Origin of the sequence: Thioalkalivibrio sp. AKL9 (assembly GCF_000377825.1) — a bacterium.
Taxonomy (GTDB): Bacteria; Pseudomonadota; Gammaproteobacteria; order Ectothiorhodospirales; family Ectothiorhodospiraceae; genus Thioalkalivibrio; species Thioalkalivibrio versutus.
This window is the reverse complement of record NZ_KB905105.1, coordinates 1-114,167: the sequence shown is the minus strand read 5'-3', so window position 1 is coordinate 114,167 and position 114,167 is coordinate 1. Positions and strand designations below refer to the sequence as shown.

Genomic DNA, 114,167 nt, shown 5'->3' with positions numbered 1-114,167 from the left:
CCGTTGGAGCGCGAGCGCAGCTCGCCACCGACCAGGCCCTCGCGGATCAGGATGCGCCGTGCCTCGGCCGGGTCGTGCTTGGCGAAGTCCACTGGCTTTTTCGGTGCCACGACCAGGCCGTACAGGGTGATGCGGTCGAAGGCCCCGACGCGCCCGCTGCGGCCCTGGAAGTGCGGCTCGAAGATGTGGTGCTTAAGCAGGTGCGGGGCGGCGGTCAGGATCCAGTCGGGCTCGATGCGCGCGTTGTCGCGGGCGTAGACACGCGTGGTCTCGGCGATCTCCGCGCTCATCACCCAGGCCGGCTTCTTCTTCGCCAGCACCGAGCCGGGGTGGATCTGGAAGCGGCGGTTGCGCGCGCCCAGGTAGTCGCCGCGCTCGGTCTTCTGCCCGACCTGACTGACCAGCCCGGTCAGCAGCGCCCGGTGCACCGCCTCGGCGTCCGCCGGTTGGTGGTTCGGGTGCAGGTCCATCTCGCGCGCCAGGCGCAGGAGTTGTACGCGCAGCTCCTGCCATTCGCGCATGCGCAGGAAATTCAGGAAGTGTTCGCGGCACCAGCGCTTCAGGGCACTGGACCCGAGGTCCTCGCGGGCGGTGTGCCAGGCGTCCCACAGCCGCAGCATGCCCATGAAGTCGGAGCCCTCGACCTGGAACTCGCGGTGGGCCTGGTCCGCCGCCTGGGTGGCCTCGGCCGGGCGCTCGCGCGGGTCCTGCAGCGACAGGGACGCGGCGATGGTGGCGGTTTCGGTGACACAGTCGTGCTCGGTGCCGGCCAGCAGCATCGCCGCGTGGCGCGGGTCGATGGGCATGCGCGCGAGTTGCCGCCCGCGCCGGGTGATCCGGCCACGCTCGTCTACCGCGCCCAATTCGTCCAGCAGGTGGTAGCCATCCTTGACCAGGCGCGGGTCGGGCGGGTCGAGGAACGGGAACTGGCGCGGCTGGCCGAGCTTCAGCGCGGCCATCTGCAGGATCACCGAGGCGAGGTTAGAGCGCTGGATTTCCGGGTCGGTGAAGGGCGGGCGCAGGTTGAAGTCGTCTTCCGCGAACAGCCGGATGCAGATGCCGGGGCCCAGCCGGCCGCAGCGCCCGGCGCGCTGGTCGCAGGCGGCCTGCGAGATGGCCTCCAGGCTCAGGCGCTGTACCCGCGAGCGCCAGGAGTAGCGCGAGATGCGCGCGAGCCCCGAGTCGATCACGAAGCGGATGCCGGGCACGGTCAGCGCGGTCTCGGCGACGTTGGTTGCGAGTACGATGCGACGGCCGCTGTGTGACTGGAATACCCGCGACTGCTCGCGTGCGGACAGGCGTGCGTAGAGCGCCAGGATCTCGGTGTCGGCGCGGACCTGGCCGCGCAGGGCCTGGTGGGCGTCGCGGATCTCGCGTTCGCCGGGCAGGAATACCAGTACGTCGCCGGGCCCGGCGCGCTCGCACTCGGCCACCGCGTCGCGGATGCCGTCGAACAGGTCGCGTTCACCACGCCCCTGTTCGTCGCCTTCGTCCCCAGTATCCTCCGGCTCGATCGGCCGGTAGCGGACCTCCACCGGATAGGTGCGTCCGGCCACCGTCAGGATCGGGGCGTGGTCGAAGAACGCCGACAGCCGTTCGGGGTCGAGGGTGGCCGAGGTGATGATGATGCGCAACTCGGGGCGCTTGTGCGACAGGCGTTTGAGCACGCCCATCAGGAAGTCGATGTTCAGGCTGCGCTCGTGCGCCTCGTCGACGATGATGGTGTCGTAGGCGCGTAGTTCCGGGTCATGCGCCATTTCCGCCAGCAGGATGCCGTCGGTCATCAGCTTGATCCAGTTGTTTGGCCCGGTCTGGTCGGAGAAACGTACCTTGAAGCCGACCGTGGAGTCCCGGTTGCCGCCCAGGGTGGTGCCCAGTTCCTCGGCGATGCGGCTGGCCACCGAGCGCGCGGCGATCCGGCGCGGCTGGGTGTGGCCGATCAGCCCGGCCTCGCCGCGCCCGGCCTCCAGGCACAGCTTGGGTAGCTGGGTGGTCTTGCCGGAGCCGGTCTCGCCGCACAGCACGAGCACCGGGTGCTCGCGGATGGCGGCAACGATGCGTTCGCGCTCGGCATGGATCGGCAGGTCGCCGGCGTAGACGGGTTGCGGGCGCAGGCGGGCGCGCTCGTCGCTGCCTACCTGGGGGGCGGCCCCCTCGGTGGTGGCCAGGCGTTCGGCGAGGGTGCGGGCCATGCGGTCGCACGGCTGCCCGCGCCGCTGGCGCTGACGGGCCCGGCGCAGCAGGTCCGCGAGGTCCTTGCGTTCGCCGCCGGCAGGCAACGCCTCGATGCGGGCCGCGAGGGCGTCGAGATCCGGTGCGGGGGCCGGTTTCACGCTCAGCCCTGGTAGCGCAGACGCAGGGCCTCGATATTCTCCGTGCGCAGGCGCTCCAGCGCCTGGCGCACGCGGTCCTCGTCACTGAACGGGCCGAGGTAGACGCGGTACCAGGTCTCGCCCTGGATCTCGACCTCGTGCACTTTCGGGTCCAGACCGAGCAGGGTCAGTCGTGCCTTCATCTCATCGGCCTGGGCAAAGCGGCGGAACGAGCCGGTCTGCAGGACGACCGGATCGCCTTCACTGGGCGATGCGGCCGGTGGCACAGCCGGGGCGGGCGCGTCGCGCTCGGACTCCGGCACCCGGATCTCGTCCTCGGGCAGCAGCTCGTAGTAGCGGAAGCGGGGCTCGTCGTCCGAGGGAACGGTGTCCCGCTCCACCGGTGCCGGGGTCGGGGCGGCCGTCTCGGTCGCGGGATCCGGGTCACCGAACAGCGCGCCCAGATCCGGCGAGCGGTCGGCACCCTGCAGGTACAGCACGGCGGCAAGCCCCAGGCCGATCAGCAGGCCGAGCAACATCCATACCCAGCCGGGGATCGGCCGCGAGGCCTTCCGCGGGGCGGACTTGCGACGGGTCTTGCGCGCCTGGGCCATGGTCTACATCCGTTCCGGGGCGGTCACGCCCAGCAGGCGCAGGCCGTTGTGCAGCACCTGCCTGGCGCCGGTCAGCAGCGCGAGACGCGCACCGATCACGTCGGGGTCGTCCGCGTTGAGGAAGGGTACCGCGTTGTAGTAGGTGTGGAAGCCGGCGGCCAGCTCGCGCAGGTACTGGGCGATCTGGTGCGGTTCGCAGGCCTCGGCGGCCGCCGCGATCACCTCGGGGAAGCGATCCAGACGATCCAGCAGGTCGTCTTCCTGCGGTTCGGTCAGGCGCGTGCTGAGGCCCTCGGCGTCGGCCGCGGCCGGGGCATGCCCGCGCTCGACGGCGGTGCGCAGCACGCTGGCGATGCGCGCGTGCGCGTACTGGATGTAGTACATCGGGTTGTCGTTGGACTGCGACTTGGCGAGGTCGAGGTCGAAGTCCAGGTGCTGGTCGCAGCGGCGCTGCACGTAGAAGAAGCGCGCGGCATCCGAGCCGACCTCGTCGCGCAGTTCGCGCAGGGTCACGAACTGTCCGGCGCGGGTGGACATGGGCAGGCGCTCGCCACCGCGGTAGAGGATCGCGAACTGCACCAGCAGCACGTCGAGGCGGCCGGGGTCCAGGCCCAGGGCCTGCAGCGCGGCGCGCACGCGCGGGACGTAGCCGTGGTGGTCAGCGCCCCAGATGTTGATGACGCGCTCGAAGCCGCGCTGGAATTTCTCGCGGTGGTAGGCGATGTCGGAGGCGAAGTAGGTGTAGTCGCCGTTCTCGCGGCGCACCACGCGGTCCTTGTCGTCGCCGTAGTCGGTGGAGCGGAACCACAGGGCCCCGTCCTGCTCGTACAGCGCGCCGCGCCCCTGCAGGTCCTCCATTGCGGCGTCGATCGCGCCGGAGTCGGCCAGGCTGCGCTCGGAGAACCAGCACTGGTACTCGACGCCAAACTCGCGCAGGTCGTCGCGGATGTCATCGAGGATTGCGTTCAGGCCGCAGTCGAACACCTTGCGGTAGAGCGTCTCGCCCAGGAGCTCGCGGGCGCGGGCGATCACCGCGTCGATGAAGGTTTCCTTGTCGCCGCCGTCCGGTTCGTCCGCCGGAAGACCGCGGGTGACGGCCTCGGCCGGGTGCACGCCTTGTTCGCCGATCTGCGCGGTCAGGGTCTCGGCGACCGGGTGGATGTAGTCGCCCTTGTAGCCATTGGCCGGGAACGGCACCTGGACACCGTGCTGCTCCAGGTAGCGTAGCCACACACTGGCAGCGAGGATGTTCATCTGCCGCCCGGCGTCGTTCACGTAGTACTCGCGGGTGACATCGAAGCCGCAGAAATCCAGCAGGTCGGCCACCGTGGCGCCGAAGGCCGCGCCGCGGCCATGGCCCACATGCAGCGGCCCGGTGGGATTGGCGGAGACGAATTCCACCTGCACCGGGCGTCCGCCGCCTGCGCTGGAGCGGCCGAAGTCGTCACCTTGGGTCGCGACGCGGCCCAGCACCAGCGTGCGGGCATCCGCGGCCAGGCGGAAGTTGATGAAACCGGGGCCGGCGATCTCGGTGCCGGCGAGGCCGGGCACCTCGGGCATGGCCGCACACAGGGCCTCGGCCAGATCGCGTGGCTTGGATTTCGCCGGGCGCGCGAGCTGCATCGCCAGGTTGGCGGCGAAGTCGCCGTGTTCGCGGTCGCGCGCACGCGTGACCTGCACCTCGACACCGTGGTCGGCGGGTACGCGGCCTTCGGCCACCAGGGTCTCCAGTGCGGCCGCCAGGGCCTCGGTCAGGGTGTCTTTCAAGGGAAGCTCGATCCGTCGGGTAAAAAGGGCCGCATTCTAACCCGGAAGCGCTGGTCGTGCCGCCCCGGTACGGGGCGCTCGAAGGGAACCGGGCGGCGGTTTACGCCAGCGAGACCGGGTCGATGTCGATGGCGATGCGGGTGCCGCGCGGGAGGTCGTCGGTCTGCCAGGCGTGGCGGGCGCGGGTCAGGGCCCGATGGAGTGGGCCGCGCTGGGTGGACTGCAGCAGGATCTGTTCGCGGAAGCGGCGATTGACGCGGTGGCGCGGTGCGGGGGCCGGGCCGAGCACGCGCAGGCTTTCGGCGGCGGCGTTGCGCAGGTGGGTGGCGACGCGCTCGGCGTGGCGGCGGGTGGTCTCGGCATCGCCCGCCTCGACGCGGACCAGGGCCAGGTGGCCGTGGGGTGGCATCTCGGCGGCAGCGCGCTCCTCCAGCAGGGGCGCGACCATCGCCGGGTAGTCCGCGGCGTTCAGGCCGCGGATCAGAGGGTGGTCCGGATGCCCTGTCTGCAGCAGGACGCGGCCGCCGCCGGAACCACGTCCGGCGCGCCCGGCGGCCTGCACGATCAGCTGCAGGGTGTTTTCGGTCGCGCGCAGGTCGACGCTGAACAGGCCCTGGTCGACGTCAATCACGCCGACCAGTCCGACCTGCGGGAAGTCGTGGCCCTTGGCCAGCATCTGGGTCCCGACGACGATGGCGGCATCCAGCTGGCGGATACGGTCCAGCGCCTCCTCGAGCGCCCCCTTGTGGCGGATGCTGTCGCGGTCCAGGCGGATCAGCGGAGTGGTCGGGTAGTGGCGGGCCAGGGCCTGTTCCAGGCGCTGGGTGCCGAGACCGCGCTGGGCCAGGGCCTCGCCGCATTGCGGGCAGCGCTGGGGGCGCGGTTCCTGGTGACCGCAGAGGTGGCAGACGGCACGCGGGTTGTGCGCGTGGATGGTCAGGCGCGCATCGCAGTCCGGGCATTCGGCGACCCAGCCGCAGGCGTCGCAGGCCAGCACGCGGGCGAAGCCGCGCCGGTTCAACAGCAGGAAGCACTGGTGGCCGGCGGCGAGGGTCTGTTGCATGGCATCCAGAAGCGGGGCGGTGAGGCCCTCGTCCGGGGTGTGCACACGCGTGTCGATGGCCTCGACGGCGGGCGGTTGAGAGCCGTCCGGGCGCGTCGCCAGTCGGGCATGGGCGTAGCGGCCAGTGGTCGCCGCATGCAGGGTCTCCAGGGTCGGCGTGGCCGAGCCCAGGACCACCGCGGCCTGTTCCAGCTGGCCGCGCTTGATGGCCAGGTCGCGGGCGTTGTAGCGAAAGCCGTCCTGCTGCTTGAAGGCGCTGTCGTGCTCCTCGTCAACGATGATCAGGCCGAGATCGGGCAGGGGCGTGAACAGCGCCGAACGGGTGCCGACGACGATGCGGCGCTGCCCCTGACGGGCGGACTCCCAGGCGCGCAGGCGCTCGCCCTCGGACAGCCCGGAGTGGAGGAGGGCGACCTGCCCGGGGAAGCGCTGCTGGATGCGCGCGCTCAGCTGTGGCGTCAGGGCGATCTCGGGGATCAGGAACAGGACCTGGCGCCCGCGTGCCAGCACGCGTTCGGCCATTTGCAGGTAGACCTCGGTCTTGCCGCTGCCGGTGACACCCTCCAGCAGGAGGGGTACGCCGGTATCCGGGGTCAGGGCGTCGACGGCGGCGCGTTGTTCGGCGGTCAGGGTGTGGTCGCTGGTGTTCGGGGGCGGTGGCTGTTTCGGGTCGGGCGTGGTCGCCTCCAGCCAGCCGCGTTCCGCAAACGCGCGCAGTTCGCGCGGGGCGAGTTGCAGCCCGGTGGCGGCGGCCAGGGTGGCGCGATCCAGGGCCGGTGAGTCATGCGGTGTGGAATTCGGGTGGGCGAGCGCGCGGAGGACGGCCTGCTGGCGTCGCCCGCGGGCGTCACCGTCGGCCAGCGCCTGGCTGCCCGCGGGTGTCATCCGCCACAGGGTCTCCGGGGTCAGGGCGGGGAGCGGGTCGCCATGGCGCAGGGCCGGGGGGAGTGCCCCCAGCAGGGCTTCGCCCAGGGGGTGGTGATAGTACCGGGCTCCGAACTGCAGCAGCTCCAGCAGGCGGGACCCCAGAATCGGTTCTGCCTCGGGTGCTTCCTGGATCGCACGCAGGCGGCCGGGTGCAACCTCGCTGGTGGATGCCAGCTCGACCACGACCCCGATGGTCGACCCGCGCCCGAAGGGCACGCGCACCCGCTGGCCGGGTGCAAGCGTCAGGTCCTTGGGGATGCTGTAGTCGAACAGCCGGTCCAGAGGGCGATCCAGCGCGATGCAGGCGATTCGGGGCGTGGCAGGCATGCGCACAGTCTACTGTGTCGGACCCCGGGGAGGGGGAGAGGCCGCCGCACTGCGGGAGGGGGTTATCCACAAAAGCTGTGGATAACTCTGTGGGTGAATCGGTATGAACATCCCTAAATGCTTGTTACTGCTAAGGGCTACTTGGATTGGGCAAAAATCGACCATATCCATTTAATATAGGGAAAACAGCGAGTTATGATCGCTATGTGAAACCGAGTGCGCGCTGTGTGTGCTAACCGGGGTTTGACCCTGGCCCTTGTGGGTAGTTTGTACAGGAAACGTACAGATTTCGGGTTTCAATCCTGGCCCGGTGGGTGAGCAACAAAAAAAACCCGGCACCGCAAAACGGTGGCCGGGTTTCGGTTACGGGGCCCGGTGTCCGGGCCCCGCGAGTGGGGCGGGTCGACTAGCCGAGGGCCTTGACCGATGCCACCAGCTCGGCGGCCACCTTCTGGCCGTCGCCGTACAACATCTGGTTGTTGTCGGCATAGAACAGGTGGTTCTCGATGCCCGAGAAACCGGAGCCCTTGCCGCGCTTCACGCAGATGACGTTGTGCGCCTGGTCCGCGTTGAGGATCGGCATGCCGTAGATCGGCGAGTCCGGATTGGTCCGGGCCACCGGGTTCACGACGTCGTTCGCGCCGATGACCATGGCGACATCCGCGGTCTTGAACTCCTCGTTGATCTCGTCGAGGTCGAAGATGATGTCGTAGGGCACGCCGGCCTCGGCCAGCAGCACGTTCATGTGCCCGGGCATGCGGCCCGCGACCGGGTGGATCGCGAACTTCACGTCTACGCCGCGCTTCTGCAGCAGCTGGGTGAATTCCCAGATCTTGTGCTGCGCCTGTGCCACGGCCATACCGTAGCCCGGCACGATGATCACCTTCTCGGCAAAGGCCATCATGATCCCGGCGTCGTTGGCCTGGATCTCCTTCATGGTGCCCTCGATCGCTTCCTCGGCACCCCCGCTGCTGCCACCGAACTGGCTGAACAGGATGTTCTTGATCGGGCGGTTCATCGCCTTGGCCATCAGCTGCGTGAGCAGCGTACCGGCCGCGCCGACGACGATACCGGCGATCATCAGGGCCGGGTTGTCGAGCACGATGCCCTTGAGGCCGACTGCCAGGCCGGTGAGGGCGTTGTACAGCGAGATGACCACCGGCATGTCGGCGCCGCCGATCGGCAGGGTCATCAGGATGCCGAAGGCGAGCGACAGGACGAAGAACAGCAGCAGTGTGGCCGAGCCGATCTCGCCGCCGCCGGTCGCCAGCATGAAGCCGAGGATCACGGTGATAGCAAAGATGGCGATGTTCACCACCTGCTGGCCCGGGAAGTGGAAGGTCTTCTTCATCAGGCCCTGCAGCTTGGCGTAGGCCACCAGCGAGCCAGAGAAGGCCACCGCACCGATCAGCGAGCCGGTGGTGGCGATCGCCAGGCCGGTATTGGTGACGCTTTCCGGGGTGGCCTGCAGCAGGTAGATCGCACCGATGCCGGCCGCGGCGCCGCCGCCCATGCCGTTGTACAGCGCGATCATCTGCGGCATGTCGGTCATGGCGACCTTCTTGCCGCTCCACCAGGCGAGACCGCCACCGATGACGATACCCAGGACGATCAGGGTGTAGTTCACGCCCCCGGAGACTTCCGGATGCACGAAGGTCACGAGCGTGGCGAGCACCATCCCCACGCCGGCCCACATGATGCCCGGCCGCGCGGTGGTCGGCGAAGACATCTGCTTGAGGCCGACGATGAACAGGACCGCCGCCGCAAAGTAGGCGAGGTTGATAATCAGACTCATGCGTTATCTCCCTTCTTGTCGTCCTTCTTGCTGGTCTTGAACATCTCCAGCATGCGTTCGGTGACGACATAGCCACCCACGGCGTTGCCCGCGGCCAGGATCACGGCGACAAAGCCGATAGCCTGTTCCAGCGGGGTCGTGGCGTGGCCGAGTGCGACCATGGTCCCGACCAGCACGATGCCGTGGACGAAGTTGGAACCGGACATCAGCGGGGTATGCAGGATGACCGGGACCTTGGAGATGATCTCGTAGCCGGTGAAGGCCGCGAGCATGAAGATGTACAGCGCGATAAAGCCTTCGATGATCATGATTGAGCTCCCTTCAGGGCCTCGCGGGTGGCCTCGTGCACGATCTCGCCATCGCGGGTCAGCACGCTCTTGGCGATGACCTCGTCATCCCAGTCGGGCTGGAATTCGCCGCCTTCGGCGATCATCGGCGTGAGGAAATTCAGCAGGTTCTTGGCATACATCTCGGAGGCATGCAGCGGGACCTGCGAGGGCACGTTCAACGGGGCATGGATGATCACGCCCTTGTGGTCGTGGGTCTCGCCGGGCTTGCTCAGCTCGCAGTTGCCGCCACCTTCGGCCGCCAGGTCGATGATGACCGCACCCGGCTTCATGCCCTCGACCATGATCTTGGGGATTAGCTTGGGTGCATCGCGTCCCGGGATCGCGGCGGTGGTAATCAGCACGTCGGCCTTGGCGATGTACTCGCCCAGGGCATCTTGCTGCTGCTTTTTCTCTTCCGCGGTCAGTTCGCGGGCGTAGCCGCCCTCGCCCTCGGCGGAGACGCCGAGATCCAGGAACTTCGCGCCCAGCGACTCGACCTGCTCCTTGGTGGCGGAGCGCACGTCATAGGCCTCGACCATCGCGCCCAGGCGCTTGGCCGTGGCAATCGCCTGCAGCCCGGCCACGCCGGCGCCGATCACGATCACCTTGGCCGGGCGGATGGTGCCGGCCGCGGTGGTCAGCATCGGGAAGAAGCGGCAGGACAGATCGGAGCCCATGATCGCGCCCTTGTAGCCGACCACGGCTGCCTGCGAGGACAGCACGTCCATGCTCTGGGCGCGCGAGATGCGCGGGATCAGCTCCATCGCGAAGCTCAGGATCTTGCGCTCCTGCATCGCCTTGACCACATCCGGGTTGCGGTGAGCGTGGAACAGGCTGACCACGGTCGAGCCTTCCGGCAGCTGGTTGATCTCCTCGACTGTCGGCGGTGCCACGCGGACCATCAGATCCGACTGGCCGTAGGCGGTCTCGGTGTCGACCACGGAGGCCTTCTCGTAGGCCGCATCCGGAAAATGGGCCTCGGAACCGGCACCCTTTTCCAGCTGCACCGTGATGCCCATATCGCTGAACTTGGCCGCTACCGACGGATCCAGGGCCACGCGGCGCTCGCCACTGGCGGATTCCCTGGGAACGGATAATTTGATTGCCATGCGCTCTCTCCCCGGGCCAAGCGTTCCCGTATTCCCTATGGGACGATCAGCCGCGCTCGCGGGTGGTGAAATCGGATGCGGCACGCGTGATTCGGGCGTGCCGCACAAAAAACGACCCGCGAGTGTAGCGGATCCGGCCTCGTGCTTAAACCGTGTCCACCCTCGTTGCCGGGCCCGTCAGGTTGGGCGAGCTTACGATACCGCGGGTCATGGTGTTGTAATTGCTTTGTTCCTGAAGGCTGTTTATTGTTTTTCGGGTATCGAAGGCGGCATGGATTTGTTCACCCGTACGCCGCGTGAGCAAATCCGTGTTTCCTTGAGACGGGACGGGGTCATGTTGCCGAATGAGCATCAGGTCCTGCGCACGGATGCCGCGGGCATGCCGCTGGAGTGGATCGGCCTGGAGCAGGCCGTGCGCCTCTATTACACCGAGCAGGTGGCCTACACCTGTGGCAGCCCGCTATATCGCATGCGCGGCGGCATCAACGCGCGCACCGGGTTGCAGTCACGGGTCGAGGTCAACTCGATCATCGCCACTCACGGCACCCGCAAGTCCCGCTTCAACGACTACATCCCCCCGCTCAATAACACCACCCTGTTCCGCCGCGATGCCCACCTTTGCCTCTACTGCGGTCACGCGTTCCCCGAACGCGATTTGTCCCGCGACCACGTGACCCCGATCAGCCAGGACGGCGAAGACACCTGGACCAACGTGGTCACCGCCTGCAAGCGCTGCAATAACCACAAGGCAGGGTTCACGCCGGAAGAGGCCGGGATGCAGTTGCTCGCCATCCCGTTTACGCCCACCCACGCGGAATACATCTTCCTCAAGGGCAAGCGCGTGCTGGCCGACCAGATGGAGTTCCTGCAGGCGCACTTCCCGCGTACCAGCCCGTTGCGGGGTCGTAGCGTCTGATCCGTCCCGGGCGCGCGCCCACTCGTGCCCGCGGGTATCCTTGGCGTGTGAACCAAAGCGACGCTCCGTGACTCCGACAGGGAGTCACCGTCCCCCATGCCTGCAAGGAGCCCCATGAAGTATTTCGGAGAAGCGGATTATCGCCATGGCCAGGCGCGCGGCGTCGGCGTTTTGCTGACCAATCTGGGAACGCCGGACGAGCCCACCGCGCCCGCCTTGCGGCGCTACCTGAAGGAGTTCCTCTGGGACCCGCGCGTGGTCGAGGTCCCGCGACCTATCTGGTGGCTGATTCTGAACGGCGTGATCCTGAACATTCGGCCCAAGCGCTCGGCGGCGAAATACGCAACCGTGTGGACCGACGAGGGCTCGCCGCTGCTGGCGATCTCGAAACGCCAGGCCGCCGGTGTGCGCGAGCGCCTGGCCGCGCAGGTCGGCGAGGATGTCCCGGTCGCCCTGGGCATGCGCTATGGCAACCCGTCCATTGCATCCGGCCTGGACGAACTGCGCCGCCAAGGCGTGCGTCGTGTGGTCGTGTTGCCGCTGTATCCGCAGTACTCGGCCAGCACCAACGGCTCCACCTTCGATGCCGTGGCCGATGTGCTCAAGGGCTGGCGCTGGGTGCCGGACCTGCAGTTCATCGCCGCCTACGACGCCCAGCCCGGCTATATCGAGGCCCTGGCCAGCAGCGTGCGCGAGCACTGGCAGGAACACGGTCAGGCCGACCGCCTGGTGATGTCCTTCCACGGCATTCCCAAGCGCTACCTGCTGCAGGGCGACCCCTACCACTGCCTGTGTCATGCCACCGGGCACAAGCTGGCCCAGGCGCTGGGGCTGAATGACGACCAGTGGCAGGTCACCTTCCAGTCGCGCTTCGGGCGCGAGGAGTGGCTGCAGCCCTACACCGACAAGACCATGGAGGCCCTGCCGGGGCAGGGCGTGCGCTCGGTGGACGTGATCTGCCCCGGCTTCTCCGCCGACTGCCTGGAGACCATCGAGGAGATCGGCGACGAGAATCGCGAGATCTTCCAGGAGGCCGGTGGCGAACGCTTCCACTACATCCCGGCCCTGAACGACCGCGCGGATCACCTCGACTTCCTGGCCGGGCTGCTGCACCAGCATCTGGCGCCGTGGCTTAACGATCCGGACAACGCCCCCGAGGCGCGTGCCGCGGCCCGCGAGCGCGCGCTCGCGCTGGGCGCCAAACAGTAACGTGGCGAAGGCCGGGGCGATGGACGGACCCGTGATGGCCGAACGGGAGCAAGCGCCCACCGAGACGGGCGAGATCGAGATCGGCGCCGTGATCATTGGCGACGAACTCCTCAGCGGCAAGCGCCGGGACCGGCACCAGGCGCACCTGACCGAGGCGCTCGCCGAGAAGGGCCTTGAACTCGCCTGGCTGCGGATCGTCGGCGACAACGCGCGCGTCCTGGCGCAGACCTTCCGCGAAACCCTGGCAAGCGGAGCCGAGGTGTTCAGCTTTGGCGGCATCGGCGCCACCCCGGATGACCGCACCCGCGCCTGCCTGGCCGAGGCGCTGGGTCGCCCGCTCCAGCGCCATCCGGAATTTGTCGATTTACTGGAACGCCGCTTCGGTGACGAGGCCTATCCGCATCGCATCCGCATGGCCGAGTTGCCCGAGGGTGCCAGCCTGATCCCGAACCCGGTCAATGGCGTGCCGGGGTTTTGCTGCGAACGACATTATTGTGTACCCGGATTTCCTGCCATGGCCGAGCCCATGGTGCGCTGGGTGCTGGACCAGCGCTTCCCCCAGCGCAACGCGGAAGCAGGTTCAGTGGAAGAGAGCCTGATCCTGCAAAACACCACCGAGAGCTCGCTGGTGCCGGTGCTTGAGGCAATGGAGGCCGCATTCCCGGACCTGCGTATTTCCTGCCTGCCGCGCATGGATCGCGACGCGCCGCGGGTCGAATTGGGCGTACGTGGTCCCCGCGCGCGCGTCACCGAAGCCCATGCACGGCTACGCCAGACTTTGATCGAAGCGGGCTTCTTGGCCCGCTGAGTCCTGGAGAGGTGCGCGATTCAATTCGCGTTTTCCCGATGGTCGGCGGGCCGCTGATCCTTGCCACACTTGTCATCATGCTCCTCGTGTTTTCGGGTTTGAGCGCCCCGTCGTGGGGCGCGTTCGCCCTCACGTGATGCATGGGGTCCGCGTCGCCGCCTGGTTCCCTTTTCCTCTGAACCGATAAGCCCTCTTCGAAACAGCATCTTAACCCCCTTTCTCGATGCCCCCGGGGCATTGGCATGGATGCTGCAGGCACTTCCAGGCGTAAGAACACGTCAGGACAAGTTGAGTTGTGGCGTTGCCGATCAATCCATTGGGTAAGACCTGATGGCCTCGAGGGAAGGGTTTTCAGATGACGAACAAGACTGTGCCGGTAGCAGACGAGACGGTGGAGAGTGCTCCTTCCGCGCCCGACAACCCGACGTCGACGGCCCCGGCAGCAGATACCGCGCCTTCGTCACAGGAAGCGCCTCGAGCGGGCGCATCCTTGTCTGGTGGAGCGGGTGACGCTTCTATCGGCGAGCGCCTGAAGGCATTGAGCGGTACCTGGTGGGCACGCTACAGCGTCCGGGTGATCTCGGTGGTGGTGCTGATCGGCCTGTGGCATCTGGCCTCCGTCAATGATTTCCGATTGCTCCTCAACTTCGAGAATGTACCCCGGCCCGGCGTTGTGGGCGCGGTGCTGTTGGATCTGTTGTCGTCCGATACTTTCTATCGGCATATCAGTGCCAGCGTCGAGCGCGTGGCCATCGCCTTTGGGTTAGCCACCGTCTTGGGTGTCGCCCTTGGTGTATTCATGGGCCGCAATCGTTTTGTGGAGGATGTCTTCTCTCCCTACGTGGAGATCTTCCGGCCCATCCCGGCGGTGGCCTGGATCCCGCTGGCGATCCTGATGCTCCCTACAGAACAGAGCAGCATCATCTTCATTACCTTTCTCGGGGCCTTTTTCCCGATCGTGCTGAACACCATGCACGGGGTCGATCAGACACCCAAGGACCTTGTGCGGGCCGCCCGCGCTCTGGGCGCTTCCAGTACCTCGATTCTGATTCATGTCGTCCTGCCGGCGGCGCTGCCCAGCATCGTGGCGGGCATGGCCATTGGCATGGGCATCGCATGGTTCTCGCTGCTGGCGGGCGAGATCATCAGTGGCCAGTACGGGATCGGCTACTTCACCTGGAGTTCCTACTCATTGGTTCAGTACCCGCAGATCATTGTCGGGATGGTAACGATCGGCCTCCTGGGGACCCTGTCCACGCTGTTGGTGCGCTATGGCGCCCGGCCGTTCCTGCGCTGGCAGCGCTAGGACCAGCCGCACCTCTTTCGGATCATGCTAAGCAACGGGATAGCACAATGAGAATTGGAAATTTCTGGGCCTTTGGCGAAGGGCCCTCACGCAAGAAACCCGCACCCGGTGGGGCGCTGGCGGGTCGTGCCGAGGCAGGCCGAGTGCAGATCTCCGATGTGTCCATCGAGTTCAATACCAATGGCCGCCGTAACCTGGCGGTGGATGGAGCGAATCTGGAGATTGAACCGGGCGAATTCATCTGTCTGCTGGGGCCTTCGGGTTGCGGCAAGTCGACCTTGATGAATGCGGTGGCCGGCTTCGTCGCGCCCACGGCGGGGCGTGTCGAGGTGGATGGCAAGCGCGTGCGCGGGCCGGGACCGGAGCGCGGCATGGTGTTTCAGCAGCACTCGCTGTTCCCCTGGAAGAGCGTGCGCAAGAACGTCGCCTTTGGCCCCCGCATGGCCGGTCACTCGAGGACCGAGTCCGACAGTATCGCGCGCACCTTCCTCGGGATGGTGGGGCTTTCGGCTTACGGCAACCACTTTCCGGCGCAATTGTCCGGGGGTATGCAGCAGCGGGTCGGCATCGCGCGCGCCTTGGCCAATTACCCCGACGTATTGCTGATGGACGAGCCGTTCGGGGCGCTCGATGCCCAGACGCGCTCGATGATGCAGCAAAACCTGGTGGATCTGCGCCAGGAGTTTCACACCACCATCGTGTTCGTCACGCATGACATCGAGGAGGCCGTGTTTCTGGCGGACCGGATCATCGTGATGAGCGCGAGTCCGGGGCGGTTGATCGAGGATATTCGCGTCGACATCCCGCACCCGCGCACCCACGAGGTAGTGACCGAGCCCCGATTCGTCGAGCTGAAAAAGCAGTGTCTGGACCTGATTCGGGCCGAGACGACTCGGGCGTTCGAGCAGCAGGGGCGGTCGGTCTAGAGCCGAAGAGCTACTGGATCCTCTTACACCTCATAACTTGTTATGATAGGCTAGTACATATGATCGATACCCACCGCCAAGCAGGGCTTGCAAGCACGGGACTCCCGCGTCCCGTGAGCCGGTCTGGCGGATCCGGGTCGCTCTACGGCTGGGTCCGCGACAGTCTGCGTCGCGAGATTCTCCAGGGGGTGCGCGCGCCAAACGAGCGACTGGCCACCGAGAAGGAGCTGATCGAGGCCTTTGGGGTCAGCCGAATCACCGTGCGCAGGGCGCTTCGCGAGTTGCGTGCAGAAGGTCTGGTGGTAACTGCGCAGGGGCGCGGAATCTTTGTCGCCCGCCCGCGGGTGAGCCAGGAGCTGCGGCGCATGGAGGCCTTTGGCGAGACGGTGACCCGTCAGATCGGTGAGGCCGATGTGCGCCTGCTGTCCATGCAGGAAATGACGCCGCCATCGCGGGTGACGCGCGAACTGGGGCTAGCGCCCGAGGACTCGGTCACCCGCATTCGCCAGGTGCAGTGCTTGCGGTCGGAGCCGGTCATGGTCAGTGAGAGCTTTCTGCCGCTGGCCATTGGGCGGCGCATATTCAGCCGCGATCTCACGGTGGACACCTTGTCCGTACTCAAAAATCGTCTGGGCCTCAGGGTGCGGAGTGCCCGTATCGAAATCGAGGCCTGTCACCCGGAGCCAGGGGTACAGGAAGCACTGGCGCTTCCGGTGGAGGCCCCCGTCCTGAAACTCATCCGTGTCTTTCTCGACCGCAGCGGTCGTGCCTTTGACGTGGAGTGTCTGTCGTTCCGCGAAGACACCTTCAACTGCAAGTTCCGTACGGATCCCAATGAGGAGTACCTATGAAAGTCAGCGAAATTGAAACAGTCGAGATGGATGTCCTGGTGATTGGTGGCGGGACCGGGGGTCCTCTGGCGGCCGTCACCGTCAAGGAAGAGAACCCCGAGCTGGATGTCATGTTGCTGGAAAAGGCCAACGTGAAACGTTCCGGCGCGATCTCCATGGGGATGGACGGCCTGAACAACGCCATCATCCCGGGTCGGGCCACGCCCGAGCAGTATGTAAAGGAGATCACCACGGCGAATGACGGCATCGTCCACCAGAAGGCCGTGCTGGCCTACGCCGAACGCTCCTACGACATGATCCAGAAGCTGGACTCCTGGGGTGTGCACTTCCAGAAGGACGAGACCGGCGATTACGACGTGAAGAAGGTCCATCACATGGGTAGCTACGTGCTGCCCATGCCCGAGGGGCACAACGTCAAGAAGATCCTGTACCGGCGCCTGCGCCGTAACCGGGTGAAGGTGGAAAACCGTTACCAGGCCACCCGCCTGCTGAAGGATCGCGACGGCAAGATCGCCGGCGCCTTTGCGGTGAACACCCGGACCTCCGAGCCCATGCTGATCCGCGCCAAGGCCGTGATCATGGCGACCGGCGCCGCGGGACGCCTGGGCCTGCCGACCTCCGGTTATCTGTACGGCACCTACGAGAACCCCACCAATGTGGGCGAGGGGCATGCGATGGCCTATCACGCCGGCGCGGACCTGGCGAATCTGGAGTGTTACCAGATCAACCCGTTGCTGAAGGATTACAACGGTCCGGCCTGTGCCTACGTGACCGGCCCGCTGGGCGGCTACACGGCGAATGCCCAGGGCGAGCGCTTCATCGAGTGCGACTACTGGTCGGGCCAGATGATGCTGGAGTTCTACCGAGAGCTGGAAGGGGGCAAGGGCCCGGTCTACCTGAAGGTGGATCACCTCGCCGAGGAGACCATCCAGGAGATCGAGACGGTCCTGCATACCAACGAGCGCCCGTCGCGCGAACGCTTTCATGCCGGGCGCGGTACCAACTATCGCGAGCACATGCTGGAGATGCACATCTCCGAGGTCGGTTTCTGTAGCGGCCACTCGGCTTCCGGGGTGTGGATCAACGAACACGGCGAGACCACCGTGCCGGGCCTGTATGCGGCCGGGGACATGGGTTCCGTGCCGCACAGTTACATGTTGGGCGCATTCGTGTACGGCCAGATCTGCGGCGAGAGCGCGACGCGTTATGTCAGTGACTGGACCGACGCACCCCTGGACGAGTCGTTGATTGCGGCGGAACTCGAACGCGTGATGGCGCCGCTGAATGCGGAGGACGGCATTCCTCCGGAGCAGATGGAGTACAAGGTGCGACGCCTGGTGAACGACTACCTGCAGCCGCCCAAGGTCACCAAGAAGATGGAGATCGGGCTCAGCCGCATCCTCCAGGTGCGCGAGGACCTGGCCAAGCTCCACGCCCGGGATCCCCATGAACTGCTGCGTGCCCTCGAGGTGCATGCGATTGTCGACTGCGCCGAGATGGCGGCGCGCGCCTCGATGGCGCGCAAGGAATCCCGCTGGGGGCTGTACCACTACTCCATCGACTACCCCGAGCGCGACGACGAGAACTGGTTCTGTCACAGCCGCCTGTACAAGGGCGAGGACGGATCCATGTGCACCGGTACGCGTCCGGTGGACCCCTACATCATCCCGCTGGACGACGACGAGCTGTCGGCCTACCAGTCCATGCGGATCGAAAACACCGATGAAGTCCCGGCTGAATAAAGGGGAAGTGACATGCCTGTAGCCAACCACAAGACGACCGTCCCGGTGGTGGTCGATGAAGAGAAGTGCATCGCCGATAAGGGTTGCCGGGTCTGCATCGACGTCTGCCCGCTGGATGTCCTGCTGATCGACGAGGTCACGGGCAAGGCCCATATGCATTACGACGAATGTTGGTACTGCATGCCTTGCGAGAAGGACTGCCCGACCGACGCGGTCACCGTGAACATTCCGTATCTGCTGAGCTGAAGGTGAACCCGATGAGCCAATACGACGATCCAGAACTGCAGGACATTGCCGACAAGCTGGCCTCCGATGACGTGGAGATGCGGCGCGTCGGGGTCCTGGCCCTGGTGGACAGTGCGGAGCCCGAAGCGGCCGACCTGTTGACCCAGGCCCTGAAAGACCCCGACCCCTCGGTCCGTCGAGAAGCGGCCAAGGTCGTCGACGAGTTCGAGTCGGCCGATATCGCCGATGCCCTGCTGGCGGCGCTCAGCGATAGCGACGAGGCGGTACGTAATGCCGCTGCCCACGCCTTGGCGGACCTGAAAGATACCGACGCGGCCCAGCCGTTGCTGGATGCCCTGAAGGGCAGTGACGACCCATTCGTCATTATTGGTGTGCTCGGGGCACTCAAGCCCATGCGGCTCGCCGAGAGCTGCGAACCCGCCCTGGCCATGCTGCAACATTCCGATGCTGGGGTGCGCCGTGAGGCGGTCTCCGTGCTTGGGTGGTTGCGGTCGCCGGCCAACCTTCCGGTGCTGATGGAGCGAGCCCGCGAGGATTCCGACCCGGATGTTCGGCGGGTGGCGGTGAGTGCCCTGTCGTACGGCGATCCCGACTCCGTTGTGGATGCGTTGCTGGGTGGCCTGCGAGACGAAAACTGGCAGGTTCGAACCGAGGCGGCCTCCATGATCGGCAAGCTGCGCCTGCGCGCCGCACTCCAGAGCCTGATCGAGGCGACCCGCGACGCCTTCTGGCAGGTGCGCGAGAAGGCCGTGGAGGCCCTGGGCACTTTGGGTGACCCGAAGGCTGTGGAGGCGGTGGGCGTGTGCACCGACGACCCGGTGTCGAACCTGCGCAAGGCCGCCGTTGGCGCCCTGGGCGAGATTGGGGATGCCAAGGCGCAGGCGTACGTGGAAAGCGCGATGGACGATCCGGATCCCGATGTCCGCAAGACCGCCCTTTGGGCCCAGTCGAAGCTGCGCGTGGCGAGTTGATTCGCCGCGTGTTTCACCGAGAGCGACACGTCGCCATACGGAGGCAACCGTGACTTACGTAGTGAACGAGAACTGTATCCGGTGCAAGTACACCGATTGCGTCGAAGTGTGTCCGGCGGACTGCTTCCACGAGGGCCCCAACATGTTGGTGATTGACCCGGTGGAGTGCATCGACTGTGACCTGTGTGTGCCGGAATGTCCGCCCGAGGCGATCCAGCCGGAAGGTGAGTTGGCTGAGGATCAGAAACATCTCCTCGACTTGAATGCCGAGCTGGCGGCTATCTGGCCGCTAATAACCTCTGCGAAGGACCCGCTGCCCGACGCGGAAGAGTGGATCGAGCGCACGGGCAAGCTGGCCGAGCTGGAACGCTGAGTCATTATGTCGCATCTTGTCATTACAAGCTGGGTAACGCGCGGCGCCTTTTTGGGGGCGTGGTTGAGCGGCGTGGCCACGCTGCTCGGGGCGCGTCCGGTGGACGACCCGGATAACCCCCTGTTGTGGCCGCCGGTCACCACCCTGGTGATCGAGGAAACCGTGCTCGCCGAACTGGCTCGCACCTGTCCCGTGGAGGGCGGCCCGCTGGCCGCCGGAGGGCGCGCGTAATGAGCATGCAACCGCCGAAGGAGATCCGCCTGCAGGGGCAGGCCGGCGAGGTTCAGTTTTGCTGGCCCACCGGCGAGGTTACCTGCAAGCGTTTCGAGGCATTGCGGCTGGCGTGTCGCTGCGCCCATTGCACTCTGGCCCGGCGTCGGGACGAACCGGTGACAGACGCCACTCAAGTGGACGTGGTCGACATCGTTCCGTTCGGGGTCAGTGGGGTGCGCTTCGTGTTCTCCGATGGCCACGAACAGGGTATCTATCCGTGGCGTTATTTGTGGGAGATCAGCGCGAGGGCCCCGGCCATTCAACCAATGATGGAAACACAACCCGACTCGAATCTGGGAGGTAGACCCCATGGCAGCCTGTGACCCACAAGAAGTACTAAGCGTGCACCACTGGAATGACACGTTGTTCAGCTTCAAGACCACGCGCGATCCGGGCCTGCGCTTCGAGAACGGTCATTTCGTGATGATCGGTCTCGAGGTGGAGGGCAAGCCCCTACTGCGCGCCTACAGCATCGTGAGCCCGAACCACGAGGAATACCTCGAGTTCCTGAGCATCAAGGTACCGGACGGCCCGTTGACCTCGCGTCTGCAGCATATCAACGAGGGTGACCAGCTCCTGGTAAGCCGCAAGGCCACCGGAACGCTGGTGATCCACGATCTGCTGCCGGGCAAGAACCTGTATCTGTTCGGCACGGGCACCGGCCTCGCACCCTACATGAGCATCATCCGCGACCCGGAAACCTACGAGCGATTCGAGAAGGTGATCCTGGTCCACGGCGTGCGATACAGAAGCGAGCTGGCCTACCAGGAATACCTGACCGAGGAGCTCCCGAACCACGAATACCTCGGCGAGCTCGCGCAGGAGCAGTTGCTCTACTACCCGACGGTCACGCGCGAGGACTTCGTTCACCAGGGCCGCATCACGGACCTGATCGAGAGCGGCAAGATGGCTGAAGACCTCGGTCTGCCGCAGCTCGATCCGGAACAGGACCGGGCCATGATCTGTGGCAGCCCGGCGATGCTCGAGGACCTGTCGAACCTGCTGGATCAGATGGGCTTCACCGCTTCGCCCAAGACGGGCGTGCCGGGTGAGTACGTAATCGAGCGGGCCTTCGTCGAGCAGTAGCCCATCCACGCCGACTGAGCGGGAGATCACCATGGAACGCGAGCAGATCGAGATGGATGTGGTCATCGTGGGCGCGGGTCCTTCGGGCCTTGCGGCCGCGATCCGTCTGCGCCAACTGGCGCAGGACCAGGGCCGGGACGATCTCTCGGTCTGCGTACTGGAAAAGGGGCCCGAGGTCGGGGCGCATATCCTTTCCGGTGCGGTGATCGATCCGCGTTCGCTCGACGAATTGATCCCCGACTGGCGCGATCTCGGAGCGCCGTTGAAAACGTCCACCGTGGATGATCACTTCCTGTTGCTGCGCGAGCATGGAAGTCTGCGGCTGCCCACTCCCGGCGCACTGCGCAACGAGGGAAATTATGTGGGCTCGCTGGGCAACCTGTGCCGCTGGCTGGGCGAGCAGGCGGAGGCACTGGGGGTGGACATCTACCCGGGCTTCGCGGCGGCCGAGGTGCTCTATGACAAGCAGGGTGCCGTGCGGGGCGTTGCCACCGCGGACACCGGCTTGCAGCCGGACGGTACGCCCGGCCCGCAGCACGAGCCCGGTGTGGAGATCGTGGCGGGGCGGACTCTCCTGGCGGAAGGCTGCCGCGGGTCGCTGAGCCAGCAGGTGATTGCCGCCTACGAGCTGGATCGCGATGCCGATCCGCAGACCTACGGCATTGGCATCAAGGAGGTCTGGGAAGTGGACGAGGCCGTCCACCGGCCGGGCACCGTGGTACATACGGTCGGCTGGCCCCTGGACGCCCGGACCTACGGCGGCGGCTTTCTGTACCACTTCGACGAGCGCCGCGTGTCCGTGGGGTTCGTGATCGGGCTCGACTATGCCAACCCGAACCTCTCGCCCTACCAGGAGATGCAGCGGTTCAAGACCCATCCGGAGATTCGCCGCCATATCGAGGGTGGTCGCCGCCTGTCCTATGGAGCGCGGGCCTTGGTGGAGGGTGGGGTTCAGTCCTGCCCCAAGCTGGAATTCCCCGGCGGGATGCTGGTGGGGGATGCCGCGGGCCTGTTGAACGTGGCCCGCATCAAGGGCACCCACACCGCAATGAAATCCGGGATGCTGGCGGCAGACGCGGTATTCGCACACTGGGTGAACGCATCCGAACCGACCGCTGCTACTGGTGTCGACCGGGCCCTGGCGGATTCCTGGGTCTGGTCCGAGCTCCGGCGCGCGCGCAACATCCGCCCGGCCTTTGCCCGCTGGGGTTTGTGGGGCGGGCTGGCCTATGCCGCCGCGGATACGTACCTGTTCGGTGGTCGCGCACCCTGGACCCTGGCCCAGCACGCGGATCACGAACAGTTGCAGCGACAGTCGGATGCCTCGCCCATCGACTATCCGGCGCCGGATGGGGAACTCACCTTTCCGTTGCTGTCGTCGGTGCACTTGTCGAACACCAATCACGACGAGAACCAGCCCTGCCATCTGCGGCTGCGTGATCCCGATGTCCCGATCCAGGTGAATCTGGCCGAATTCGGGGCGCCGGAGACACGTTACTGCCCAGCCGGGGTGTACGAGATCGTCGATGGCGACCAGGGGCCGCGCCTGCAGATCAACGCGGCCAACTGCGTGCACTGCAAGACCTGCGACATCAAGGACCCCACCCAGAACATCCAGTGGCAGGTACCGCAAGGCGGCGAGGGCCCGATCTATTCGGGCATGTAAGGCGTATCGAGGCCGTTTGCCGGGCCGCGAAGTCAACGGGAGTGAATGCGATGAAAGTACTGGTCGGCGTGAAACGCGTGATCGACTACAACGTGAACATCCGCGTGAAGGCGGATGGCAGCGGTGTCGAGACGGAAAACGTCCGGATGTCCGCCAACCCCTTCGACGAGATTGCGCTGGAGGAGGCCGTGCGCCTGAAAGAGGCCGGCATCTGCAGCGAATTGCTGGCGGTGACGGTGGGTGACGAGGCCAGTCAGGAGGTCCTGCGCAGCGCCCTGGCAATGGGTGCGGACCGCGCGATGCGGATCGATGTGCCGGAATCGCCGCAGCCCCTGAACGTGGCCGCGTTACTGGCCGCGGTCGCGCGCGAGGAAGCCGTCGACCTAATGCTTCTTGGCAAGCAGGCGATCGACGATGATGCCAACCAGACCGGACAGATGACGGCTGCCCTGCTGGGCTGGCCCCAGGGCACCTTCGCGTCCGAGTTGACCATCGCAGAGGGCCGGGCGCGGGTAGCACGCGAGATCGATGGCGGGCAGCAGACCGTCGAACTGGACCTGCCCGCCGTGGTGACAGCGGACCTGCGACTCAACGAGCCCCGGTTCGTGAAGCTGCCCGCGATGATGAAGGCGAAGAAACGCCCCATCGAGGAGCGCACGCCCGAGGCCCTGGGCGTGGATATGCGTCCGCGGGTGGAGCGGGTCAAGGTTTCCGAGCCCGTTCCCCGCGAGGCGGGTGTGAAGGTCGCGGACGTGGACGAACTGCTGGACAAGCTGCGCAACGAAGCGGGGGTGATCTGAGATGACGAACACGATACTGGTTGTAGCGGAAACGGCAGGGGAGACACTGGCCGCCAGCACCTTGTCTACCCTCACGGCCGCCCGCGAACTGGATGGTCCCATCGACGTCCTGGTAGCGGGCGCACGCCCCGCGGCGGCGGCCGAAAGCCTCGCCTCGATGGCCGGGGTCCGCCGTGTGCTGGTTGCCGAGGCGCCTCATCTTGCAGGCGGCCTTGCTGAGGATCTCTCCGGGTTGGTGGCCGGACATGTCGAGCACTACAGTCATGTGCTGGCGCCCGCCACCACGTTCGGTAAAAACCTGCTCCCCCGGGTGGCGGCGCTGGTCGACATCCAGATGGTTTCGGATGTCACCGTGATCCAGGACGCGCAGACGTTCGTGCACCCGATCTACGCGGGCAATGCCAACGAAACCTTGCGGGTGCTGGAGCCGCACAAGTTGCTGACCATACGCCCGACTGCGTTCGCCAAAGAGGTAGTGGGCGGCAGTGAGGCCCAGCTTGAACGCATTGACGTCGGTGAGACCCAGGCCCAGTCCCGCGAGGTCGAACTCCAACTCGACGAGTCGGACCGGCCGCAACTGGAATCCTCCGGGATCGTCGTTTCCGGGGGGCGAGCCTTCGGCAGCCTGGAGAAATTCCGTCTGCTGGAGGAGCTGGCAGCGGATCTGAACGCCGCCGTGGGCGCCTCGCGGGCAGCCGTGGATGCCGGTTATGCCCCCAACGACTGCCAGGTGGGACAGACCGGCAAGGTGGTCGCACCGGAGCTATACATTGCGGTGGGCATCTCCGGCGCCATTCAGCACCTCGCAGGCATGACCGGATCCAAGGTCATCGTCGCCATCAACAAGGATCCGGATGCCCCGATCTTCGGCGTGGCCGACTACGGCCTGGTCGGCGACCTGTTCGATATCCTGCCGGAGCTCCACGAGAAGATCCGGCAGCTGCGAAGCGAGCCGGCACCCGGTCTGGCAGAAGCTTGAGTCGTGTCCTGGCGGGGGAACCGGCGCATACAGTGGTGGTTACCCCACGGGATCGGTTACGAACGATCGATCTCGAATCGATACTTGAACGAGTCGCCACTGAAAAACAGGAACTCGTAGTCGATGGGCCGTCCGGAGCGATCGTGGGTTAGACGTTCCACCTGTAGAACCGGGTCGGCTTCCGACAGGCCCAATTCCTTCTGTACTTCACTGTTCGCCAGCCCGGCATCGATGCTGATGTTGGCCGCACCCAGCGGGATGCCCGAGAGGTTCTCCAGGATCGGGAAGATATCGCCCGAGAGGTCCTGATTGAACAAGGGGCGCCCCACATCCAATGGGAAATAGCTGATCTCCAGCGAAACCGGCACCCGGTTCAGGTAGCGCACCCGCTTCACTTCGACCACCGAGCTGCTTGTCGCACCCCCAAGGTCGAGTGCGTCGCGCACATTCTTGGGCGGGACCATTTCTTCGATTGAAACCACCCGCGCCGTTGCTTCGTATCCTTGGGCCGCCATGGCCTCGCCAAAGCCTTCCAGGCGCCGGACGTTCTGCACCGCCTTTGGTTTGCTGACAAAACTGCCCTTGCCCTGCGAGCTGAAGATCAGGCCCTCGTTGTGCAGGTCACGCAGCGCCTGGCGAATGGTGATGCGGCTGACGCCGAACCGTCGGGTGAGTTCGCTCTCGGAGGGGAGCTTCTGGTGGGGTTGATAGGTACCGTCGAGGATCCTTTGGCGCAATGTTTCCTTGATCTGGACATACAGGGGCTGCGGGGATTCCTGAAGCGTTTGGCGGTCCGGGGTGCTGGAGTCCATGGGCGCGTCTCGTTCCTCGATTCAACTCATCATATCGTGTCATAGAAGGAGTGAGATGGGTAGGGGAGCGGACGGTTTGGCTGAGCGAAGTCGGCCGTGGGGTGCCGAATACGGCAGGTGTATTGCTTGTCATGATTGCTGGCGTTCACAGCTGTTATCCGGCACTCCAATAGCGCAGGGATTCCCCAGGTTGGGGCGGTGATGCGCATGGCGGTGGAGGCCGAGGTGTTCCTTGCTGAAGAATAAAAGCCTGTTAAAACAGAAATTTGCGGATTGTTTTCCCTCGATTGCGGAGTGCGGCACGGAATCTGCTGCGTATCCGGTAGATCAGTCATGGCCTGTTAGTACAGGCAAGACCCCGAGCCGGGTCTAGTCGGCTGATCAAACGTTGGATGCGCCATTTTGGCGGACACTTTATTTTGGGAGAAGAACCATGCGTTGGAAGCCAATCGTTGCCGGTGTAGCAATCGCGGCCTTTTCCGGGGCCGCGGTGGCCGAGACGATCCAGATCCGGGTCGGGCACCAGAGTCAGGTCACCAATACGGTATCGGGCGGGGTCGTCATCGAACGCCTGCGTCTATTCGAGGAACACTTGCCAACCGATGGCAGATACGAAGATGTCGATTTCGTCGTCCAGTACGCCGACTTCGACTCCGGTCCGCCGATTACCAACCGAATGATCGCCGGGCAGCTCGAGTTCGGGGTCATGGGCGACTACCCGCTAATCGTGAACGGCGCGACCTTCCAGAATACTGGTCGTGCCGAGTCCTTGTTCGTTGCCATGACTGGGTACAACGCCCGCGGTACGGGTAATGGCATTGTGGTTCCAGTCGATTCCCCTGCGCAGAGTCTGTCGGATCTCGCCGGCCAGCAGCTTTCGACGCCATTCGGCAGTGCCGCCTGGGGTATGACCCTGGATGCGCTCAGCCAGGCCGGTATCCTGGATGACATCCAGCTTCGCGACCAGGGGCCACCGGTCGGGGTGGCGAATATCCGTACGGGTAACATCGATGCCCATTCGAACTTCACCCCATGGTCCGAGGTGATGGAGTATCGCGGGTTTGGCCGTAAGGTCTTCGACGGTAGCGAAGTCGGCCAGCCGACGTTCCATGGGACCGTGGTCCGTGACGACTTCGCGGAAGAGCATCCGCGTGTGGTTGAGGCGTACATTGCAGCCACGATGGAGGCGCAGGACTGGATCATGGAAGACCCCATGCGGGCGGCGACCAAGCTGGAAGAGTGGACCACGATCGAGAAAGAGGTGCTGTACCTGTACTTTAGCGAGGGCGGCATTACGTCGGTCGATCCGACCCTGAAACCCGAGTGGGTGGACGCGCTGAAGTATCACCATGCGACGCTGCAGCGGGAGCGTTCGGTCCCCGAACTGGACTTTGACCGCTGGGTGGACGATAGCTTCGTGCGAGCGGTCTACGAGGCTCAAGGCAAGGACTACGAGGAGCAGCTGGGCAAGATCACCCGATCCGAACCGGGCGCGCCCGGACTTCCGCCGGCCGAGGTCTGGTTCGCCGAAGAAGGCATTATCAAGTATGACTCCATTGGCGAGATGCTGGCCGCGGTCGAAGAGGTTGAGGAATCTGGTTCCGACGAGGTTCGTGCGACGTATGTCTACGACCACGGCACAGGCCTCAAGCTGTTCGGCCACGTCGCGTCGTTCGTGGAAACCGAGGACGACTACGTCGCGTTTATGCGGGCCGGTGACGCCGAGGAATATGCCAGCGCGAACGGTGGCACCACTGTCGAACTGGCCGCCCTTCGTTACTAGGGTCCTATCCATTTAGCGGGTTATCCGACTCGCCTGTCTGAGGAAGCCATGGCCGATCCGATCGGCCATGGCTTTTTTCCTGAAACGGGGTCGGCTGGTCGCACTCGCGGCGGTGAAGCTGATGGGGCAATCCAGTCGCTGTTCCCCACTGAACTCGCGGTGCGATTTCCGGCACCATGCCCTGCTCGTCACGCAACCGCTCGGGTTGCTCGGCCACCGCCGCCTCCCTCGGGGTATGGATGCATCGCATCCTCCTGTCAGATAGAAGGAATCCGAAGCCGATGCCGGTGCGCTTAGTAACGCTGATGTCAGTGGCGCTCATTGCGTTCGCCGCCAATTCCATCCTGACGCGTGCCGCGTTCACCTCGACTTCCATTGATCCGGTCAGCTTTACCGCGATCCGGATTGTCTCCGGAGCGATCATGCTGTGGCTGATCGTTCGGACCCAGCCGGCCCTTCCAGAAGGGCGGGGCAGTTGGGGGTCAGCGCTCGCGCTCTTCGTGTACGCCATCGGGTTCTCGTTCGCCTACATCTCCCTGACGGCGGCGACCGGAGCGCTGCTGCTGTTCGGCGCGGTCCAGGTGACCATGGTCAGTTGGTATCTGGCGACCGGCGAACGATTGACGTCTCGCCAATGGGTCGGCTTCGCCCTGGCTTTAGCAGGACTCATCTGGTTACTGTCGCCCGGGCTTTCGGCACCGCCACCGATTCCTGCTGCATTCATGATCGTGGCCGGCGTCGCTTGGGGTGTCTACACGCTGCGGGCGAGCGGCAGTGGTGATCCGACCCGGGTCACGGCATCCAATTTCCTCCTGGCGAGCTTGCCTGCGCTGGTCCTGGCGATGGCTTTCATTCCAGGCGCCGTCGTGGACGTTCCGGGTGCACTACTGGCCGCCGCGTCGGGCGCCCTGGCCTCCGGTCTGGGATATGCGGTCTGGTACGCCGCGCTCAAGCTCATTCGGACCTCCACCGCTGCGGTTGCCCAGCTGAGCGTGCCGGTGATCACCGCCATTGCAGGGATCGGCCTCCTCGCGGAGCCGTTGACCCTGCGTCTGGTGCTCGCTGGCATTGTCGTGTTGGGTGGAATTGCCCTGGTGGTTGTAAAGCCGAAGAGCTGAAGACCGATGTTCGGCAACGTCGCAGAACGCGACGTCAGGTGGCATTGGATCTGCCGATGACGTCCTGGCTCAGGAAAATCGCAATGACCTCGTCGGCGGTTGTCATTATTTCGCCCCGTTCTGGTGTATAAGCAAGTCTTGCATTGGATAGCGCGTTGGCAGGAGGCCTCGGCGCTTTCGACCCGCCGTTCCGGCGGCTGCCGCATACCGAACACGGTAGGCGTCAGAAAGTACTGATCGCGCATCCCCGTGCGATGTTGGACGAGGCTACAAGGGCTTGAAAACTGAACTGGTGATCCCCGCTCCCGAGACAACCACTCCGCCAAGCGCGGTGTCCGGGGCTGTAGTTCCTGCGGCAATGCTCGGGGAGGGAGCATTAAGAGATACTTCCGTTCCCGACTGGCTGTATGGGCTCGCCGTTGGCGAGCCCGTGGTCTGGCCCGACTTCCTGCCTGCGGAGACCGTCGATGCGCTGCACGACGAGGTCTACGCCCTGCGCGATGCCGCGCAGCTGGCGCAGGCGCGGATCGGTCGGGGTGGCGAGCGCCATCGCGACCGGGCCACCCGCGGTGACTGGATCCACTGGCTGGATGGCGCTAGCCCGGCCCAGCAGGCGTTCATGGAGCGCCTGGATGCGATACGGCTGGAGGTGGGCCGGTCGCTGATCCCGGGCCTGTTCGAGACCGAATCGCACTTTGCCCTGTACCCGCCCGGCACCCATTACGCCCGGCATGTGGATGCCTTCCAGGCCGGAAACTGCCGCCGGCTGTCGCTTGTGTTCTACCTCAACCGCGACTGGCGCGAGCAGGACGGCGGCCAGCTCGCGATCTATGACGATGCGGGCCGCGAATGCCAGCGCATCCAGCCGACGGCTGGCACGCTGGTGATGTTTCTCAGCCAGAGCGTGCCGCACGCGGTGTTGCCCACCCGCCGCTGGCGCGCCAGCATCGCCTCCTGGATGCGCGTGCGCGACCTGTCAGGTCCGCTCGCCAGCCTCGATCGTTTTTGACGGAGGCTGGTGGGGCTGTGTTGCAGCACTCGCCACCGGCGCCCATGATCGGATAAAGGGCTATCGGAAGCCCAGGACCGAACGCGGAGCGGCGGGCCACCATGGGCGACAGCTGGCAATCGCATGACAATGTGATATCAATTCAGGGCACGTCTCCGGACGTGCTGCTGCAACCCTCGTCGTATTCCATCTGGGCCGAGCGCTATCAATTGCGCGATGCGCACGGCGAGCCGGTGGACGCCTCGATGGAGGCGATGTTCGACCGCGTTGCGCGCGCGCTGGCGGCCGTCGAGGCGCCGGACCAGCGCGCGCCGATCGAGCGCGAGTTCCGCTGGGCGCTGGACAACGGCGCCATCCCGGCCGGGCGCATCCTGGCCAATGCCGGGGCCGAGGCCCACAAGCCGCAGACCACGCTGATCAACTGCACGGTCTCGCGCACGATCCATGACTCGCTGCAGGCCATCCTGGATGCCAATACCGCCGCCGGCCTGACGCTCAAGGCCGGGGCCGGCATCGGCTACGACTTCAGCACCCTGCGTCCGAAGGGCGCGCTGGTCGCGGGCGCCGGGGCCCCGACCAACGGACCGGTCGCGTTCATGCAGATCTTCGACCAGACCTGCCGCACCATCGGCGCGGCCGGTGGTCGCCGCGGGGCACAGATGGCAACGCTGGATATCGGCCATCCGGACATCGAGCGCTTCATCCTCGCCAAGCGCCGCAAGGGGCGGCTGACCCAGTTCAACCTGTCCGTGCTGGTGCGCGATGCCTTTTTGGAGGCCGTGGAGCGCGACGACGAATGGGCGCTGGCCTTCCCGCTGCTGCCCGTGGAACAGGACGGGGTGCCCGCATCCGATCTCGTCTATCGCGACTGGCCGGTGGTCGAGGACGGCTACCGCGTCGACGACCAGGGCCGGGTTGCCTGCCGTGTCTATCGCCGCGTGCGCGCCCGCGAGCTGTGGGACACGCTGATGCGAAGCACCTATGACGTCGGCGAACCCGGCGTCATCCTGATCGATCAGGTCAACCGCCAGAACAACGCCTGGTTCGACGAGGTGATCCGCGCGACCAATCCTTGCGGCGAGCAGCCGCTGCCGCCGGACGGGGCCTGCCTGCTCGGATCGGTGAACCTGACGGGCTTCGTCTCCGATCCGTTCACCGAAGACGCGGCATTCGACTGGGAATGCTTCGAGCGGGTGGTGCGCGTGTTCACGCGCATGCTGGACAACGTCGCGGACATCTCCGGGCTGCCGCTGCCGGAGCAGCGCGCCGAGATGCTGCGCAAGCGCCGCCACGGCATGGGCATCCTCGGGCTTGGCTCGGCGCTGGCGATGCTGGGTGAGACGTACGGCTCCGAGGCGGCCGCTGACTTCACCGCAGAGGTTTGTCGCCGCCTGGCGCTGGAGAGCTGGCGGGCCGGACTGGAGCTGGCGCGCGAAAAGGGCCCGGCACCGATCATGGACGAGGATTTCACGCTGACCGCGGACATGCTGCGGCGGCAGCCGGCTCTCGCCGAGGCCGGCTACCAGGTGGGCGACGTGCTGAAGGGCCGCGAACTGCACGCCCGCATCAGCCCCTACATGCAGCGCATCGCCGAGGAGGACCCGGCGCTGGTCGCGGCGCTCGCGGAGGAGGGCGCGCGCTTTACCCACGCCACCTCCATCGCGCCCACCGGCACCATCAGCTTCTCGGTCGCCAACAACGCCAGCAACGGCATCGAGCCGACCTTTCTCCACCACACCACGCGCAACATCCGCCGGCCCGGGCGGCGTACCCGCGAGGCGGTGGACTGCCATTCGTACGAATTGCTGGCCTACCGCGCTCTGGTCGATGCCGAGGCGGGGCCGGGGGATCTGCCCGCCACCGCGATCACCGCGGACCGGGTCAGCGTGGAGGCCCATATCCGCATGCAGGCGGCAGCACAGCCGTGGGTGGATTCGGCCATCTCCAAGACGCTCAATGTCCCGAGCGATATCCCGTTCGAGGATTTCCAGGAGGTCTACCTGCAGGCCTGGCGCGCGGGGCTCAAGGGCTGCACGACCTACCGGCCGAACCCGCAGGCGCAGATGGGTGTGTTGATGGACCCGGAACGCCTGCGCAGCACCTGGTACACCTTCACCCTGGCGGACGGCCAGGAGGTGACCCTGCGCGGCGACGAAGAGGTGGAGTACGAGGGCCAGGTGCACACCGCCGCCAATCTCTTCGCGGCGCTGGACGAGGGCTACTACGACGATGTCTGACGTCATCGGAGAGGACACGATGCACCGGATCGACCAGCCCATCATCGCCGTTCGCCGCTCGGATGTTGCGGCAGGGGAGAGTCCACCGCCGGGCGACGACAACCCGCTGGGCAAGCGTATCCCGTCGCGCCCCGAGGGCGAGCTCGAGTCGGTCACCGAAAAGGTCCGCTACTGGACCCAGGAGGGGCCGCAGACGGTCTACCTGGTGGTCAGCTTCGTGGCCGTTTCCGGCACGGTGGACGGCGAGCGCGTGACCATCGAACGCCCAATCGAATTTTTCCTGCCCACCGGGCAGCACTCCGAGTCCTACCAGTGGATCTCCGCCACCATGCGCAGCCTGTCGCTGGCGGCCCGCGGGGGCTACGCCACCCGCGCCCTGCGCGACCTGCGCAAGGTCACCTGGGACCGCGGCCCGGTCCGCTGCGGTACCAACGAATACGGCAAGCCCCTCTACCATCCCTCCGAGGTCGCGGCCATTGCCCACGCCCTGCAACAAATCCTCCAGCGCCGCGGCTTCCTCGACCCGGACGGCCAGCCGCGCCCGCTGCGCGAGCTTGCTGCCACCTTTCGCGACAAGGACCGAACCCCGGATTCCGCTGCAGCCGTGACCCTGGAGGCGCCGGCTCAAACAGCCATTGGCGCAGCCCCTTGCCCACAGTGCGGCGGCCACCTCGAGATTATCGACGGCTGCCCCACCTGCCGCGACTGCGGCTATTCCAAGTGCTAGTTCCTTCGGCGACAGGAAAGGGCGCGCAGCCTCCCCGTGGTCCGCCCGAACAAACCGAGGCCACCGGCCCCTGACTCGTCGGTGCCGGTGGCCCTCATCGCGTATCCACCAGCATGGATAACCCCTCGGCCGGCAGGGCCGCCGTGGAAATCTCAAAGGGGGTCTCGTAGTCTCCCCGGCTCGTCCATTCCGCCCTGGAGACATCGTGGCCACCATCCTGAACCCGTACGCCGACGAGCAGCCCGAGTCGAAGCACATCGTGCTACGTGCCCGCAGTGGCCAGGCGGTCTCCGCCGATTTCACCCTGCAGGATCGGCGCGGGCGCGAAAGCGCGGCGGAATACCTGTTTCATCTCTATTCCACCATCAAGCAGAAGCTGGGCGAACCGGTCCTGGATACTACTGCACCATCGCCGGACGACCAGACCGCCATGCAGCGACTGATCCTGTACTCGGCCGGAGCCCACGACACCATGTTCGGCACCTTTAATGCCTCCAGTGCGTCCTCGGAGATGCCGGAGGAGGAGCGAAACGAGTTCGTGGAGATCTTCTTGCTGGCCAGCGCCACGGTCATCGAGGGACAGCGGATCACCGTCGACCTCCAGCGCGGCCTCATCACCGCCGAGGCGCCCTGAGCGCAAGGTCCCGCGCGGGGCCGCTGCCGCAGGGGGCGTATTGCCCGTGCAGATGGGTATGGCTGCATGCCGGCTCGTTTCAGGGACGGCCTTGTGCCGCAAAATCGCGGATGGGAGTCGTGGGCCCGGTTGGGTGTAGGCCGGCCGCGTAGCGGCGCGAAGCACGGCTTCGCGAGGCCGGAACGGCGTGCGCCGGGATAGTCCGACCCGCCCCGACAAGAGCGAAGCGAATGGTGGGCCCGGTCGGACTCGAACCGACGACCAAGGGATTATGAGTCCCCTGCTCTAACCAACTGAGCTACAGGCCCGTATTCGGGGGGCGTACAAACGACTGCGGCGCCATTCTACCCGCAAGGGGAAGATGGCGCCGCATCGCTAGGTCGGGTTCCGGCCGCCGGGCCGGGACGCCGGTTACTCGGCGTCGGTGTAGGTGCGCAGCAGTTCGGCGCGGGTCGGGTGGCGCAGCTTGCGCAGGGCCTTGGCCTCGATCTGGCGGATGCGCTCGCGGGTGACGTCGAACTGCTTGCCGACCTCCTCGAGGGTGTGGTCGGTGTTCATGTCGATACCGAAGCGCATGCGCAGGACCTTGGCCTCGCGCGGGGTCAGCGTCGACAGGATCTCGCGGGTGGCTTCCGTGAGGCTCTCCTGTGCGGCGGAGTCGGACGGCGAGGCGACCTTCTCGTCCTCGATGAAGTCGCCCAGATGCGAGTCTTCGTCGTCGCCGATCGGGGTCTCCATGGAGATCGGCTCCTTGGAAATCTTCAGCACCTTGCGGATCTTGTCCTCGGGCATCTCCATGCGCTCGGCCAGCTCTTCCGGGGTGGCCTCGCGGCCCATCTCCTGCAGCATCTGGCGGGAGACGCGGTTGAGCTTGTTGATCGTCTCGATCATGTGCACCGGGATGCGGATGGTGCGCGCCTGGTCCGCGATGGAGCGGGTGATCGCCTGGCGAATCCACCAGGTGGCGTAGGTCGAGAACTTGTAGCCGCGGCGGTATTCGAACTTGTCCACGGCTTTCATCAGGCCGATGTTGCCTTCCTGGATCAGGTCGAGGAATTGCAGGCCGCGGTTGGTGTACTTCTTGGCGATGGAGATCACCAGGCGCAGGTTGGCCTCGACCATCTCTTTCTTGGCGCGACGGGCCTTGGCCTCGCCGATCGACATGCGGCGGTTGATCTCCTTGATCTCGGCGATGTTCAGGCTGGCCTCGCGCTCGATCTCGGCCAGCTTCTTCTGCAGGCGCACGATCTCGTCTTCGTGCTGGGCCAGGGCGTTGGTGTACTTGCCCTTGGCCTTGCAGGCTTCCTTGATCCAGTCGAGATTGGTCTCGTTCTTGGGGAAGCTGTCGATGAAGGCCTTGCGCGGCATCTGGGCCTGTTCCACGGCCAGCGCCATGATGCGGCGCTCGTGGCGGCGGACGTGGTCGATGCTGCCGTGCAGCTGAGTGGTCAGCTGGTCGACCATGCGCGGGATTAGCTTGAACTCCATGAAGTACTTGGCGGTGGCCTCGCGTGCTACAGCGTAGGCCTCGCGGTTGCCCTTCTCGAAGGCCTTGTGCGCCTTGGCGTGCAGCTTGCGCAGCTTTTCGAAGCGCTCGCGCGCCTCTTCCGGATCCGGGCCGGTGTCTACCGGCTCGGCGGCTTCTTCGTCTTCCTCGGCGTCTTCCACCTCGTCGACGATGGCATCCAGTTCGGCGCTGGCCTGCTGCTCGGCGGCGGCCGCCGCGGCCGCCTTCTGTTCGTCCTGGGCCTTCTGGGCCTGTTCCGGCGTCACCAGGCCACGGGCCACGGCCTCACCGTTGGCGTGATCATTCGGGTCGATGAAGGAGACCACCAGGTCGGTCAGGCGGCCATTGTTCTCGACGATCCGGTCGTATTCACGGATCAGCCGTTCGATCGCGCCCGGATGGTGGGCGAGCGCGAACAGGACCTGCATCAGGCCCTCTTCGATGCGCTTGGCGATGCGGATTTCGCCTTCGCGGGTCAACAGCTCGACCGTGCCCATCTCGCGCATGTACATGCGCACGGGGTCGGTGGTGCGGCCGAAGTCGCTGTCGGCGGAGGCGAGCGCCGCGACGGCGTCCTCGGCGTCGTCGTCGGCCGAGACCGAACCGTCGGACAGCAGAAGACTGTCGGCGTCCGGGGCCTGCTCATGCACCGCGATGCCCATGTCGTTGATCATCGCAATGATGTCCTCGACCTGGTCGGAGTCGATGATGGAGTCGGGCAGGTGGTCGTTCACCTCGGTATACGTGAGGTATCCCTGCTCCTTGCCCTTGGCAATCAGTTCCTTGAGCTGGGATTGCTGCTCTTCACGATTCATTGCGGTCGTACTCCGAGGTGCTTGTTTGAGCCGTGGCAAGACGGCTCAAGGAAAGTGGGACGCAGAAAAATCAATCCTACATTGTAGCAGAAGATTCTTATATTGCCGGTGGCCTGATGGATTCTCGGGTCAAAGCTGGGTCGCGACCCGGCTCTGGGGCGACCTCCTTGACCGCTATGTTGAGGGCGAATCCGGGCGCTTCAAGCCCCGGCGGCGCTATTTGGGCAGGTCGAACCGCTGCAACTGCTGGGTAAGACGGGCGAGCTCGGCGCGTTGTTCCGTTCCGAGTTCGGAACCGGGGCGAGTCAGTTCACGAATTCGCAATCGATAGTGCTGACGCAGGAGCTGGCGGGCGCAGTCCAGCGCCGTCTGGCGGGTGACCGCTGGCTCGCCGTCGTTGAGCTCCTGGTGGGCCAGGGCCATGAGTCGCTGAAAGTGGCGTTGGTCGCGAAAGCGCTCCAGCAGGCCGGCCGTGTGGCGTCCAGGGCTCTCGTCCAGGGCCGCGAGGACATTACGCAGGGTCTCGGCGGCCGCTCCGGGCAGCTCGACGACCTGGCGGAACTCGGGCTGTGACCAGTCCAGTTCCGGGTGCTGCAGGACGCGGGCGAGCAGGGCACCCCACAAGGCCGGGGCGCTCTCGCCGCGCGCGGGCGCACGGCCGCCGGGCGTGGCGGGGAGCTCGTGACCCGGGCCCGGTTCAGGGTTGCGGGCAGGCTGGGGTGGCTGTTCCGACAGGACCTGTTCCAGTCGCTCCTGGCTGAGCCCCGTCTCCTGTCCGATGCGTTCGACGAGTTGGTCACGAAACAGCGGATCGCGGGCGGTGGCGACCAGCTTCATCGCCGCGTGGGCGAAGCGGGTGCGGCCTTCGGCGGTGTCGGTGGGGTGCTCTTCGCGTTGCAGGCGCATCAGGGTCTCGGACAAGGGCAGGGCGCCGGCGAGGCGCTCCTCCCAGCCGGCCAGGCCGTCGCGCAGGACCAGGCTGTCCGGGTCGTCGCCCTCCGGCAGGAACAGCACGCGCACTTCGCGCAGGCCCTGGATCGCGGGCAGGGCCTCGCCCAGGGAGCGCCAGGCGGCGCGGCGGCCGGCGGCATCGCCATCGAAGCACAGGGTGATGCGCGAGACCTGGCGGAACAGGCTGTCCAGGTGGGCACGGGTGAGCGCGGTACCCATACAGGCCACCGCGCGGTGGAACCCCGCGCGGGCCAGGCCGACCACGTCCATGTAGCCCTCGACCACCACGATGTCGTCCAGCCGGGTGCCGGCCTTGCGCGCCTCGAACAGGCCATAGATCACCTGGCCCTTGTGGAAGACCTCGCTCTCCGGACTGTTCAGGTATTTCGGTTCGCCGTCCTCGATCAGGCGCCCGCCGAAGCCGGTGATGCGCCCGCGCCGGTCGCGGATCGGGAACATGATGCGCGCGCGGAATCGCTCGCGGATGCCGCCGTCGTCGCGCCGCGCGGCCAGGCCGGCATCGACCAGTTGCTGCGGAGTGAAACGTGGCTTGAGCGCCTCGATCAGCCCCGAAGGCGGGGCCCAGCCGATCTGGTAGTTGCGCGCGGTGGCGCCGTCGATGCCGCGGTTCTTCAGGTAATCGACCGCCTTCGGCGTCTGGCGCAGTTGCTGCACGTACCACTCGGCGGCCGCGTCCAGCGCGTCATACAGCGGGGCATGGGCCTCGCGGCGGTCGTCGTCCCCGGCCTCGCGCGGAACCTCGAGCCCGGCCTGTTCGGCCAGCTGCTCGATCGCCTCGGGAAAGCTCAGGTTCTCGTACTCCATCAGGAAGCTGATGGCCGTGCCATGCGCCCCGCAGCCGAAGCAGTGATAGAACTGCTTTTGCGGGGAGACGTAGAACGATGGCGTCTTCTCGCCGTGGAACGGGCAGCAGGCCGCGAACTCGCGCCCGGCCTTCTTCAGGCTGACGCGGCGCTGAATGATCTCGACGATGTCACTGCGTTCGAGCAGATCGTCGATGAACGCCTGGGGGATGAGGCCTGCCATGGAGTCGCTGCGTGTTCCTCGGGGTCGTGCCGGTGGTTGGGTTCGCATGATAGCCCGGAGGGGCCGGTGGCCGTCAGGGCATCGATCCCTTCACGTCAGTGCGAGCCCCTAAGCGCCGTCATTGCGTCCGTAGCGAATCAATTGGTTGATGGGGGCAAGCGGTGGGGCTCGGGTGGTCGGTCCTGGAGATTGCTTCGCTGCGTTCGCAATGACGCATTTTCGCGGGCGCAAACAAAACGGGCCCCGTGAGGGGCCCGAATCGTAGTGCTGCCGGATGGCGGGTCAGGCGGCCTGGCGCAGGTTGGCCAGCAGGCCTCGCAATTCCGAGGCCTTGGGCTTCACCAGCCAGAACGAGCCCTGGTAGTCGTCGAAGCGTTCCAGGATTTCGCGGCCCCAGGCGCTGTCGGTCTCGTGCACGAATTCCGTGACGAGTTCCTCCAGGTAGTTCCGGTGCGCCTCCATCTCCTCGGTGTCGAGGCGGTGCAGGTCGATCAGCTCGTTGTTGATGCGGTCCGGGAAGTCGTTCTCCCGATCCAGCACGAATGCGAAGCCGCCGGTCATGCCCGCGCCGAAGTTGATGCCGGTATTGCCCAGCACCACCATCACGCCGCCGGTCATGTACTCGCAGCCGTGGTCGCCGATGCCTTCCACCACGGCGATCGCGCCGGAGTTGCGCACGCCGAAGCGCTCGCCACACTGGCCGGCCGCGAACAGCTTGCCGCCGGTCGCCCCATACAGGCAGGTGTTGCCCATGATGGTGGTGTCGTGGCTGGCGAAGCTGGAGCCCTCCGGCGGCCGGATCACCAGCTTGCCGCCGGTCATGCCCTTGCCGACGTAGTCATTGGCATCGCCTTCCAGGTACAGGTGCAGACCGCCGGCATTCCACACGCCGAAGCTCTGCCCGGCCGTGCCCTTCATGCGCACGGTGATCGCGGCGTCCGCCATGCCCTGATTGCCGTGGCGCTTGGCAATCTCTCCGGACAGCCGCGCGCCGATCGAGCGGTCGGTGTTGGCCACGTCGAAGTGGTATTCGCCACCCGCCTTGCTCTCGATGGCCTGGAGCATCTCCGCGACCATCTTCTCGGCGAGCTCGCCCTTGTCGAACGGTTCGTTCTTCGGCGCCTTGCAGAAACGCGGCTTGTCGGCCAGGTCGCCGCTGGCCAACAGGCCGTTCAGGTCCAGGTGCTGCTGCTTGGGCGTCTCGCCCGGCAGGATCTCCAGCAGGTCGGTGCGGCCGATCAGGTCGGTCAGGCTGCGCACACCCAGCTTCGCCATCCATTCGCGGGTCTCGCGGGCGACGAACTGGAAGTAGTGCATGACCATCTCGGGCAGCCCGATGAAGTGGTTCATGCGCAGCACCTTGTCCTGCGTGGCCACACCCGTTGCGCAGTTGTTCAGATGGCAGATGCGCAGGTACTTGCAGCCCAGCGCCACCATCGGTCCGGTGCCGAAGCCGAAACTCTCGGCGCCCAGGATCGCGGCCTTGATTACGTCCAGGCCGGTCTTCAGCCCGCCGTCGGTCTGCAGGCGCACCTTGTCGCGCAGGTCGTTGCCGCGCAGGGTCGCGTGGGTCTCGGACAGGCCCAGCTCCCACGGGGTGCCGGCGTACTTCACCGAGGTCAGCGGGCTGGCGCCAGTGCCGCCGTCGTAACCGGAGATGGTGATCAAGTCGGCGTAGGCCTTGGCCACGCCGGCGGCGATGGTACCGACCCCGGCCTCGGAGACCAGCTTCACCGAGACCAGCGCATCCGGGTTGACCTGCTTGAGGTCGAAGATCAGCTGCGCCAGGTCCTCGATGGAGTAGATGTCGTGGTGCGGCGGCGGCGAGATCAGGGCCACGCCGGCATTCGAGAAGCGCAGCTCCGCGATCATCTTGTTGACCTTGTGCCCCGGCAGCTGGCCACCCTCGCCGGGCTTGGCGCCCTGGGCGACCTTGATCTGCAGGACTTCGGCGTTGACCAGATAGTGCGGGGTCACGCCGAAGCGGCCGGAGGCCACCTGCTTGATCTTGGACATGCGCTCGGTACCGTAGCGGGAGACGGCCTCGCCGCCCTCGCCGGAGTTGGAGCGTCCACCGAGGCGGTTCATCGCGGTGGCCAGGGCCTCGTGGGCCTCCGGCGACAGCGCGCCCAGGCTCATGCCGGCGGAGTCGAAGCGCGGCAGGATGTCGGCCTCGGGCTCGACCGCGTCAAGCTCGATCGGCTCGATGTCGTCGCGGACCTTGAGCAGGTCGCGCAGCACGGTCACCGGGCGTTCGTTCACCAGGTCCGCGTATTCCTTGTAGATCCCGTAGTCGCCGGACTGCACCGCGCGGTGCAGGGTCTGGATCACGTCCGGGTTGTAGGCGTGGTACTCGCCCCCGTGGACGTATTTCAGCAGACCGCCCTGGCCGGCGCTCTTGCGCGGGTTCCAGGCACGCTTCGACAGCGTCTCCAGATCCGCCTGAATGTCGGCGAAGCGGGTGCCCTGGATGCGGCTGGTGGTGCCCTTGAAGCAGGTCTCCACGATTTCGTCGGACAGGCCGACGATCTCGAACAGCTGCGCGCCGCGGTAGCTGGCAATGGTGGAGATGCCCATCTTGGACAGGATCTTGAACAGGCCCTTGTTGATGCCGCGGCGGTAGTTCTGCGCCAGGGTCAGCGGGTCCGCGTTCGGGATCTCGCCGGACTGGCACATGCCGTGCAGCGCGGAGTAGGCCAGGTACGGATAGATCGCGGTGGCGCCATAGCCCAGCAGCACCGCGAAGTGGTGCGGGTCGCGCACGGTGGCGGTTTCGGCGACGATGTTCGCGTCGGTGCGCAGCTTGGCGCCGATCAGGGCATGGTGAACCGCGCCCACGGCCAGCGCGGCCGGGATCGGGCGGCGTTCCGGGTCGATGCCGCGATCCGACAGGACCAGCACCACGGCACCGTCGCGCACGGCCTCGACCGCGTGCTCGGTCAGGGCCTTCACGGCGTCCTCCAGCGAGCCGGAATGGACGTCGTAGTTGAGGTCCATGCGCTCGACGCGGAAGGCGTCCTCGGTCTGGTTGCACAGCTCGCGGAACTTGGCCTCGGACAGCACGGGGGAGTCGGACACCAGGCGGTGGGCGTGGTCCGGGGTCTCCTCGAACAGGTTCTGTTCGCGGCCGAAGCAGGTCTCCAGTGACATCACGATGCTTTCGCGCAGCGGGTCGATCGCCGGGTTGGTCACCTGGGCGAACTGCTGGCGGAAGTAGTCGAACAGCGAACGGGTGTGGCTGGAGAGCACTGCGAACGGGGTGTCGTCGCCCATGGAGCCCACGGCCTCCTGCCCGGCCTCGGCCAGCACGCGCAGGATCTGGTCGCGTTCCTCGAAGGTCACGTCGAACAGTTTCTCGTAGGTCTCCAGGCGCTCGGGCGGCATCGGCTCGCCGGAGAACAGCTGGTTGTCGTCCAGCTGGCTCTTCAGGTGCTTCACGTGCGCGCGCAGCCACTGGCGGTAGGGCTGGCGGGTGCGGTTGATGCGGTCGACGTCCTCGGGCTGCAGCAGCTCGCCGGACTCGGTGTCCACGGCGAGCATCTGGCCGGGCTTCAGGCGTCCCTTGGCGACTACGTCCTCGGGGGCGTAGTCATACACGCCGATCTCGGAGGCCAGGGTGATGTGGCGATCCTTGGTGATCACGTAGCGCGCCGGGCGCAGGCCGTTGCGGTCCAGGGTGCAGGCGGCGTAGCGGCCGTCGGTCAGCACGATGCCGGCCGGGCCATCCCAGGGCTCCATGTGCATGGAGTTGTATTCGTAGAACGCGCGCAGGTCGGAGTCCATGTGCGCGACGTTCTGCCACGCCGGCGGGACCAGCAGGCGCATCGCGCGGAACAGGTCCATGCCGCCGGCCAGCAGGACCTCCAGCATGTTGTCCAGGCTCTGCGAGTCCGAGCCTTCGAGGTTGACCAGAGGTTCCAGCTCGGCCAGTTCCGGCAGCTTCTCGGTGGCGAACTTGTGCTGGCGCGCGATCGCCCAGTTGCGGTTGCCCTGCACGGTGTTGATCTCGCCGTTGTGGGCGAGGAAGCGGAACGGCTGCGCCAGGCCCCACTGCGGGAAGGTGTTGGTGGAGAAGCGCTGGTGGAACACGCAGATTGCCGTCTCCAGTTCCGGGCGCTTCAGGTCCGGGTAGAACACCGGCAGGTTGGCCGGCATCACCAGACCCTTGTAGGAGAGTACGTGCGCCGACAGGCTGGGCACGTAGAACACCGGGTCGTCGCCCATCGCGATCTCGGCGCGGCGGCGCACCACGAACAGCGCGCGCTCGAAGTCGGCCGCGTCCATCTCCGCCGGGGCATTGATGAACACCTGCAGGATGTGCGGCTGGCTCTTCATTGCCTCGGCGCCGCAGGCCTCTTCCGGATTGACCGGCACTTCGCGCCAGCCGGCAAGCCGGAGCGGGCCGCGCTCGATGGCGCTCTCCACGGCGGCGCGGGTTTCGGCGATCTTTGCCGGGTTGATGAACACGATGCCGGCGGCGAAGCGCTCGGCCAGTTCAATCTTCGACTCGGAGGCGAGGGTGCGCAGGAAGGCCTCGGGGGTCTTCATCAGGAGCCCGCAGCCGTCGCCGGTCTTGCCGTCGGCGGCGATCGCGCCGCGGTGGGTCATGCGTTCCAGGGCCTTGATCGCGGTGTCGACCACCCAGTGGCTGGCTACGCCGTCCATGTGCGCAATGAGGCCGAAGCCGCAGTTGTCGCGCTCGAATTCGGGGCGGTAGAGGGTGCCGTTCAGTTGGTTCTGTCGCATTGGTCAACTCCGGTCGCAGCGCGCGGGGCCGTACGCGGGCGCGGTACGTTGGTCAGGGCCGTCCCTGGAAAAAGAACACGGAAAAAGGCGCAGGAATATAGCCGAACCGTCATTCTCCCGGCAAACCGGGGCCGGTCAAGAAGACACGACATCGACGCAGGTTAAGTCGTGGTGACCAAGCAGCGCGGGGATCAGTCGCGCACGGCGTTCTGGACCGAGCCGATGGAGCGGATCCAGGGTTCGTCGCGGCGCACGGCGGCGGGCAGGTCCTCCGCGGCGCGCTGGGCGGCGGCCCGGTCGGGGAAGACCCCGGCCAGGATGACCACGAATTCGCGGCTGTTGACGCGCGTCGGGATATAGCGGATCCCGCCCAGGTCGTGCTGATCGGCATAGGCCCGTGCGGCCCCCATGTTCGGCGCGGCCAGCAGCTGGATGGTCGTGGCGCCTCCGTCCTGGTCGTTCAGCCAGGCGCGGTCGTTGCGCAGGCGCTCGGCGTCGGCATCCTCTGCGGCCGGCTCTTCGGTGGCGGGTTCCGGCTCGGGCGTGGGCTCGGGCGTGGGTTCGGGTGCCGGTTCAGGCTCCGGCTCCGGAGTGGTTTCTGGCTCGGCCGGCGGTTCGGATGCGGGCGCCGTCTCCGCGGGTTCCGCCGCCGTCTCGGGTTCGGGCTCGTCTGCGGCCGGGTCCTGGGGGGCGGTCTCCCGCTCGGTCGGTTCGGCTTCGGCCGGAGGGGGCAGGTCCAGGGGGTCGGCCACGACGACCTCGTCGTCGGTGGTGGCTTCCGGCCCCTCGGGCGCGGGTTCCGGCTCGGCCTCGGTGATGCGCGGCTCGGGCAGGGGTAGTTCGATGATCTCGCTATCGGTCGGCGCGGATTCCTTCTCCAGCAGTTGCCAGGCGACCGGGGCGGCGATGCCCAGAGCCACGGTGATGGCTACCGCCGGGACGAACCAGCGCTGGTTCCAGAAGGCGACGTTCTCCGCCGCTGGCGGCTCCGGGATGCGGTGATCGGCGTCGATGCCGCCCGGTTCGCCCGGCGGCGCCTCGGGGGCTGTCTCGCGGGGCGGGTCGGGTCGCGGAGTGGACGCGGCAAGAGCCTCGGCCGCCGGGGTGAAGCGGTCGTCGTCCGGGTCGCGGCTGGCGCGGATGGTCGTCTCCGGGGCCGTTTCGCTCGCCGGCTCGGCCTCGCGGGTGGAGGGGGTGAGCGCGGGCTCCCCGTCTTGCGGTTCGATGTCGGTGTCTGTCTCGGCCGCCTCGCCCGCGGCCACCCCCGGGGCAGTGCTGCCGGCGGCTGTGGCTGCGGCGACGGTCCGGCGCTCGCTGCGGCACTGGCGTTCGAGGAAGCTGTTGGCTTCGCGGTTGAGGTTGCCGGGCAGGCCCTGACTGGTGGTCTGCAGGTGATGGATGGCGTCTGCATCCAGCAGGCGATCGGGGTCGGCCAGGCCCGCGGCCTGCAGGCGGTGGCGCAGGTAGGCCGCGGTCTGCTCCAGGTTGAACGCGCGCAGGCTGACGCGAGTGACCTGGTCCTCGTCGGAGGGGTCGGGCAGGTAAAGGCGGCGGCGCAGTAGCCCACTGGAACCGACCAGGATGATGCGCGGGGCGCGGCCCTGCCTGGCAAGGATCTCGCTGCGCATGCGCATCAGGTTGTTGACGATGTCGGTGCCGACCAGGTGCGCGTCATCCATCGCGATAACCGGGTCGACGCCTTCGGCGACGCGGTCGCCAAGGAGTTCGGTCAGTGGGCGGTCGGGATCGTCCGCGTTCTGCGAGCGCAGGTAATTGCGGATGGTGTTGTCCACCGACTCGAACTGGGTGTTGATGCGCGCACGGAAGGCGATCAGCTCGAACGGGTCGGGCAGCATCGCCAGCAGTCGCATCAGCTGGAGGCTGCGGCCGGAACCGTTCTCGCCGGTCATCAGCACGACTGCGCCGGGGCCGTTCAGGGCAGCCCGCGCGGACTCGAGCAGGCCATCCAGCAGCGGGTCGCTGTAGATGAAGGTCTCGTCGGGCGCGTCGTCAAACGGAGGCGCGTGCAGGCCGAGGTGTTCCAGGCATTGTTCGGAAAGCGCCATCGAATTCCTTTTCAGGTCAGCGTGCCCAGGTCGAACAGGCGGTGGTGTTCACGGATGGCGTGGCGGTCGGTCATGCCGGCGATGTAGTCGGCGATGGCGCGTTGCGGCCCGTGCGCGTCGTGGGTGGCCATCTCGTCGGCATGCCGCTGGTAGTGCTCGGGCATCAGGCGTGGCTCCGACTCGAACGCGGCAAACAGATCGTGGATCAGCTGGCGGGCCTTGTGCATTACCCCGTGGACCTGGTGGTGATGGTAGAGGTTCTCGCGCAGGAAGCCCTTGAGCTCGCGCGCCTGTTCCGCCATCTGCGGGCTGAAGCGGATCAGTGCCTCGCCGGCGCGGCGTACGTCGTCGGGGGTTTGCGGGCGCTCGTGGTCGATCGCGGCCTGGCTGGTCTCGATCAGGTCGCCGACCAGGGCGTCGATCATGCGCCGGACGGTCTCGTGCTGGATGCGACGGGGGTCCAGGTTCGGGTACCGTGCCTGGACCGTCTCGCGGCAGTCGCGGAACAGGGTGACCTCGGCGAGGCGGTCCATGGTGAGCAGCCCGGAGCGCAGGCCGTCATCGACGTCGTGATTGTTGTAGGCGATTTCGTCGGCGACGTTCGCGAGCTGGGCCTCGAGGCTCGGCTGTTCCTTCTGCAGGAAGCGCACCCCGATCTCGCCCAGCTGGCGCGCCTTCTCGGGTGCGCAGTGCTTGAGGATGCCCTCGCGGGTTTCGTAGGTGAGGTTGAGGCCGTCGAAGTCGGCGTAGTGGCGCTCCAGCAGGTCGACGATGCGCAGCGACTGCAGATTGTGCTCGAAGCCGCCGTGCTCGCGCATGCAGGCATTCAGCGCGTGCTGTCCGGCATGCCCGAAGGGGGTGTGGCCGAGATCGTGCGCCAGCGCGACGGCCTCGGTCAGGTCCTCGTTCAGTTGCAGGGCGCGCGCGATGGAGCGCCCGATCTGCGCGACCTCCAGCGAATGGGTCAGGCGGTTGCGGAACAGGTCGCCCTCGTGGCTGATGAAGACCTGGGTCTTGTACTCCAGCCGGCGAAAGGCGCTGGAATGCACGATGCGATCGCGGTCGCGCTGGAAATCGCTGCGGTGACGCGGCGCGGCCTCGGCCTGGGCGCGGCCGCGCGAACGTACGGGGTCGCAGGCGTAGGGCGCCAGGCCCGGTGCGGCCGCGCTGGGGATGGCCATGGTTTCAGGCGACACGGGCATGCTCGTGCAGGGTGTCGTCCAGGGCGTCCTGATCGAACGCGTCGGTGAGGACGGCTTCGCCAATGCCGCGCAGCAGTACCAGGCGCAGGCGGCCGCTGGCCACCTTCTTGTCGATCGCCATCAGCTCGCGGAAGCGGTCCGGGGTCACCGCCCCCGGCGGTTCCAGGGCCAGGCCGGCGCGCTGGATCAGGGCCTCGGCGCGTTCACGACCAGCGGTATCCAGCCAGCCCATGCGTTCGGACATGCGTGCGGCCATGGCCATCCCGGTGCCCACGGCCTCGCCATGCAGCCAGGCGCCGTAGCCCATGCCGGCCTCGATCGCGTGGCCGAAGGTGTGGCCCAGGTTGAGCAGGGCGCGAATGCCGCCCTCGCGCTCGTCGGCGGCGACGATCTCGGCCTTGCAGGCGCAGGAGCGACGGATGGCGTAGGCCAGTGGCTCGGGTTCCAGTGCGCGCAGGGCGTCGATGTGTTCCTCCAGCCAGGCGAAGAACTCGGCGTCGCGGATCAGGCCGTACTTGATCACCTCGGCCAGGCCCGCCTGCAGCTCGCGCTGGGGCAGGGTCTTCAGCGTGTCGGTGTCGATGACGACGGCGCGGGGTTGATGAAAGGCGCCGAGCATGTTCTTGCCCAGCGGGTGATTGACACCGGTCTTGCCGCCAACCGAGGAGTCGACCTGGGCGAGCAGGGTGGTTGGGACCTGAACGAAGTCGATACCGCGCTGGTAGATCGCGGCGGCAAACCCGGCGATATCCCCGACCACCCCGCCGCCCAGGGCGACGATGCGGCTGCCGCGATCCAGGCGCGCCTCCAGCAGCCGGGTTAGGATGGTCTCTACCGTCGCGAGGGTCTTGTGCTGTTCGCCGTCAGGCAGTTCGATCCATAGCGGGTCGCTGCTGATGTCGCAGGCGGCGAGGTTCCGGCGCAGGGCGTCGCCATACAGCGGCCCGACCGTGGTGTTGGTCACCACGGCGACGCGCCGGCGGTGCAGCGCCGGCCGGAGCCGCTCCGGTTCGCCCAGCATGCCCGGCCCGATGTGGATCGGGTAGCCGCGTTCGCCCAGTTCTACGTTGAGACTTTCCATGCCCGTCATCATAGCGTGCGGGCCGACGGCGGCGTAAGCCGGGCATTCCGCATGGTGCGGATCGCTTCACGGACTTTTGCAATTGGCGCCGGTTGGATTACCATAGGGAGTTCTGCATGGTCGCCCGGAGTGTTTGGCGGCCGGTTTTGTTATTTTTGATCGAGATGATCCTGCATCCGTTTCGGAGATTGTATGCCGCACGTACGAATTCGTGAGAACGAGCCCTTCGAGGTCGCCCTGCGCCGTTTCAAGCGCACCTGCGAGAAAGCCGGCGTGGTCGCGGAAGTCCGCCGCCGTGAGTACTACGAGAAGCCGACCACCGAGCGCAAGCGCAAGGCCGCTGCCGCGGTGAAGCGTCAGCTGAAGAAGAATTCCCGCGACATGACTCGTCGGGTGCGTTTGTACTGAACCCCGTCCGGGTGGCTGCCCGGACCCGAGGACCCAAAGATGTCGCTCAAGGCCCGGTTGCAGGATGACGTCAAGCAGGCCATGCGGGCCCGGGCCAAGGACCGCCTGGCTGCATTGCGCATGATTCAGGCCGAGGTATCGCAGTTCGAGGTGGACGAGCGGCGCGAGGCCGACGACGACACCGTGCTGGCGATCCTCAATCGCATGCTCAAGCAGCGGCGTGATTCCATCGATCAGTATCAGAAGGGCGGTCGCGAAGACCTCGCCGAGCGCGAGGCCGCCGAGGTCGTCATTATCGAGGAATACATGCCCGAGCCGCTGGACGCCGCCGCGCTGGACCAGTTGGTGAGCGAGGCGATTGCCGAGACCGGAGCCAGTGCCCCGGGTGACATGGGCCGCGTCATGGGGGTGCTGAAACCCCGGGTCTTCGGGCGTGCGGACATGGGCCAGGTGAGCCAGAAGGTCCGCGCCGCCCTGCAGGGCTGACTACGGGCCGGATCCCGGCCGAACTCCCCGGGCCCATCGCGGCCCCTATCCCGATTTCGTCGGAGCGAGTGTTCCATGGCTTCCAATCCGATGCAGTTCCTGGACCTCCCGCGCCAGGACCCCCAGAAGACTCCCGCCGAGATCCGGATCCACGAATTCGGCGAGATCATTGGTCAGTTCGATCCCGCCACGGCCGGTCAGCAGGCCGGCCGTTGCCTGGCCTGTGGCAATCCCTATTGCGAATGGAAGTGCCCGGTCCACAACTTCATCCCCAACTGGTTGAAGCTGGTGGAGGAAGGCAATCTGTTCGCGGCCGCCGAGCTTTCGCACAAGACCAACTCGTTACCCGAAGTCTGTGGCCGCGTATGCCCGCAGGATCGTCTGTGCGAGGGGGCCTGCACCCTGAACGACGGCTTCGGCGCGGTCACCATCGGCTCGGTCGAGAAGTACATCACCGACGAGGCCCTGAAGGCCGGCTGGCGCCCGGATCTGTCGGATGTCACCCCGACCGGCAAGCGTGTCGCAGTGATCGGCGCCGGGCCCGCGGGATTGGGCTGTGCGGACATCCTGGCGCGCAATGGCGTGCAGGCGGTGGTGTATGACCGCTATCCGGAGATTGGCGGTCTGCTGACCTTCGGCATCCCGCCGTTCAAGCTGGAAAAGCACGTGATCCGCACTCGCCGCGAGATCCTCGAGGGCATGGGCGTCGAATTCCGTCTGAATATCGAGATCGGCCGCGACATCGCGATGGACGCCCTGCTGGAGGAATACGACGCCGTGTTCCTCGGCATGGGCACCTACACCGCGATGCAGGGCGGCTTCCCCGGCGAGGACCTGCCGGGCGTTTATCCCGCCCTGCCGTTTTTGATCTCCAATATCCGCCAGGTGATGAACTGGCCGCAGGAAGAAGGCCACGAGTTCATCGACATGGCCGACCAGCGAGTGGTCGTGCTGGGTGGCGGCGACACCGCGATGGACTGCAACCGCACCTCGATCCGCCAGGGCGCGGCATCGGTGACCTGCGCCTACCGCCGCGACGAAGACAACATGCCCGGTTCGCGCAAGGAAGTGGTGCATGCGCGCGAAGAGGGTGTGCATTTCGAGTTCAACGTGCAGCCGGTGGAGATCGTCGGCGACGGCAAGGTCGAGGGCGTGAAGGTCGTGCGTACCCAGATGGGCGCCCCGGACGAACGTGGCCGCCGCCGTCCCGAGCCGGTCCCCGGCTCCGAACACGTAATCCCGGCCGACCGGGTGCTGATCGCCTTTGGCTTCCGTCCGTCTCCCTCCGACTGGTTTGCCGACTACAAGATCGGCATCGACGAGGGTGGCCGTGTGCAGACCGCGGGCGAGCATGCCTTCCAGACCGGCAATCCGAAGGTCTTTGCGGGCGGCGACATGGTGCGCGGCTCCGACCTGGTGGTCACCGCCGTCTTCGAGGGCCGCGAGGCCGCCGAAGGCATCCTTGAATACCTCGGCGTTTGAGCCTTTCGATGTCCCAGAACCTGAAGAACGACCTCCTGCTGCGAGCCCAGCTGCGCGAACCGGTGGAGCGTCCGCCGATCTGGATCATGCGCCAGGCCGGGCGCTACCTGCCGGAGTATCGCGAGACCCGCGCCCAGGCCGGCAGCTTCATGAGCCTGTGCCAGAACCCGGAGCTGGCCTGCGAAGTCACCATGCAGCCACTGCGCCGGTTTCCTCTCGATGCGGCGATCCTGTTCTCCGACATCCTCACCATCCCCGACGCGATGGGGCTGGGTCTGTATTTCGAGACGGGCGAGGGCCCACGTTTCCGCGAGCCGGTGCGTACGCTGGAGGCGATCGAGAACCTGCCGGTGCCGGACCCGGAGCAGGAGCTACGCTACGTGATGGACGCGGTGCGCCTGATCCGCCGCGAGCTGGACGGCCAGGTCCCGCTGATTGGTTTTGCCGGCAGCCCATGGACCCTGGCGACCTACATGGTCGAGGGCCAGGGCTCGCGCGACTTCGCCGAGACCAAGCGTCTGATGTACGGCGAGCCGCAGGCGATGCACGCCCTGCTGCAAAAGGTCGCCACCGCGGTGACCGATTATCTGAACGCGCAGATCCGCGCGGGTGCCCAGTCGGTGATGATCTTCGACACCTGGGGTGGTTCGCTTACCCCGCGCGCCTATCGCGAGTTCTCGCTGGCCTACATGCAGCGCATCGTCGACGGGCTGATCCGTGAAAACGATGGCCGCCGCGTCCCGGTGACGCTGTTCACCAAGGGTGGCGGGGCCTGGCTGGAAATGATGGCGGATACCGGGGCGGATGCCCTGGGGCTGGACTGGACCATCGAGATCGCCGAGGCCAGCCGCCGGGTCGGCGATCGCGTTGCGCTGCAGGGCAACCTCGATCCTTCGGTGCTGTACGCACCCGAGGCGGTGGTCCGCGAAGAGACCCAGCGGGTGCTGGATGGTTTCGACCGCGACACGGGTCATGTCTTCAATCTTGGCCACGGCATTCATCCGGGGATCGATCCGGAGCGGGTCGCCGCGATGGTGGATACCGTAACCAACTACCGACGCTAGTCCGCCCGGCGCGAGCGTACGGCCCGGTTATTATTCCGCCGTGGCCGCCGCCTCTTCGGCGCCGGCCTCCGCCAGCATCCTCTCCACGTCCGCGCGGGTTGCGCGTTGCATCGGGCGCCCGTCCACCGGCGACGGTGGCGCCTGGCGCAGGCCGTCCAGCGCGAATACCGTGAGCTCAACATCGGTGTCGTCCGGTCCGCGGAAGGCGAGGAAGGGGATGCGCTGTTCGCGCCCCTGCCGGCTGCGGTAACGGCGCTCGCCGGTCTCGCAGTGAATCCCGCGATCCCCCATCTCCAGGATGACCTCTTCCACTGTCTCGGCGAAGGCATGCAGGTTGATCAGCGGTTGTGATTCCACTAGCCCTTGCAGGAGCGGGCCGACCAGCCGCGGTTCCAGGTGCTCCAGGCGTTCCATCACGACCAGCGCCGCTTCCAGGCGGCCGCGGTAGGCGGCGCGGCTGGCGGGGCTGGCAAACAGCCGGCTGCGTTCGATGGCGGCGTCCTGGATCTCCAGGTTGCCGGGCATGTCGTGTCGGGCGTCCACGCCCAGGTGTTCCGCGGCTTTCCGCTTGGCCAGGCCGAAGTCCCGGATGCCGTCGTCGAGCATGATGCGAGCGGCTTCCTGGGCCAGCTCCTGGCGCGCGCGCGAGGGGCTGGCCATTTAAAAGACCAGTTCGGGTTGCTGGTTCCCGCTGCTGCCGTTCTCGCCGTTCCCCGGAATGACGTGTCCGCGTTCCGGGATCTGGTGGGGTAGCAGCCACTGGTTGCGCGCGCCCGGGGCGTCGTCGCTGGGGGCGCGCTGGCCGTTCGGCAGGATGGCGACTCGCACCAGGTCGTTGGGGCGCTCCACCGGCCGTTCCGGCTGGTCGGCCAGCACGCTGCCCATGAAGCGGGTCCAGATTGGCAGGGCCGCGCGACCGCCACTTTCGCGTCGGCCCAGCTCGCGGTTGTCGTCGAAGCCGATCCAGGCGGTTGCGACCAGCTCCGCGTTGAACCCGGCGAACCAGGCATCGCGGTAGTCATTGGTGGTGCCGGTCTTGCCGGCCAGGTCGGACCGGCCCAGTTCCATGGCCCGCCGGCCGGTGCCGGATGTGATGACGCTGCGCAGCATGTCGCTCATCTGCCAGGCGACACCGGGATCCAGGACCGGTACCGGATCGGTGTACTGCAACGGGCCACTGCTGGCGACCAGCGGCAGATCCTGGCCCTTCGGGTTTGTGCAGGGCGCCGGGCAGGCTCGTTCGGTCGGTGCCTCGTACAGGGTCTCGCCATCCGCCGTCTCGATGCGCGCGATGATCCAGGGGCTGTTCAGGCGGCCGCCGCTGGCGAACACGCCATAGGCATTGTTCAGCTGCAGCGGGGTGAGGGAGCCGGTACCCAGGACCATGGACAGATTGTTCGGCTGCCTTTCGAGGTCCAGACCGAAGCGCGTCAGTTCCTGGTGCACGTTTCCGGTGCCCAGGCGGTCGAGCAGGCGAATGGAGGCCAGGTTGCGGGAATTCGCGAGTGCCTCGCGCAGGGTGGTCTCGCCGTGGAAGCGCCGCGAGTAGTTCTGCGGGCGCCATTCGGCCCCCAGGGCGGGGTCGTTGAAGACCATCGGCGCGTCGATCACGGTCCCTTCGGGCCGGTGGCCCTCGCGCAGGGCCAGGGCATAGACCAGCGGCTTGAACGCGGATCCGGGCTGGCGTTGTGCCTGGGTCGTGCGGTCGTAGCGGTTTTCAAAGAAGTCGAACCCGCCCGCCAGTGCCAGGATGGCGCCGTCCTGAGGGGCCTGGGCGATCACGGCGCCGGTGACTTCCGGCTTTTGCGCCAGGCGCCAGCGGCCGTCGGTATAGGGACGTATACGGATCACGTCGCCGCGTTCAAGCGCCGGGGATCCGGCCCATTCGCGGTCTTCCGGCAGGACTTCCAGTTCGCCAATGCGGCCGCCGTCGACGCGCAGTACCCCGGCTTCGCCCTGCCCCAGGACGACGGCCGGGAACAGCAGCCTTCCGTGCACCCCAATGGCCATCAGCGCGCGCTCGCGTGCCTCGGCGTCCTCCAGGGTATTGTCGGGAAGCCGCATTTCGGGACCGCGAAAACCGTGACGCTCGTCATATTCCAGCAATCCTTCGCGCAGCGCCTGGTTGGCCGCTTCCTGCTGGCGGGAGTCGATCGTCGTGTGCACCTGCAGGCCGCGACGGTAGGCGTCGTCACCCCACAGGTTCACGACCATCTGGCGCGCCATTTCGGCGACCCAGTGGGCATCAATCTCGGTGGCTGTGGTGTGGCGTTCGGACAGCACCGGGCGCTCGATGGCGGAGGCATAGGCATCCTCGTCGATCACCCCGGTCTCCAGCATCCGCCGCAGTACGTAGTTGCGGCGGATCTCGGCCCGTTGCGGGTTGCTTACCGGGTTGGTGGTCGATGGCGCCTTGGGAAGGGCGGCGAGCGTGGCAATCTCGTCCAGTTCCAGCGCATCCAGCGAGCGGCCGAAATATACCCGCGAGGCGGCCTCGATCCCGTAGGCGCGCTGTCCCAGATAGATCTTGTTCAAATATAGCTCGAGGATTTCATCCTTCTCGAGTTCCTGTTCCAGGCGGATGGCCAGGAAGATCTCGCGCAGCTTGCGTTCGTAGGTCCGCTCGCGCGTCAGGAAGATATTGCGCGCGAGCTGCATGGTGATGGTGCTGCCGCCCTGGCTGCGCTCGCCGCCGGTGGAGATCACATTCAGTCCGGCGCGGGCAAGACCCATGACATCCACACCCGGATGGTCATAGAAGCGCTCGTCTTCCGCCGCAATAAAGGCATCGCGGACTTGCTGCGGGATCGCGTCAATCGGCACGGGAATGCGTCGTTCTTCCGCGAACTCACCCATAAGGCGGCCATCCGCACTGCGGACCTGCAGTGGCGTCTGCAGACGCACATCGCGCACAGCGTCGGCCTCCGGGAGGCTCGGCGCGTAGTAAACATAGAGAGCGGCCGCCGCGATGGACAGGCCGATTCCGGCTGCCAGCATCAGGGCCAGCAGCGCCGTAATAATCTTAAGGAGCGGATTCATGACAGCAAAAAAAGTGAGGCCAAGATGAGAAGTCGCTTTCAAAGCGACTTGCAACCCTGAAGTCGCGGTGTATATTGTGAACCAGCTAGCATACGTGATTGTAACGCTACCAGTTACTTTCGTCGGGGTATACAGGGGGATGTGTGCTGAGTCTCGGAAAATCCAAACAAGGGGTCCTGGGCGTGGATATCAGCTCGGCAGCCGTCAAGGTGCTGGAGCTGACGCGACAGGGTAAGGGCTTTCGGGTCGAGGCCTTCGCGGTCGAACCGCTGCCCGATGGGGTGATGGTCGACAAGGTCTGTCAGGACACCGAGGCCGTGGGTAATGCCCTCGCCCGGGCGGTCAAGCGCTCCGGCACCCGTCTTAAGCACTGCGCGATGGCTGTGCCGTCCTCCGCCGTGATCACCAAGACCATCCAGATGTCGGCCGCGCTGGGCGATGCGGAGCTCGAGGGCCAGGTCTTCGTGGAGGCGGATCAGTACATCCCCTACACGCTTGAAGAGGTCAACCTGGATTTCCAGGTCCTCGGAAAGAACGAGAAGAACCCCGAGATGGTCGATGTCCTGGTGGTCGCTTCGCGCCGCGAGAACGTGGACTCGCGCGTGGCCATTGCCGAGGCGGCCAAGTTGACCCCCGAGCTGATCGACGTCGAGGCATACGCGATCGAGCATACCGCCGAGCGCCTGATGGAGCAGGTCCCCGACCGCGAGAGCAAGCCGATCGTGGCGGTCGTGGATGTCGGTTCTTCGGTGACTGCCGTGTATGTCGTTAGTCAGGACGAGGGCGTGGTGTACACCCGCGAGCAGAATTTCGGCGGCCGCATGCTCACCGAGGAGATCATGCGGCGCTACAGCATGAACTATCAGGAGGCCGGCTCCGCCAAGATGAGTGGCGACCTGCCGACCGACTACGCAAGCTCCATCCTCGAGCCCTTCAAGCAGACCATGGTCGACCAGATCCAGCGGCTGCTGCAGTACTTCTACGTGACCCGCCCGCAGGACACCATCGATCACATCCTCCTGGGGGGCGGCTGTGCGGCCATCCCGGGCGTGGACGAACTGCTCGAGGAGGCCGCCGGCACGCCGGTATCGATCGCGAACCCGTTCCGCGGGATGGCGTTGGCCAAAAGGGTCAACCAGGAACGTTTTGCCAATGATGCCCCGGCGCTGATGACGGCCTGTGGCCTGGCCGTGCGGGGGTATGCGTCATGATTTATATCAACCTCCTTCCCTGGCGCGAGAAGGCACGCGAACAGCGGCGCAAGCAGTTCTTCGCCGCGGTTGGTGGCGCCGCGGTGGTCGGCGTCCTTCTTGCCTTCGTTGGCTACAGTTTTATCGGCGCGTTGATCGACCACCAGCAGTCGCGCAACCAGATGCTGGAAAGCGAGATCCGCGAACTGGATCGTCAGATCGCCCGGATCCGCGATCTCGACGAACAGCGCGAGGCCCTTATTGCCCGAATGGAAGTCATCCAGACCCTGCAGGCGCAGCGGCCCGAGGCCGTGCATCTCTTCGATCAGCTGGTCGAGACCCTGCCCGATGGTACCTACCTCAACGAGGTCCGCCAGGAAGGCGAGAATGTGCGCCTGGTCGGGCGCTCCGAGTCCAACACCCGGATCTCCGCGCTGATGCGCCGGATCGATGGGTCGCCCTGGCTGGGTAGCTCCAACCTGCAGATTATCGAGACCCGCGAGGAGGGTCGCCTCCAGGTGCGTGACTTCCGTCTGGATGCCACGCAGACCCGGCCGGATGCCGCAGAGGGGGATTCCTGATGGATCTCAATGAACTCAAGCAGGTCGACTTCAACAACATCGGGGAAGCCTCCTGGGGCGTGAAGGGCCTGATCCTGGTCGTGATCGTCCTGGCCATCCTCGGCCTGTCCTATTACCTCTTCATCGGCGATCAGCGGACAGAGCTCGAGCGCGCGGAGAGCCGCGAACTGCAGCTGCGCGACGAGTTCGAGGACAAGCAGCAGCGGGCTGCCAACCTCCAGGCCTACGAGGACCAGCTGGAGGAGATGGAGCGCATGTTCGCCTCGCTGCTCGAGTTGTTGCCCAGCAGCGCCGAGATCCCCAGCCTGCTGGTCGATGTCTCGCAGACAGGGTTGCAGGCGGGTCTCGAGATCGAGCTGTTCGAGCCGCGCGGCGAGAACCGCCGCGACTTCTACGCCGAGGTTCCGATCCGTCTGCGCGTCCGGGGCGATTACGAGGATCTCGCGGAGTTCGTCAGCGGTGTCTCGGCCCTGCCGCGCGTGGTCACCATGCACAACATGCATATCCGTCCGGGCGATTCCGACAACGACCTGCTGATGGATGCGGTCGCCCGCACCTATCGCTACCTGGAGGAGAACTGATGAGGCATTCTTCCATGCGAGCGGTATGGCCCGGACTGGCCATGGTCCTGACGGGCGGGATCCTGCTGTCGGGCTGTACTCAGGACAACCGTGACCTCGAGCAGTACATCGCCGAGGTCAAGGAGCGCCCGGGGAGCGGGATCGAGCCGATCCCCACCCTGGAGCCACACGAGCCCTATCTCTATCCGGGGCATGCCCGGTCGCCTTTCGACTCGTCGGTAATCGCCCAGCCGGAGCTCGCCGCGGCCGAGGGGCAGCCAGGAGACGCCGAGATTGATCCTGACCGCCCGCGCGAGTTCCTCGAGGGCTTTCCGCTGGATTCGCTGCGGATGGTCGGGTCGCTGGAGCAGCATGGCGTGCGCTACGCCCTGGTCCGGACCCCGGATCGAGGGGTTCAGCGCGTCACTGCGGGCAACTATATGGGCCAGAACCACGGGGAGATCATCGAGATCACGCCGACCCAGATCCGGCTGGTAGAGATCGTGCCGGATGCCTTCGGCGGTCACGTGGAACGTGAAAACTCGGTGGCGCTGACCGACTAGCGGTTGGGGGGAGAAGAAGATGATAACGAGCATTCGCCGCAAGGTCGGCACAACCAACAGGGGATTCAACATGGGTTCTTCCATGCGCGCTTTCGCAGGCACGGTCGTTGCGGGCCTGCTGTTCATGGTGTCCCAGGGGGTGGCTGCCACCGAACTGGAAGAGATCCGGGCCGGCAGTCTGAGCGGTGACCGGGTGCAGGTGAACCTGCGCTTCTCGGAGACGCCGCCCTCCGATATTCGCGCCTTTGCGATTGATTCACCGCCGCGCATCGCGTTGGATCTGCCCAATGTCGGCAATGCATTGCCGCGGCGCGAGACGGACCTGAATGTGGGCCCGGTGCTGCGGGCGAGCACGGTCGAGGCGGGCAACCGCACCCGCGTGGTGCTGAACCTGACTCAGGCCTCCGAGTACCAGACTCGAGTCGAGGGCAATAATCTCATCCTTACGCTGGGCCGCGGGGTTTCCGAGGCGGATGCACGCACCCAGCAAGTCGTGGATCGTGCGGGTGAACCCGCCGCCACGACCCGCAGCGCCCGACCCATGGAGATCACGGGTATCGATTTCCGGCGGGGCAGCGAGGGCGAAGGTCGCGTCGAGGTGGATCTCTCCCGCTCTGGCGCCGAGATCAACGTTCGCGAGCAGGCCGGCCGCATCGAGATGACCTTCCCGCGCGCGATGGTCGACGAGTCGCTGGAACGTCGCCTCGACGTGGTCGATTTCGCCACCCCGGTGCACACGATCGACACCATCGCCGAGCGCAATCGAGTTCGCATGGAGATCGAGGCGCGCGGCGAGTACGAGATCATTTCCTACCAGAGTGATCGCCAGTTCGTCCTCGAGGTCGCCCCGATTTCCGAGGCCGAACGCCAGGCCCGCGCACGGGAGGAAGAGGAGTACGCCGGCGAGCGCCTGTCCCTGAATTTCCAGGACATCGAGGTGCGCTCCGTTCTGCAGTTGCTGGCGGATTTCACCGATCTGAACATCGTGGTGAGTGACACGGTGGGTGGCAACATCACCCTGCGCCTGAACAACGTCCCCTGGGACCAGGCGCTGGATATCATCCTGCGTGCCCGCGGGCTCGACAAGCGAATGGACGGCAATGTCCTGTACGTCGCCCCCAGCGAGGAGATCGCGGCGCGTGAACGCCTGGAGATGGAAGCCGAGCGTGACCGCCAGGAGCTGGAGCCCCTGCGCACGGAGTTCGTGCAGATCAATTTCGCCCAGGCCGAGCAGATCGCGTCCCTGATTCGGGGCGGTGATGGAGGCGAATTCCTCTCGGAGCGTGGCAGCATCACCATCGACACGCGCACCAACACCCTCCTGGTGCAGGATACCCAGAGCCGGATCGAGGACGTCCGTCGCCTGGTCTCCACGCTGGATGTCCCGGTGCAGCAGGTCCTGATCGAGACCCGCATTGTGATCGCTGAAGATACCTTCAACCGTGAGCTGGGTGCGCGTTTTGGCATTAGTGCGACCCGGGGGAGCGATCGCCGTACCTCAGCGGGCCTGTCCGGATCGCTGGAGGGCTCCGACAGTGCACTGGGTACCAGCCCCGGAGATATGGGTGGCCTTGCCATTGGCGATCGGCTGAACAGCTCGCTGCCGGCCGGTGGCAATGCCGGGCAGGCAGGGCTGAGCATCCTGCGCAGTGGCGTGTTGCTCGACCTGGAACTGTCCGCGCTGCAGGTGGAAGGTCGCGGCGAGATCATCTCCAGCCCGCGTGTGATCACCGCCAATGGCCAGACGGCGACGATCAAGCAGGGTGAAGAGATCCCGTTCCAGGAAGCCACTGCATCCGGCGCGACTTCGACCCAGTTCATCGAGGCCGTACTGTCGACGGAAGTGACGCCGCAGATCACGCCGAACGGCAACGTGATCCTCGACATCAAGGTGACAAAGGACGAGCCCAGCCAGCGTGTGATCCTTGGGGTGCCGGGGATCAACAAGCGCGAGGTGGAGACCCAGGTCTTCGTGGGCAACGGCGAGACCGTGGTCCTGGGCGGTGTGTACGAGATCGACAGCCGCACCAACCTCGAGAAGGTGCCGTTCTTCGGGGATATTCCGTTCCTCGGAAACCTATTCCGCAATCGCTCCACGGAGAATACCAAAGCGGAATTGTTGATCTTTGTGACGCCGCGCGTACTCGACTGAGAGCAAGGTGTAGCGTCGGGGATTGCCCCCGATGGGTTCGATCTCGAAAGCCGGGGCTTGTCCCCGGCTTTTCTTTGGGGGGCCCAGCCAGTAGCCTTGGCGCTCATGCAGAACATCGTACTGGTAGGCCCGATGGGGGCCGGCAAGAGCACAATCGGGCGCGGCCTCGCGGGGCTGCTGCGTCGGCCGTTCTTCGATACCGATCAGGAGATCCAGCGGCGTACGGGTGTGGATATCCCGACCATCTTCGAGTTCGAGGGCGAGGGCGGTTTTCGCAAGCGCGAGACGGCGATGCTGGAGTTGCTCCTGCAACAGGAGGGCGCGGTGATTGCCACCGGCGGGGGGATTGTCGAACGCCCGGAGAACCGGGAACAGCTGCGCGATCAGTTCGTGATCTACCTGCGGGTGCCGGTAGAGGAGCAGTTCCGGCGGACTCGCCGCAACCGCAAGCGCCCGCTGATCGCGGAGGCCGCGGACCCGAAGGCCCGCCTTCAGGAGTTGTTCGCGGTCCGCGATCCGCTCTATCAGGAGGTCGCGGACCTTACGCTGGAGGGCAAGGGGCGGCGGGTGCGCGATGCGGTCAAGGGCGTATGCGCGGCGCTGCAGGTGCAGCGCCCGGATCTTTGCCAGCCGCGCTCCGAAGGCTAGTTGGTAACCATCAAGCGCACGAAGACACCAAGCAAGGGCGCGAGTCATCCACAGTGGCCGGTTGCGGCCCCATGCGTGATTCTAGTGGGGTCAACGGGCAGGGAAAGGGGTTGAGCCCCGCTGATTTTACGAACGCCCTGTGTCGGTGGTCACGAGGTTTTCTTGAACCGTAGAGGACCCGGATCGCGAGCACCGTCAGGTTATTGAGGGGGCGACCCGGATTCGCGGCGTTCGAAGATCCTTTTGCCACTTAAATCGCTTCCCCATGACTGATGTGCTCAGTGGGGCCTTCGCTTTGGACCTTCTTCCTTCGTGCGCTTCGTGGTCGATCCCACGGCTCGTCAGTGGCGGGTGTTGCCGCCGCCATCGGGGACAAACATGCCGTCCTGCGATGGCGGTGAGCGGCGCCCGTGCGACGCATGGTGAAACAACAGGCGCCAGCCCGTGTCCAGCCAGCGCCAGGTCTGGCTGATCAGGATCGTCCCGGTGGGCGTGACGTCGCCCGGTCGTGTGATCGCCTCCTCGATGACCAGGCTGATGATCTCCCCGGTCTCGTGGCGCCCCACGATCTTCGGTTCGATCCCGATATTCAGTTCACGCGCGAAGACCAGTAGCCAGCTCTCCATCACCTCCGCCACGCCCCGGTGGGCGCGCGGGCTGCCCGGGTGGATGCAGACGATGTCGGGACGCTCGCCCCAGAGGCGCATCATCTGTTCGATATCGGCGGCACGAAAGGCGGCGTAATACGCCTCGACGCAGCGATCGGCATCCGTCGCCATCAGTGCACGCCCCCGGTGGGCCATTCCGGCGTGGGTTCCGGGTCCGGGCTGGCGTGGTGGAGCACCATGCGCCAGCTTTCCCCATCATGGCGGTAGCCATTGGTCGCCAGCATGACGCCGCGCCGTTCACCCTGGACATACAGGTTTTCGCGCAGTACGTGGAGGACGAGGTCTTCGCCCGGGATGGCCGTCACCTGGGTCCGGTGTACGACCACCCCGCGCATCCCCGGCAGGATGTCGTCCCAGCTTTCCAGGATGATGTCCGTTCCCTGCAGGCGCTCGCCACCTGGGTGGATGCAGACACACTCGGCACTGTCGTGCCAGGTTTCGCGCATGCCTTGTGCATCGCCTGCCTGAAAGGCCGCGTAAAAGGCGGCTTCGGCGGATTCGGGAGAAGGGAACGTGGCCATACCGGTCGGGGCCTCCTGAGACAGAGGGGGTATTGTCGCAGGAGCATCCGCGGATGACGAATGTGCGAGATGACGTAATGGGCGCGACCCGCCAGAATGGCGCGCATTCATCACGGGAGCCCGTATGGCACGTATCCTCGCGACTGGCATTGTCACGCTCGACCACACCCTCGATGTTGCAGCCTTCCCGGCCGAGGACGACGAGGTCCGGGCGCTCGCCAGCACCACCCAGCCCGGAGGCAACGCGACCAACACGGCAACGATCCTGGCGCAGTTCGGCCACCGCCCGGGCCTGGCCGCGGTCATCGCCGAGGGTGCGGCCGGGGATGCCTTGAGCGCGTCCCTGGAGGGGCACGGACTGGATGTTTGTCACTGCGTACGCCGGCCCGGAGCGACGCCGACCTCCCATATTCTTCGCTCCAGGGCGACGGGAAGTCGCACCATCGTCCATCATCGCGACCTGCCCGAACTCGGGGTGGAGGATCTCGCGGGCGTACCCTGGCCGGAATATGACTGGCTGCACTTCGAGGGGCGTAACCCGGAGGCCCTTGCGTCCATCCTGCGCGCGGTGCGCGAGAGCATCTTTGACCAGCCGGTGTCGCTGGAGCTGGAGAAGCCCCGGCCAGGGCTCGACGCATGCATGGACTATGCCGATGTCCTGATGCTCTCGCGCGACTGGGCCGCGAGCGTGGCGGGCACTCCCGAGGCTGCGCTGCAGCAGCTTTCCGAGCGCTTTCCTGATCGCATCCTGACCGTGACCGCCGGGGGCGAAGGGGCCTGGATGGCCGTGCGGGGCGCGATCCACCATTGTGAAGCGACGCCCGGACTGCGGGTGGTCGACAGCGTGGGGGCAGGGGATACCTTCAATGCCGGGTTGATCCACGCGCTGGTCTCCGGGGAGCCCCCGGAGCAGACTTTGACGGCCGCTGTGCGCCTGGCGGAGCGCAAGCTCGAGCAGGTCGGCCTGGACGGGCTGGGCAACGCGGCCTCCGACCCGGGAGCGTGGCCCGGATAGCCCCCGCAGGGGGATGGTGGTTGTTGACCGGTGCGGGCGGGACTCGGAGGTTCAGGCCTCTTCGCCGAAACGATCGGCAACCAACTCTGCGAGTGCATCCAGCGCCTCCGGCGCATCCTTGCCTTCGGCCTCGATGGTGATCTCGCTGCCCTGGGCGGCGGCCAGCATCATCACGCCCATGATGCTCTTGCCATTCACCTCCTGCTGGTTGCGGGAGACGGAGACGTCCGCGGCGAACTTGCTGGCCAGGCTGACGAACTTGGCCGCGGCGCGCGCGTGCATCCCCAGGCGATTAACGATGGGGACTACGCGCTGCGGCATCGCTGCACTCCTGATCGCAGAGGAGAATCCCGTCATGGCCGCCCGAAAGGGCCTTGTTGACCAGTTCGGTCAGGGGGAGGTGTTGATAGTTAAGCACGCGGATCAGCATCGGCAGGTTGGCGCCGGCGATCACGCGGGCATTTGCACCCCGGGCGACGCGAATCGCCACGTTGGAAGGCGTGGAGCCAAACATGTCGGTCAGAACGAGCACCCCCGAGCCGCTGTCGAGGGTCGCCAGGCGCTTGCGGGCGCGGGCCAGGACCTCGTCGGGGTCGTCGTTCTGGGACATCGCCATGGACTCGCAGTCCTCGGGCAGGCCCCCGAGCATGCTCTGCGCGGTCTGCAGCAGGGTATCGCCCAGGTTTTGATGCGTGATCAGAATGAGACCAACGCCCATGGATCTGCTCCGATTGCGGGTTCCAGAAGGCCCTCGTCCCGCGTCCAGTGGTTACTGTTTCCCCAGCTCGCGGTGACGGGTGCTAACAGTAACATGTTCCCGATCCCGCCACGCCTCCGCAAGCCGCTCCACCAGATACACCGAGCGGTGTTGCCCGCCGGTACAGCCGATGGAGACGGTTACGTAGCTGCGGTGATCGTCCAGCAGGCGCGGCAGCCACTGCGACAGGAAGCCCTGGATGCTGTCGAACATGGCCGCGACCTCCGCGTGCCGCTCAAGGAACTCGCACACGGGCGGGTCGCGACCGGTCAGGGCGGCCAGATCGCTTTCGTAGTGCGGATTGGGCAAGCAGCGCACGTCGAACACGAAGTCGGAATCCAGAGGCGCGCCGTGTTTGAAGCCGAAAGACTGAAACTGCAGGGATAGCTCGTGTTCTCCGCGCTCGCCTATGCGGTCGCGCAGGGTGCGGGCCAGATCGTGCATCGACAGGCGCGAGGTGTCGACCGTCAGGTCGGCCTCCGCCGCCACATGGCCCAGCCACTCGCGCTCGCGGTCGATGGCCTCGACCAGTGGCACGCCGTCGCGCGCCAGCGGGTGGCGTCGGCGGGTCAGATGGTAGCGCCGCAGCAGCACCTCGCTGGCCGCCTGCAGGAACAGGACCTCCACCTGCACCCCGTCCGCCCGTAGTTGCGCCAGGAGAACGGAGAACCCTTCCAGGGCCTCCAGGCCGCTGCGTACATCCACGCCCACGGCCAGATGGCGGTCGGTCTCGGTGTCGTAGTGGCCCTGCCGGACCTGGTTGATCAGGTCCGGCAGCAGCGGCAGCGGGAGGTTGTCGACGCAGAAGTAGCCGGCATCCTCCAGGGTGTGCAGGGCCACGGTCTTGCCGGACCCGGACAGGCCACTGACGATTAGCAGGCGCATGGCCGATTCAGCCCTCCGGGTCCGGGTTGGGGACCGTATTGGCGGGCACCGCGCGATGGTAGGGCGGCTCCTCCGTCTCGCCGCTCATCTGGCGGCGCTGGCGTGCGCGCAGGTCGTCGCCAGCGATATAGCCCTGCATGTGCAGCATGTGGTTGCGCACGGCCGCCTCGATCATCACTGCGATGTTGCGCCCCGGCGCGATCGGCAGGCTGATCAAGGGGACGCGCAGGCCGAGGATATCGATCTCGCCGCGGCGCCCGTTCAGCCGGTCATCGGGGACCGGCGAGGGTTCGCCATGATCGCGCAGGTCGATGATCAGGCGCAGGTACTTGCCGCCCTTGATCGCGGAATCGCCGTACATGGCGCGGATGTTAAGCACCCCAAGACCGCGCACCTCGAGCAGGTCCTGGAGCAGGGCCGGGCAGTGGCCGCGCACGATGTCGGGCGCAATGCGCGCGAATTCGGGGGCATCGTCGGCGATCAGGCGATGCCCGCGCGAGATCAGTTCCAGTGCGACCTCGCTCTTGCCGACGCTGGAGGCGCCGCTGATCAGCACCCCGATCCCGAGGATCTCCATGAACACGCCGTGGCGCACCTCGAAATGGGCCAGGCGCTGCTGCAGGAAATAGCGCAGCAGCGAGATGATCTCGTGACTGCTGGTGCTGGAGCACAGGATCAGCGGCAGCGCCTCCTGCGGGGCGTCGGGCATCTCCGAGAACGGACAGGTGTCCTCGGCGAAGATCACCGCGGTGGTCCCGGTGCGGGCCATCTCCAGGATCAGGTCGTTGCACTGGGTGGCGCTGAGGCTGGAGATGTAGCGGGCCTCGAAGTCGCCGATGATCTGGATGCGGTTGGGCCGGATCAGGTTGAGATGGCCGGCCAGTGGCAGGTCGTCCCCGTCGTCGCCGACCAGCTTGCGGTCGGGTGCTGCATGTTCGCCGTGCACGAAGCGAAGATCCAGGCGGTTTCCCATGGCCTGGATCAGGCTCTCCACGTTGATGTCGCGGGCGATCCCGCCTTCTCCCAGCGCCTCGTTCATGGCAGACGCTGCGCGCCGGAATCGCGGCTGGAGGCGGGTTCCACGGGCTTAGTCCTCGCTGAAGCGGCGCACGAGTTCCTGTTCCAGGGCCGCCGCGTCCCCGGCCCGGCGCAGCGCTCCGATGGTGTCTGGCTGCGACAGGCCGCGGGCGAGCTGGGCCAGCAGGTCGAGGTGGTCGCCGGTGGCGGCCTCCGGGACCAGCAGTGCGATCAGGATATCGACCGGCTCGTGATCCATGGCGTCGAAGTCGACGCCCTTTTCCAGGCGCAGCACGGCCACGCGCGGCGCCTCGAGATCGGCCAGGCGGCCATGGGGAATCGCAACCCCATGGCCGAGACCGGTGGATCCGAGTTTTTCGCGTGCGGACAGGGCCTCGAAGATCGCGTTGCTCCCCGGTCCCGTGCCGTCACCTCCGCCGGCGAGGAGGTCCGCCAGGGCCTCCAGGGCCCGTTTCTGGCTGGAGCACTCGGGTTGCAGGCCAATGCGCTCGGGGGTGATCAACTCGGCAATCGTCATGGATCAGGAGGCCTGCTCGCGGTTGCGCTGGGCACCTTCGGCGCGGTGGTGGTCCTTGACCTTTTCCTTGTGCTTGATCAGCTGACGGTCGACTTTGTCGATCAGCGCGTCGATCGCGGCATACATGTCCTCGTGAGAGGCCTCGGCGTGGATGTGATTGCCGCTGACCTGGAGATTCGCTTCGGCCTGGTTGTGCTGATTCCGGGTCTTCTCGTGGGTCAGCACGACGTGGACGTCGATGACCTTGTCGAAGTGGCGCTCCAGCTTCGCGAACTTCTCGTTGACGTAGTCGCGCAGGGCGTCGGTGATGTCCACGTGGTGGCCGGTCAGGTTGATCTGCATGGTCAGGACTCCTTGGTTACTTGCTGCCGGTGGGCATCGAGGCCATCTGCCGGCGTTCGCTGGATGAAGGGATGTGCATCGCCTCGCGGTACTTGGCCACGGTGCGGCGCGCTACGTTGATGCCCCGGTCCGACAGGACCTGGGCGAGCCGGGCATCGCTGAGCGGCTTGTTCGGGGGTTCGTCGCCAATCAATTCGCGAATCATGGCACGGATGGCGGTGGCGGAACACTCGCCGCCATCGTTCGTGCCGACATGGCTGGAGAAGAAATACTTGAACTCGAAGACCCCGCGCGGGGTGTGCATGTATTTCTGCGTGGTAACCCGCGAGATGGTCGATTCGTGCATCTCCAGGGTCTCGGCAATGTCGCGCAGGATCAATGGCTGCATCGCGACGTCGCCATGCTCGAGAAAGCCCTGCTGGCGGTGGACGATCGCCTCGGCGACCCGCAGCAGGGTGTCGTTGCGGCTGTGCAGGCTCTTCAGGAACCAGCGTGCCTCCTGCAGCTGATCGCGCATAAAGGCGCTGTCGCGGGCATCCGAGACCTGGCGCACCATGCCGGCGTAGAGGTCGTTGATGCGGATGCGCGGTGCGATCTCCGGATTCAGCTCCACGCGCCAGCCCTCGGCGCTATGGCGCACGTAGACATCCGGGACCACGTATTCCGAGGTGGCGGAGCTGATCTGTGCGCCGGGGCGCGGGTTCAGGGTGCGGATCAGATCCAGTGCGCGGGCCAGTTCGTCCGGGTCGCGTACGCCGGACTGGCGCTGCAGGGCCTTGTAGTCGCGCTTGCCCAGGCTGTCCATGCCGTGTTCCAGGATCGCCCGTGCGGCCTCGCGGGCCGGGGCGTCCGGGGCCAGTTCGCGTAGCTGGATCTCCAGGCACTCCCGCAGGTTCCGCGCGCCGACCCCCAGCGGGTCGCACTGCTGAATCCAGTGGAGCACTGCCTCGACCTCGTCGACGCCGACGGTTTCATCCTCGCCTCGGCTGATGGTCTCGGCCAGGGTTTCCAGGTCACCCTCGAGATAGCCGTCGGGGCTGATGGCGTCGATCAGGGCCGCCCCGATGCGCTGGTCGCGGGGTGTCAGATGGCTCAGGTGCAGCTGCCACAGCAGGTGATCCTGCAGGCCCTCACCGTCGTCGTCGCTGGTGTTTTCCAGCGGGTCGCGGTCATCCACGCCCTTGTTGGGCGTCGGGGCCGGCTCGTAGATGTCGTCCCAGCGGCTGTCGGTCGTCAGTTCCTCGGGGATCACGTCGTCGCTGGTAGTGGTGGCCTCCATGCGATCGCCTTCCACCAGCTCGCCGTCCTGGTTCAGGCGCTCGGTGTCGGCCTCGGCATCTTCGTCCTCGACCTGTTCGAGCATGGGGTTGCTCTCCAGCGCCTGCTGGATCTCCACCTGGAGCTCGAGCGTGGACAGCTGCAACAGGCGGATCGCCTGCTGCAGTTGCGGGGTCATGGTCAGCGTCTGACCCAGCTGCAGATTCAGGCCGGGTTTCAGCATCGGGTATGCGGGGCGAGGGTGGGCATTGATGGAATCTTAAAGCCTGCCTTGTGGTTTGTGCACCGACCGGGCCGCATATGGGGCGCTTTCACAGGCGGAAGTTCTCGCCGAGATAGACCCGGCGCACCTGGGGATCGGCCAGCAGCTCGTCCGGTGTACCGGCGGCGAGCAGGCGTCCCTCGCTCAGAATATAGGCCCTGTGGCAGATGCCGAGGGTCTCGCGCACGTTGTGATCGGAGATCAGTACGCCGATGCCGCGCTGGGCGAGATGCCGAATCACGTCCTGGATGTCGCCCACCGAGATCGGGTCCACCCCGGCGAAGGGCTCGTCCAGACAGATGAAGCGCGGATCCCCGGCGAGGGCGCGGGCGATCTCGGCCCGGCGCCGTTCCCCACCGGACAGCGCGATGCCCGGGCTGTGGCGCACGGTCTCGAGCTGGAACTCCTCGATCAGCGCATCGCCAATGCGCCGGCGCTCGTGGCGATCGAGTCCGGGGCGCAGCTCGAGCACGGCCTGGAGGTTGTCCCACACGCTCAGGCGGCGAAAGATCGAGGCCTCCTGCGGCAGGTAGCCGAGGCCGGCGCGCGCGCGCACATGGATGGGGGCGCGGGTGATATCGCGTTCGCCCAGGGTGATGCGTCCGGTATTGGGGCGGATCAGCCCGACCAGGCTGTAGAAGCAGGTGGTCTTGCCGGCCCCGTTCGGGCCCAGCAGGCCGACCACCTCGCCGGGCGCGAGGTCGACGTCCACCTGGTCCAGCACAGTGCGCTGGCCGTAGCGCTTGGTCAGCTCGCGTCCGATCAGGCGGTCGTTGGTTTGTGCCGGTGTGGCGGATGGGCTGGGGGCGGTGGCGTTCATTCGTCGTCGCGCGGCTGGATGGTGATGCGCACGCGCTCGCTGTCGCCTTCGCCGCGTTCGGCCTCGATCACGTCGGTCGTCAGGTCGTAGGTGATGCGCTTGCCGCGCGCCTCCTCGCTGGTGGTGATCACATGGGCCTGGTCGGTGAGGATCATGCGGTCTTCGTTCAGCAGGTAGTCGATGCGCAGGGCGGTGGCAATGCGCATCTCTCCGGTTTCCGGATCGGGTGATTCCAGGCGTGCCGGCTCGCCGTGGGCCTCCATTTCGTAGGGGCGGCGATCGCGGGTGCGCACGTAGACCTTGTCGGCCTCCAGGGTCATGTCGCCGCGGATCACGATCACGTCGCCGGTGTAGGTCCCCAGCCCCTGGCGTTCGTCCATCTCCGCGCGGTCGGCAGTGATCTCCACCGGCAGCGCCGGGCCCGAGCCCTGCTGGGCGAACGCGGGCGTGGCCAGCAGCACGAGCAGCAGGAGCGCCGCCACGCGGGCACCCGGTTGGCCCGGACGGTGGCGAAGGCTATGGGGATTCGGGGTCATGCGCGGGATCCTCCTCGCTCGTCTCGCTGTAGAGCGAGTACACGTCATGGAACAACTCTATGGTATCCCCTCGCGAGTCCACGCGCAGACCGGTGCCGCGCTGGAACAGGCCCGGCTGGTTCAGGGTAGAAAGGGCATCCGAAGTGGCGACCATGGTGTCGGTGGCGACGCGAACATCCCGCGAATCGATGAGGGTCTCCACGCGTTCGCCGCGGGGCGGCTGTACGCCGTGGGTGGGGCCCACCAGGTCCAGGGTCGCGGCGGCTGGTTGATGCAGGGCGGCCGGGGCGGTCCAGCGCCATTCGATACCGCCCTCGGCGAACAGGTCGAGGTCCGGGTCGTCCACCCACTGGGGGCCGTCACGGCCGAACTCGCGCAGGCGGGTGCCGCGCAGACGATGGCTCAGTTCGCCGTCGTCGCCGGTGGCATGCAGGGTGAAGCCGTCAATCTGCAGCGTGACCTCGCCCTCGGGCGGGCTTACCTCGGCCTGCGCCAGGGGCGCGGACGCGAATGCGAGCACGGCCAGGGCCCATCCGACTTGGCGGCGAGTCCTTTGGCTCATCCGTTCAGGTAGGTCTCGAACAGCGCGTCGAGCCGGCCCTGCGCGGCCAGCAGGCCCTCGCAGGCCTCGCGCACGGCCCCGCGCCCACCATGGGTCTCGGTCACCCACTGGGCATGCTGGCGCACCAGCGCGTGGGCGTCGCCGACCGCGATCCCGAGCCCGACCCGCTGCATCGCTGGAAGATCCACGATGTCGTCGCCCATGAAGGCCGCTTCGGCGGGGTCGTGGCCGGTGCGCTGCAGCAGTTCGTGCAGGGCCTCGCCCTTGTCGCGGCGGCCCTGGATCAGATGCTCCACGCCCAGGTCGCGCATGCGGTGCTCGACGACCCCGGAGGTGCGCCCGGTCAGGATGGCGATCTCGATGCCGCCGTCCAGGGCCAGACGGATACCGTGGCCGTCGCGGCTGTTGAAGGCCTTGTACTGCTCGCCGCCGTCGCCGAGGAACAGGCTGCCGTCGGTCAGCACGCCGTCCACGTCCAGGATCAGCAGGCGAATGGCCTGCTGGTGGGTGCGCAGAGTGGTGGCATCCAGGTTCATCACGCCACCCCGGCGCGCAGCAGGTCGTGCATGTTGATCACGCCGACCAGGCGGTTTTCGGCGTCGGTGACGGGCAGGGCGTTGATGCGCCGGCTCTCCATGGCCTCCAGGGCCTCCACCGCCAGCCAGTCGGGCTGCGCGGTGTGGCCGCCGGTGGTCATGGCCTCGCCGATGGTCAGGCCGTCCAGGCTGTGCCCGGCATCCAGGGTGCGCCGCAGGTCGCCATCGGTGAACACGCCCTGGATCTCGTCGTCGGCGCCGGCCACGATCACCAGCCCCAGGCCCTTGCGGGTGATCTCGAACAGGGCGTCCTTGAGTGGGGCGTCCGGGGTGATGCGCGGGATCGCGCCTCCGGTATGCATGATGTCGGCGACATGCACCAGCAGGCGCCGGCCAAGGCGACCGCCGGGGTGCGAGCGGGCAAAGTCGTTGGCGGTAAAGCCGCGTGCGTCCAGCACCGCGACGGCCAGGGCATCGCCCATCGCCAACGCCGCGGTGGTGCTGGAGGTGGGGGCCAGGCCCAGCGGGCAAGCCTCGCGTTCGACGCTGACATCCAGGTGTACGGTGGCATCCGCGCCGAGGCGCGATCCGGGGTTGCCGGTCATCGCGATCAGCGGTACGCCCAGGCGCCGGATCAGCGGCAGGATGGTGATGATCTCGTCGGTCTCGCCGGAGTTCGACAGCGCGATGACCACGTCCTCGCGGGTAATCATGCCGAGATCGCCGTGACTGGCCTCGCCCGGATGCACGAAGAAGGCCGGCGTGCCGGTGGAGGCCAGCGTCGCGGCCAGCTTGCTGCCGATGTGCCCGGACTTGCCCATGCCGGTGACGATCACGCGGCCCTTGCACGCGAGGATGCAGCGGCAGGCTTCGAGGAAGCGGTCGTCGATGCGCTGGGCGAGGTTGCGTACGGCCTCGGCCTCGTCATTGAGGACGGCCAGGGCGAGGTTGCGGGTCGTTTCGGGGTTGAAGTTCATGCGGTTGCCGTGATTCCCAAATAGACAAGGTAGCTTGCGAAGGCGATGAGGAGAAGGGCGCCCTGCCAGCGCCGGATCTGTCCGCGGCGGCCCAGCGCGATCAGGAACAGCGCCACGGTCAATGCCAGCATCACCGGATAGTCGCGCGTCAGCACATCGGCGTCGATTGCCAGCGGCGCGATCAGGGCCGGAACGGCCAGTACCGCGAGCAGGTTGAACAGATTGGAACCGACCACATTCCCGATCGCCAGCCCGGCCTCGCGGCGGAAGGCGGCGACCACCGAGGTCGCCAGCTCCGGCAGGCTGGTGCCCACCGCGACAATGGTCAGCCCGATGACCAGGTCGCTGACCCCCAGTTGTTCGGCGATCTCGACGGCCCCCCAGACCAGGGCCTGGCTGCTCGCCAGCAGGAGCAGCAGCCCGAACACGAGCCAGGCGATCGCGGGCCTCAGTCGGTCGCCCTCCGGGATCGTTTCGACCATGCCGCGTACGACCGTGGGAGTGTCCTCACTCGGGGCCTGCTGCGCACGGCGGGCGGTCAAGGCCAGCCAGACCGTGAATGCCACCAGGCCGCCGAGCAGGACGCTGCCCTCTGGTCGGCCCAGTTCGCCATTTATCAGCAAGAGCAGGACGCCGAAGCTGACCAGCAGCAGGATCGGCAGTTCGCGCCGAACCATGCCGCGCCCGATCGCCAGTGGCGCGACGACGGCCGCGGCCCCCAGCACCAGCGCGATGTTGGCGATGTTCGAGCCGATGGCATTGCCCACCGCCAGCCCCGGGTTGCCCTGCAGGCTGGCGAGGACCGAGACCACGATCTCCGGTGCCGAGGTCCCGAAGGCGACGATGGTCAGGCCGATGATCAGCGGGCTGACACCCAGGCCGCGGGCCAGGGCCGAGGCGCCGAACACGAAGCGGTCGGCACTCCAGGTCAGCAGGATCAGGCCGCCGATGATGGCGACAACGGGTAGCACCATGGGCAGTCGGGTCCGGGAGGGTCAGGCCCGGGATTGTAGCCGATTGGGTAGTGGTTTCAGCAGCGCAGGCGTTCCAGGCACCCGGCGGTGGTCACCTGCGGTGTCCAGCCGAGCTGCTCGCGGGCGCGGGTGCAGTCCAGTACCAGCGGGCCGTCCAGCCCGCGGACCCAGCCGGGGTCCCCGGCGCGGGCGGTCAGGCGCCAGGCCAGCGGGTGCAGGGTGCGGATCAGCCGCAGTGGCACCGGGATCCCCCAGCGCCGCTGGTGGCGCGCCATCGCCCGTAGCGACCAGGCAGGTTCGGCCCCCAGGTTGAAGATCCCCGCGGTGCGAGTTGTGATGCTGCGTACGATCGCGGCGGCGGCATCGTCCTCCCACAGGATCTGCACTGGCTGTTCGCCTCCGGCGGGATACAGCCGTCCGCGGGCGATCTGCAGCAACAGCGGGTGGGCGTTCGGGCCGACGATCGCGGGCGGGCGCAGGAGGGTCACCTGGCACTCGGGGTGTTCCCGGGCGAGCGCGAGTAGGGCCTGCTCCACGGCGACCTTGTCTTCGGCATAGGGGAAGCGCGGCCGGGTGGGATGGTCCTCACGGAGCGGCTGCGGGCTGTCCGGCCAGGGGCCGTAGACCGCCGCGCTGGACAGAAACACGATGTGGCGTACACCGGCGGTCACCGCCGCGTGGAACACCTGCTGGCTCAGGGCGACATTCTGCTGACGGACCCAGGTTCGGTCATGCCGGCGGCGTCCCCCGTGACCGCCCATCAATTGAAAGGCCAGGTGCACCAGCGTGTCCACCCCGGCCAGGTCCTCCGGCTGGAGCTGCGCCAGGTCGAGTACCCGGGCCTCGATAACGGTGCCGTTTTCGGGGGGAGGCAGCGCCGGCGCGGCCCGGTCCAGGGCGAGGATGTGTTCAATCGTCGGCGCGCGTGCCAGGGCGGGCAGCAGGACTTGCCCCAGGCGCCCGGCGGCGCCGGTCACGGCGACGTGCATCCGTGTTTCGCTCAGGTCGCGGTGCGGGCGATGGTGGCCGGGGCGGTGTCGGCAAACGCGGGCATGACCTCTTCCGCGAAGCAGTCCATGGACTCCTCGGCCAGCGCATGCGGAACGGCCCCGGCGCCGAAGGCGAGCAGCACCTGATCGACCCCGGCCGCGCGCAGGCCCTCGATGCGTTCACGGCATTCGGCGGGGGTGCCGACGAGCGTCATGCCCAGCATGTCGAGGACCTTCAGGTTGATCCCGGCCTTGACCAGGTGGCGGAAGCGGCCGAGCGAGCGGTAATAGTCGTAGCCCTCGATCAGGCGTTCCAGCACCGGCAGGGTCTGCTGGAACATGTGGCGGTAGAACCACTCGAAGGCCGGCTTGGCCTCGCGCCGGGCGCGCTTGCCGTCCGGCAGGCACAGGACCCCAAGCGTCATGCCGACCCGGGGCGGGTGGGCGACGTCCGTGCGTGTCGCGTCCCAGGCCTCGTGGTACAGGCGGATGTCCTCGCGGATCATCTGCCAGGGCTTGAATGGCCCGGCCAGCGCGCCGATGCCCTGCTGCGCCGCCCAGGTAAAGGACTCCGGGCTGACCGCGGCGGTCCAGATCGGCGGGTGCGGGGCCTGCACCGGGCGCGGCATCACGGGCACGTCGTCCAGGTGATGGAACGGCCCGTCCTGGGTGATGCGGCCGGTGGCGAAGGCCTGGCGCAGCGCATCCAGCCCGGCATCGACCCGCGCGCGGGACTCGCTCATCTCGGCCCCGAATGTGGCATATTCGCGCGGCGAGAAGCCGCGCCCGATGCCCAGATCCAGTCGCCCGCCGGAGAGCTGGTCGAGCATGCCGACGCGTTGCGCCACCCGCAGGGGGTGGTGGTAGGGCAGGGGGACCACGCCCAGCCCCAGGCGCAGGCGTTTGGTGCGCTGACTGGCCGCGGCCAGCACCAGGTCCGGCGCGGTGGAGTGGGAGAACTCCGGCATCAGGTGGTGCTCCACCAGCCAGGCGGTGCCGAAGCCGAGACGATCGGCGCGCTCCCACAGGCGCAGGGTGTTCTCCAGCACCTCCGCTTCGGAGGTCTGCAGGAAGTCCGGTACCGAGAGCTCGTGGAACAGGTCGAAACGCATGGCGCCAACTGTGCCGCGCGCTCGCAGGTGATACAAGCAATCCGCGCAAAGCTGCGGTTACGTCGTGGAGGTTGAGGCATGTCGAAGGAGCAGGAAGCGCCGGTATTTCAGGCCGCCGGGGTGGCGGGCCCTGGAGAGGACTGGTGGGACGACTTCTTCCCCGAGGACCTGCCGCAGGACTGGCAGCTGGAGTACTACACCCATTACCACAGCCGTTTGTTGCTGCCTGCCCCGGTGTGGACCGAGGCCGGGGCGCCGGCCTTTGGTGACTGGGCCGAGGCCGTGCCCCCCGCGCTGCGGCTGACACTGGACTGGCCGGTGGAGCTGGGCCTCGAGACGGGTGCGACGCGGGCGCGCGCGCTGGCCGAGGCTGTCGGCGATGGCCTGCAGGCGGTGGCGCCGGGGCCGATGGGGCCGGCGCAGGTGCAGGCGATCCGCGCGGCGCTGGAGGCGGCCGGACTGGGGCGCCTGATGGTGTACGGCGCCGGCGAGGAGCGGGTGCTCGCGCGAGCCGAGGCGGCCTGGTTTCATCCCGCCCCGGCGCCGAAATCGGCGGCGCTTGCCGGGGGCGGGGCCTGGCAGGTCAGCCCCGAGGCGGGACTGGATGCGCCGGGCTGGCGCGCGCTGGTGGAGGCCCTCGGGCAGGCCGGTGGCAGCGGCGAGATCCCGGTGTTCCTGCGCGCGCGTCCGGAGCGGCTGTCGGATTTCCGCACTATCGCCGCGTTGCTGGGATTGGGATGAGCACCGCACCCGCCCGTTTGACGGTCTCCCGGCCTGCGCCCAGACTTCGGGGTTCTGTGGGCCTAAGGAAACACGGATTAATGTACACACTCGCGTTGGTACCCCAGGTTTTCCGAGCCCAGGCGCGGCGCGCAGCCGGTAGTGGGTCTACCGGCCCGTTTTTGACCGATTCGGGCCGCAACGCAGGATCGGGGAACCTGGGGTGCCAACCCCGAAGGGGCTCGGCCGCCCGTTGTCATCAAAAACGGGCGTGCGCACGGCGTTGCGGCTCCCTTGTGCAGAATGACTGCACGGCGGTCACCGCGCCTTGTTCGCACGCAAAAGCGGCTCGAGCGCGAGCGTGTACATTAATCCGTGTTTCCTTAAGGGCGAGGAGCGCGCGTGGCTGACCCGGCAGTGGAAGACAGTCCGCATATCGTGATCGAGAACCTGTGCTTCCGGCGCGGGCGCAAGATGATTTTCGATGACCTGTCGATGCGCATCCCGCGCGGGCAGGTGACGACCGTGATGGGGCCCAGCGGCAGTGGCAAGACCACGCTGCTGCGCCTGGTCGGCGGTCAGTTGCGTCCGGACAATGGCCGCATCTGGGTGGATGGCCAGGAGGTGGCGAGGCTCTCCACCCGGCGGCTGTACGCGCTGCGCAAGCGCATGGGCATGCTGTTCCAGAGCGGTGCGCTGCTGACGGATCTCTCGGTATTCGAGAACGTCGCCTTCCCGCTGCGCGAGCACACGGATCTGCCGGAGGACGTGCTGCACGCGCTGGTGCTGCTGAAGCTGGAGGCGGTGGGCCTGCGCGCGGCGCGCGACCTGGACCCGGCGACCCTGTCCGGTGGCATGGCGCGGCGTGTCGCGCTGGCGCGGGCCATTGCGCTGGACCCGGACCTCATTTTGTACGACGAGCCGTTCACCGGGCTCGATCCGATCACCATGGGCCAGATCGTCAGCCTGATCCGCCGGACCAATCAAAGCCTGGGGCTTACCAGCGTGCTGGTCTCGCATGACGTGACCGAGGCGATGGCGATCTCCGATCAGGTGGTGTTGATCGCCGATGGCCGGGTAGTGGATGCCGGGCCGCCGGACGAGCTGGAGGCGCGCGCCTCCGACTGGAGCGCGCAGTTCCTGCAGGGTCGCCCGGACGGGCCGGTGCCGTTTCATTACCCGGGCGCGTCCTACCGCGATGACCTGCTGGGGCAGGGGGAGCGCCGCGATGACTGATTCGATTGCCGCGCTGGGCCGGACCACGATCAATGCCCTGACGGTGTTCGGCCGGGCGTTCATCTTCCTGATCCGGATGCTGGCGAGCCTGGATATCGTCTTTCGCCGCTTCGGCCTGACGCTTGTTCAGGTGTATTCGGTGGGGGTGCGCTCGCTGCTGATCATCGTCGTGTCCGGGCTGTTTGTCGGCATGGTGCTGGCGTACCAGGGCTACATCACGCTGGTGAACTTCGGCGCGGCCGAGGCCCTGGGCGGGGTGGTTGCGCTGTCGCTGGTACGCGAACTGGGGCCGGTGGTCACCGCGCTGCTGTTCGCCGGGCGCGCCGGCTCCGCGCTGACCGCGGAACTGGGGCTGATGAAGACGACCGAACAGCTCTCGGCGATGGAGATGATGGCGGTGAACCCCTATCGCCGGATCTTCGCGCCACGCTTTGTGGCCGGGTTCCTCTCCATGCCGCTGCTGGCCGCGATCTTCAGCGCCGTGGGCGTGATGGGCGGCTACCTGGTCGGGGTGGGGCTGCTGGGCGTGGACAGCGGCGCCTATTTCTCGCAGATGCAATCGGTGACCGACTGGAACGAGGATGTGCTCTCCGGCGTGATCAAGAGCATCGTGTTCGGCTTCGTGGTGACCTGGATCGCGGTGTTCCAGGGCTTCAATGCGCAGCCGACGTCCGAGGGCATCTCGCGCGCCACGACCCAGACGGTGGTGGTGTCGTCGCTCGCGGTGCTGGGCCTCGATTTCATCCTGACCGGGCTGATGTTCGGCGCGGGCTGACCAAACAGTGTTTACCCAGGACAGGTGGCAATAATGAAGGTACGTTTCTTCGAACTGGCGGTCGGTGTCTTCGTGCTCCTGGGCATCGGGGCGCTGTTCTACCTGGCGGTCCAGGTCAGCAACGTGACCGACTACCACGACCGTGACACCTATACGGTGAGCGGATACTTCGACAACATTGGGGGTCTCAAGATGCGTGCCCCGGTCACGGTGTCGGGTGTGCGCATCGGGCGAGTGGCGGATATCCGTTACGATCCGGAACGCTTTCGCGCCGAGGTGACCCTGGCGATCCGCTCGGAGCACGACTACCTGCCGATGGACACCCAGGCCGCCATCCACACCGCGGGGCTGCTGGGCGAGCAGTACATCGCGCTGGAACCGGGTGGTGACTACGACACCCTGCAGGAAGGCGACGAGCTGATGTTCACCCAGTCGGCACTGGTGCTGGAGAACCTCATCGGTCGCTTCATGACCAACATGGGTAGTGACTGATCTACCCAAACCGGGAGCAAGAGACATGAAATGGTTGCATGAACGAATCCTGATCCTGCCGCTGGCGCTGCTGGTCCTGATCCTGGCGGCTCCCGCCCAGGCCGAAGAAAACCCCGCCGAGCTCATCAAGCAGTCGATCGACGCGGTCTACGAGAAGCTGCGGGCAAACGAGGCGCGTGCGCAGGAAGATCCTGACTTTGTGATTGGCGTGATCGAGGAGGAGATCCTGCCCGGCGTGGATATCAACGGGATGGCTCGCCTGGTCCTGGCTCGCCACTGGCGCGATGCCAGCAGCGAGCAGCAAAACCGCTTCGCCGAGGCCTTCAAGAACACGCTGCTGCAGGCCTACGGGGTGCAACTGGCCGATCATCTGGACAAGGACGTGCGCGTCATCGAGCGGCGCTCGCGCCAGGACGAGCGCATGGCCGTGGTCGCCACCGAGGTGGTGATGGGCTCCGGCCAGTCGAACATCCAGGTCAACTACCGTCTGCGTCCGGTGAACGGCGAATGGAAGGTCTTCGACGTCGAGGCCGAGGGGCTCAGCTTCGTCGGCAACTTCCGCACTCGCTTTAACGAGGAGATCAACCGCGATGGCCTGGAGGCGCTGATTGAGCGCCTGGAAGATGGCGACGAGGCGCTGATCGAGGATGCCGTGGGCGACGTGACCCCCGACAACGGGGCCGCGGACCGGTGAGCGACGCACAGATCCGGGCGGATGAAGGCGGTCTGGTTGTCAACGGGCCACTGACCTTCGCGACGGTGGCCGGGCTGGAGGCACGGGCCCGCGGGCTGACGGCGCATCTCCCGGAACACGCTCGGGTGGACCTGACGCAGGCGGGTCGTATCGACAGCGCCGGCGTGGCGTTCCTGGTCATCCTCTGGCGTCGCGCCCGCGAGCAGGGCCGCACCCTGGTCTTCGAGCCCCTCCCCGAGGGGTTGCGCCCGTTACTGGAGTTGTACGACCTGGAGTCGATTATCACCGACTCCGCCGCTCGTTCCGTCGCCTGAGTCGTGCCGGCGGCGGGCGAACGGGCGAGCCCGGCGCGGATTCGTTATCATGGCGCGTTTCGCCGAACCACGGTCGGTTCGGCGGTCAATCCGGGCACCCCATGGACAAACTGATCATTACCGGAGGTCGCCGACTCGAGGGTCAGGTCTGGATCTCCGGGGCCAAGAACGCCGTGTTGCCGATCCTGTCCGCCACCTTGCTGGCGGACGGGCCGATGACCATTGGCAACGTCCCGCATCTGCAGGACGTGACCACCACCATGGAGCTGCTCGGCCGCATGGGCGTCAGCCTTACGGTTAACGAGCGCATGCGCATCGAGGTCGACCCGACCACGCTGACCCAGTGCGTCGCCCCGTACGATCTGGTAAAGACCATGCGCGCCTCCATCCTGGTGCTGGGGCCGCTGCTGGCCCGCTTCGGCGAGGCCGAGGTCTCCCTGCCGGGCGGCTGCGCCATCGGTTCGCGTCCGGTGAACCTGCACCTGCGGGGTCTCGAGGCCCTGGGGGCCGAGATCGAGGTCGAAGGCGGCTACATCCACGCTCGCGCGGACCGCCTGAAGGGCGCGCGCGTGGTCTTCGACCAGGTGACGGTAACCGGTACCGAGAACCTGTTGATGGCCGCCACCCTGGCCGAGGGCGAGACCCTGATCGAGAATGCCGCGCGCGAGCCAGAGGTCATCGATCTGGCGGACTGCCTGACCGCGATGGGCGCGAAGATCCAGGGTGCCGGCACCGACACCATTCGGGTGCAGGGCGTGGAGCGCCTGCACGGCTGCGAATACGACGTGATGCCGGACCGTATCGAGACCGGCACCTTCCTGGTCGCCGCCGCGGTCACCCGTGGGCGCGTGCGCTGCCGCAATACCCGCCCGGAGCTGCTGGACGCGGTGCTGGCCAAGCTGGTCGAGGCCGGCGCTCGCATCGAGACCGGGCCGGACTGGATCGAGCTGGATATGGAGGGCCGCCGTCCGAAGGCGGTGAACCTGCGCACCGCGCCGTTCCCGGCCTTCCCGACCGACATGCAGGCGCAGATGATGGTGCTGAACACGGTGGCCGAGGGCACCGGATCGGTAGTCGAGACGGTGTTCGAGAATCGCTTCATGCACGCGCTGGAACTGCAGCGCATGGGCGCGCACATTACCATCGAGGGCAATACCGCGATCGTCGAGGGCGTGGAAAAACTGGTCGGTGCGCCGGTGATGGCGACTGACCTGCGTGCCTCGGCGAGCCTGATCATCGCCGGCCTGGTGGCCGAGGGCGAGACCGAGGTGGACCGCATCTACCACATCGATCGCGGCTACGAATGCATCGAGGAAAAACTGAGCCAGATCGGCGCGACCATTCGTCGCGAGCCGGTCTGAAGCTGCGACTCACACGGAACCGGACGAACGCCTGACCCATGATGGATCCCAACGCCCTGACCATCGCCCTGTCCAAGGGCCGCATCCTCAAGGACACCCTGCCGCTGCTTTCCAGCGCCGGGATCGAGTTGCTGGAGGATCCGGACGAGACGCGCAAGCTGATCCTCGACACCAACCGCGAGGATGTGAAGATCGTGGTGGTGCGCGCGACCGACGTGCCCACCTACGTGCAGCACGGCGCGGCGTCCATCGGCGTGGCCGGCAAGGACGTGCTGATGGAGCACGGCGCGGCCGGGCTGTACGAACCGCTGGATCTGCATATCGCCGAGTGTCGTCTGATGCTGGCGGGGCGCCCGGGCCAGCAACCGGACCCGGAGCAACGCCTGCGCATCGCCACCAAGTTTGTGAACATCACGCAGAACTACTTTGCCCAGCAGGGCCGCCAGGTCGATATCATCAAGCTCTACGGCTCGATGGAACTGGCACCGCTGGTGGGCCTGGCCGACTACATCGTCGACCTGGTGGATACCGGCAACACCCTCAAGGCCAACGGCCTGGAACCGCTGGAACTGATTACCCCCATTAGTTCCCGGTTGATCGTGAACCAGGCAGCCATGAAGATGCGACATAGAACCATTCAAAATCTCATCGAGGGCCTGCGGGAGGCCGTCACCCCCGCGACGACGTAATCGAGAACACCATGACCGCCGATACCGACGACCTGCGAATCCGCGAAATCCAGGAGGTGTCCGCCCCGGACACCGTACGCGATGAACTGCCGATCACCGATGCGGCGGCCAACACCGTGTTCGAGGCCCGCCAGGCCTGCCATCGCATCCTGCGCGGCGAGGATGACCGCCTGCAGGTGATCGTCGGCCCCTGCTCGATCCACGACGTGGACGCCGCGCTGGACTATGCCGATCACCTGAAGACCCTGCGCGAAGAACTCTCCGACGCGCTGCATATTGTGATGCGGGTGTACTTCGAGAAGCCGCGTACCACGGTTGGCTGGAAGGGTCTGATCAATGACCCCGATCTGGATGGCAGCTTCCATATCAACAAGGGCCTGCGTGTGGCGCGCGGACTGCTGCGCGATCTGGCGGTGAAGGGCATGCCGGCGGCCACCGAATACCTCGACCTGATCAGCCCGCAGTACATCGCGGACCTGGTCGCCTGGGGCGCGATTGGTGCGCGCACCACCGAAAGCCAGGTGCACCGCGAGCTGGCCTCCGGTCTGTCCTGCCCGGTGGGCTTCAAGAACTCCACCGATGGCAGCCTGCGCGTGGCGATCGACGCGATTCGTTCTGCCTCGCGCCCGCATCACTTCCTGTCGGTGACCAAGTCGGGCCGCTCGGCAATCTTCTCCACCACCGGCAACGACGACTGCCACATCATCCTGCGCGGCGGGAAGCAGCCGAACTACGACGCCGCGAGCATCGAAGAGGCCTGCAAGGAACTGCGCATGGCCGAGCTGCCGGAGTCGGTGATGGTGGACTGCAGTCACGCCAACAGCCGCAAGGACCCGAAGCAGCAGATCGAGGTCGCGCGTGTGCTGGGCGAACAGATTGCCGGCGGCGATCGGCGCATTATGGGCGTGATGCTGGAGAGCCACCTGACCGGTGGTCGCCAGGACATCCTGCCCGGCAAGCCGCTGCAATATGGCCAGAGCATCACCGATGCCTGCATGGGCTGGGACGACAGCGAGGCCACCCTGCGCCTGCTGGCCGATGCCGTGCGCGCGCGCCGCAAGGCTGCCGTACCCGCCTGAACGAGGAGCCCGACATGCCATCCATTGCCCGACTCGATACCCAGCAGCCCGATTTCGATCAGGCCCTGGAGAACCTGCTGTCCTGGGAATCCGTTGCCGACACCGGCGTGCGGGACGCGGTGGACGAGATCCTCGGCGCGGTGCGCACCGAGGGCGATGCCGCGGTGCTTCGTTACACCGCCAAGTTCGACCGGCTCGACCGCGCCGCAGTCTCCGATCTTGAGATCCCCCACGACCGCTTGCAGGCCGCCCTGGAGTCGATCCCGGCGGAGCAGCGCAAGGCCCTGGAGATGGCCAGCGCACGCATCCGTCGCTACGCCGAGCACCAGCTCATGCGGGACTGGGATTTCACCGACGAGGACGGCACCGTTCTCGGCCAGCGCGTGACCGCGCTGGACTCGGTGGGCCTGTACGTTCCCGGGGGCAAGGCGGCCTATCCGTCCTCCGTGCTGATGAACGCCATCCCGGCCAAGGTCGCCGGCGTCGAGTTGCTGGTCATGGTCGTGCCCGCCCCGGGCGGTGAGCTGAACGATCTGGTGCTGGCCGCGGCCGCCGTGGCCGGCGTGGATCGCGTGTTTACCGTGGGGGGCGCCCAGGCCGTGGCCGCGCTGGCCTATGGCACCCAGACGATCCCGGCGGTGGACAAGATCGTTGGCCCCGGCAACATCTTCGTGGCCGCGGCCAAGCGTGAGGTGTTCGGCACGGTCGGCATCGACATGATCGCCGGCCCGTCCGAGATCCTGGTGGTCTGCGACGGCGAGACCGACCCCGACTGGATCGCGGCCGACCTGTTCTCCCAGGCCGAGCACGACGAGCAGGCCCAGTCCATCCTGCTGTCCTGGGACGACGCGTTCCTGGATCGCGTGGCCGAGGCCATGGACCGCCTGCTGGAGGAGATGCCGCGCGCCGAGATCATCCGCACCAGCCTCGACAAGCGCGGCGCGCTGGTGAAGGTGCGCGACTCGGCCGAGGCCGTCGCGGTCGCCAACCGCATCGCCCCGGAGCACTTGGAGCTGTCGGTGGCCGACCCGCAGGCGATGCTGGATGCCGGGTTGCGCCACGCCGGCGCGATCTTCATGGGCCGCTATACCTCCGAGGCCCTGGGCGACTATTGCGCCGGCCCCAACCACGTGCTGCCGACCTCGCGTACCGCGCGCTTCTCCTCGCCGCTGGGCGTGTACGACTTCCAGAAGCGTTCGAGCATCATCCATTGCTCGGCCGAAGGTGCGGCCAAGCTGGGCGAGACCGCCGCGGCCCTGGCCCACGGCGAGGGCCTGACCGCCCACGCGCGCTCCGCCGAACTGCGCAGTCGATGACCGCCCGCGCGACCCGGACCCCGGACGCCCTGATGCGCCCGGAGGTGCTGGCGCAGCCGGCCTACCAGGTGGCCGACGCGACCGGCCTGATCAAGCTGGACGCGATGGAAAACCCTCATCCCTGGCCGGGGGAGCTGGAAGACGCCTGGCTGGCGGCCCTGCGTGATCCGCAGCTGAACCGCTATCCCGACGCCCAGGCACTGGGTCTGGCCGCTCAGGTGCGCGCCGCCCACGGCGTGCCCGAGGCCGCCGGACTGTTGTTCGGCAATGGCTCCGACGAACTCATCCAGATCCTGATCACGGCGGTGGCGGGTTCCGGGCGTCCGGTGCTGGCGCCGGAGCCGACCTTCGTGATGTATGGCGTGCTGGCCCGAGCGCTGGGGGTGCCGTTCATCGGTGTCCCCCTGAACGCGGACTTCACCCTGGACCTCGACGCGATGCGCGCGGCGCTGGCCGAGCACAACCCGGCGCTCGTGTTCCTCGCCTACCCGAACAATCCCACCGGGACGCTGGACGATGCCGCGACCGTACAGGCCATCGTCGACGAGAACCCCGGGGTCACGGTGGTCGACGAGGCCTACGCCCCGTTCGCCGCGCACAGCTTCCTCAAATGCGTCGGCGAGGATGACGGCCTGATGGTGATGCGCACGGTCTCCAAGCTGGGGCTGGCCGGTGCACGGCTTGGCTATCTGGCAGGCACGCCGGCCTGGATCGATGCGCTGGATCGCCTGCGTCTGCCGTACAACATCAATACCCTGACCCAGCGCTCGGTGGCCTTCGCCCTGGAGCACCGCGCGGCGCTAGACACGCAGGCGCGCGGAATCGTCGAGGAACGCGACCGCTTGAGCGAGCGTCTGACCGGGACGACGGGGGTCGAGCAGGTCTTTCCCAGCCAGGCGAACTTCATCCTGTTCCGGGTGCGCAGGGGGCAGGGGCACGCGACCTTCGCGGCCCTGCGCGATGCCGGGATCCTGATCAAGGACGTCGGCCGCGCGCATCCGCTGCTGGTGGACTGCCTGCGCGTCACGGTCGGCCGCCCCGACGAAAACGACGCCTTCCTCGCCGCGCTCGGGCAGGCCCTCGCCGCCTGACGTTTTTTCCGGCGCCACGCCTTTTGGTTGCACCACAGAGGGCACGGAGAAATGCGCGGAGTGGTTTCCGGAACGGCCTAAGCGCATCGTAAAGGGGTCTTGCCCTCGCGGAAGACGCGGCGAGATCGGGTGAAGGCGGGGCACCAGGTCCGGTTTTCGCTCACCCTGTCCCAACCTCGGAAAACCGGAGGTCGCCCCGGCCGCAGCGCAGCGAAGAGCCGGGATCTCCGACGTAAATCCTGCCCTCCACGTTCGGCCGGATCACACCGCGGAGCTCCCGGATAACCGCTGCGCAGTTTCCGGGATGACAAGGGGGCGCTGCCGGGCCGGTGCGCAAGAGCGGCGGTACCCCCTGACAGCCCTGCGCATTTCTCCGTCTCCTCCCGTGCCCTCTGTGGTGAAGAGCCTTTCCTGGCTCTTTCCCGGTGCGGCGTCTCAGCGGCGACCGGCGGGCAGTTCCAGACGCAGACCGCGGACCTCGCCCATGGCACCGCCAGCGCGCAGGGCCTCCGTAAACGGGGACTGGCGGGCGGGTTCGCCGTTGATGCTCTCGATGGTGATGCCGCGGCGTTTGGGCAGCCAGCGGCTGCCGGCGAGCTGGCGGATGGCGTCGGTCACCAGGGCGGCGTGTTCCTCCGCGGTGTCGATGCCGGGGATCGCCTCCCAGACGAACAGCTGGCGGCCGGAGGCGGCGAGATAGAGCAGCGGCTGGCCGCCGGCCAGCGCGACCAGGGCCCCGGCCACGCGGCGCAGGCGGCCCTCGGCGGCCTCCGGCGGCTGTGGCCAGGGCAGGAGCTGGCCCCAGGGGTTGGCCGGGTCGACGCTGGCCAGCCACTGCGGCTCGGGGGTGGCGTCGGCCGTGCGTTCCAGCGCGCGCAGGCGGTCCACCGCACCGGCGCGTGCGAACTGGGCGCCGGTCAGGCCCTCGACGAAGTGGCCGCGGCGCAGCTTGCCGGCGTCCTCCATCGCACGGTAGACGGGGTACACGCGGCCGAAGCCGCCCGGCAGCCCCTCGGCGCGCGCCATCTCGCGGCTGACCACGCCGTAGCGTGCCAGCAGGTTCTCGGCCTGTTCGCGAGCGCGTTCCGTCAGCGACACGCCGGGATCGATCAGGTCGGCCACCCGGGACCAGCGCCCGCCGGCCAGGCCCTGGCCCGGGCGCCGCCGGCCGCGCGAGCTGGGCTTACGCTGGCCCAGGCTGCGCAGCGGGGCAAAGGTGTCGTTGGTGATCTGTCCGGCCCAGACCCGATCCCAGATCGCGGCCTCGATCATGTCCTGGCGGGCGTCCGGCTGCGCCTCGCGCGCTGCGCGTTCCAGCTCCATGTAGAAGCAGGCGCCGCGCCGGTCCAGCGTCTCCAGGATGGCTTCGGCCAGTGGGTCGTCGCGGGCCGGTGTCTCCGCCTCGGGTGTGTCCGGCTCCAGCAGCACCATCGCCTGTTCGCGGCGCAGGAAGCGGATGCGCCCGTCACGCGGGCCCAGCGCGCCACTGCCCACCCAGACGAACTCGCCGGACGCGGTGATGCGGTCCAGCGCGTCCAGCGAGAAGTCGCGCACCCGCATCGGCAGCACATGGGTGGTCCAGGCCGACCAGGGCAGGGCGACGCCTTCGAGCTGCGTGAGCACTTCGCGCAGGGTGCCGATGCCCGACCCGGGCTCGCTCAGGCCCTGCCAGGCGGGCAGGAAGCGGCCCAGCGCGCGGGCGTCCACCGCAGCCGCCTCGTCGCGCAGGCGGGCCAGGGTGCGGCGCTTCAGCCGGCGCAGGATGTCCAGCTCGCACCAGTCCTCGCCCTGGCCCTGCGGGCGGATCTCGCCGCGCAGCAGCACGCCGGCACCCTCTAGCGTCCCCAGCGCCGGAAGCAGCGCGCCGGGCGCGAGGCCGTAGCGAACGCCCAGGTCCTCGACGCGGAATGGCCCATGCGTGCGGGCGTAGCGGCGCAGCAGCTGTTCCAGCGGGCGTTGCGGCGGCTCGAGGAAGCCGGCGGGCAGGCCGGGTGGTGGCACGACCCCGAGCGCGTCGCGAAAGAGGGCCGCGTCCTCGGCGGCGATCCAGCGCGGCTCGCCGGCGACCCGGACCTCGACCGCACGCAGCCCGTCGGCCAGGGTCTGTAGCCAGGGTGCGGGGTCTTCGGCCGCTGCGGCTTCGATCTCCTCCCGCGTCAGGTCGCCGCGCCGGCGCAGCAGGTCATGCAGTTCGTCGGCGTCGCGGACCTGTGTGGCCTCCGTGGTGTGCGCCAGTTCGGCCTCCAGCTCGGCCAGGGCATCGGGGTCAATCAGCTCGCGCAGCTCGGCCTGGCCCAGCAGCTCGGCCAGCATCCCGCGATCGAGTGTGAGCGCCTGCGCCTTGCGCTCGGCCATCGGCGCGTCCTGCTCGTAGATGTAGGCGGCGACGTAGGCGAATACCAGGCTGCGCGCGAACGGCGAGGCCCGTGGCGTTTCCACCTCGTGCACGCGGATGTGGTGCTCCTGCACCCCGCGCAGGATCTCGCGCAGGGCGTCCAGATCGAACACGTCGGCCAGCACCTGGCGGTAGGTCTCCAGCACCACGGGGAAGCTCGCGTATTCGCGCACCGAGGCGAGCAGCTGCTGCGACTTCAGGCGCTGGGCCCACAGCGGCGTGCGCTGGCCCGGGCGGTTGCGCACCAGAAGCAGGGCGCGGGCCGCGTTCTCGCGGAAGGCGCTGGCGAACAGGGTGGAGTTCCCCAGCTCGCGAGTGACCGTCTCCTCCAGTTCCTCCGGGTCGGGGAACAGGCTGTCCAGCTCCGGCAGGTCCTCGCTGTCCGCGAGTCGCAGCACGATGCCGTCGTCGGTGTACATCACCTGTACCTCGAAGCCGGAGGTGCTGGTCAGCGCCCCCTGCAGGGCCAGCGCCCAGGGGGCGTGCACGCGGGCGCCGAACGGGGTCAGGATGCACACGCGCCAGTCGCCGACCTCGTCGCGGAAGCGCTCGACCACGATGCGCTTGTCCGACGGGAGCTGCCCGGTGGCCTCGCGCTGTTCGTCGATGTAGTCGCCGAGGGTCTCGACCGCCGCCTCCGACAGCGGGGCATGCTCCTTGAGCCAGGTCGCGCGTTCGGCGCGGTCCATGCGCGCGAGGCGTTCGGTCGCTGCGCCGATTGCGCGCCCGAGTTCGATCGGCCGGCCGGGGCCGTCGCCATGCCAGAAGGGCAGCTTGCCGACCTCGCCGGGGGCGGGGGAGACCAGCACGCGGTCGCGGGTGATCGCCTCCACGTGCCAGGTGCTGGCGCCCAGGGTCACGTTCTCGCCGGTCTTCAGCTCGAACACCATCTCCTCGTCCAGCTCGCCGATGCGCGGGCCGCCCTCGCCGACATGCACGCCGTACAGGCCGCGGTCGGGGATGGTGCCGGCGTTCAGGCGCGCGGCCAGCGCCGCGCCCCGGCGCGGGGTCAGCTCGTCGCGGGCGCGGTCCCAGGCGAGCCACGGGCGCAGGTCGGCGAAGTCGGTGCTGGGGTAGTGGCCGGAGAGCATATCCAGGGTCGCCTCCAACAGCGGGCGCGACAGCTCGCGCCAGGGTGCGGCGCGGCGTATCAGCGCGTGCAGCTCGTCCACCGTGCGCGGGCGTTCGCAGACCATCGCGACGAGCTGCTGGGCGAGCACGTCCAGCGGGTTGTGCGGGGCATGGATCGGTTCCAGCGCGCCGACCTGCATGCGCTCGCCAATCACCGCGCATTCCAGCAGGTCGCCGCGAAAGCGCGGCAGCAGCAGCGAGCGCGAGACCTGGCCGACCCCGTGCCCGGCGCGTCCGGCGCGTTGCAGACCGCGGGCAACCGAGCCGGGCGATTCGACCATGATCACCAGGTCCACCGCACCCATGTCGATGCCCAGTTCCAGCGAGCTGGTGGCGACGATGCCGCGCAGGCGCCCGGTCTTCAGTCGCCCCTCGATCTCCGCGCGGCGCTCGTGGGAGACGCTGCCGTGGTGAGCGGCGACCAGGTCTTCGGGCTTTTTGGCGTCCTCGGGATGCTGTTCGCGCCAGGCGTCGTTGATGCGCTGGACCAGGCGCTCGCACAGCCCGCGGCTGTTGACGAACACGATGGTCGAGCGGTGTTCCAGGATCGCCGCCAGCAGGCGCGGCTCCAGGCGCGCGGCACGGTCGCCGCCCGTGGCCGGGAGTGGTCCGGTGCCCTGGCCGTAGACCGCGCCGAGGATGGAGCCGGACGGGATGGTGTCCGCGCCTTCGGACGCTTCGAGGGTGGGAGGTGCGTGTGCCGCTGGCGGCTCCTCCGGGGCGAGGATCTCGAGATCCAGGCGTGGGGCCTCGGCGGCGTCGATAACCTCCACCTCGCGGTCGCCGCCGAGGAAGCCGCGCGCGACCTCCACTGGATGCACGGTCGCGGACAGTCCGATGCGTTGCGGGTCCTCGCCGCAGCGCTCGGCCAGGCGTTCCAGCGACAGGGCCAGGTGCGCACCCCGTTTGTTGGCGGCCAGGGCGTGCACCTCGTCGATGATCACCGTATGGACGGATTCGAGGTTCTCCGCGGCCTTCGAGCCCAGCAGCAGGTAGAGCGACTCCGGCGTGGTCACCAGGATGTCGCCGGGTTCGCGCGCCTGGGCGCGGCGCTCGGCCTGCGGGGTGTCGCCGGTGCGGATGTGCACCACGGGTTCGCGGGCCGACTGGTCGCCCAGGCGCGCGGCGGTCCGCGTGATGCCGGTCAGCGGGGCGCGCAGGTTGCGCTCGATGTCGGTGGCCAGTGCCTTCAGGGGCGAGATGTAGAGCACCGAGTAGCCGGTGCGGGGTTCCGGGGCCGGCTCGCCGGTCAGGCGGTCGATTGCACTCAGGAACGCGGCAAGGGTCTTGCCGCTACCGGTCGGAGCGATCAGCAGACAGTGGTGGCTGGCCCGGATCGCGGGCCAGCCGCGGGACTGGATGGGAGTGGCCTGCTCGAAGGCCTCGCGAAACCAGGTGTCGGTCGCGGGGCGAAAGGGCGTGACCGGCATCGGCTGGGGCCCCGAGCTGGCGGGTCAGGCGTGGCCGACGGTGCTGTCGGTGGTGGAATGGAAGTAGTCGCTGTCGCGCGCCAGCTCGTCGATCAGTTCGTGCAGCATGGCCAGCCGGCTCTCGGCATCCGCGAACGGGGCGCAGTCCTCGCACAACGGGTCGCCGCACGGTTGGCGGCTGTACAGCCAGAAGTGGATCGCACCGGCCAGCAGGCCGTCGGCAACATCACCGGTCTCGTCGGCCTGGCCGTCATCCGCCAGGCGGTTGGCCAGCTCGATCAGGTGCTGGGCGGCGTTGTTGTAGGTCTGGTCGGTGGTGTCGTTCATGGGGTCTCGGGACAGTCTTGTTTAGCCAGCGCCAGTCGGTTTGACTGACACAGAACCCGGCAGTTTACCGCGACTGGCCGATATTCCGAAGAAACAGGGGAATATGCCGTTCCTCCGGGGACAGGCCGCCGTGGGCGCCAATGAAGAACGGCCCCTCGTCGTCGGCCGGCGGGTCCACCAGGTAGGCGTCCTCGACCGGCAGCAGCAGGTAGTCGCCGGCCCGCGCGCGCAGTTCCGGGTGTTGCGGCTCGGGGCCGAGGGTCCCGTGGCCCAGCCACTCGGCCTGCGGGATGGCCAGGACATCGTCACCGAACGCCCGCTCCAGTGCCTGCAGGAAGTCAGCGTGCTGTCCGGTTCGGATGTGGGCGAGGGCGGCGCGTGGCTCGCCGGTCAGACGGTGGCGCAGGCAGGCCTGTACCGCTGGATGCTCGCGGAGGTCCAGGCGGCGTTCGACCGTGCGCATGCCGTGGTCGGCGGTGGTCAGGAACACGCTCTCGGGGCGCTGGATCTGCGCGCAGGTGGCGGTGTAGGCCAGGTCCAGCTGTTTCAGGTGGCGCTCCACCTCCGGGCTGTCCGGGCCGTATTCGTGGCCCAGATGGTCCAGCTCCGACCAGTAGACGTAGGTGAAGTGGGGGCCCGGCGTCGCGTTCACATGCGCGGCCACCCGCGTCGGCAGCTCGGAGAGGTCCTCGAAGCCGATGAAGTCGGCGCCGCGGCTCATCATGCGGTTGTAGGGTGTGCCGCCGATCCATTCCGGGCCGATGAAGGTCATGCCGCAGTCAAGCCGGTCGCCCAGGCGGTCGGGCTGCACGCGGCCGGTCAGCTCGCGGTAGCCGAGCGTGGCCGGGTGGTCGTCGGCGCCGCGCTCCTGGCCCATCAGGACCGTAAGGGTGCGTTCGGCGGCCGCCAGGCGGGTATGCCAGCCGAGCAGGCCATGCCGTGCGGGGTGGCGGCCGGTCAGGATGCTGGTGATCGCGGTGGCCGTAGTGCTGGGAAACACAGTCTCCAGATCGGTCACGTGGTCCGCGCCCAACAGCGGCGTGTGGCGGCGGTAACGGGCGGCAAAGCCGTCGATGAGCCAGAGTACGATATGGCGGTCCGGGCCCAGGTGCTCGGAGACACCCGCGAGCGGCGGGTGCGAGGCCGCCGCGTTCAGGCTCGCCTCGATCTGGCCGAGCAGGTCCATCAGCCCGGGGGATTCCAGCCGCGCGCGCAGAATGGCGTCCACGGCCGAGTGGGCCGTGGGGGTGGCAGTGACCGACAAGACCTCAGGCCTTCGCGCCGCCGTCGCCGCCCATGCAGGGCGGGGAATCCGCGACCTTTCCGGCGCGCTCGAACCACTGGTCCGGGTCCAGGGTGTGCAGCGCCAGGGCGTGGATGCCGCCGGCCAGCTCGTCGGCCAGGGCCTGGTTCACCAGCCGGTGCCGCGCGATCAGCTTCTGGTTGCGAAAGGCCTCGGATACCACGGTTACCTTGAAGTGCGACTCCGAACCCGGAGGCACGTTGTGCATGTGGCTCTCGTTCACCACCTCCAGATGCTCGGGCGCAAAGCGTTCCTCCAGCTTCCGGGTAATGGTCTCCTGCATGGTCATGGATATTTCCCGACAATTGAACTCGACACGCGCAGTGTTTCGCCGCCAGGCAGCGATGTCCAGAACTGCCATCTGGTGGACGGGATGCGCCATGCTCGCGACCGGAGGAAGGGGGGATCCATGCGACAGACTACACTGGCGTTCGATGTGTACGGGACGCTGATTGATACGCAGGGGATCGCGGCGATGCTGGAGGGCTGGATCGGCGAGCGGGCGCCGGTGCTGGCGCGTGCCTGGCGCGAGAAGCAGCTGGAGTACACCTTCCGGCGCGGATTGATGGGAGCGTATGCGGACTTCGATACGTGTACCGAGCAGGCGTTGCGGTACTGCTGCGAGGCGCTGGGTATCGCGCTCGACCAGGACCAGGAGGCGGAGCTGTTGCAGCGCTATCGTCAGCTCCCCGCCTTTACCGATGCGGCTCCGGCCCTGGATCGCCTGCGCGCGGACGGGTACCGCCTGTTCGCGTTTTCCAACGGGACGGCAGAGACGGTGAGTGGGTTGCTGCGCCACGCCGGGCTTGAGGATCGCTTCGAGGGTGTCGTCAGCGTGGACGAGATCGGCTGTTTCAAGCCCGATCCACGGGTCTATCGACATTTCCTGCAGCGGGCGAATGTCTTGCCGGCGGATGCCTGGCTGATCTCGGGTAACCCGTTCGACGTGATCGGCGCGCAGGCCGCGGGTATGCGCACGGCCTGGCTCGACCGGTCGGCGCAGAGGCTGTTCGACCCCTGGGGTGGGGCGCCCACGACCACGATACGGGGTCTGGGCGGGCTGGCCGCGGCGCTGAGTGATTCGCGAGGCAAGGATGGATGATCCTGATTGGCATCAAGCGTCCACCAGACCCGGTACCGTACGGGCCCGGTTGTACAGCGCCCGGCGGCTGAAGGGGGTTGTACCGCGCCTCCTGCCTTGTAATCCCGGAAACTGCGTAGCGGGTATCCGGGGTCTCTGCGGTGGGGTTGCACTGACGGGGAAGATCCCGGCTCGTCGCTTCGCTCCGGCCGGGATGACAGGACCGGGGGAGATGGTGTTCCCGGAATGGCCCGGATTAAAATGGCCCGGTGCGGACCTTGTACCTCGTCCGGATGACCCCCGTGACGGGCGGACGCTCGTTGCTGATCAGGAGGGTGATTGGATGGGGTGATCTGGTTTAGGGTCGGTCTTCCAGGTTGATTCAAACACTGCCGAGCAGTATCTGCGGTCGCGAGGTATCCATCCATGGCGAAATCCGGTTCGAACCGACCGCGTGGGGATGCAGTGAACGCCATTGTTGCGGCCATCGAACGGTCTTTGGGGCAGGGGCCCATTGACGACGGGGCCGACCTGGATGCCGCGGCGGTCGCCGAGGTGAACGCCCGGGCGCTGGAGGATTTCTCGGGTCTGTCGCCCGAGCAAATGGGGGCGCTTCTCTATTCGCCGTTCGAGCATCCGGATCTGGTGAGTTTTGCCGAGGGTGTAGCGGAGTGCCCGATCACCGTGATGAGTGTGCTGTTCCGCGTGTTGTCGGATGCCATTCGTGCCGAGGACGGCATCCCGTTGACTCCAAAAGGCAATCTCCCGCTTCGAGTCGTGGCAGATGCGTGGGCCGCGGTGGAAGCCGCGGGGCTGGAACCGGAATGGCGCCCCGGGTCGCGCCGCAAGGAGGATGACTTCCCGGAACTGCATGTGACCCGATTGCTGGTGCAGATGAGCGGGCTTGGGCGGAAATACCGCGGACGCCTGCAACTGGTGCGCCCGACGCAACAGAAACTGGAGCGTGGGGACTGGGCGGCGATCTATCGCGAAATGCTGCGCTGGCATAGCCGCGAGTTCAACTGGGCCTACCAGGACGGGTATCCGTCCCTTCCGACCGTCCAGCAGGGGGCGATGTTTTCGCTTTATCTGCTTGCACGTTATGGCGATCAGTGGCGCCCCGTATCGTTCTACATCGACGCCTTCGCGCGGGCCTTCCCGATGGTGCTGGACGAGGCATATGAGTATGACGGCCCCTTCAACGCCCAGGAGGTGCTGCGCAATGTCTGGTCCCTTCGAACCTTCATGCGGTTTGCTCACCCCTTCGGCCTGATCGAAGAGCGCGACGACCCGGACGAGCCCGATTCCCTCCTGCCGTTCGAGCGCACCCGCGAGGTCCGCAAGAGTGTGTTTTACGATCAGGCCGTGGCCTGGAAAGTGCTCGGTTGAGATCGGTGAGAAGCGGGGCGTCTCTCGAGGGTGTAGCGACATGAGCCGTTCCCGTCAACGCGTCTCCTTGCAACTGCGTCCTTGCCCGGATGATCTCTCGGATGAGGAGTTGCGCGCCATCCTCCGCGCGGCGGACGACCTGATCATATCCGGTGGGCGGAACCTGTTGGCTAAGGTATTGAAGGGATCACGGGCGAAGAAGGTCCTGGAACTCGGCCTGGATGACAACCCCGCGCATGGTTTCTACCGCTCCCTTTCCGAAGACGCGACCCTCGCGCGGATCGATCGGGCCATTGTGGACGGCTGGCTGGCGATCGAGTACGAGGGCCGATTGCCCTTGCTGATCTTTACGGACCGCGGCTGGGCCATCGAGCGGGAGGTTCGCGCTCGGGAGCTGTTCGATCAGCTGGCCGAGAACGCCCGGCGTGGCCCGCCGTTCGAGGTGGAGATGCTGCGCGATCGCAACCGGTCGATGATCTGGCGCTTACTGGATCTCGTCGAAGCCTCCCATGATCCCGACTTCATCCCGTTGCTGCAGGTCTGGGGGGAGATCGACTACCGCAAGGTTCGTCAGCGCATCCGTCAGGTCATCGCGCAGCTCCAGGCAGTGAGAACGGCTGGATCTGAGTAGTCTTTTTCTCGGTGCTCGCCGTCACTCCGTGCGTGGCCGTGGAGTACGATGGGGATCGGGCAGCCGCCGGGAGATGAGCGTGAGCCAGCAGGTCAAGCAACGGGTCGCGCCCGCTACGGAAACGCCCCTGATCCGTCCGGCGATACTGGAGGACCTGGATGCGCTGGTGGCGCTGGAGCAGGCGTCGTTCGAGATCGACCGTATCTCCCGGCGGCAGTTTCGTTACCTGTTGACGCGCGGGCATGCGGCCACGCTGGTGGCGGAGGACCCGACCGGTAGCGGCCTGCTGGGCTACGTGATGCTGCTGTTCAGCCGGGGCACGTCGCTGGCGCGGCTGTACTCGATTGCGGTTAGCGCGCGGGCGCGCGGGCAGGGGCTGGGGCGGCGCCTGGTGGAGGCCGCGGAGGACGCGGCGCGGGCGCACGGTCGGACCGACCTGCGCCTGGAGGTGCGGCGGGACAATGCCGCCAGTCTGGCCCTGTTCCGCGGGCTTGGGTACCGTGACTTTGGCACCCTCGACGACTACTACGAAGACCACATGGACGCGCTGCGGCTGCAGAAGTCGCTGGCGCCCGGTCCCGATCCGGCGCTGGTGCGCGCGCCGTACTACTCACAGACGCTGGAGTTCACCTGCGGCCCGGCCGCACTGATGATGGCGATGCGCGCCATCGACCCCGAACTCAAGCTGGACCGGCGCCTGGAGCTGCGCCTGTGGCGTGACGCCACCACCATATTCATGACCTCCGGCCACGGCGGTTGCGGGCCCTACGGGCTGGCGCTGGCGGCCGCCCATCGCGGGTTCGAGGTGGAACTGCTGGTGCGCGATCGTGGCGTGGCGTTTGCCGATTCGGTGCGCAGCGTGGAGAAAAAGGAAGTCATGCAGCTGGTGCAGGAAGAGATGATCGAGGAGCTGGAACAACTCGGCGTGCCCGTGGTGCATGGTCCGGTGAACGTGGCCCAGCTGGCGGCACGTTCTGCCGAGGGCGGGGTGCCGGTGGTGCTGATCAGCAGCGTGCGGCTGTATGCCGAACGCTTCCCGCACTGGGTCACGGTGACCGGGTTCGACGAGCGTTTTGTCTACGTGCACGACCCGTTCGTGGATACCGAGCAGGGCGAGCGCGCGCTGGATTCGGTCAACATGCCGATCGCGCGCGCGGACTTCGAGCGCATGGCGCGCTATGGGCGCGCGGGGTTGCAGGCGGCGGTGATCGTCGGCCCACGCAAGACGCCAGGGGTGGCGCATGCCTGAGCATCGCATCCTGGTCGAGCGCCGGGCGGACTGGAAGCCGCACTTCCCCGACCTGCCGGTGATGGCCATCGACGACTACCTGCGCGGCCCGGCCGCCGCCGACCCGGCCAACCTGCGGGTGATCAACCTGTGCCGTAGCCAGCGCTACCTGTCGGCGGGCTACTACGGCTCGTTGCTGGCGGAGGCGCGCGGGCATCGGGTGATCCCCAGCGTGCGCACCCTGCAGGACCTGTCGCGCAAGTCGATCTACAGCCTGGACACCGAAGAACTGGATGAACGTGTGGCGCGCGTACTGGGGCGCAGCCGCCAGGGTACGCATCCGGAACGGCTGGAACTGACCGTGCTGTTCGGCCAGTGCGCCGAGCCGGCGCTGCAGGAGATCGCCGGGCAGCTGTTCGCCCTGTTCCCCGCGCCGATGTTCCGGGTGGAGTTCCGGCTGCAGGGGCGGTGGCAGATCCAAGCCCTGCGCCCGTTCGCGCTCAACGCGCTCGAGCCCGAGCAGGAGCCGGCCTTCTTTGCCGCCCTGGAGCGCTACCTCTCCAAGCCCTGGCGCCGCCGGCGCGAGGCCCGCAGCGCACGCTACGAGCTGGCTATCCTGCACAACCCGGACGAGGCCCTGGCCCCGTCCACGCCGGCGACGCTCAAGCGCTTCGTCCGCGCTGGACAGGAGCAGGGGATGGATGTCGAGCTGATCCAGGCGCGCGACCTGCCGCGGCTGGCGGAGTTCGATGCCCTGTTCATCCGCGAGACCACCGCGATCGACCACTACACCTACCGCTTCGCGCGCAAGGCCGAGGCCGAGGGCATGGTGGTGATCGACGATGCCGACTCCATCCTGCGATGTACCAACAAGGTCTACCTGGCCGAGCGCCTGGCCGCCCATCGCGTGCCCACACCGAAGACGGTGATCCTCAACCGCGAGACCATCCTGCGCGCGGAGGAGTCGATCGGCTATCCCGTGGTGCTCAAGATCCCGGACGGCAGCTTCTCGCGCGGCGTATTCAAGGCGAACGCCCGCGGCGAGCTGGAATCCATCGCCTGGCGCCTGCTCAAGGAGAGCGATCTGATCCTGGCCCAGGAGTTCGTTTATACCGAATTCGACTGGCGCATCGGCGTGCTCAACCGCCAGCCGCTGTACGCCTCGCAATACCTGATGTCGCGCAAGCACTGGCAGATCGTCAACCACGACGCCAAGGGCGGCCCGCGCGAAGGCGGCTTTCGCACCCAGGCCCTTGTGGACGTGCCCGCCGCGGTGGTCAAGACGGCAGTGAAGGCCGCCAACTTGATCGGCGACGGCCTCTACGGGGTCGACCTCAAGCAGACCCCGCGCGGCGTAATGGTGATCGAGGTGAACGACAACCCCAACCTCGACGCCGGCATCGAGGACAAGGTCCTCGGCGAGACGCTCTATACCACCCTGATGCAAGACTTCGTCCGCCGCCTCGACGCCGCTCGTCGCCACCGCGCCGCCCCTGATGCGGCTTTCCGGCGCGCTCGTTACGGGCGAGGGGGATCCAGCTTGCTCGGATTCCAGGTCAGGCTGCCTCGGGCGGCTCGTGTTGCGGGTCGTGGAGTTCGAGGTCGACCATCAGTTCGTTGGCCAGTGCCTCGAGGGCGTCCTGCAGGGTGTCCAGATCCAGGTCCTCGGGGACGCCGAGTTGCGCCTGCGCGTGGAACATTGGTTCGCCGGTCATTGAGCCCGGCTTGCAGGCCGTATCCAGGGTTTCCACGCTGACGCCGTGGCGCGAGAGGATGGCGGTGATGTCCTGCACGATCCCCGGCCGGTCGTGTCCGACCAGATCGAGCATCACCCGGTGCCAGGGCGGTGCCGGAAGCTCACTCCCGCGCTGGATCTGGACCTGTAGACCGTCCCCCTCCAGCTCGCGCAGTGCGGCCTCCAGCTGGTCCGCGGCATCCGCCTCGGCCTCCAGCAGCACGACCCCGGCGAACTGACCGGCCAGCTGCGCCATGCGGCTCTCCAGCCAGTTGCCGCCCGCCGCCCGCGCCCGCGCCGCCACCGCGCTGACCAGCCCTGGCCGGTCCGGCCCAATCACCGTCAAAATGATCGAAGTCTTCATACGCACAGCCCTCCAATCGTAAACAGACCCATCATCCTGCGCGCCCTCGCCGCCCGAGGCAACGCGCCCGCTGGGAGTTTCGTACCGAATGAATGATCCTCCAACGCTCGGACGGTGGGGTGCCCAAGTTCGGCCAGGAGCGTTCGCGCGCCAGGCCCGCTGAATGCACAATCGATCCATCGTTGCCTCGTCTAGTCCGATGTTCTTTTCTGGAAGGGAAAAGGCAAGGTCTGATCCTCGAAGGCGACTCAAAATCCGAAGGTGGACCCTGGCGTACATCCGGGTCATGCTCGGGCGTAGAGCCGAGGTTTCGTGCGGAGGCGAAAATGGACTTGTGGGTGGGGGATCATCGATTACGCTTCATGTACCAGGACGCCCATGGCGCGATCACCGAGCGGGACCTGGTGGCGAAGAGGCTGTTCGTGAAAGACGCGGTGCTGTACGTGGAGGGGTGGTCGATTCTGCGCAATCAGCACCGATGCTTTCGGGGGTCGAACATCCGCTCGGACGTGGTGAGCGTGAAAACGGGGGAGTTGTGGCCACGTGAGCAGATGCTGGGGCTCGATAGCATTGATGCGGGGTGGCTCAAGTCTCCCGATGAGTCGCACGACCCGGATCTTCACCCGCTGGACCGTATGCGGCCGGAAGTGGCGATTGAGGAAGCCGGCCTGGTGATTGGATCTCGACTAACCCGCGCGCCTTGGCATGTGATTCCGCAAGGGGGGTGTGTGGGGCTGCATGAGTCGAAGAAGAACGGTGCTCCAAGGAAGAACCCGGTCTACGTCCTCTGTGTTGATCCACCCCGCCCGAAGCGTTGGACCATTGCCGGCCCGAACCTCTCGAAGCGTTTTGTACGGCCATCTGCGGCCGTCGAGGCGTTTCTCCAACACATGGAACACCTGATACCGGAAACGTACTGATGGCCAAGACCCAAGAAATTCAGGATCCGTGGAAATATTTTGCCGACTGGGCCTATCAGATCGGCCGGCACCACTGATCGGCCGGCACCACTGGGAGAACCTTGGGGTGGTCAGCACGTTGCTCGTGCACCGCGAGAAGACGAAAGCGCTGCGGGATCGCCTGAAGGCGGAGGGGATGACCGACCCCAAGGAACGGGCGAAGCATGCGGTGCATCGCCGGGCGTATGTCGATCGGGCGGTCGATATCTGGGAAGCGCGCAGCCAGGGGCAGGCCCGTCAGCTTTTCGGTTTCCGCGAGGGCTACATATTTCGAGACGCGACGAGCGACGCGTTGATGCAGGTTCTGGCCGTGCTGGATAACGAGCTTGAGGTTGGCGAGCGGGTGATGCCGACCGAACGATTCGGGCGGGCCTATCGGCTAACTGACGTGGATTTTGCGGAGCACCTGCGCTGGGGGGCTTCGCTCGAGCGTTTCGAGGTACCCGCTTCCAGCCTGCGGTCCGAGCTGACTCGGGTGGAAGTCTCTCGAGACCAGCGCGAGCCGCATAACGGGGTCGGGCCGCGGTAATTGCCGAATATCCCGGAGAAACGGCGTGCGTGGAAGGTCGATTACGGGCTTAGGGTTTGTGTATCTGCCCAAAAAACGGTCAGTCGGTGTAGATCATGCGGCGGGTCATGCCGCCGTCGGCGGTCCAGATCTGGCCGGTGACGAAGCCGGCGTCCGGCCCGAGCAGGAAGACGGTGAGGGCGGCGATGTCGGCGGGCTGGCCGACGCGCCCGGCCGGGTGCTGGGCGTGGTCCTGTGCGGACAGGGGCTCGGCCTGTTGATGGTCGGGACTGCGGGCGTCGATCCAGCCGGGGCGGATGGCGTTCACGCGGACGTCCGGCCCGGCGCTGATGGCCAGGGCGTGGGTGAAGGCGTCGAGGCCGCCCTTGCTGGCGGCGTAGGCCTCGGTATCCGGTTCCGACTGCAGGGCGCGGGTGGAGCTGATGTTCACGATGGCCCCATGGCGGCGACGCAGCAGGGACAGGGCGTGCTTGGCGAGCAGGAAGGCACCGGTCAGGTTGGTGTCCAGCCAGCGCTGCCAGTCGACGAGCTCCAGTTCTTCCAGGGGGCCGGAGTGCGGGTCGCTGATGCCGGCGTTGTTGACGAGGGCATCGAGGCCGCTGTGCCATTCATCCGTGCGGCAGATCACTGCGCGTACCTGATCCTCGTTGCGGACATCCAGGGTCATGGCCCGGGCGGCGCGGCCCAGGCGCGTGGCCGCCTGTTTGCATTCGGGGCCATCGATATCGGCCAGCACGACCTTCCAGCCATCCTGCACCAGGCGCTCGGCGATGCCGAGGCCGATGCCGCGCGCCGCGCCGGTGACCAGCGCGACCCGAGAATGACTTTGACGGGGCGTGTGCTCAGACATTCAAGGTCACGGGTGAGCCTTGCTGCCCACGGCTGGCGCGATAGGCGGGGCGACATGAGTCATGCGGTTTCGGTCTCGTGCGCGAGCATGTTCATGATCAGGCGGATCATCGTTTCCTTGTTGTCGGGGTCGGATTCCGCCACCAGCAGGGTCAGGGCGGCCAGGCCTACATCGTTGATCACGGGCTCGCCGGCGGGGCTGATGAGACGGTGATTGCGATGCAGGAAGTCGACGAACAGGTAGGCGGCGCTGCGCTTGTTGCCGTCGGAGAACGGGTGGTTCTTGATCACGAAGTACAGCAGGTGCGCCGCCTTGGACTCGACCGTGGGGTAGGCCGGTTCGCCGAATACGGACTGGTCCAGGTTGCCCAGTAGCGACTCGAAGCCGTCGCCGCGCTCCTGGGCGAAGAGTTCGGTTGCCTGTTTCTTTGCGACCAGGTCTTTCTTTAGCGTGGCGAGGGCGCTGCGCGCCTCGTCGGGTGTTGGAAGTGTGCCCCCACTCTCGGCCCTGGGCTCGGTCAGCAGGCCCTCGTCGTAGCGCTGCAACAGCAGGAAGGTCTGGGCGTAGCGGGTGACGATGTCGACCAGCCCACGACCGGCTTCGACGCCCAGTTCCGGGCTGCGGGCGGTACGGCGCACCAGCTCCAGTGCGGCTTCCAGCTCCCGGGCGTTGGTCTCGAAGCGCTGGCGGTTGAGGGTCCAGCCCCGGGTCAGGTGTTCGCGCAGCACGCGGGTGGCCCATTGGCGGAAGTGCACAGCACGGCGGGAGTTGACCCGGTAGCCAACCGAGATGATGGCGTCGAGGTTGTAGTGCTTGATGCGTCGTGAGACCTGGCGAGCGCCTTCCTGTCGAAGTACCGAGGAATCCTCGGTAGTTGACGGTTCATCGAGTTCGTCGTCTTTGTAGATGTTCTTGAGATGCAGACCGACGTTGTCGGTTGAGGTGTCAAAGAGCTCGGCCATCTGCCGCTGCGTCAACCAAACGGTATCGCGTCCGGTGTCCAGTCGGACTTCCACGATGTGGTCGGCATCATCTTCGTAAATGACGATCGGGGTTTCGTCTTCCCGGGTCATGTCGGATCCTCTTCCTTGAGGGGTTGCTGTTTTATAGCTTGTTCCTGGCTGTGTTTCCTGTCACCAGCTGGCCGGGTGGATGCTCTCACCGTATTACTCGCCTGATGCCGGCGGAAGGTTGTAGAAGGCTCGGGCGGTCGCGGTGGTGTGGGCGGCGAGTTCTTCGGTGGTTTCGTCGCGCAGTTTGGCCACGTATTCGCCGATGTGGGGGAGGAAGGCGGGTTCGTTGCGGCGGCCGTTGCCGATCTTCTTGCCGGTGCCCTTGGGCAGGCTGCGCGGCAGCAGGTACGGGGCGTCGGTCTCGATCATCAGGCGGCCGCGCGGGATGCGCGGGACCAGCGGGTGCAGGTGGTGGCCGCGGCGTTCGTCGCAGACCCAGCCGGTGATGCCGATGTGGCAGTCGAGGTCGAGGTATTCGGCCAGGGCGTCGGCCTCGCCGGTGAAGCAGTGCACCACGGCCGCCGGTAGCTTGTCGCGCCAGCGGCGCAGGATCTGGGCGAAGTCGTGGTGGGCGTCGCGTTCGTGCAGGAACACCGGCAGGCCGAGATCGGCGGCCAGTTCCAGCTGGGCCTCGAAGGCGCTGCGCTGCTGCGGCCGCGGCGAGTGGTCACGGTTGTAGTCCAGACCCATCTCGCCCATGGCGACCACGTTGGCGTCCGCGCGGGCGAGGTCACTGAACCGGGCGGCGATCGCGTCGGTCCACTGTTTGGCGAGATGTGGATGCACGCCCAGGGTGGCGCGGCAGCAGTCCGGGTAGCGGTCGGCGATCTCCAGGCACTTTTCGCTCTGGTGGGCGTCGGCGCCGGTGATCAGCATCCAGGAGACACCGGCCTCGCGGGCGCGTTCGAGGACCTCGTCGCGTTCCTTGTTGAAGGATTCGTGGGTGAGGTTAAAGCAGATATCGATCCATTCCATGCGCGGTATGCTAACGGATTGGACGCGTGGTGCCAGTTCCCGGGCCTGTCATTGCGAGATGCCGTCGGTGCCGTGGCAAAAAAGCTCGAAGCGCGTTGAACGGCCGCAGGCCGGCCCGAAGGGCGGGCCGATCGCTCTGCCAGTTTTGGGAGATTGCCGCGGCGCCTTCGGCGCCTCGCAATGACGGGGTGGTGGTCCGGGTTTGGGGCTGAGGCCGCGCCGGCGTGTTAAACCTTGTGCAGTGCTTTTGATTTGGAGTTTGGAATGCGTGATGCGAGCCCCCTGGCGGTTTATCTGAACGACTATCAGCCGCCGGCGTTTGTGGTGGAGAGCCTGGAGCTGGACTTTGATCTGGCGGCAGCAGCCACCGAGGTGACGACGCGCATGGCGGTGCGGCGCAACCCGGAGGCGGTGGAGCCGGATGCGCCGCTGCGCATGTATGGCGATGGCGTGGAACTGGTCTCGTTCACGGTGGACGGCGCCAAGCCGGCCGAGGGTTTGCTGGAACAGGACGCCGAGGGCTTGCTGCTCCATAGCCTGCCGGAGGCCGCGCGGCTGGAGATTGTCAGCCGCTGCCACCCGGATCAGAACACCGCGCTGGAGGGCTTGTACGCCTCCAGCGGCAACCTCTGCACCCAGTGCGAGCCGGAGGGCTTTCGCCGCATCACGTTTTTCCCCGATCGCCCGGATGTGCTGACCACCTACCGCGTGCGCCTGGAGGCGGATCGGGCGCAGTACCCGGTGCTGCTGGCCAACGGCAACCGCGTCGAGGCCGGCGAACTGGACGGTGGCCGGCATTACGCCGTGTGGGAGGACCCGTTCCTCAAGCCGTCGTACCTGTTCGCGCTGGTCGCGGGGGATCTGGCCTGCCAGCGCGACACCTTCACCACGATGTCCGGGCGCGAGGTTCAGCTCGAGCTGTACGTGGAGGCACACAACGCCGATCGCTGCGATCACGCGCTGGCCTCGCTGAAGCGCGCGATGCGCTTTGATGAGGAGGCCTTCGGCCGCGAATACGATCTGGATGTGTACATGATCGTCGCGGTGGACGACTTCAACATGGGGGCGATGGAGAACAAGGGGTTGAACCTGTTCAACGCCAAGTACGTGCTGGCCAGCCCCGACACCGCCACCGACGACGACTTCGTCGCCATCGAGTCGGTGATCGCCCACGAGTACTTCCACAACTGGTCGGGCAACCGCGTGACCTGCCGCGACTGGTTCCAGCTGTCGCTGAAGGAGGGGCTCACGGTCTTTCGTGACCAGGAGTTCACCACCGACTGCACCCTGTTTGGCGTGAAGCGCATCGACGACGTGGCCATGCTGCGCGCCTTCCAGTTCCCGGAGGACGCCGGCCCGCTGGCGCACCCGGTGCGTCCGGACCACTACGCCGAGATCAACAACTTCTACACCCTGACGGTGTACGAAAAGGGCGCGGAACTGATTCGCATGCTGCGCACCCTGATCGGGCGCGAGACCTTCCGCCGTGGGCTGGATGTCTATTTCGAGCGCTTCGACGGTCAGGCGGTGACCACTGACGACTTCGTGGCGGTGATGGCCGAGGTCAGTGGGCGCAACCTGACGCCATTCAAGCGCTGGTACACCCAGGCCGGCACCCCGCGGGTCACGGCCGCGACGTCGTTTGACGGCCCCGGTGGCCAGGCGCGCATCACGCTCACGCAGGAGACGCCGCCAACTCCTGGGCAGGAGCACAAGGAGCCTGTGGTGATCCCGATGCGGGTGGCCTTTCTGGATGCCGAAGGACGGCGCATCACGGCCCACCAGAAGGGTGGCGAGGTGCAGGACGAGTGGGTGCTGGAGCTCAGCGAGGGCGAGCAGACCTTCCGTTTCGAAGAGTTGTCCGACTCGCCAGCCGCGATCTCCTGGCTGCGCGGCTTCTCCGCCCCGGTGATCCTGAACGCCAACCAGGGCGTGGACGAGCTGGCCCACCTGCTGGCCTATGACGACGACGCCTTCGCCCGCTGGGAGGCGGCGCAGACGCTGTTCCGCCGCGCGATCCGGTCACGCATCGAGCACGATGCGGCCGATACCGCGCTGGAGGCGGCGATCGAGCATGCCCTGGCAGCGCTGTTGCGCGACGAGGCGATCGAGCCGGTGCTGCTGGCGACCATCCTGCAGCTGCCGCCGACCCGCGAGCTGGCCGAGCTGTTCGAGCGCGTGGATCCGGTGCGCCTGCGCAACGAGCGCGACGACCTGGAGAAGCGCCTGTACATGCCGCTGACCGAGGCGATGCAGCAGATCCAGCCGAAGCTGGATGACGTCGACAACGGTGCGTTCACCGCCGAGGCCATGGGCCGGCGCCAGCTGCGCAACCGGCTGCTGGCGCTGCGCGTCGCCGCGCGCGACCAGGCCGCGGTGCCGGAGGCCCTGGCGCAGTACCAGAAGGCCCGCAGCCAGACCATGCGCATGGGCGCACTGAACGCGGTCAACGAGCTGGACCACGAGGCGCGCCAGGTGCTGCTGGCGGACTTCGAAAAGCGCTACCGCGACGACCCGCTGGTGCTGGACAAGTACTTCGGGCTGCAGGCGGGCAGCCAGGTCGCCGGCGGTTTCGAGCGCCTGGACGCGCTGCTTGAGCACCCCGGCTTTCGCTGGACCAACCCGAACCGCGTGCGCGCGGTGCTGGGGCCGTTCATGGCGCGCAACGAACGCCACTTCCACCAGGACGACGGCGAGGGCTACCGCCGCATGGGCGGCTTCGTCGAGAAGCTGGACGCGATGAACCCGCAGACCGCCGCACGCCTGGCCCAGCCGCTGACCCGCTGGCGCAAGGTCGACACCGTGCGCAGTGAATTGATGCGAGCGGAACTCGAGCGTCTGGCCGCACTCGAACTCTCGCGCGACCTGCGCGACGTGATCGAACGCGCGCTGGCCCCGTAGCCGATCGCGTTGGGGGTGAATGCAGGAGCGTGCTTGCACGCGAAGCCCCTGCCCGCGTCCGGCTTTGGCTGGGGCTTCGCGTGCAAGCACGCTACCTACGGGGGCTGTGGGTTGTGGTAGGTTGATGTCAGGTTATAGGGGGCGCGACGCCCCTCGAGACGAGGTTCGGACCGACGTGAAGCGAGTCTTCTACCGACTGCTGTGCTGGATGCTGGTGCTGGCGATTGCCGGCCTGCCGGCGCTGGCCGCGGCCGTGGGTATGGAAGACGGTCACGCCGGGCACACGATGCATAGTGCCCAGTCCAAGGGCGACGCCGAGCACGGGGCCCACGATCACGGGCACGACGCTGCCCATGTTCACCATGCGCATGGTGACCGGGCGGGCCACGCCGCGTCGCCGCATCATGGTTCGGACCATGCGCCTTCGTCGGGACATTCCCAGGCCAGCGAGCTGCTTGCACATGCCGATTGCGTGGATGCGGCTTGTCTGGCTGCCTGTGCCGCCTGTAGCCACTGTCAGGGCATGCCGTCCATTACCGGCATGAGTGTCGTGGCGACTGAAGCGCCGGGCGCAAGCCTGCATTCCTTCCAGAGTGGTCCTTCCACGGCCGCGTTGCACCGCCCTCCAATCCTCTCCTGATCCCGTAATGCCGGCCGTTTGGCCGGTTCCTGCCCGTGTGCTGCCTGGGTGCCCCCCGGCAGCGGGCAGTATGGCCGTGTCGTGCGCTTGCGCGCGGTTCGGAATCGAGTACGGAATCAAGGAGATTTTCACGATGCGAGCAACCCGATTGCTGCTCCCCGTGGTGTCGGTACTGTTTCTCGCCGGTTGTGCGGTTACCGCGCCCGAGCTGGACCGGTCCGATCTGATGGAGGACCTCTCGGTGCAGGGGATCGACCTGCCCGAGTCGGAGATGCCCCGACCCTCCGGCGAGCTGACGCTCGACGAGGCCATTCACCAGGCCATCTGGCGCAACCCGCGCATGCAGCAGGCTTATGCCAAGCTGGATCTGACTGCGGCCGACGTGGTCGAGGCCTCCCAGTTTTCCAATCCATCGCTGTCGCTGTCGGTCATGCGCCCCGAGGGTGGCGGTGGCAACGAGTACGGCGTTGGCCTGGCCTGGGGGATCTCCGGGCTGCTGATGCGCGGCTCGCGCCAGGAGATGGCGCAGTCGCACTGGGAGTCCACCCGGTTGCAACTGGCCGAGGGGATCGTCGCGCTGGCCAGCGACACCGAACGTGCCTGGTATGACGCCGTGGCCGCGCGCCAACGCACCGAGGTCCAGCGGCTGGAGACCCGCGCGGCCGATCTGGGCGCGCGTCTGGGCGAGCGCTTCTATGACGCCGGCAATATGCCGGACCTGCAACGCGCACAGCTGCGTATCCGCGCGGCCGAGGCGCGCCTGAAGCTCGAGGACGCCCGGCAGCGCGAACGCGAGTCGCGTTTGCGTCTGGCGCATCTGATGGGATTGCCGGGCGAGGTCGATGACTGGGAGCTTCCGAAAGAGCTGCCGCTGCCGCTGGCAGAGGTCGAGGAGCGCCAGGCCCTGGTGGATCAGGCGCTGGAGCAACGCCTAGATCTGCGTGCGCTGGATCATGCCCTGGAAGGGCTGACCGAAGGGGTGGCCCTGGTGCGACGGTATCGCTGGATGGGGGATATCGAGCCGGGGTTGGAGTTTGAGCGCGAGGGTGACGGGACCCGTCTGTGGGGCGGGGGCATCTCGTTCACGCTGCCGATCTTCAACCAGAATCAGGCCGGTATTGGCCGTGCCGAGGCGCGGCTGGCGGATGGCGACGCGCGACGCGAGTCGCTGGTGCAGGCGGTCACCAATGATGTGCACCAGCACTTCGAGCGCCTGGCCCACCACCGCAACCGTTTCGGCGTGCTGCAGGACGACCTGCTGCCGGCTCGCGAGTTGGCGACCGAGCGGCTCCAGGAACGCGTGAACTTCATGTTCGACGACGTGTTCGACCTGCTCGCGATCAAGCAGGAAGAGCTGGCCGCCTGGCAGAAGACTGTCGCGGCCCTGGGTGACTACTGGCAGGCCCGCGCCGCGCTGGCGCATGCCGTGGCCGGCGAGTTGCCGGGCGGCGAGCCGGGTAGCGCCGGAACCTTCGCGACCGCCCAGCTGGAGCACGAGCCGACGGCCATGGACCACGGGTCCATGGGGCATGGCGATCACGGTGCCATGGATCACGGAGGCCATGGAGGCATGGATCATGGCGACGGCGATGAAGGGCATTCCGGTATGGACCACGGGGATCACGGGGCCCATGACGATATGGATCATGGCCAAGGCCACGAAGGCCATGAAGGTCATGAAGGTCACGAAGGCCACGAAGGCCACGAAGGCCACGAGGGCCACGAAGGCCACGAAGGCCACGAGGGCCACGAGGGCCACGAAGGCCACGAAGGCCACGAGGGCCACGAGGGCATGGATCACGATGACCACGGTCAGCAGGATCAGGACCATCGCGATCATTCCAACCACGGGCATGGAGGGCATCACTGATGAAGCGACGTAACTTTCTGATTGCCGCCAGCGCCCTGCTGCCGGCGACCACCCTGACCCGGGTGATGGCCGAAACGGGTCATGAGCACCACAACGAGGGCGATCACACGCCGGGCGAACGCACCGAGCAGGGCTACATGCCGGTGCACACGCCTAATGGCTGGACCCTGCCCTACACGATGAACGACGGGGTGAAGGAGTTTCACCTGGTGGCCGAGGAGATCGAGCACGAGTTCGCGCCCGGTTCGGTGGCCAAGTGCTGGGGCTACAACGGCACCACCCCCGGGCCGACCATCGAGGCGGTGGAGGGCGATCGTGTCCGCATCTACGTGACCAACCGGCTGCCCGAGTACACCTCGGTGCACTGGCACGGCATCCACCTGCCCTCGGGCATGGACGGGGTGAAGGGCGTGACCCAGCCGCCGATCCACCCGGGCGAGACCTTCGTCTACGAGTTCGAGTTGAACCAGCACGGCACGCACATGTACCACCCGCATGCCGACGAGATGGTGCAGATGGCGATGGGGATGATGGGGATGTTCATCATCCACCCGAAGGATGGCGAGATCGAGCCGGTGGACCGCGACTACGCGATCCTGTTGCACAACTGGGGCCTGCATCCCGGTACGCGCACGCCGGATCCGTCGATCATGGTGGACTTCGACCTGTGGTCGATGAACTCCAAGGTGTTCCCGGCCATCGACTCGCTGGTGGCGAAGACCGGCGAGCGGGTGCGTATCCGCATGGGCAACCTGTCGATGTGGAACCACCCGATGCACGTGCACGGGGTGTCGTTCGAGGTGACCGGCTCCGATGGCGGGCGCTGGCCACGCAACCAGTGGCGCAAGGAGACCACCGAGATCGTGGCGGTCGGCCAGACCCGCGATATCGAGTTCGTCGCACCGCCGGGCGACTGGGCGTTCCACTGCCACATGTCGCATCACACCATGAACCCGATGGGCCACGGCATTGCCAACCCGCTAGGCGTGGATCAGTCCGGTATCGAGGAGGAGATCCGCTCGATCCTCCCTGGTTACATGGCGATGGGCGAGCACGGCATGGCCGATCACCAGGAGCATACCGACAGCGGTCACATGACCGGCCCGGAGAACACCCTGGCGATGGCCATGGGACAGGGGCCCTTCGGCAGCATCGGCATGGGCGGGATGTTCACCCTGATCAAGGTCCGTGACGACCTGGAGCCGGGCGACTTCCGTGACCCGGGCTGGTACTGGCATCCGGAGGGCGAGGTCGCCTGGATGGTCAGCGATGACCCGGACTTCGGCAATCCGGTTCGCCGCGGCAAGCTGGCCGGCGAGGGCTCGGATGCGCTGCCGACCCCCAGCCGCGACGCGAACGGCCATGGTGGTCACGGGGGGCATGGAGGTCACGACCACTAGTCTCCGGTATGGAACCGGCCGGAGGGTCCATTCGGACCCTCCGTGTTACCCACACCTGTTTCAAACAACGTTTGCCACACAGCAAAACGACAAAACGACAAAACGACAAGAGGACACGACATGCAGACCAAGAGCACGATCCACAACACCACCCGAGCCGCCCTGGCGGCCCTGCTGCTGGCCCTGGCCATGCCGCTGCTGGCCCATGAGGGCGATTTGGGCAGCACGCCGGAGGACGGCGCCACCGTGCAGGGCTCGCCGGAGGCGATCGGCATCGAGTTCGATGGCGCGATGCGCATTACTCAGTTCGACGTGACCGGCCCCAACGGCCGTGTGAGGATGGCGAATCGGCCGGGCAACGAGCCGACCGAGCGCTACTTCGTGGAGCCTGCGGAGCCGCTTCCGGCCGGTAGCTATCAGGTGCGCTGGCGCGGTCTGGCACGTGACGGGCACATGATGTCCGACGGTTTCCGCTTCACGGTAGAGGACTGATCCATGGCCTGGATGTCGGCACTCGCCGGGGTGGAGGCCTGGACCGTCGCGATGATCCTCGTGACGGCCGGGTTCTACCTCGGGGCCCTGCTGGCGACCGGGGCGGTGCTGTTTCGCCTGGCGTTTCCGGATCTGCCCGATCCGGACCGCCGGGTGCTCGCCCGGACGGGGGCAATCGCGGCCTGGGCGGCGATCGCCCTGGCCATGCTGCAGTGGCTGTTGCAGGCCGGGTATCTCGGGGGCGGCACTATCGCCTCCGCGATGGACCCCATGCTGCTGGGGATCGTGTTCGAGGGCGCGCAGGGCACCCGCTTGATCCTCGCGGTGACGGGCCTGCTACTGGTCCAGGCGATCCTGCTGGATGCCCGGCGTCTGCCAGGGGTGGGCTATGGCCTGAGCCTGGCCGGGGTGCTGTTGGTGATGTTCGCCTTTGTGCAGGTGGGGCATACCGTGGGCGAGCCTCGTCTTCTGTTGGCCGGCTTGCTGATCGTGCATCTGCTGGCAGCCGCCTTCTGGGTTGCGTCGCTGGCGCCACTGTACCGGCTGGCCGGGCATCCTCCCGAGGGTGCGGATGCCGCGCGCATCCTGGCCCGTTTCGGGCAGGTCGCGATGGTTGGGGTCGGATTGCTGGTGTTGGCGGGGGTAGTTCTCGCCTGGTGGTTGCTGGGTGGCATCACGCCGTTGCTGACCACCGGCTATGGCCAGTTCCTGATCGGCAAGGTGCTGATCGTCGCACTGCTCCTGCTGCTGGCGGCCGCGAACAAGTGGCGGCTGGTGCCGGCCTTCGAGCGCGGCGAAGCGGGGGCACCGCGGCATCTGCGGCGCAGCATTGCGCTGGAGGGTGCCCTGGTAGCGTTGATCCTGCTGCTGACCGCGGTACTGACCACGGTCAGCTCGCCGGCCAACGGCTGAGAAAGACCCCGGGTGGGTGTCTCGTTAGATTGGGCGCTGGACGACAGTCGCCGAGAGTTCGACGTCCTCGCCCTCACGCTGGATGCGGATGTCCAGGGTTTCGCCCGGCGCGGTGCGGGCGATCACGTTGAGGGCCTCACGCGGGGTGTTCACGCTGCTGTCGTCGAGGTGGGTGATGATGTCACCCGGCCGGATGCCGGCCTCTTCCGCGGGCCCCTCGCGCAGGATGCCCGCTACCAGCACGCCACGCGGGGTGTCCAGGCCGAAGGACTCGGCCAGTTCGCGGTTCATCGCCTGGACCTCGATCCCCAGCCAGCCGCGGGCGACAAAGCCCTGCTCGATGATGTCGGTCATCACGCTGCGCGCCAGGTCCACGGGGATCGCGAAACCGATGCCGTGGGAGCCGCCGGAGCGCGAGAAGATCGCCGTGTTAATGCCGATGACCTCGCCGCGGGCATTGATCAGCGCGCCGCCTGAATTGCCCGGGTTGATGGCCGCGTCGGTCTGAATGAAGTCCTCGAAGGTGTTAATGCCGAGCTGGTTGCGTCCGGTGGCGGAGACAATGCCCTGGGTCACGGTCTGGCCGACCCCGAACGGATTGCCAATGGCCAGGACCACGTCACCCACCTGCAGGTCGCTGGAGTGACCCACCGTGGCCACGGCCAGATCCGGCACCCGCACGCGCAGCACGGCGAGGTCGGTGTCCGCGTCGATGCCGATGATCTCGGCGGGATGGGCCTCGCCGCCGGGCAGCACGATGGCGATGGCATCGGCCTCCTCGATCACGTGGTGATTGGTGAGCACGTGCCCCTGATCGGTCATGATGACCCCGGAGCCGAGGCTGGACTGTTCCTGTTCGCCCGGTGGCAGTTGCTGGCCAAAGAACTCGTGCAGGCCGAAGCCGGACGGGCGGTCGATGGTGCGCGAGGTCATGATGTTGACCACCGCGGGTGCGGCGCGGCGTACGCCGTCGGCATAGCTGGCCGGCGCGCCGGTTGCGGCAGGCGCAGCCACCGGCTCGGCGACCCGCAGCTCGGCACCTGGGTCGCCGCGGCCGAGGATCTCGGGGAAGAACACTGCGATCACCACCGCCAGGGCGATACCGGTCAGCGCAGCTTGCAGCAGGAAGCGGGAGAAATTCACCATATGCCGAATATACCGAATCATCGCTCAACAGGGGATCCCGCCGTGGTCGATCGCGACGAACTGATGCAGGCACTCAATGCGGAACTCGAACCGGAGCGCTTCCGCGACTACTGTCCAAACGGGCTGCAGGTGGAGGGGCGGCGCGAGATCCGCCGGATCGTCAGCGGGGTGACCGCCTCGCTGGCGCTGGTGGAGGCGGCCGTGGAGACCGGGGCCGACCTGATCCTGGTGCACCATGGCTACTTCTGGAAGGGCGAGCCGCAGGAGGTGACCGGCATGAAGCGGGAGCGCTTGCGGCAGTTGCTTGCGCACGACATCAATCTGGTGGCCTACCATCTGCCGCTGGATGCCCACCCGGCACTCGGCAACAATACCCAGCTGGCGGGACGCCTGGGGTTCGCGATCGACGGCGTACTGCGCGAGGACGGTGTCGGCCAGATCGGAACCCCCGCCCGCCCGTTGTCGGCGCCGGACATGCAGGCGCACATCAGCAACGTGCTGGGACGCGAGGCCCTTTGCGTGGAGGCCGGCGATCACCCGATCCGGCGCATCGCCTGGTGTACCGGCGGGGCGCAGTCGCTACTGACCGAGGCGGCGGCCCTGGGGGTGGATGCCTATGTCAGTGGCGAGATCTCCGAACAGACCACCCACGAGGCGCGCGAGCTTGGGGTGCATTACTTCGCCGCCGGGCACCATGCGACCGAACGTTACGGGGCCCTGGCCCTGGGGCAGTGGTGCGGGGAGCGTTTCGGCCTCGAACACGAGTTCATCGAGATCGACAATCCCGCCTGAGCGATGTCGCCCCCACGGGCCGCGCGCTGCGAGATTGTGGTGCAGAATGTGCGGTTTCGGGGCGTTGGCAGCGCCCGGAACAAGCAAATTTATAATCAACTGCTTATAAGGTTTTCGGGGGCGTGAGACCGAGTGCAATGCTCGGTCTTAAGGCGGCAATCTACTTGACCTTATTAGCGTGTTCGGGAATTCTATCGCATTTTACAGCCCGCCCAGATGGGTATTCGCGCGTGCGGCAAGCCCCTTCGCGTGCCAGCCGCGCCCTCCTTTGCGGCCGCGGGAACACGATTTCAACACGTTGTTTGGAGAGACAAACATGGCAAACCAAGGCGTAAACCGAGGCCGTCGCCGGTTCCTCGTCGCCGCGACATCCGTCGTAGGCGGAGCCGGGGTCGCCGCAGTCGCGGCCCCGTTCCTGGCGTCCTTGCAGCCCAGCGCGCGCGCTCAGGCAGCCGGGGCCCCTGTCGAGTTCGACGTGGCCGCTGTCGAGCCGGGTCAGCGTGTCAGCGTCGAGTGGCGCGGCCAGCCGATCTGGGTGGTGCGGCGCACCGACGAGATGGTTGCCGGTTTGGCCGAGGTGGCCGATCGCCTGCGCGATCCCGACTCCGAAGTGGAAAGCCAGCAGCCGGAATATGCGCAGAACGAGTACCGCTCGCGCAAGCCGGAGATCCTGGTCGTCATCGGTATCTGCACCCATCTGGGCTGCTCGCCGAGCTACCGCCCGGAGATCGGCGATCCCGAGATGGGTTCCGACTGGCAGGGCGGCTGGCTGTGCGGTTGCCACGGTTCGCGCTTCGACCTGGCCGGTCGCGTGTACCGCAACATGCCCGCGGCGACCAATCTGGTGATCCCGCGGCACATGTATCGGAACGATACCTTGCTAGTCATTGGTGAAGATGAAGACGGGGAGGCGATCTGATGGCCAGCAATCCTGATACCAAGATCCAGGGCGGTGTGCTGGGCTGGGTGGACGCCCGCTTCCCGCTCTCCCAGATGTGGAACGAGCATCTGGCGCAGTACTACGCACCGAAGAACTTCAACTTCTGGTACTTCTTTGGTTCCCTGGCCCTGCTGGTGCTCGTCATCCAGGTGGTCTCCGGCATCTTCCTGACCATGTTCTACAAGCCCGACGCCGAACTCGCGTTTGCGTCGGTCGAGTACATCATGCGCGACGTGGAGTGGGGCTGGCTGATCCGCTATATGCACTCCACTGGCGCCTCGATGTTCTTCGTGGTCGTCTATCTGCACATGTTCCGGGCATTGCTCTACGGCTCCTACAAGAAGCCGCGCGAGCTGATCTGGATCTTCGGTGTGCTGATCTACCTGGTACTGATGGCCGAGGCCTTCGCCGGCTACCTGCTGCCCTGGGGTCAGATGTCCTACTGGGGCGCGCAGGTCATCGTGAACCTGTTCCAGACCATCCCGTACATCGGGCCGGACCTGGTGACCTGGATTCGCGGTGACTTCCTGCTGTCCGACGCCACGCTGAACCGCTTCTTCGCACTGCACGTGATTGCCCTGCCGCTGGTCCTGATCATGCTGGTGGCCGCGCACATCATCGCGCTGCACGAAGTGGGTTCCAACAACCCGGACGGCATCAACATCAAGGACCACAAGGACGAGAATGGCATCCCGAAGGATGGCATCCGGTTCCACCCCTACTATTCCGTGAAGGATCTGGTGGGCGTCGGCGTGTTCCTGATGGTCTTCGCCGTGATCATGTTCTTCTTCCCGACCGGTGGTGGCCTGTTCCTGAAGGCCGACAACATGATCCCGGCCGATCCGCTGGTGACCCCGGACCTGATTCCGCCGGTCTGGTACTTCACCTCGATGTACTCGGTCCTGCGTTCGGTGCCGGATCCATTCCTGGGTGTGATGGCGATGGGCGCCGCGGTGGTGATGCTGTTCTTCATCCCCTGGCTGGATCGCAACCCGGTCCTGTCGATGCGCTATCGCTCGTTCGCGGCCAAGTTCAACCTGGCGGTGTTCGTGGTGGCCTTCGTGATCCTCGGATGGCTGGGCCTGCAGCAGGCCACCAGCGAGGTCAGCGAGATGAGCCTGCGCTTCTCCACGGTCTACTTCGCGTTCTTCTTCGTGCTGTGGTTCCTCAGCAAGGAACGGTCCATGGTCTTTAGCCTGATCGCGTTTGCCGTGGTGGTGGGTATCTACTCCTTCTACGACATCCTGCGCTTCGACCCCGATAGCGCGGGCCTGCTGATGTGGTCCTGGCTGATTCCGACCGTGTATCTGTTCGTGACCATGGTGGTCCCTGCCTTCGCACGTGGCCTGGGCCGTGACCGTGCCGTTCCGGAAAGGGTGACTTCGTAATGAAAACGCTGATTGCAACTACATTCCTGGCCGCTGCGGCTTTGTTCACCGTCCCGGCCGCCTCGGCGGCCGGGTACGACGGTGACCTGGAAAAGGCCAACATCGACGTGACCAACGAGGCCTCGTTGCAGCGCGGTGCCAACCTGTTCATGAACTACTGCATGGCCTGTCACTCGACCGAGTACATGCGCTACAACCGCGTGGGTCGCGATATCGGCCTGACCGAGCAGCAGGTGGAGGAGAACTTTATCTTCATCACCGACGAGGCCGGTGATCCCGTTGGCGTTGGTTCGCTGATGACCAACGCCATGAGCGAAGACTATGGCGAAGAGGCCTTTGGTGTGGTCCCGCCGGACCTGACCATGACCACGCGCATCAATGGCGAGGACTGGGTCTATACCTTCCTGAAGAGCTTCTACATCGACGAGTCGCGCCCGCTGGGCGCGAACAACGACGTGTTCTCCAACGTCGGCATGCCCCACGTGCTGTGGGAACTGCAGGGCTGGCAGGAAAAGGTCGTCGACGAGGATGGTAACGAGCGTCTCGAACTGGTGCGCTCCGGCCAGATGACGCCCAGCGAGTACGATCGTGCCGTGCGCGACATCGTGACCTATCTCTCGTACATGGGCGAGCCGATGCAGCTGGATCGTCAGCGAATTGGCCTGTACGTACTGATTTTCCTCGGAATCTTCACGATTCTCGCCTACTTCTTGAAAAAGGAGTACTGGAAAGACGTACACTAGGCGGCATGAACCGTAACCGGCGCGCCGATCAGGGATGATCGCGCGCCGGTGTTATTGACCGTCTGCCCGGCACCGGAAACCGTTCGGCCGGGCCAGGGAAACGCTGATTAATGTACACACTCGCGTTGGCACCCCAGGTTTTCCGAGACAAGGAGCGGTGCGCAGCCGGTAGTGGTTCTACCGGCAAGGGCCGCAACGCAGGATCGGGGAACCTGGGGTACCAACCCCACAAACGATTGAAAGCAGGGGCTCGGCCGCTTTTGCGCGGGAACGGCGTTGCGGCTCCTTTGTGCAGAATGACTGCACGGCAGTCACCGCGCCTTGTTCGCACGCAAAAGCGACTCGAGCGCGAGCGTGTACATCAATCAGTGTTTCCCTAGGGAGAAAGCCATGGCGCTGGTCGCCAACCGTCGTTCCGTTATGACCCTGTTTTCTGCTCACGACTGCGTGCGTTGCCACCGGGTGCGCATCATCCTTGCGGAGAAGGACATCGCCGTGGATGTCGTCAATCTCGGGCCCGATGAACTGCCCGAGGATCTCTCCGACCTGAACCCGTACAACGAGGTCCCGACCCTGGTGGATCGCGACCTGGCCCTGTACGGCACGCACGTCATCACCGAGTACCTGGATGAACGCTTTCCGCATCCGCCGCTGATGCCGGTGGATCCGGTCTCGCGGGCGGCGGCGCGGCTGGCGCTTTATCGCGTGGAGCGTGACTGGTACGAGGGTCTCGATGCCGTCAACCAGGCCTCCGGCTCTGGCTTGACCAAGGCGCGCAAGATCCTGCGCGAAAGCCTGGTCAGCTCGGCCGAGATCTTCGAGCTCAAGCCGTATTTCCTGAGCGACGAGTTCTCGATCGTGGACTGTGCCATCGCCCCGGTGATGTGGCGGCTTCCCGCCGTGGGCATCGATCTGACGGCGTTGCCGCAGGCGATTCAGGAATATGCCGATCGCGTCTGCAAGCGTGAATCGTTCCAGGTGAGTCTGACCGAGGCCGAGCGCGAGCTTCGCCTGTGACTTCGTCGCGCCCCTATCTGCTCCGGGCTCTGTGGGAGTGGGTTACGGATAACGGCTTCACGCCGCATCTCCTGGTCGACGCCACAGTCGAAGGGGTGATCGTTCCGGAGGCGTTCGTCGACCAGGGCAAGATCACGCTCAATGTCGGTCCGACCGCAGTGCAGGCCCTGAACATCGGTGACGAGGCGGTGGCCTTCTCGGCCCGGTTCGCGGGCAGCCCGATGGATGTCTTTGTGCCGATGCAAGCGGTGCTCGCGGTCTACGCGCGCGAGAACGGTCAGGGGATGATGTTCGGCAGCGAGCCGGGGCCCGGCCCCGACGACGACGGTCCGGGCACGCCTCCGGACGGCTCTGGTGATGACGGGGGCGGGGAGGATTCGCCGACCCCGAAGCGCAAGGGGCCGGCACTGAAGGTCGTGAAGTAGGGCCCCTTCCGGGGCCCTTTTCTTTTGGTTCATCGAAGGATACCGGGGAGGTGTTCGACCGCTGAAGGGCATCGTAGTCTCGCGTGGAGCCAGGAAGGACACGGGAGGGAGCGATGCTGGACAAGAAGACGTTGCAGAAGCTGGGCGGCTGGGAAGGCTATCGGCTGGAGCGTGCGGTTTGGCCGGAGGAGGCCGGCGGCACGCTGGAGTTGCACCTGAAGCCGACGCGGCAGTGGATGCACTGCGAACGCTGCGGTCATCGGACCCGGCAGGTGCACGAGACGACGCTGCGGCGGGTCCGG

104 protein-coding genes, 1 tRNA gene and 3 pseudogenes (1 of these 108 running past the window's edge) are annotated in these 114,167 nt (G+C 66.8%); 64 read left to right on the top strand and 44 right to left on the bottom strand.

All coding sequences use genetic code 11. The annotated features are described in order from the left end of the window. From hrpA to D573_RS0104415, 7 genes are all read right to left on the bottom strand, one after another. Positions 1–2,333, bottom strand: the 5' portion of a protein-coding gene (gene hrpA / locus D573_RS0104445; RefSeq protein ID WP_018938251.1) for an ATP-dependent RNA helicase HrpA. Its footprint begins 1,612 nt before the window's first position; only the first 2,333 of its 3,945 coding nucleotides appear in the window; the start codon lies at positions 2,331–2,333; its stop codon lies off the left edge, out of view. A 2-nt stretch (positions 2,334–2,335) separates the two neighbouring features. Beyond that, a complete protein-coding gene (locus D573_RS0104440) occupies positions 2,336–2,926 on the bottom strand; it encodes an SPOR domain-containing protein (protein WP_018144585.1) in 591 nt (196 codons plus the stop codon). A 3-nt stretch (positions 2,927–2,929) separates the two neighbouring features. Continuing rightward, on the bottom strand, positions 2,930–4,693 hold the full coding sequence (gene argS / locus D573_RS0104435; RefSeq protein ID WP_018938250.1) for an arginine--tRNA ligase: 1,764 nt from the start codon (positions 4,691–4,693) through the stop codon (positions 2,930–2,932). 100 nt (positions 4,694–4,793) lie between these two features. After that, the gene (locus tag D573_RS0104430; RefSeq protein ID WP_018938249.1) at positions 4,794–7,010 is read right to left on the bottom strand and encodes a primosomal protein N'; all 2,217 of its coding nucleotides are present in this window, start codon (positions 7,008–7,010) and stop codon (positions 4,794–4,796) included. A 406-nt stretch (positions 7,011–7,416) separates the two neighbouring features. Beyond that, positions 7,417–8,805: an NAD(P)(+) transhydrogenase (Re/Si-specific) subunit beta gene (locus D573_RS0104425; protein ID WP_018938248.1), complete on the bottom strand. Its 1,389-nt coding sequence runs from the start codon at positions 8,803–8,805 to the stop codon at positions 7,417–7,419. After that, entirely contained in the window at positions 8,802–9,113 is a 312-nt protein-coding gene (locus D573_RS0104420; protein WP_017942675.1) for an NAD(P) transhydrogenase subunit alpha, read from the bottom strand. Before D573_RS0104420 ends, D573_RS0104425 begins: the two co-directional genes overlap by 4 nt. Beyond that, entirely contained in the window at positions 9,110–10,243 is a 1,134-nt protein-coding gene (locus D573_RS0104415) for an NAD(P) transhydrogenase subunit alpha (protein ID WP_038037866.1), read from the bottom strand. Before D573_RS0104415 ends, D573_RS0104420 begins: the two co-directional genes overlap by 4 nt. Before the next feature lie 334 nt (positions 10,244–10,577). Here D573_RS0104415 and D573_RS0104410 point away from each other — a divergent pair, with 334 nt between their 5' ends. From D573_RS0104410 to D573_RS0104330, 16 genes and pseudogenes are all read left to right on the top strand, one after another. Continuing rightward, positions 10,578–11,159 carry an HNH endonuclease gene (locus D573_RS0104410; RefSeq protein WP_018168316.1) on the top strand — a complete coding sequence of 194 codons (582 nt, stop codon included), beginning with the start codon at positions 10,578–10,580 and terminating at the stop codon, positions 11,157–11,159. Between the two features lie 114 nt (positions 11,160–11,273). Then, positions 11,274–12,368 carry a ferrochelatase gene (gene hemH / locus D573_RS0104405; RefSeq protein ID WP_018938247.1) on the top strand — a complete coding sequence of 365 codons (1,095 nt, stop codon included), beginning with the start codon at positions 11,274–11,276 and terminating at the stop codon, positions 12,366–12,368. Positions 12,369–12,402: 34 nt separating this feature from the next. Then, positions 12,403–13,176, top strand: a complete 774-nt coding sequence (locus D573_RS0104400) for a molybdopterin-binding protein (protein ID WP_018938246.1) — start codon at positions 12,403–12,405, stop codon at positions 13,174–13,176. A gap of 355 nt (positions 13,177–13,531) precedes the next feature. Further along, complete coding sequence (locus tag D573_RS13745) at positions 13,532–14,482, top strand: ABC transporter permease (protein WP_038039676.1); 951 nt, start codon at positions 13,532–13,534, stop codon at positions 14,480–14,482. A 143-nt stretch (positions 14,483–14,625) separates the two neighbouring features. After that, entirely contained in the window at positions 14,626–15,408 is a 783-nt protein-coding gene (locus D573_RS0104385; RefSeq protein ID WP_018938243.1) for an ATP-binding cassette domain-containing protein, read from the top strand. Between the two features lie 59 nt (positions 15,409–15,467). Next, a complete protein-coding gene (locus tag D573_RS0104380; RefSeq protein ID WP_081618736.1) occupies positions 15,468–16,259 on the top strand; it encodes a GntR family transcriptional regulator in 792 nt (263 codons plus the stop codon). Then, positions 16,256–18,001: a fumarate reductase/succinate dehydrogenase flavoprotein subunit gene (locus D573_RS0104375; protein WP_018938241.1), complete on the top strand. Its 1,746-nt coding sequence runs from the start codon at positions 16,256–16,258 to the stop codon at positions 17,999–18,001. The genes D573_RS0104380 and D573_RS0104375 overlap by 4 nt, the downstream gene beginning before the upstream one ends. A gap of 12 nt (positions 18,002–18,013) precedes the next feature. Next, positions 18,014–18,247, top strand: a complete 234-nt coding sequence (locus tag D573_RS0104370) for a ferredoxin family protein (protein ID WP_017942684.1) — start codon at positions 18,014–18,016, stop codon at positions 18,245–18,247. Positions 18,248–18,258: 11 nt separating this feature from the next. Further along, positions 18,259–19,218 (top strand): HEAT repeat domain-containing protein, encoded by a 960-nt coding sequence (locus D573_RS0104365; protein WP_018938240.1) that lies wholly within the window; start codon positions 18,259–18,261, stop codon positions 19,216–19,218. A gap of 49 nt (positions 19,219–19,267) precedes the next feature. Continuing rightward, positions 19,268–19,591: a ferredoxin FdxA gene (fdxA, locus tag D573_RS0104360; RefSeq protein ID WP_018938239.1), complete on the top strand. Its 324-nt coding sequence runs from the start codon at positions 19,268–19,270 to the stop codon at positions 19,589–19,591. 6 nt (positions 19,592–19,597) lie between these two features. Then, positions 19,598–19,822, top strand: a complete 225-nt coding sequence (locus tag D573_RS0104355; RefSeq protein ID WP_018938238.1) for a hypothetical protein — start codon at positions 19,598–19,600, stop codon at positions 19,820–19,822. Then, positions 19,822–20,168: pseudogene (locus D573_RS0104350) on the top strand (gamma-butyrobetaine hydroxylase-like domain-containing protein). The gene D573_RS0104355 and the pseudogene D573_RS0104350 overlap by 1 nt, the downstream one beginning before the upstream one ends. Positions 20,169–20,173: 5 nt before the next feature. After that, complete coding sequence (locus D573_RS0104345) at positions 20,174–20,950, top strand: ferredoxin--NADP reductase (RefSeq protein WP_026287950.1); 777 nt, start codon at positions 20,174–20,176, stop codon at positions 20,948–20,950. A 31-nt stretch (positions 20,951–20,981) separates the two neighbouring features. After that, a complete protein-coding gene (locus tag D573_RS0104340; protein ID WP_018938235.1) occupies positions 20,982–22,616 on the top strand; it encodes an electron transfer flavoprotein-ubiquinone oxidoreductase in 1,635 nt (544 codons plus the stop codon). 50 nt (positions 22,617–22,666) lie between these two features. Continuing rightward, entirely contained in the window at positions 22,667–23,416 is a 750-nt protein-coding gene (locus tag D573_RS0104335; RefSeq protein WP_018938234.1) for an electron transfer flavoprotein subunit beta/FixA family protein, read from the top strand. A gap of 1 nt (position 23,417) precedes the next feature. Continuing rightward, entirely contained in the window at positions 23,418–24,395 is a 978-nt protein-coding gene (locus tag D573_RS0104330) for an electron transfer flavoprotein subunit alpha/FixB family protein (protein WP_018938233.1), read from the top strand. A gap of 56 nt (positions 24,396–24,451) precedes the next feature. On the opposite strand, the gene D573_RS0104325 is transcribed toward D573_RS0104330, so the two are convergent. After that, entirely contained in the window at positions 24,452–25,207 is a 756-nt protein-coding gene (locus D573_RS0104325) for a GntR family transcriptional regulator (protein ID WP_018938232.1), read from the bottom strand. A 433-nt stretch (positions 25,208–25,640) separates the two neighbouring features. Here D573_RS0104325 and D573_RS0104320 point away from each other — a divergent pair, with 433 nt between their 5' ends. The 6 genes from D573_RS0104320 (at position 25,641) to D573_RS0104295 (ending at position 32,715) form a co-directional block, all read left to right on the top strand. Continuing rightward, on the top strand, positions 25,641–26,990 hold the full coding sequence (locus D573_RS0104320) for an ABC transporter substrate-binding protein (protein ID WP_018938231.1): 1,350 nt from the start codon (positions 25,641–25,643) through the stop codon (positions 26,988–26,990). Between the two features lie 281 nt (positions 26,991–27,271). Continuing rightward, complete coding sequence (locus D573_RS0104315) at positions 27,272–28,108, top strand: DMT family transporter (RefSeq protein ID WP_018938230.1); 837 nt, start codon at positions 27,272–27,274, stop codon at positions 28,106–28,108. Between the two features lie 430 nt (positions 28,109–28,538). Next, a complete protein-coding gene (locus D573_RS0104310; RefSeq protein ID WP_018938229.1) occupies positions 28,539–29,117 on the top strand; it encodes a 2OG-Fe(II) oxygenase in 579 nt (192 codons plus the stop codon). A gap of 101 nt (positions 29,118–29,218) precedes the next feature. After that, positions 29,219–31,354, top strand: a complete 2,136-nt coding sequence (locus D573_RS0104305; RefSeq protein ID WP_018938228.1) for an adenosylcobalamin-dependent ribonucleoside-diphosphate reductase — start codon at positions 29,219–29,221, stop codon at positions 31,352–31,354. A gap of 19 nt (positions 31,355–31,373) precedes the next feature. Continuing rightward, the gene (locus D573_RS0104300) at positions 31,374–32,081 is read left to right on the top strand and encodes a hypothetical protein (protein WP_018938227.1); all 708 of its coding nucleotides are present in this window, start codon (positions 31,374–31,376) and stop codon (positions 32,079–32,081) included. Between the two features lie 205 nt (positions 32,082–32,286). Further along, positions 32,287–32,715 (top strand): hypothetical protein, encoded by a 429-nt coding sequence (locus D573_RS0104295; RefSeq protein ID WP_018938226.1) that lies wholly within the window; start codon positions 32,287–32,289, stop codon positions 32,713–32,715. Between the two features lie 231 nt (positions 32,716–32,946). On the opposite strand, the gene D573_RS0104290 is transcribed toward D573_RS0104295, so the two are convergent. The 7 genes from D573_RS0104290 to aroB form a co-directional block, all read right to left on the bottom strand. Continuing rightward, positions 32,947–33,023 (bottom strand) — tRNA-Ile (locus tag D573_RS0104290). A gap of 103 nt (positions 33,024–33,126) precedes the next feature. Next, positions 33,127–35,076: an RNA polymerase sigma factor RpoD gene (gene rpoD / locus D573_RS0104285; RefSeq protein WP_255346778.1), complete on the bottom strand. Its 1,950-nt coding sequence runs from the start codon at positions 35,074–35,076 to the stop codon at positions 33,127–33,129. Between the two features lie 177 nt (positions 35,077–35,253). Beyond that, complete coding sequence (dnaG, locus tag D573_RS0104280; protein ID WP_018938224.1) at positions 35,254–37,035, bottom strand: DNA primase; 1,782 nt, start codon at positions 37,033–37,035, stop codon at positions 35,254–35,256. A 282-nt stretch (positions 37,036–37,317) separates the two neighbouring features. Then, positions 37,318–41,781 carry a glutamate synthase large subunit gene (gltB, locus tag D573_RS0104275; RefSeq protein WP_018938223.1) on the bottom strand — a complete coding sequence of 1,488 codons (4,464 nt, stop codon included), beginning with the start codon at positions 41,779–41,781 and terminating at the stop codon, positions 37,318–37,320. Between the two features lie 191 nt (positions 41,782–41,972). Beyond that, positions 41,973–43,847, bottom strand: a complete 1,875-nt coding sequence (locus tag D573_RS0104270; RefSeq protein ID WP_026287948.1) for an SPOR domain-containing protein — start codon at positions 43,845–43,847, stop codon at positions 41,973–41,975. Between the two features lie 11 nt (positions 43,848–43,858). Continuing rightward, entirely contained in the window at positions 43,859–45,028 is a 1,170-nt protein-coding gene (locus D573_RS0104265; protein WP_018938222.1) for a deoxyguanosinetriphosphate triphosphohydrolase, read from the bottom strand. A gap of 4 nt (positions 45,029–45,032) precedes the next feature. After that, positions 45,033–46,142, bottom strand: coding sequence for a 3-dehydroquinate synthase (gene aroB / locus D573_RS0104260; RefSeq protein WP_018938221.1), 1,110 nt, complete (start codon positions 46,140–46,142; stop codon positions 45,033–45,035). A 180-nt stretch (positions 46,143–46,322) separates the two neighbouring features. Between aroB and rpsU the strand changes: the two genes are divergently transcribed. The 4 genes from rpsU to hemE all read left to right on the top strand — a co-directional run bounded on the left by rpsU (position 46,323) and on the right by hemE (position 49,570). Next, positions 46,323–46,538 carry a 30S ribosomal protein S21 gene (rpsU, locus tag D573_RS0104255; RefSeq protein WP_018144550.1) on the top strand — a complete coding sequence of 72 codons (216 nt, stop codon included), beginning with the start codon at positions 46,323–46,325 and terminating at the stop codon, positions 46,536–46,538. A 39-nt stretch (positions 46,539–46,577) separates the two neighbouring features. Then, positions 46,578–47,024 (top strand): GatB/YqeY domain-containing protein, encoded by a 447-nt coding sequence (locus tag D573_RS0104250; protein WP_018176191.1) that lies wholly within the window; start codon positions 46,578–46,580, stop codon positions 47,022–47,024. 75 nt (positions 47,025–47,099) lie between these two features. Next, on the top strand, positions 47,100–48,506 hold the full coding sequence (locus D573_RS0104245) for an FAD-dependent oxidoreductase (protein ID WP_018176190.1): 1,407 nt from the start codon (positions 47,100–47,102) through the stop codon (positions 48,504–48,506). An 8-nt stretch (positions 48,507–48,514) separates the two neighbouring features. After that, entirely contained in the window at positions 48,515–49,570 is a 1,056-nt protein-coding gene (hemE, locus tag D573_RS0104240) for a uroporphyrinogen decarboxylase (RefSeq protein ID WP_018168288.1), read from the top strand. A gap of 30 nt (positions 49,571–49,600) precedes the next feature. Here the strand turns inward: hemE and D573_RS0104235 are convergent, their stop codons facing one another. Then, positions 49,601–50,230: a hypothetical protein gene (locus tag D573_RS0104235; protein ID WP_018168287.1), complete on the bottom strand. Its 630-nt coding sequence runs from the start codon at positions 50,228–50,230 to the stop codon at positions 49,601–49,603. Continuing rightward, positions 50,231–52,609 (bottom strand): penicillin-binding protein 1A, encoded by a 2,379-nt coding sequence (locus D573_RS0104230; RefSeq protein ID WP_018938220.1) that lies wholly within the window; start codon positions 52,607–52,609, stop codon positions 50,231–50,233. 143 nt (positions 52,610–52,752) lie between these two features. On the opposite strand from D573_RS0104230, the gene D573_RS0104225 reads away from it, so the two are divergent. The 6 genes from D573_RS0104225 (at position 52,753) to D573_RS0104200 (ending at position 58,303) form a co-directional block, all read left to right on the top strand. Further along, entirely contained in the window at positions 52,753–53,820 is a 1,068-nt protein-coding gene (locus D573_RS0104225) for a pilus assembly protein PilM (RefSeq protein ID WP_026313095.1), read from the top strand. Beyond that, complete coding sequence (locus tag D573_RS0104220; protein ID WP_018144543.1) at positions 53,817–54,380, top strand: PilN domain-containing protein; 564 nt, start codon at positions 53,817–53,819, stop codon at positions 54,378–54,380. Before D573_RS0104225 ends, D573_RS0104220 begins: the two co-directional genes overlap by 4 nt. Continuing rightward, complete coding sequence (locus D573_RS0104215; RefSeq protein WP_018938219.1) at positions 54,380–54,961, top strand: type 4a pilus biogenesis protein PilO; 582 nt, start codon at positions 54,380–54,382, stop codon at positions 54,959–54,961. The genes D573_RS0104220 and D573_RS0104215 overlap by 1 nt, the downstream gene beginning before the upstream one ends. 14 nt (positions 54,962–54,975) lie before the next feature. Beyond that, positions 54,976–55,503, top strand: coding sequence for a pilus assembly protein PilP (locus D573_RS0104210; RefSeq protein ID WP_026287946.1), 528 nt, complete (start codon positions 54,976–54,978; stop codon positions 55,501–55,503). Between the two features lie 19 nt (positions 55,504–55,522). After that, entirely contained in the window at positions 55,523–57,655 is a 2,133-nt protein-coding gene (gene pilQ, locus D573_RS0104205; RefSeq protein ID WP_026287945.1) for a type IV pilus secretin PilQ, read from the top strand. Positions 57,656–57,760: 105 nt separating this feature from the next. Then, complete coding sequence (locus D573_RS0104200) at positions 57,761–58,303, top strand: shikimate kinase (RefSeq protein ID WP_018938216.1); 543 nt, start codon at positions 57,761–57,763, stop codon at positions 58,301–58,303. Between the two features lie 341 nt (positions 58,304–58,644). On the opposite strand, the gene D573_RS0104195 is transcribed toward D573_RS0104200, so the two are convergent. After that, on the bottom strand, positions 58,645–59,106 hold the full coding sequence (locus D573_RS0104195; RefSeq protein WP_018938215.1) for a nuclear transport factor 2 family protein: 462 nt from the start codon (positions 59,104–59,106) through the stop codon (positions 58,645–58,647). Further along, the gene (locus D573_RS0104190) at positions 59,082–59,492 is read right to left on the bottom strand and encodes a nuclear transport factor 2 family protein (RefSeq protein ID WP_018938214.1); all 411 of its coding nucleotides are present in this window, start codon (positions 59,490–59,492) and stop codon (positions 59,082–59,084) included. Before D573_RS0104190 ends, D573_RS0104195 begins: the two co-directional genes overlap by 25 nt. Positions 59,493–59,616: 124 nt before the next feature. On the opposite strand from D573_RS0104190, the gene D573_RS0104185 reads away from it, so the two are divergent. Then, entirely contained in the window at positions 59,617–60,507 is an 891-nt protein-coding gene (locus D573_RS0104185; protein ID WP_018938213.1) for a PfkB family carbohydrate kinase, read from the top strand. A 51-nt stretch (positions 60,508–60,558) separates the two neighbouring features. Here D573_RS0104185 and D573_RS0104180 read toward each other — a convergent pair whose 3' ends face one another. From D573_RS0104180 to D573_RS0104110, 15 genes are all read right to left on the bottom strand, one after another. Next, positions 60,559–60,828: an HPr family phosphocarrier protein gene (locus tag D573_RS0104180; protein WP_018144535.1), complete on the bottom strand. Its 270-nt coding sequence runs from the start codon at positions 60,826–60,828 to the stop codon at positions 60,559–60,561. Then, complete coding sequence (locus D573_RS0104175; protein ID WP_018938212.1) at positions 60,800–61,225, bottom strand: PTS sugar transporter subunit IIA; 426 nt, start codon at positions 61,223–61,225, stop codon at positions 60,800–60,802. Before D573_RS0104175 ends, D573_RS0104180 begins: the two co-directional genes overlap by 29 nt. A 51-nt stretch (positions 61,226–61,276) precedes the next feature. Then, entirely contained in the window at positions 61,277–62,149 is an 873-nt protein-coding gene (gene rapZ, locus D573_RS0104170; RefSeq protein WP_018938211.1) for an RNase adapter RapZ, read from the bottom strand. Positions 62,150–62,156: 7 nt separating this feature from the next. After that, positions 62,157–63,188 carry an HPr(Ser) kinase/phosphatase gene (hprK, locus tag D573_RS0104165; protein ID WP_018938210.1) on the bottom strand — a complete coding sequence of 344 codons (1,032 nt, stop codon included), beginning with the start codon at positions 63,186–63,188 and terminating at the stop codon, positions 62,157–62,159. Between the two features lie 48 nt (positions 63,189–63,236). Beyond that, on the bottom strand, positions 63,237–63,704 hold the full coding sequence (locus D573_RS0104160; RefSeq protein ID WP_018938209.1) for a PTS sugar transporter subunit IIA: 468 nt from the start codon (positions 63,702–63,704) through the stop codon (positions 63,237–63,239). Positions 63,705–63,707: 3 nt separating this feature from the next. Further along, positions 63,708–64,046, bottom strand: a complete 339-nt coding sequence (gene hpf, locus D573_RS0104155; RefSeq protein ID WP_018144530.1) for a ribosome hibernation-promoting factor, HPF/YfiA family — start codon at positions 64,044–64,046, stop codon at positions 63,708–63,710. Positions 64,047–64,062: 16 nt separating this feature from the next. Beyond that, a complete protein-coding gene (locus D573_RS0104150; protein WP_018938208.1) occupies positions 64,063–65,547 on the bottom strand; it encodes an RNA polymerase factor sigma-54 in 1,485 nt (494 codons plus the stop codon). Positions 65,548–65,635: 88 nt separating this feature from the next. Beyond that, positions 65,636–66,406: an LPS export ABC transporter ATP-binding protein gene (gene lptB, locus D573_RS0104145; RefSeq protein ID WP_018168276.1), complete on the bottom strand. Its 771-nt coding sequence runs from the start codon at positions 66,404–66,406 to the stop codon at positions 65,636–65,638. Further along, positions 66,403–66,942, bottom strand: coding sequence for a lipopolysaccharide transport periplasmic protein LptA (lptA, locus tag D573_RS0104140; protein ID WP_018168275.1), 540 nt, complete (start codon positions 66,940–66,942; stop codon positions 66,403–66,405). Before lptA ends, lptB begins: the two co-directional genes overlap by 4 nt. Next, entirely contained in the window at positions 66,923–67,504 is a 582-nt protein-coding gene (lptC, locus tag D573_RS0104135) for an LPS export ABC transporter periplasmic protein LptC (protein ID WP_081618735.1), read from the bottom strand. The genes lptA and lptC overlap by 20 nt, the downstream gene beginning before the upstream one ends. Then, positions 67,501–68,040 (bottom strand): HAD family hydrolase, encoded by a 540-nt coding sequence (locus tag D573_RS0104130; RefSeq protein ID WP_018938206.1) that lies wholly within the window; start codon positions 68,038–68,040, stop codon positions 67,501–67,503. Before D573_RS0104130 ends, lptC begins: the two co-directional genes overlap by 4 nt. Next, complete coding sequence (locus tag D573_RS0104125) at positions 68,040–69,017, bottom strand: KpsF/GutQ family sugar-phosphate isomerase (RefSeq protein WP_018938205.1); 978 nt, start codon at positions 69,015–69,017, stop codon at positions 68,040–68,042. The genes D573_RS0104130 and D573_RS0104125 overlap by 1 nt, the downstream gene beginning before the upstream one ends. Next, positions 69,014–69,991, bottom strand: coding sequence for a calcium/sodium antiporter (locus D573_RS0104120; protein WP_018938204.1), 978 nt, complete (start codon positions 69,989–69,991; stop codon positions 69,014–69,016). The genes D573_RS0104125 and D573_RS0104120 overlap by 4 nt, the downstream gene beginning before the upstream one ends. A gap of 56 nt (positions 69,992–70,047) precedes the next feature. Continuing rightward, complete coding sequence (locus D573_RS0104115) at positions 70,048–70,980, bottom strand: NAD-dependent epimerase/dehydratase family protein (protein ID WP_018938203.1); 933 nt, start codon at positions 70,978–70,980, stop codon at positions 70,048–70,050. A gap of 11 nt (positions 70,981–70,991) precedes the next feature. Next, complete coding sequence (locus D573_RS0104110; protein WP_018938202.1) at positions 70,992–72,092, bottom strand: LLM class flavin-dependent oxidoreductase; 1,101 nt, start codon at positions 72,090–72,092, stop codon at positions 70,992–70,994. 78 nt (positions 72,093–72,170) lie between these two features. On the opposite strand from D573_RS0104110, the gene D573_RS0104105 reads away from it, so the two are divergent. The 11 genes from D573_RS0104105 (at position 72,171) to hisC (ending at position 81,859) form a co-directional block, all read left to right on the top strand. Then, on the top strand, positions 72,171–72,833 hold the full coding sequence (locus D573_RS0104105; protein ID WP_018938201.1) for a hypothetical protein: 663 nt from the start codon (positions 72,171–72,173) through the stop codon (positions 72,831–72,833). 381 nt (positions 72,834–73,214) lie between these two features. Beyond that, on the top strand, positions 73,215–74,048 hold the full coding sequence (locus D573_RS0104100; protein WP_038039664.1) for an ABC transporter ATP-binding protein: 834 nt from the start codon (positions 73,215–73,217) through the stop codon (positions 74,046–74,048). After that, entirely contained in the window at positions 74,041–74,823 is a 783-nt protein-coding gene (gene mlaE / locus D573_RS0104095) for a lipid asymmetry maintenance ABC transporter permease subunit MlaE (protein ID WP_018144518.1), read from the top strand. Before D573_RS0104100 ends, mlaE begins: the two co-directional genes overlap by 8 nt. A 33-nt stretch (positions 74,824–74,856) precedes the next feature. Beyond that, positions 74,857–75,315, top strand: a complete 459-nt coding sequence (gene mlaD, locus D573_RS0104090) for an outer membrane lipid asymmetry maintenance protein MlaD (RefSeq protein WP_018938199.1) — start codon at positions 74,857–74,859, stop codon at positions 75,313–75,315. Between the two features lie 25 nt (positions 75,316–75,340). After that, on the top strand, positions 75,341–76,009 hold the full coding sequence (locus D573_RS0104085; protein ID WP_018938198.1) for a phospholipid-binding protein MlaC: 669 nt from the start codon (positions 75,341–75,343) through the stop codon (positions 76,007–76,009). Continuing rightward, the gene (locus D573_RS0104080) at positions 76,006–76,323 is read left to right on the top strand and encodes a lipid asymmetry maintenance protein MlaB (RefSeq protein WP_018144515.1); all 318 of its coding nucleotides are present in this window, start codon (positions 76,006–76,008) and stop codon (positions 76,321–76,323) included. The genes D573_RS0104085 and D573_RS0104080 overlap by 4 nt, the downstream gene beginning before the upstream one ends. Before the next feature lie 101 nt (positions 76,324–76,424). Beyond that, positions 76,425–77,684 carry a UDP-N-acetylglucosamine 1-carboxyvinyltransferase gene (murA, locus tag D573_RS0104075; RefSeq protein WP_018144514.1) on the top strand — a complete coding sequence of 420 codons (1,260 nt, stop codon included), beginning with the start codon at positions 76,425–76,427 and terminating at the stop codon, positions 77,682–77,684. Positions 77,685–77,722: 38 nt separating this feature from the next. Beyond that, complete coding sequence (gene hisG / locus D573_RS0104070; RefSeq protein WP_018938197.1) at positions 77,723–78,373, top strand: ATP phosphoribosyltransferase; 651 nt, start codon at positions 77,723–77,725, stop codon at positions 78,371–78,373. Between the two features lie 11 nt (positions 78,374–78,384). Next, the gene (locus D573_RS0104065) at positions 78,385–79,452 is read left to right on the top strand and encodes a 3-deoxy-7-phosphoheptulonate synthase (RefSeq protein ID WP_018168264.1); all 1,068 of its coding nucleotides are present in this window, start codon (positions 78,385–78,387) and stop codon (positions 79,450–79,452) included. Between the two features lie 14 nt (positions 79,453–79,466). Then, positions 79,467–80,768 (top strand): histidinol dehydrogenase, encoded by a 1,302-nt coding sequence (hisD, locus tag D573_RS0104060; RefSeq protein WP_018144511.1) that lies wholly within the window; start codon positions 79,467–79,469, stop codon positions 80,766–80,768. Further along, positions 80,765–81,859: a histidinol-phosphate transaminase gene (gene hisC / locus D573_RS0104055; protein ID WP_018938196.1), complete on the top strand. Its 1,095-nt coding sequence runs from the start codon at positions 80,765–80,767 to the stop codon at positions 81,857–81,859. Before hisD ends, hisC begins: the two co-directional genes overlap by 4 nt. A gap of 435 nt (positions 81,860–82,294) precedes the next feature. Here hisC and D573_RS0104050 read toward each other — a convergent pair whose 3' ends face one another. The 4 genes from D573_RS0104050 to D573_RS0104035 form a co-directional block, all read right to left on the bottom strand. Further along, positions 82,295–86,815, bottom strand: a complete 4,521-nt coding sequence (locus tag D573_RS0104050) for a DEAD/DEAH box helicase (protein WP_018938195.1) — start codon at positions 86,813–86,815, stop codon at positions 82,295–82,297. Between the two features lie 24 nt (positions 86,816–86,839). Beyond that, complete coding sequence (locus D573_RS0104045; protein WP_018144508.1) at positions 86,840–87,142, bottom strand: hypothetical protein; 303 nt, start codon at positions 87,140–87,142, stop codon at positions 86,840–86,842. Between the two features lie 64 nt (positions 87,143–87,206). Next, a complete protein-coding gene (locus D573_RS0104040; protein ID WP_018938194.1) occupies positions 87,207–88,406 on the bottom strand; it encodes an alkaline phosphatase family protein in 1,200 nt (399 codons plus the stop codon). Between the two features lie 4 nt (positions 88,407–88,410). Further along, complete coding sequence (locus D573_RS0104035) at positions 88,411–88,734, bottom strand: BolA family transcriptional regulator (protein WP_018938193.1); 324 nt, start codon at positions 88,732–88,734, stop codon at positions 88,411–88,413. A gap of 120 nt (positions 88,735–88,854) precedes the next feature. Here D573_RS0104035 and D573_RS0104030 point away from each other — a divergent pair, with 120 nt between their 5' ends. From D573_RS0104030 to D573_RS0104010, 5 genes and pseudogenes are all read left to right on the top strand, one after another. After that, complete coding sequence (locus tag D573_RS0104030) at positions 88,855–89,547, top strand: haloacid dehalogenase type II (protein WP_018938192.1); 693 nt, start codon at positions 88,855–88,857, stop codon at positions 89,545–89,547. A 444-nt stretch (positions 89,548–89,991) separates the two neighbouring features. After that, positions 89,992–90,915: a hypothetical protein gene (locus D573_RS0104025; RefSeq protein WP_196800514.1), complete on the top strand. Its 924-nt coding sequence runs from the start codon at positions 89,992–89,994 to the stop codon at positions 90,913–90,915. Positions 90,916–90,955: 40 nt separating this feature from the next. Further along, complete coding sequence (locus tag D573_RS0104020; protein WP_018938190.1) at positions 90,956–91,546, top strand: RQC-minor-1 family DNA-binding protein; 591 nt, start codon at positions 90,956–90,958, stop codon at positions 91,544–91,546. Positions 91,547–91,625: 79 nt separating this feature from the next. After that, entirely contained in the window at positions 91,626–92,795 is a 1,170-nt protein-coding gene (locus D573_RS0104015) for a GNAT family N-acetyltransferase/peptidase C39 family protein (protein ID WP_026287944.1), read from the top strand. After that, positions 92,788–94,269, top strand: a pseudogene (locus D573_RS0104010) (RimK family protein); the annotation flags it as partial. The gene D573_RS0104015 and the pseudogene D573_RS0104010, both read left to right, overlap by 8 nt. A 61-nt stretch (positions 94,270–94,330) precedes the next feature. Here D573_RS0104010 and D573_RS14795 read toward each other — a convergent pair. Then, complete coding sequence (locus D573_RS14795; protein ID WP_018952148.1) at positions 94,331–94,873, bottom strand: glycine cleavage system protein R; 543 nt, start codon at positions 94,871–94,873, stop codon at positions 94,331–94,333. Between the two features lie 326 nt (positions 94,874–95,199). Here D573_RS14795 and D573_RS0104000 point away from each other — a divergent pair, with 326 nt between their 5' ends. Further along, positions 95,200–95,793, top strand: a complete 594-nt coding sequence (locus D573_RS0104000; RefSeq protein WP_018938187.1) for a WYL domain-containing protein — start codon at positions 95,200–95,202, stop codon at positions 95,791–95,793. Positions 95,794–95,899: 106 nt separating this feature from the next. Continuing rightward, the gene (locus tag D573_RS0103995) at positions 95,900–96,361 is read left to right on the top strand and encodes a hypothetical protein (protein WP_018938186.1); all 462 of its coding nucleotides are present in this window, start codon (positions 95,900–95,902) and stop codon (positions 96,359–96,361) included. A gap of 79 nt (positions 96,362–96,440) precedes the next feature. Here D573_RS0103995 and D573_RS0103990 read toward each other — a convergent pair whose 3' ends face one another. The 3 genes from D573_RS0103990 to D573_RS0103980 form a co-directional block, all read right to left on the bottom strand. Further along, complete coding sequence (locus tag D573_RS0103990) at positions 96,441–97,211, bottom strand: SDR family oxidoreductase (RefSeq protein ID WP_018938185.1); 771 nt, start codon at positions 97,209–97,211, stop codon at positions 96,441–96,443. A 59-nt stretch (positions 97,212–97,270) separates the two neighbouring features. Continuing rightward, a complete protein-coding gene (gene rhuM / locus D573_RS0103985; protein WP_018144494.1) occupies positions 97,271–98,284 on the bottom strand; it encodes a RhuM family protein in 1,014 nt (337 codons plus the stop codon). 93 nt (positions 98,285–98,377) lie between these two features. Then, positions 98,378–99,199, bottom strand: a complete 822-nt coding sequence (locus tag D573_RS0103980; protein WP_018938184.1) for a TatD family hydrolase — start codon at positions 99,197–99,199, stop codon at positions 98,378–98,380. 264 nt (positions 99,200–99,463) lie between these two features. Here D573_RS0103980 and pepN point away from each other — a divergent pair, with 264 nt between their 5' ends. Then, on the top strand, positions 99,464–102,100 hold the full coding sequence (gene pepN, locus D573_RS0103975; RefSeq protein WP_018938183.1) for an aminopeptidase N: 2,637 nt from the start codon (positions 99,464–99,466) through the stop codon (positions 102,098–102,100). A 127-nt stretch (positions 102,101–102,227) separates the two neighbouring features. Here pepN and D573_RS14945 read toward each other — a convergent pair whose 3' ends face one another. Beyond that, complete coding sequence (locus D573_RS14945; RefSeq protein ID WP_338065499.1) at positions 102,228–102,470, bottom strand: hypothetical protein; 243 nt, start codon at positions 102,468–102,470, stop codon at positions 102,228–102,230. Between D573_RS14945 and D573_RS14655 the strand changes: the two genes are divergently transcribed. The 5 genes from D573_RS14655 to D573_RS0103950 all read left to right on the top strand — a co-directional run bounded on the left by D573_RS14655 (position 102,360) and on the right by D573_RS0103950 (position 107,414). Next, positions 102,360–102,740 carry a hypothetical protein gene (locus D573_RS14655; protein WP_369772872.1) on the top strand — a complete coding sequence of 127 codons (381 nt, stop codon included), beginning with the start codon at positions 102,360–102,362 and terminating at the stop codon, positions 102,738–102,740. The two genes, D573_RS14945 and D573_RS14655, sit on opposite strands and share 111 nt — an antisense overlap. 148 nt (positions 102,741–102,888) lie before the next feature. Next, entirely contained in the window at positions 102,889–104,610 is a 1,722-nt protein-coding gene (locus D573_RS0103965) for a TolC family protein (protein ID WP_018938182.1), read from the top strand. Further along, on the top strand, positions 104,610–106,010 hold the full coding sequence (locus D573_RS0103960; protein WP_018938181.1) for a multicopper oxidase family protein: 1,401 nt from the start codon (positions 104,610–104,612) through the stop codon (positions 106,008–106,010). The genes D573_RS0103965 and D573_RS0103960 overlap by 1 nt, the downstream gene beginning before the upstream one ends. A 120-nt stretch (positions 106,011–106,130) precedes the next feature. After that, complete coding sequence (locus D573_RS0103955; RefSeq protein WP_018938180.1) at positions 106,131–106,502, top strand: copper resistance CopC family protein; 372 nt, start codon at positions 106,131–106,133, stop codon at positions 106,500–106,502. A gap of 3 nt (positions 106,503–106,505) precedes the next feature. Then, positions 106,506–107,414 carry a CopD family protein gene (locus D573_RS0103950; RefSeq protein ID WP_018938179.1) on the top strand — a complete coding sequence of 303 codons (909 nt, stop codon included), beginning with the start codon at positions 106,506–106,508 and terminating at the stop codon, positions 107,412–107,414. Between the two features lie 24 nt (positions 107,415–107,438). Here D573_RS0103950 and D573_RS0103945 read toward each other — a convergent pair whose 3' ends face one another. Continuing rightward, positions 107,439–108,560: a S1C family serine protease gene (locus tag D573_RS0103945; RefSeq protein ID WP_018938178.1), complete on the bottom strand. Its 1,122-nt coding sequence runs from the start codon at positions 108,558–108,560 to the stop codon at positions 107,439–107,441. Between the two features lie 42 nt (positions 108,561–108,602). Between D573_RS0103945 and D573_RS0103940 the strand changes: the two genes are divergently transcribed. The 7 genes and pseudogenes from D573_RS0103940 to D573_RS0103910 form a co-directional block, all read left to right on the top strand. Next, positions 108,603–109,352 carry a Nif3-like dinuclear metal center hexameric protein gene (locus D573_RS0103940; RefSeq protein ID WP_018144485.1) on the top strand — a complete coding sequence of 250 codons (750 nt, stop codon included), beginning with the start codon at positions 108,603–108,605 and terminating at the stop codon, positions 109,350–109,352. A gap of 316 nt (positions 109,353–109,668) precedes the next feature. Continuing rightward, positions 109,669–110,271, top strand: a complete 603-nt coding sequence (petA, locus tag D573_RS0103935) for a ubiquinol-cytochrome c reductase iron-sulfur subunit (RefSeq protein WP_026287943.1) — start codon at positions 109,669–109,671, stop codon at positions 110,269–110,271. Then, on the top strand, positions 110,271–111,680 hold the full coding sequence (locus tag D573_RS0103930; protein WP_018938176.1) for a cytochrome b N-terminal domain-containing protein: 1,410 nt from the start codon (positions 110,271–110,273) through the stop codon (positions 111,678–111,680). Before petA ends, D573_RS0103930 begins: the two co-directional genes overlap by 1 nt. Then, positions 111,680–112,423 carry a cytochrome c1 gene (locus tag D573_RS0103925; protein ID WP_018938175.1) on the top strand — a complete coding sequence of 248 codons (744 nt, stop codon included), beginning with the start codon at positions 111,680–111,682 and terminating at the stop codon, positions 112,421–112,423. The genes D573_RS0103930 and D573_RS0103925 overlap by 1 nt, the downstream gene beginning before the upstream one ends. A 390-nt stretch (positions 112,424–112,813) precedes the next feature. Next, complete coding sequence (locus D573_RS0103920; RefSeq protein WP_018144481.1) at positions 112,814–113,440, top strand: glutathione S-transferase N-terminal domain-containing protein; 627 nt, start codon at positions 112,814–112,816, stop codon at positions 113,438–113,440. Then, on the top strand, positions 113,437–113,865 hold the full coding sequence (locus D573_RS0103915; RefSeq protein ID WP_018938174.1) for a ClpXP protease specificity-enhancing factor: 429 nt from the start codon (positions 113,437–113,439) through the stop codon (positions 113,863–113,865). Before D573_RS0103920 ends, D573_RS0103915 begins: the two co-directional genes overlap by 4 nt. A 113-nt stretch (positions 113,866–113,978) precedes the next feature. Further along, positions 113,979–114,167, top strand: a pseudogene (locus D573_RS0103910) (ISL3 family transposase); the annotation flags it as partial.

What these genes read in the sequence shown, in the direction of transcription:
- mlaD (WP_018938199.1), top strand. Translation starts at nt 74,857, where the DNA reads ATGAAGGTACGTTTCTTCGAACTGGCGGTCGGTGTCTTCGTGCTCCTG.
- hisC (WP_018938196.1), top strand. Translation starts at nt 80,765, where the DNA reads ATGACCGCCCGCGCGACCCGGACCCCGGACGCCCTGATGCGCCCGGAG.
- murA (WP_018144514.1), top strand. Translation starts at nt 76,425, where the DNA reads ATGGACAAACTGATCATTACCGGAGGTCGCCGACTCGAGGGTCAGGTC.
- aroB (WP_018938221.1), bottom strand. Translation starts at nt 46,142, where the DNA reads ATGATGACGGGCATGGAAAGTCTCAACGTAGAACTGGGCGAACGCGGC.
- D573_RS0104230 (WP_018938220.1), bottom strand. Translation starts at nt 52,609, where the DNA reads ATGAATCCGCTCCTTAAGATTATTACGGCGCTGCTGGCCCTGATGCTG.
- D573_RS0104355 (WP_018938238.1), top strand. Translation starts at nt 19,598, where the DNA reads ATGTCGCATCTTGTCATTACAAGCTGGGTAACGCGCGGCGCCTTTTTG.
- D573_RS0104305 (WP_018938228.1), top strand. Translation starts at nt 29,219, where the DNA reads ATGGGCGACAGCTGGCAATCGCATGACAATGTGATATCAATTCAGGGC.
- D573_RS0104105 (WP_018938201.1), top strand. Translation starts at nt 72,171, where the DNA reads ATGTCGAAGGAGCAGGAAGCGCCGGTATTTCAGGCCGCCGGGGTGGCG.
- D573_RS0104415 (WP_038037866.1), bottom strand. Translation starts at nt 10,243, where the DNA reads ATGGCAATCAAATTATCCGTTCCCAGGGAATCCGCCAGTGGCGAGCGC.
- D573_RS0103945 (WP_018938178.1), bottom strand. Translation starts at nt 108,560, where the DNA reads ATGGTGAATTTCTCCCGCTTCCTGCTGCAAGCTGCGCTGACCGGTATC.
- D573_RS0103925 (WP_018938175.1), top strand. Translation starts at nt 111,680, where the DNA reads ATGAAAACGCTGATTGCAACTACATTCCTGGCCGCTGCGGCTTTGTTC.
- D573_RS0104440 (WP_018144585.1), bottom strand. Translation starts at nt 2,926, where the DNA reads ATGGCCCAGGCGCGCAAGACCCGTCGCAAGTCCGCCCCGCGGAAGGCC.
- D573_RS0104340 (WP_018938235.1), top strand. Translation starts at nt 20,982, where the DNA reads ATGGAACGCGAGCAGATCGAGATGGATGTGGTCATCGTGGGCGCGGGT.
- D573_RS0103930 (WP_018938176.1), top strand. Translation starts at nt 110,271, where the DNA reads ATGGCCAGCAATCCTGATACCAAGATCCAGGGCGGTGTGCTGGGCTGG.
- D573_RS0104265 (WP_018938222.1), bottom strand. Translation starts at nt 45,028, where the DNA reads ATGGCCATCCCCAGCGCGGCCGCACCGGGCCTGGCGCCCTACGCCTGC.
- hprK (WP_018938210.1), bottom strand. Translation starts at nt 63,188, where the DNA reads ATGAACGAGGCGCTGGGAGAAGGCGGGATCGCCCGCGACATCAACGTG.
- D573_RS0103980 (WP_018938184.1), bottom strand. Translation starts at nt 99,199, where the DNA reads ATGGAATGGATCGATATCTGCTTTAACCTCACCCACGAATCCTTCAAC.
- D573_RS0104195 (WP_018938215.1), bottom strand. Translation starts at nt 59,106, where the DNA reads ATGGCCCACCGGGGGCGTGCACTGATGGCGACGGATGCCGATCGCTGC.
- hemH (WP_018938247.1), top strand. Translation starts at nt 11,274, where the DNA reads ATGAAGTATTTCGGAGAAGCGGATTATCGCCATGGCCAGGCGCGCGGC.
- hemE (WP_018168288.1), top strand. Translation starts at nt 48,515, where the DNA reads ATGTCCCAGAACCTGAAGAACGACCTCCTGCTGCGAGCCCAGCTGCGC.
- D573_RS0103920 (WP_018144481.1), top strand. Translation starts at nt 112,814, where the DNA reads ATGGCGCTGGTCGCCAACCGTCGTTCCGTTATGACCCTGTTTTCTGCT.
- D573_RS0104175 (WP_018938212.1), bottom strand. Translation starts at nt 61,225, where the DNA reads ATGGGCGTTGGTCTCATTCTGATCACGCATCAAAACCTGGGCGATACC.
- D573_RS0104425 (WP_018938248.1), bottom strand. Translation starts at nt 8,805, where the DNA reads ATGAGTCTGATTATCAACCTCGCCTACTTTGCGGCGGCGGTCCTGTTC.
- D573_RS0104020 (WP_018938190.1), top strand. Translation starts at nt 90,956, where the DNA reads ATGAGCCGTTCCCGTCAACGCGTCTCCTTGCAACTGCGTCCTTGCCCG.
- D573_RS0104210 (WP_026287946.1), top strand. Translation starts at nt 54,976, where the DNA reads ATGCGAGCGGTATGGCCCGGACTGGCCATGGTCCTGACGGGCGGGATC.
- D573_RS13745 (WP_038039676.1), top strand. Translation starts at nt 13,532, where the DNA reads ATGACGAACAAGACTGTGCCGGTAGCAGACGAGACGGTGGAGAGTGCT.
- hpf (WP_018144530.1), bottom strand. Translation starts at nt 64,046, where the DNA reads ATGCAGATCAACCTGACCGGCCACCACGTGGACATCACCGACGCCCTG.
- lptB (WP_018168276.1), bottom strand. Translation starts at nt 66,406, where the DNA reads ATGAACGCCACCGCCCCCAGCCCATCCGCCACACCGGCACAAACCAAC.
- D573_RS0104130 (WP_018938206.1), bottom strand. Translation starts at nt 68,040, where the DNA reads ATGAACCTGGATGCCACCACTCTGCGCACCCACCAGCAGGCCATTCGC.
- D573_RS0104065 (WP_018168264.1), top strand. Translation starts at nt 78,385, where the DNA reads ATGACCGCCGATACCGACGACCTGCGAATCCGCGAAATCCAGGAGGTG.
- rhuM (WP_018144494.1), bottom strand. Translation starts at nt 98,284, where the DNA reads ATGACCCGGGAAGACGAAACCCCGATCGTCATTTACGAAGATGATGCC.
- D573_RS0104430 (WP_018938249.1), bottom strand. Translation starts at nt 7,010, where the DNA reads ATGCCTGCCACGCCCCGAATCGCCTGCATCGCGCTGGATCGCCCTCTG.
- D573_RS0104330 (WP_018938233.1), top strand. Translation starts at nt 23,418, where the DNA reads ATGACGAACACGATACTGGTTGTAGCGGAAACGGCAGGGGAGACACTG.
- rpsU (WP_018144550.1), top strand. Translation starts at nt 46,323, where the DNA reads ATGCCGCACGTACGAATTCGTGAGAACGAGCCCTTCGAGGTCGCCCTG.
- D573_RS0104420 (WP_017942675.1), bottom strand. Translation starts at nt 9,113, where the DNA reads ATGATCATCGAAGGCTTTATCGCGCTGTACATCTTCATGCTCGCGGCC.
- D573_RS14655 (WP_369772872.1), top strand. Translation starts at nt 102,360, where the DNA reads ATGGAAGACGGTCACGCCGGGCACACGATGCATAGTGCCCAGTCCAAG.
- D573_RS0104160 (WP_018938209.1), bottom strand. Translation starts at nt 63,704, where the DNA reads ATGACGATTGCCGAGTTGATCACCCCCGAGCGCATTGGCCTGCAACCC.
- dnaG (WP_018938224.1), bottom strand. Translation starts at nt 37,035, where the DNA reads ATGGCAGGCCTCATCCCCCAGGCGTTCATCGACGATCTGCTCGAACGC.
- D573_RS0104375 (WP_018938241.1), top strand. Translation starts at nt 16,256, where the DNA reads ATGAAAGTCAGCGAAATTGAAACAGTCGAGATGGATGTCCTGGTGATT.
- mlaE (WP_018144518.1), top strand. Translation starts at nt 74,041, where the DNA reads ATGACTGATTCGATTGCCGCGCTGGGCCGGACCACGATCAATGCCCTG.
- D573_RS0103990 (WP_018938185.1), bottom strand. Translation starts at nt 97,211, where the DNA reads ATGTCTGAGCACACGCCCCGTCAAAGTCATTCTCGGGTCGCGCTGGTC.
- D573_RS0104250 (WP_018176191.1), top strand. Translation starts at nt 46,578, where the DNA reads ATGTCGCTCAAGGCCCGGTTGCAGGATGACGTCAAGCAGGCCATGCGG.
- rapZ (WP_018938211.1), bottom strand. Translation starts at nt 62,149, where the DNA reads ATGCGCCTGCTAATCGTCAGTGGCCTGTCCGGGTCCGGCAAGACCGTG.
- D573_RS0103955 (WP_018938180.1), top strand. Translation starts at nt 106,131, where the DNA reads ATGCAGACCAAGAGCACGATCCACAACACCACCCGAGCCGCCCTGGCG.
- D573_RS0104085 (WP_018938198.1), top strand. Translation starts at nt 75,341, where the DNA reads ATGAAATGGTTGCATGAACGAATCCTGATCCTGCCGCTGGCGCTGCTG.
- petA (WP_026287943.1), top strand. Translation starts at nt 109,669, where the DNA reads ATGGCAAACCAAGGCGTAAACCGAGGCCGTCGCCGGTTCCTCGTCGCC.
- D573_RS0104235 (WP_018168287.1), bottom strand. Translation starts at nt 50,230, where the DNA reads ATGGCCAGCCCCTCGCGCGCGCGCCAGGAGCTGGCCCAGGAAGCCGCT.
- pilQ (WP_026287945.1), top strand. Translation starts at nt 55,523, where the DNA reads ATGATAACGAGCATTCGCCGCAAGGTCGGCACAACCAACAGGGGATTC.
- D573_RS0103960 (WP_018938181.1), top strand. Translation starts at nt 104,610, where the DNA reads ATGAAGCGACGTAACTTTCTGATTGCCGCCAGCGCCCTGCTGCCGGCG.
- D573_RS0104400 (WP_018938246.1), top strand. Translation starts at nt 12,403, where the DNA reads ATGGCCGAACGGGAGCAAGCGCCCACCGAGACGGGCGAGATCGAGATC.
- D573_RS0104115 (WP_018938203.1), bottom strand. Translation starts at nt 70,980, where the DNA reads ATGCACGTCGCCGTGACCGGCGCCGCCGGGCGCCTGGGGCAAGTCCTG.
- D573_RS0104120 (WP_018938204.1), bottom strand. Translation starts at nt 69,991, where the DNA reads ATGGTGCTACCCGTTGTCGCCATCATCGGCGGCCTGATCCTGCTGACC.
- D573_RS0103950 (WP_018938179.1), top strand. Translation starts at nt 106,506, where the DNA reads ATGGCCTGGATGTCGGCACTCGCCGGGGTGGAGGCCTGGACCGTCGCG.
- D573_RS0104050 (WP_018938195.1), bottom strand. Translation starts at nt 86,815, where the DNA reads ATGCCGGTCACGCCCTTTCGCCCCGCGACCGACACCTGGTTTCGCGAG.
- D573_RS0104035 (WP_018938193.1), bottom strand. Translation starts at nt 88,734, where the DNA reads ATGACCATGCAGGAGACCATTACCCGGAAGCTGGAGGAACGCTTTGCG.
- D573_RS0104410 (WP_018168316.1), top strand. Translation starts at nt 10,578, where the DNA reads ATGTTGCCGAATGAGCATCAGGTCCTGCGCACGGATGCCGCGGGCATG.
- lptC (WP_081618735.1), bottom strand. Translation starts at nt 67,504, where the DNA reads ATGAGCCAAAGGACTCGCCGCCAAGTCGGATGGGCCCTGGCCGTGCTC.
- D573_RS0104150 (WP_018938208.1), bottom strand. Translation starts at nt 65,547, where the DNA reads ATGCTGAAACCCGGCCTGAATCTGCAGCTGGGTCAGACGCTGACCATG.
- D573_RS0104335 (WP_018938234.1), top strand. Translation starts at nt 22,667, where the DNA reads ATGAAAGTACTGGTCGGCGTGAAACGCGTGATCGACTACAACGTGAAC.
- D573_RS0104125 (WP_018938205.1), bottom strand. Translation starts at nt 69,017, where the DNA reads ATGAACTTCAACCCCGAAACGACCCGCAACCTCGCCCTGGCCGTCCTC.
- D573_RS0104180 (WP_018144535.1), bottom strand. Translation starts at nt 60,828, where the DNA reads ATGCCGCAGCGCGTAGTCCCCATCGTTAATCGCCTGGGGATGCACGCG.
- D573_RS0104270 (WP_026287948.1), bottom strand. Translation starts at nt 43,847, where the DNA reads ATGGCGCTTTCCGAACAATGCCTGGAACACCTCGGCCTGCACGCGCCT.
- D573_RS0104200 (WP_018938216.1), top strand. Translation starts at nt 57,761, where the DNA reads ATGCAGAACATCGTACTGGTAGGCCCGATGGGGGCCGGCAAGAGCACA.
- hisG (WP_018938197.1), top strand. Translation starts at nt 77,723, where the DNA reads ATGATGGATCCCAACGCCCTGACCATCGCCCTGTCCAAGGGCCGCATC.
- D573_RS0104245 (WP_018176190.1), top strand. Translation starts at nt 47,100, where the DNA reads ATGGCTTCCAATCCGATGCAGTTCCTGGACCTCCCGCGCCAGGACCCC.
- D573_RS0104220 (WP_018144543.1), top strand. Translation starts at nt 53,817, where the DNA reads ATGATTTATATCAACCTCCTTCCCTGGCGCGAGAAGGCACGCGAACAG.
- D573_RS0104370 (WP_017942684.1), top strand. Translation starts at nt 18,014, where the DNA reads ATGCCTGTAGCCAACCACAAGACGACCGTCCCGGTGGTGGTCGATGAA.
- D573_RS0104215 (WP_018938219.1), top strand. Translation starts at nt 54,380, where the DNA reads ATGGATCTCAATGAACTCAAGCAGGTCGACTTCAACAACATCGGGGAA.
- D573_RS0104380 (WP_081618736.1), top strand. Translation starts at nt 15,468, where the DNA reads ATGATCGATACCCACCGCCAAGCAGGGCTTGCAAGCACGGGACTCCCG.
- D573_RS14945 (WP_338065499.1), bottom strand. Translation starts at nt 102,470, where the DNA reads ATGCGCATGGTGAACATGGGCAGCGTCGTGCCCGTGATCGTGGGCCCC.
- D573_RS0104320 (WP_018938231.1), top strand. Translation starts at nt 25,641, where the DNA reads ATGCGTTGGAAGCCAATCGTTGCCGGTGTAGCAATCGCGGCCTTTTCC.
- D573_RS0104190 (WP_018938214.1), bottom strand. Translation starts at nt 59,492, where the DNA reads ATGGCCACGTTCCCTTCTCCCGAATCCGCCGAAGCCGCCTTTTACGCG.
- D573_RS0104185 (WP_018938213.1), top strand. Translation starts at nt 59,617, where the DNA reads ATGGCACGTATCCTCGCGACTGGCATTGTCACGCTCGACCACACCCTC.
- D573_RS0104110 (WP_018938202.1), bottom strand. Translation starts at nt 72,092, where the DNA reads ATGCGTTTCGACCTGTTCCACGAGCTCTCGGTACCGGACTTCCTGCAG.
- D573_RS0104000 (WP_018938187.1), top strand. Translation starts at nt 95,200, where the DNA reads ATGGACTTGTGGGTGGGGGATCATCGATTACGCTTCATGTACCAGGAC.
- D573_RS0104030 (WP_018938192.1), top strand. Translation starts at nt 88,855, where the DNA reads ATGCGACAGACTACACTGGCGTTCGATGTGTACGGGACGCTGATTGAT.
- D573_RS14795 (WP_018952148.1), bottom strand. Translation starts at nt 94,873, where the DNA reads ATGAAGACTTCGATCATTTTGACGGTGATTGGGCCGGACCGGCCAGGG.
- D573_RS0104325 (WP_018938232.1), bottom strand. Translation starts at nt 25,207, where the DNA reads ATGGACTCCAGCACCCCGGACCGCCAAACGCTTCAGGAATCCCCGCAG.
- hisD (WP_018144511.1), top strand. Translation starts at nt 79,467, where the DNA reads ATGCCATCCATTGCCCGACTCGATACCCAGCAGCCCGATTTCGATCAG.
- lptA (WP_018168275.1), bottom strand. Translation starts at nt 66,942, where the DNA reads ATGACCCCGAATCCCCATAGCCTTCGCCACCGTCCGGGCCAACCGGGT.
- D573_RS0104045 (WP_018144508.1), bottom strand. Translation starts at nt 87,142, where the DNA reads ATGAACGACACCACCGACCAGACCTACAACAACGCCGCCCAGCACCTG.
- D573_RS0104315 (WP_018938230.1), top strand. Translation starts at nt 27,272, where the DNA reads ATGCCGGTGCGCTTAGTAACGCTGATGTCAGTGGCGCTCATTGCGTTC.
- D573_RS0104300 (WP_018938227.1), top strand. Translation starts at nt 31,374, where the DNA reads ATGCACCGGATCGACCAGCCCATCATCGCCGTTCGCCGCTCGGATGTT.
- pepN (WP_018938183.1), top strand. Translation starts at nt 99,464, where the DNA reads ATGCGTGATGCGAGCCCCCTGGCGGTTTATCTGAACGACTATCAGCCG.
- D573_RS0104345 (WP_026287950.1), top strand. Translation starts at nt 20,174, where the DNA reads ATGGCAGCCTGTGACCCACAAGAAGTACTAAGCGTGCACCACTGGAAT.
- gltB (WP_018938223.1), bottom strand. Translation starts at nt 41,781, where the DNA reads ATGCGACAGAACCAACTGAACGGCACCCTCTACCGCCCCGAATTCGAG.
- D573_RS0104365 (WP_018938240.1), top strand. Translation starts at nt 18,259, where the DNA reads ATGAGCCAATACGACGATCCAGAACTGCAGGACATTGCCGACAAGCTG.